Origin of the sequence: Microvirga sp. RSM25, assembly GCF_044784385.1 — a bacterium.
Lineage (GTDB): Bacteria > Pseudomonadota > Alphaproteobacteria > Rhizobiales > Beijerinckiaceae > Microvirga > Microvirga tunisiensis.
Map to the genome: position 1 here is coordinate 5071733 of NZ_CP173039.1, position 112298 is coordinate 5184030.

115 protein-coding genes, 1 tRNA gene and 4 pseudogenes are annotated in these 112298 nt (G+C 61.6%); 84 read left to right on the forward strand and 36 right to left on the reverse strand.

The window, feature by feature from the left end; genetic code table 11:
• Window positions 1–156: 156 nt before the first annotated feature.
• From ACD578_RS24080 to ACD578_RS24110, 7 genes and pseudogenes are all read left to right on the forward strand, one after another.
• On the forward strand, window positions 157–1992 hold the full coding sequence (locus ACD578_RS24080) for an ABC transporter permease (protein WP_404289173.1): 1836 nt from the start codon (window positions 157–159) through the stop codon (window positions 1990–1992).
• Between the two features lie 48 nt (window positions 1993–2040).
• On the forward strand, window positions 2041–3279 hold the full coding sequence (locus tag ACD578_RS24085) for an ABC transporter substrate-binding protein (RefSeq protein ID WP_404289175.1): 1239 nt from the start codon (window positions 2041–2043) through the stop codon (window positions 3277–3279).
• Window positions 3280–3314: 35 nt separating this feature from the next.
• Complete coding sequence (locus tag ACD578_RS24090) at window positions 3315–4442, forward strand: ABC transporter ATP-binding protein (protein ID WP_404289177.1); 1128 nt, start codon at window positions 3315–3317, stop codon at window positions 4440–4442.
• 109 nt (window positions 4443–4551) lie between these two features.
• Window positions 4552–5175 (forward strand): protein phosphatase, encoded by a 624-nt coding sequence (locus ACD578_RS24095; protein ID WP_404289179.1) that lies wholly within the window; start codon window positions 4552–4554, stop codon window positions 5173–5175.
• A 15-nt stretch (window positions 5176–5190) separates the two neighbouring features.
• Window positions 5191–6018, forward strand: coding sequence for an inositol monophosphatase family protein (locus tag ACD578_RS24100; RefSeq protein WP_404289181.1), 828 nt, complete (start codon window positions 5191–5193; stop codon window positions 6016–6018).
• 94 nt (window positions 6019–6112) lie between these two features.
• A pseudogene (locus ACD578_RS24105) lies at window positions 6113–6942 on the forward strand (inositol monophosphatase family protein).
• Between the two features lie 419 nt (window positions 6943–7361).
• Window positions 7362–8741: an alkaline phosphatase gene (locus tag ACD578_RS24110; protein ID WP_404289183.1), complete on the forward strand. Its 1380-nt coding sequence runs from the start codon at window positions 7362–7364 to the stop codon at window positions 8739–8741.
• Between the two features lie 225 nt (window positions 8742–8966).
• Here the strand turns inward: ACD578_RS24110 and ACD578_RS24115 are convergent, their stop codons facing one another.
• Window positions 8967–9923 (reverse strand): transcriptional regulator, encoded by a 957-nt coding sequence (locus ACD578_RS24115; protein ID WP_152710583.1) that lies wholly within the window; start codon window positions 9921–9923, stop codon window positions 8967–8969.
• Between the two features lie 158 nt (window positions 9924–10081).
• Here ACD578_RS24115 and ACD578_RS24120 point away from each other — a divergent pair, with 158 nt between their 5' ends.
• The 7 genes from ACD578_RS24120 (at window position 10082) to ACD578_RS24150 (ending at window position 18421) form a co-directional block, all read left to right on the forward strand.
• On the forward strand, window positions 10082–11971 hold the full coding sequence (locus ACD578_RS24120) for an ABC transporter substrate-binding protein (RefSeq protein ID WP_404289185.1): 1890 nt from the start codon (window positions 10082–10084) through the stop codon (window positions 11969–11971).
• Between the two features lie 42 nt (window positions 11972–12013).
• The gene (locus ACD578_RS24125; RefSeq protein WP_404289187.1) at window positions 12014–13018 is read left to right on the forward strand and encodes an ABC transporter permease; all 1005 of its coding nucleotides are present in this window, start codon (window positions 12014–12016) and stop codon (window positions 13016–13018) included.
• On the forward strand, window positions 13018–13887 hold the full coding sequence (locus ACD578_RS24130) for an ABC transporter permease (RefSeq protein ID WP_404289189.1): 870 nt from the start codon (window positions 13018–13020) through the stop codon (window positions 13885–13887). Before ACD578_RS24125 ends, ACD578_RS24130 begins: the two co-directional genes overlap by 1 nt.
• Complete coding sequence (locus tag ACD578_RS24135) at window positions 13884–14945, forward strand: ABC transporter ATP-binding protein (RefSeq protein ID WP_404289191.1); 1062 nt, start codon at window positions 13884–13886, stop codon at window positions 14943–14945. Before ACD578_RS24130 ends, ACD578_RS24135 begins: the two co-directional genes overlap by 4 nt.
• Before the next feature lie 12 nt (window positions 14946–14957).
• Entirely contained in the window at window positions 14958–15806 is an 849-nt protein-coding gene (locus tag ACD578_RS24140; protein WP_152710594.1) for an ABC transporter ATP-binding protein, read from the forward strand.
• A 65-nt stretch (window positions 15807–15871) separates the two neighbouring features.
• Window positions 15872–17425: an alpha-N-arabinofuranosidase gene (locus tag ACD578_RS24145; RefSeq protein ID WP_404289194.1), complete on the forward strand. Its 1554-nt coding sequence runs from the start codon at window positions 15872–15874 to the stop codon at window positions 17423–17425.
• A 165-nt stretch (window positions 17426–17590) separates the two neighbouring features.
• The gene (locus ACD578_RS24150; protein ID WP_404289196.1) at window positions 17591–18421 is read left to right on the forward strand and encodes an NAD-dependent epimerase/dehydratase family protein; all 831 of its coding nucleotides are present in this window, start codon (window positions 17591–17593) and stop codon (window positions 18419–18421) included.
• A 1167-nt stretch (window positions 18422–19588) separates the two neighbouring features.
• Here the strand turns inward: ACD578_RS24150 and ACD578_RS24155 are convergent.
• From ACD578_RS24155 to ACD578_RS24210, 12 genes and pseudogenes are all read right to left on the reverse strand, one after another.
• Complete coding sequence (locus ACD578_RS24155; RefSeq protein WP_404289198.1) at window positions 19589–21409, reverse strand: SLC13 family permease; 1821 nt, start codon at window positions 21407–21409, stop codon at window positions 19589–19591.
• Window positions 21410–21731: 322 nt separating this feature from the next.
• Entirely contained in the window at window positions 21732–24830 is a 3099-nt protein-coding gene (locus ACD578_RS24160) for a proton-conducting transporter membrane subunit (RefSeq protein ID WP_404289200.1), read from the reverse strand.
• A complete protein-coding gene (locus ACD578_RS24165) occupies window positions 24824–25195 on the reverse strand; it encodes a sodium:proton antiporter (RefSeq protein WP_152710606.1) in 372 nt (123 codons plus the stop codon). The genes ACD578_RS24160 and ACD578_RS24165 overlap by 7 nt, the downstream gene beginning before the upstream one ends.
• A 12-nt stretch (window positions 25196–25207) precedes the next feature.
• Window positions 25208–25672, reverse strand: a complete 465-nt coding sequence (locus ACD578_RS24170) for an MnhB domain-containing protein (RefSeq protein ID WP_404289203.1) — start codon at window positions 25670–25672, stop codon at window positions 25208–25210.
• 1 nt (window position 25673) lies between these two features.
• Window positions 25674–25901: pseudogene (mbhE, locus tag ACD578_RS24175) on the reverse strand (hydrogen gas-evolving membrane-bound hydrogenase subunit E); the annotation flags it as partial.
• Window positions 25898–26242, reverse strand: coding sequence for a monovalent cation/H(+) antiporter subunit G (gene mnhG, locus ACD578_RS24180; RefSeq protein WP_404289205.1), 345 nt, complete (start codon window positions 26240–26242; stop codon window positions 25898–25900). The pseudogene mbhE and the gene mnhG, both read right to left, overlap by 4 nt.
• Complete coding sequence (locus ACD578_RS24185) at window positions 26239–26487, reverse strand: Na(+)/H(+) antiporter subunit B (protein WP_404289208.1); 249 nt, start codon at window positions 26485–26487, stop codon at window positions 26239–26241. Before ACD578_RS24185 ends, mnhG begins: the two co-directional genes overlap by 4 nt.
• A 3-nt stretch (window positions 26488–26490) precedes the next feature.
• On the reverse strand, window positions 26491–26751 hold the full coding sequence (locus tag ACD578_RS24190) for a monovalent cation/H+ antiporter complex subunit F (RefSeq protein ID WP_404289211.1): 261 nt from the start codon (window positions 26749–26751) through the stop codon (window positions 26491–26493).
• On the reverse strand, window positions 26744–27280 hold the full coding sequence (locus ACD578_RS24195) for a Na+/H+ antiporter subunit E (protein WP_404289213.1): 537 nt from the start codon (window positions 27278–27280) through the stop codon (window positions 26744–26746). Before ACD578_RS24195 ends, ACD578_RS24190 begins: the two co-directional genes overlap by 8 nt.
• Before the next feature lie 88 nt (window positions 27281–27368).
• Window positions 27369–29201, reverse strand: coding sequence for an SLC13 family permease (locus ACD578_RS24200; RefSeq protein WP_404289215.1), 1833 nt, complete (start codon window positions 29199–29201; stop codon window positions 27369–27371).
• A 110-nt stretch (window positions 29202–29311) separates the two neighbouring features.
• Entirely contained in the window at window positions 29312–30514 is a 1203-nt protein-coding gene (locus tag ACD578_RS24205; RefSeq protein ID WP_404289218.1) for a M20/M25/M40 family metallo-hydrolase, read from the reverse strand.
• A 64-nt stretch (window positions 30515–30578) separates the two neighbouring features.
• Window positions 30579–32150, reverse strand: a complete 1572-nt coding sequence (locus ACD578_RS24210; RefSeq protein ID WP_404289220.1) for an AbgT family transporter — start codon at window positions 32148–32150, stop codon at window positions 30579–30581.
• Between the two features lie 412 nt (window positions 32151–32562).
• Between ACD578_RS24210 and ACD578_RS24215 the strand changes: the two genes are divergently transcribed.
• The 3 genes and pseudogenes from ACD578_RS24215 (at window position 32563) to ACD578_RS24225 (ending at window position 37899) form a co-directional block, all read left to right on the forward strand.
• Complete coding sequence (locus ACD578_RS24215) at window positions 32563–33660, forward strand: efflux RND transporter periplasmic adaptor subunit (RefSeq protein WP_404289222.1); 1098 nt, start codon at window positions 32563–32565, stop codon at window positions 33658–33660.
• Window positions 33657–36742: pseudogene (locus ACD578_RS24220) on the forward strand (efflux RND transporter permease subunit). Before ACD578_RS24215 ends, ACD578_RS24220 begins: the two are co-directional and overlap by 4 nt.
• 56 nt (window positions 36743–36798) lie before the next feature.
• Window positions 36799–37899: an efflux RND transporter periplasmic adaptor subunit gene (locus ACD578_RS24225; RefSeq protein ID WP_404289224.1), complete on the forward strand. Its 1101-nt coding sequence runs from the start codon at window positions 36799–36801 to the stop codon at window positions 37897–37899.
• A 120-nt stretch (window positions 37900–38019) separates the two neighbouring features.
• On the opposite strand, the gene ACD578_RS24230 is transcribed toward ACD578_RS24225, so the two are convergent.
• On the reverse strand, window positions 38020–39021 hold the full coding sequence (locus ACD578_RS24230) for a helix-turn-helix domain-containing protein (RefSeq protein ID WP_404289226.1): 1002 nt from the start codon (window positions 39019–39021) through the stop codon (window positions 38020–38022).
• Between the two features lie 351 nt (window positions 39022–39372).
• Window positions 39373–39648: a hypothetical protein gene (locus ACD578_RS24235; protein ID WP_404289228.1), complete on the reverse strand. Its 276-nt coding sequence runs from the start codon at window positions 39646–39648 to the stop codon at window positions 39373–39375.
• 340 nt (window positions 39649–39988) lie between these two features.
• Here ACD578_RS24235 and ACD578_RS24240 point away from each other — a divergent pair, with 340 nt between their 5' ends.
• The 8 genes from ACD578_RS24240 to ACD578_RS24275 all read left to right on the forward strand — a co-directional run bounded on the left by ACD578_RS24240 (window position 39989) and on the right by ACD578_RS24275 (window position 45933).
• Window positions 39989–40126: a hypothetical protein gene (locus ACD578_RS24240; RefSeq protein WP_153885292.1), complete on the forward strand. Its 138-nt coding sequence runs from the start codon at window positions 39989–39991 to the stop codon at window positions 40124–40126.
• A gap of 28 nt (window positions 40127–40154) precedes the next feature.
• Window positions 40155–40439, forward strand: coding sequence for a YXWGXW repeat-containing protein (locus ACD578_RS24245; RefSeq protein WP_152710630.1), 285 nt, complete (start codon window positions 40155–40157; stop codon window positions 40437–40439).
• A gap of 48 nt (window positions 40440–40487) precedes the next feature.
• Window positions 40488–41489: a glutaminase A gene (gene glsA, locus ACD578_RS24250; RefSeq protein WP_404289230.1), complete on the forward strand. Its 1002-nt coding sequence runs from the start codon at window positions 40488–40490 to the stop codon at window positions 41487–41489.
• A gap of 115 nt (window positions 41490–41604) precedes the next feature.
• A complete protein-coding gene (locus ACD578_RS24255; protein ID WP_404289232.1) occupies window positions 41605–41856 on the forward strand; it encodes a hypothetical protein in 252 nt (83 codons plus the stop codon).
• Between the two features lie 120 nt (window positions 41857–41976).
• Window positions 41977–43389 carry a hypothetical protein gene (locus ACD578_RS24260; RefSeq protein ID WP_404289234.1) on the forward strand — a complete coding sequence of 471 codons (1413 nt, stop codon included), beginning with the start codon at window positions 41977–41979 and terminating at the stop codon, window positions 43387–43389.
• Window positions 43386–43658, forward strand: a complete 273-nt coding sequence (locus tag ACD578_RS24265) for a hypothetical protein (RefSeq protein ID WP_404289236.1) — start codon at window positions 43386–43388, stop codon at window positions 43656–43658. Before ACD578_RS24260 ends, ACD578_RS24265 begins: the two co-directional genes overlap by 4 nt.
• A 312-nt stretch (window positions 43659–43970) precedes the next feature.
• Window positions 43971–44453: a tyrosine-type recombinase/integrase gene (locus tag ACD578_RS24270; RefSeq protein WP_404294019.1), complete on the forward strand. Its 483-nt coding sequence runs from the start codon at window positions 43971–43973 to the stop codon at window positions 44451–44453.
• A gap of 1213 nt (window positions 44454–45666) precedes the next feature.
• Window positions 45667–45933 carry an HNH endonuclease signature motif containing protein gene (locus tag ACD578_RS24275; protein WP_404294021.1) on the forward strand — a complete coding sequence of 89 codons (267 nt, stop codon included), beginning with the start codon at window positions 45667–45669 and terminating at the stop codon, window positions 45931–45933.
• Window positions 45934–46964: 1031 nt separating this feature from the next.
• On the opposite strand, the gene ACD578_RS24280 is transcribed toward ACD578_RS24275, so the two are convergent.
• The 3 genes from ACD578_RS24280 to ACD578_RS24290 all read right to left on the reverse strand — a co-directional run bounded on the left by ACD578_RS24280 (window position 46965) and on the right by ACD578_RS24290 (window position 48625).
• Window positions 46965–47552 (reverse strand): carbonic anhydrase, encoded by a 588-nt coding sequence (locus ACD578_RS24280; protein WP_404289238.1) that lies wholly within the window; start codon window positions 47550–47552, stop codon window positions 46965–46967.
• Between the two features lie 114 nt (window positions 47553–47666).
• Complete coding sequence (locus tag ACD578_RS24285; RefSeq protein ID WP_404289240.1) at window positions 47667–48140, reverse strand: hypothetical protein; 474 nt, start codon at window positions 48138–48140, stop codon at window positions 47667–47669.
• The gene (locus tag ACD578_RS24290) at window positions 48137–48625 is read right to left on the reverse strand and encodes a sulfatase-like hydrolase/transferase (RefSeq protein ID WP_404289242.1); all 489 of its coding nucleotides are present in this window, start codon (window positions 48623–48625) and stop codon (window positions 48137–48139) included. Before ACD578_RS24290 ends, ACD578_RS24285 begins: the two co-directional genes overlap by 4 nt.
• A gap of 529 nt (window positions 48626–49154) precedes the next feature.
• On the opposite strand from ACD578_RS24290, the gene ACD578_RS24295 reads away from it, so the two are divergent.
• From ACD578_RS24295 to ACD578_RS24305, 3 genes are all read left to right on the forward strand, one after another.
• Entirely contained in the window at window positions 49155–49556 is a 402-nt protein-coding gene (locus ACD578_RS24295) for a helix-turn-helix transcriptional regulator (protein ID WP_404289244.1), read from the forward strand.
• Window positions 49557–49631: 75 nt separating this feature from the next.
• The gene (locus ACD578_RS24300) at window positions 49632–50459 is read left to right on the forward strand and encodes an LssY C-terminal domain-containing protein (RefSeq protein ID WP_404289246.1); all 828 of its coding nucleotides are present in this window, start codon (window positions 49632–49634) and stop codon (window positions 50457–50459) included.
• A 386-nt stretch (window positions 50460–50845) separates the two neighbouring features.
• A complete protein-coding gene (locus ACD578_RS24305; RefSeq protein ID WP_404289247.1) occupies window positions 50846–51205 on the forward strand; it encodes a hypothetical protein in 360 nt (119 codons plus the stop codon).
• 151 nt (window positions 51206–51356) lie between these two features.
• Here the strand turns inward: ACD578_RS24305 and ACD578_RS24310 are convergent, their stop codons facing one another.
• Window positions 51357–51785 (reverse strand): hypothetical protein, encoded by a 429-nt coding sequence (locus ACD578_RS24310; RefSeq protein ID WP_152716878.1) that lies wholly within the window; start codon window positions 51783–51785, stop codon window positions 51357–51359.
• A gap of 472 nt (window positions 51786–52257) precedes the next feature.
• On the opposite strand from ACD578_RS24310, the gene ACD578_RS24315 reads away from it, so the two are divergent.
• Together ACD578_RS24315 and ACD578_RS24320 are read left to right on the forward strand one after the other, a co-directional pair.
• Window positions 52258–53154: a hypothetical protein gene (locus ACD578_RS24315; protein WP_404289249.1), complete on the forward strand. Its 897-nt coding sequence runs from the start codon at window positions 52258–52260 to the stop codon at window positions 53152–53154.
• Window positions 53155–53449: 295 nt separating this feature from the next.
• Window positions 53450–53701, forward strand: coding sequence for a hypothetical protein (locus tag ACD578_RS24320; protein WP_404289251.1), 252 nt, complete (start codon window positions 53450–53452; stop codon window positions 53699–53701).
• A 62-nt stretch (window positions 53702–53763) separates the two neighbouring features.
• Here the strand turns inward: ACD578_RS24320 and ACD578_RS24325 are convergent, their stop codons facing one another.
• Window positions 53764–54837 (reverse strand): AraC family transcriptional regulator, encoded by a 1074-nt coding sequence (locus tag ACD578_RS24325; protein ID WP_404289253.1) that lies wholly within the window; start codon window positions 54835–54837, stop codon window positions 53764–53766.
• A gap of 229 nt (window positions 54838–55066) precedes the next feature.
• Window positions 55067–55699, reverse strand: a complete 633-nt coding sequence (locus ACD578_RS24330) for a response regulator (protein WP_404289255.1) — start codon at window positions 55697–55699, stop codon at window positions 55067–55069.
• A 595-nt stretch (window positions 55700–56294) separates the two neighbouring features.
• On the opposite strand from ACD578_RS24330, the gene ACD578_RS24335 reads away from it, so the two are divergent.
• The 8 genes from ACD578_RS24335 to ACD578_RS24370 all read left to right on the forward strand — a co-directional run bounded on the left by ACD578_RS24335 (window position 56295) and on the right by ACD578_RS24370 (window position 63770).
• On the forward strand, window positions 56295–57218 hold the full coding sequence (locus ACD578_RS24335) for a formylglycine-generating enzyme family protein (protein ID WP_404294024.1): 924 nt from the start codon (window positions 56295–56297) through the stop codon (window positions 57216–57218).
• Window positions 57219–57322: 104 nt separating this feature from the next.
• Window positions 57323–58978: an arylsulfatase gene (locus ACD578_RS24340; protein WP_404294027.1), complete on the forward strand. Its 1656-nt coding sequence runs from the start codon at window positions 57323–57325 to the stop codon at window positions 58976–58978.
• Between the two features lie 124 nt (window positions 58979–59102).
• Window positions 59103–59477, forward strand: coding sequence for an Ig-like domain-containing protein (locus ACD578_RS24345; protein WP_404289257.1), 375 nt, complete (start codon window positions 59103–59105; stop codon window positions 59475–59477).
• Between the two features lie 154 nt (window positions 59478–59631).
• On the forward strand, window positions 59632–60273 hold the full coding sequence (locus tag ACD578_RS24350; RefSeq protein ID WP_404289259.1) for a hypothetical protein: 642 nt from the start codon (window positions 59632–59634) through the stop codon (window positions 60271–60273).
• 158 nt (window positions 60274–60431) lie between these two features.
• Window positions 60432–62027 (forward strand): arylsulfatase, encoded by a 1596-nt coding sequence (locus tag ACD578_RS24355; protein ID WP_404289261.1) that lies wholly within the window; start codon window positions 60432–60434, stop codon window positions 62025–62027.
• Between the two features lie 42 nt (window positions 62028–62069).
• Window positions 62070–62354 carry a hypothetical protein gene (locus ACD578_RS24360; RefSeq protein ID WP_244608801.1) on the forward strand — a complete coding sequence of 95 codons (285 nt, stop codon included), beginning with the start codon at window positions 62070–62072 and terminating at the stop codon, window positions 62352–62354.
• Between the two features lie 77 nt (window positions 62355–62431).
• Complete coding sequence (locus ACD578_RS24365; RefSeq protein WP_404289263.1) at window positions 62432–63490, forward strand: HAD family hydrolase; 1059 nt, start codon at window positions 62432–62434, stop codon at window positions 63488–63490.
• A gap of 10 nt (window positions 63491–63500) precedes the next feature.
• Window positions 63501–63770: a hypothetical protein gene (locus ACD578_RS24370; RefSeq protein ID WP_404289265.1), complete on the forward strand. Its 270-nt coding sequence runs from the start codon at window positions 63501–63503 to the stop codon at window positions 63768–63770.
• Window positions 63771–63918: 148 nt separating this feature from the next.
• On the opposite strand, the gene ACD578_RS24375 is transcribed toward ACD578_RS24370, so the two are convergent.
• Window positions 63919–64776 carry a serine protease gene (locus ACD578_RS24375; RefSeq protein ID WP_404289267.1) on the reverse strand — a complete coding sequence of 286 codons (858 nt, stop codon included), beginning with the start codon at window positions 64774–64776 and terminating at the stop codon, window positions 63919–63921.
• 424 nt (window positions 64777–65200) lie between these two features.
• Here ACD578_RS24375 and ACD578_RS24380 point away from each other — a divergent pair, with 424 nt between their 5' ends.
• Window positions 65201–65953, forward strand: coding sequence for a hypothetical protein (locus ACD578_RS24380; RefSeq protein WP_404289269.1), 753 nt, complete (start codon window positions 65201–65203; stop codon window positions 65951–65953).
• Window positions 65954–66167: 214 nt separating this feature from the next.
• On the opposite strand, the gene ACD578_RS24385 is transcribed toward ACD578_RS24380, so the two are convergent.
• Window positions 66168–66587, reverse strand: a complete 420-nt coding sequence (locus ACD578_RS24385; RefSeq protein WP_404289271.1) for a hypothetical protein — start codon at window positions 66585–66587, stop codon at window positions 66168–66170.
• A 1156-nt stretch (window positions 66588–67743) separates the two neighbouring features.
• A tRNA-Ser gene (locus ACD578_RS24390) sits at window positions 67744–67833 on the reverse strand.
• A 263-nt stretch (window positions 67834–68096) separates the two neighbouring features.
• Between ACD578_RS24390 and rplU the strand changes: the two are divergent.
• From rplU to proB, 5 genes and pseudogenes are all read left to right on the forward strand, one after another.
• A pseudogene (gene rplU / locus ACD578_RS24395) lies at window positions 68097–68398 on the forward strand (50S ribosomal protein L21); the annotation flags it as partial.
• A gap of 125 nt (window positions 68399–68523) precedes the next feature.
• Entirely contained in the window at window positions 68524–68790 is a 267-nt protein-coding gene (gene rpmA / locus ACD578_RS24400; protein ID WP_152710638.1) for a 50S ribosomal protein L27, read from the forward strand.
• 178 nt (window positions 68791–68968) lie between these two features.
• Window positions 68969–69619 (forward strand): GNAT family N-acetyltransferase, encoded by a 651-nt coding sequence (locus ACD578_RS24405; protein ID WP_404289273.1) that lies wholly within the window; start codon window positions 68969–68971, stop codon window positions 69617–69619.
• A 256-nt stretch (window positions 69620–69875) separates the two neighbouring features.
• Complete coding sequence (gene obgE, locus ACD578_RS24410) at window positions 69876–70910, forward strand: GTPase ObgE (protein WP_152710641.1); 1035 nt, start codon at window positions 69876–69878, stop codon at window positions 70908–70910.
• Window positions 70907–72022, forward strand: coding sequence for a glutamate 5-kinase (gene proB, locus ACD578_RS24415; RefSeq protein WP_404289275.1), 1116 nt, complete (start codon window positions 70907–70909; stop codon window positions 72020–72022). Before obgE ends, proB begins: the two co-directional genes overlap by 4 nt.
• On the opposite strand, the gene ACD578_RS24420 is transcribed toward proB, so the two are convergent.
• Window positions 71992–72762: a DUF72 domain-containing protein gene (locus tag ACD578_RS24420; RefSeq protein WP_404289277.1), complete on the reverse strand. Its 771-nt coding sequence runs from the start codon at window positions 72760–72762 to the stop codon at window positions 71992–71994. The two genes, proB and ACD578_RS24420, sit on opposite strands and share 31 nt — an antisense overlap.
• Before the next feature lie 196 nt (window positions 72763–72958).
• Between ACD578_RS24420 and ACD578_RS24425 the strand changes: the two genes are divergently transcribed.
• The 8 genes from ACD578_RS24425 to ACD578_RS24460 all read left to right on the forward strand — a co-directional run bounded on the left by ACD578_RS24425 (window position 72959) and on the right by ACD578_RS24460 (window position 80377).
• On the forward strand, window positions 72959–74200 hold the full coding sequence (locus ACD578_RS24425) for a glutamate-5-semialdehyde dehydrogenase (RefSeq protein ID WP_404294029.1): 1242 nt from the start codon (window positions 72959–72961) through the stop codon (window positions 74198–74200).
• The gene (locus ACD578_RS24430; RefSeq protein WP_404289279.1) at window positions 74197–74853 is read left to right on the forward strand and encodes a nicotinate-nucleotide adenylyltransferase; all 657 of its coding nucleotides are present in this window, start codon (window positions 74197–74199) and stop codon (window positions 74851–74853) included. Before ACD578_RS24425 ends, ACD578_RS24430 begins: the two co-directional genes overlap by 4 nt.
• A 149-nt stretch (window positions 74854–75002) precedes the next feature.
• Complete coding sequence (gene rsfS / locus ACD578_RS24435; protein WP_262271441.1) at window positions 75003–75332, forward strand: ribosome silencing factor; 330 nt, start codon at window positions 75003–75005, stop codon at window positions 75330–75332.
• Window positions 75333–75405: 73 nt separating this feature from the next.
• Window positions 75406–75900 (forward strand): 23S rRNA (pseudouridine(1915)-N(3))-methyltransferase RlmH, encoded by a 495-nt coding sequence (rlmH, locus tag ACD578_RS24440; RefSeq protein ID WP_404289281.1) that lies wholly within the window; start codon window positions 75406–75408, stop codon window positions 75898–75900.
• Window positions 75901–76092: 192 nt separating this feature from the next.
• Window positions 76093–77391: a murein hydrolase activator EnvC family protein gene (locus ACD578_RS24445; protein ID WP_404289283.1), complete on the forward strand. Its 1299-nt coding sequence runs from the start codon at window positions 76093–76095 to the stop codon at window positions 77389–77391.
• Window positions 77391–78707, forward strand: coding sequence for a S41 family peptidase (locus ACD578_RS24450; RefSeq protein ID WP_152710645.1), 1317 nt, complete (start codon window positions 77391–77393; stop codon window positions 78705–78707). Before ACD578_RS24445 ends, ACD578_RS24450 begins: the two co-directional genes overlap by 1 nt.
• A gap of 222 nt (window positions 78708–78929) precedes the next feature.
• Window positions 78930–79478 carry an RNA pyrophosphohydrolase gene (locus tag ACD578_RS24455; RefSeq protein WP_404289286.1) on the forward strand — a complete coding sequence of 183 codons (549 nt, stop codon included), beginning with the start codon at window positions 78930–78932 and terminating at the stop codon, window positions 79476–79478.
• A 224-nt stretch (window positions 79479–79702) separates the two neighbouring features.
• Complete coding sequence (locus ACD578_RS24460) at window positions 79703–80377, forward strand: DUF1236 domain-containing protein (protein ID WP_404289287.1); 675 nt, start codon at window positions 79703–79705, stop codon at window positions 80375–80377.
• Between the two features lie 131 nt (window positions 80378–80508).
• Here ACD578_RS24460 and ACD578_RS24465 read toward each other — a convergent pair whose 3' ends face one another.
• Window positions 80509–80838 (reverse strand): hypothetical protein, encoded by a 330-nt coding sequence (locus ACD578_RS24465; RefSeq protein ID WP_404289289.1) that lies wholly within the window; start codon window positions 80836–80838, stop codon window positions 80509–80511.
• Window positions 80839–81108: 270 nt separating this feature from the next.
• On the opposite strand from ACD578_RS24465, the gene ACD578_RS24470 reads away from it, so the two are divergent.
• The 8 genes from ACD578_RS24470 (at window position 81109) to ACD578_RS24505 (ending at window position 86696) form a co-directional block, all read left to right on the forward strand.
• A complete protein-coding gene (locus ACD578_RS24470; protein ID WP_404289291.1) occupies window positions 81109–81366 on the forward strand; it encodes a hypothetical protein in 258 nt (85 codons plus the stop codon).
• A 322-nt stretch (window positions 81367–81688) separates the two neighbouring features.
• A complete protein-coding gene (locus ACD578_RS24475; RefSeq protein WP_404289293.1) occupies window positions 81689–82912 on the forward strand; it encodes a tyrosine-type recombinase/integrase in 1224 nt (407 codons plus the stop codon).
• Window positions 82913–83006: 94 nt separating this feature from the next.
• Window positions 83007–84026 (forward strand): hypothetical protein, encoded by a 1020-nt coding sequence (locus ACD578_RS24480; RefSeq protein ID WP_404289295.1) that lies wholly within the window; start codon window positions 83007–83009, stop codon window positions 84024–84026.
• Between the two features lie 123 nt (window positions 84027–84149).
• On the forward strand, window positions 84150–84359 hold the full coding sequence (locus tag ACD578_RS24485; protein ID WP_404289297.1) for a helix-turn-helix transcriptional regulator: 210 nt from the start codon (window positions 84150–84152) through the stop codon (window positions 84357–84359).
• A 65-nt stretch (window positions 84360–84424) separates the two neighbouring features.
• On the forward strand, window positions 84425–84793 hold the full coding sequence (locus ACD578_RS24490; protein WP_404289299.1) for a hypothetical protein: 369 nt from the start codon (window positions 84425–84427) through the stop codon (window positions 84791–84793).
• The gene (locus ACD578_RS24495; RefSeq protein ID WP_404289301.1) at window positions 84783–85046 is read left to right on the forward strand and encodes a PC4/YdbC family ssDNA-binding protein; all 264 of its coding nucleotides are present in this window, start codon (window positions 84783–84785) and stop codon (window positions 85044–85046) included. Before ACD578_RS24490 ends, ACD578_RS24495 begins: the two co-directional genes overlap by 11 nt.
• Complete coding sequence (locus ACD578_RS24500; protein WP_404289303.1) at window positions 85043–85285, forward strand: hypothetical protein; 243 nt, start codon at window positions 85043–85045, stop codon at window positions 85283–85285. The genes ACD578_RS24495 and ACD578_RS24500 overlap by 4 nt, the downstream gene beginning before the upstream one ends.
• Window positions 85272–86696 (forward strand): phage/plasmid primase, P4 family, encoded by a 1425-nt coding sequence (locus ACD578_RS24505; protein ID WP_404289305.1) that lies wholly within the window; start codon window positions 85272–85274, stop codon window positions 86694–86696. Before ACD578_RS24500 ends, ACD578_RS24505 begins: the two co-directional genes overlap by 14 nt.
• Window positions 86697–87487: 791 nt before the next feature.
• Here ACD578_RS24505 and ACD578_RS24510 read toward each other — a convergent pair.
• The 4 genes from ACD578_RS24510 to ACD578_RS24525 form a co-directional block, all read right to left on the reverse strand.
• The gene (locus tag ACD578_RS24510; RefSeq protein WP_404289307.1) at window positions 87488–87724 is read right to left on the reverse strand and encodes a hypothetical protein; all 237 of its coding nucleotides are present in this window, start codon (window positions 87722–87724) and stop codon (window positions 87488–87490) included.
• Between the two features lie 724 nt (window positions 87725–88448).
• Window positions 88449–89021: a type II toxin-antitoxin system VapC family toxin gene (locus tag ACD578_RS24515; protein WP_404289309.1), complete on the reverse strand. Its 573-nt coding sequence runs from the start codon at window positions 89019–89021 to the stop codon at window positions 88449–88451.
• Window positions 89018–89827: a hypothetical protein gene (locus ACD578_RS24520; protein ID WP_404289311.1), complete on the reverse strand. Its 810-nt coding sequence runs from the start codon at window positions 89825–89827 to the stop codon at window positions 89018–89020. The genes ACD578_RS24515 and ACD578_RS24520 overlap by 4 nt, the downstream gene beginning before the upstream one ends.
• Window positions 89828–90353: 526 nt before the next feature.
• A complete protein-coding gene (locus ACD578_RS24525) occupies window positions 90354–90965 on the reverse strand; it encodes a LysE family translocator (RefSeq protein ID WP_404289313.1) in 612 nt (203 codons plus the stop codon).
• 256 nt (window positions 90966–91221) lie between these two features.
• Here ACD578_RS24525 and ACD578_RS24530 point away from each other — a divergent pair, with 256 nt between their 5' ends.
• The 13 genes from ACD578_RS24530 to ACD578_RS24590 all read left to right on the forward strand — a co-directional run bounded on the left by ACD578_RS24530 (window position 91222) and on the right by ACD578_RS24590 (window position 101926).
• The gene (locus ACD578_RS24530; RefSeq protein ID WP_404289315.1) at window positions 91222–91506 is read left to right on the forward strand and encodes a hypothetical protein; all 285 of its coding nucleotides are present in this window, start codon (window positions 91222–91224) and stop codon (window positions 91504–91506) included.
• 31 nt (window positions 91507–91537) lie between these two features.
• Complete coding sequence (locus ACD578_RS24535) at window positions 91538–91792, forward strand: hypothetical protein (protein WP_404289317.1); 255 nt, start codon at window positions 91538–91540, stop codon at window positions 91790–91792.
• Window positions 91793–91879: 87 nt separating this feature from the next.
• Window positions 91880–92116 (forward strand): hypothetical protein, encoded by a 237-nt coding sequence (locus ACD578_RS24540; RefSeq protein ID WP_404289319.1) that lies wholly within the window; start codon window positions 91880–91882, stop codon window positions 92114–92116.
• Window positions 92109–92333, forward strand: coding sequence for a WGR domain-containing protein (locus tag ACD578_RS24545; RefSeq protein WP_404289321.1), 225 nt, complete (start codon window positions 92109–92111; stop codon window positions 92331–92333). The genes ACD578_RS24540 and ACD578_RS24545 overlap by 8 nt, the downstream gene beginning before the upstream one ends.
• A gap of 301 nt (window positions 92334–92634) precedes the next feature.
• Window positions 92635–92973, forward strand: coding sequence for a DUF6894 family protein (locus ACD578_RS24550; RefSeq protein WP_404289323.1), 339 nt, complete (start codon window positions 92635–92637; stop codon window positions 92971–92973).
• Window positions 92974–93052: 79 nt separating this feature from the next.
• Window positions 93053–94069 (forward strand): AraC family transcriptional regulator ligand-binding domain-containing protein, encoded by a 1017-nt coding sequence (locus tag ACD578_RS24555; protein WP_404289325.1) that lies wholly within the window; start codon window positions 93053–93055, stop codon window positions 94067–94069.
• 1791 nt (window positions 94070–95860) lie between these two features.
• Window positions 95861–96103: a hypothetical protein gene (locus tag ACD578_RS24560; RefSeq protein ID WP_404289327.1), complete on the forward strand. Its 243-nt coding sequence runs from the start codon at window positions 95861–95863 to the stop codon at window positions 96101–96103.
• A gap of 457 nt (window positions 96104–96560) precedes the next feature.
• A complete protein-coding gene (locus ACD578_RS24565; RefSeq protein WP_404289329.1) occupies window positions 96561–96770 on the forward strand; it encodes a hypothetical protein in 210 nt (69 codons plus the stop codon).
• A gap of 477 nt (window positions 96771–97247) precedes the next feature.
• The gene (locus tag ACD578_RS24570; RefSeq protein ID WP_404289331.1) at window positions 97248–97991 is read left to right on the forward strand and encodes a GNAT family N-acetyltransferase; all 744 of its coding nucleotides are present in this window, start codon (window positions 97248–97250) and stop codon (window positions 97989–97991) included.
• Between the two features lie 127 nt (window positions 97992–98118).
• Window positions 98119–99381, forward strand: a complete 1263-nt coding sequence (gene istA / locus ACD578_RS24575; protein WP_404289333.1) for an IS21 family transposase — start codon at window positions 98119–98121, stop codon at window positions 99379–99381.
• Entirely contained in the window at window positions 99378–100235 is an 858-nt protein-coding gene (istB, locus tag ACD578_RS24580) for an IS21-like element helper ATPase IstB (RefSeq protein ID WP_404289335.1), read from the forward strand. Before istA ends, istB begins: the two co-directional genes overlap by 4 nt.
• 82 nt (window positions 100236–100317) lie before the next feature.
• The gene (locus ACD578_RS24585; protein ID WP_404289337.1) at window positions 100318–100812 is read left to right on the forward strand and encodes a GNAT family N-acetyltransferase; all 495 of its coding nucleotides are present in this window, start codon (window positions 100318–100320) and stop codon (window positions 100810–100812) included.
• Between the two features lie 154 nt (window positions 100813–100966).
• Window positions 100967–101926, forward strand: coding sequence for a hypothetical protein (locus ACD578_RS24590; RefSeq protein ID WP_404289339.1), 960 nt, complete (start codon window positions 100967–100969; stop codon window positions 101924–101926).
• A gap of 124 nt (window positions 101927–102050) precedes the next feature.
• Here the strand turns inward: ACD578_RS24590 and ACD578_RS24595 are convergent, their stop codons facing one another.
• Both ACD578_RS24595 and ACD578_RS24600 read right to left on the reverse strand, forming a co-directional pair.
• Window positions 102051–102290: a hypothetical protein gene (locus ACD578_RS24595; protein WP_404289341.1), complete on the reverse strand. Its 240-nt coding sequence runs from the start codon at window positions 102288–102290 to the stop codon at window positions 102051–102053.
• 123 nt (window positions 102291–102413) lie between these two features.
• Window positions 102414–102590 carry a hypothetical protein gene (locus tag ACD578_RS24600; protein WP_404289343.1) on the reverse strand — a complete coding sequence of 59 codons (177 nt, stop codon included), beginning with the start codon at window positions 102588–102590 and terminating at the stop codon, window positions 102414–102416.
• A 193-nt stretch (window positions 102591–102783) separates the two neighbouring features.
• Here ACD578_RS24600 and ACD578_RS24605 point away from each other — a divergent pair, with 193 nt between their 5' ends.
• The 4 genes from ACD578_RS24605 to ACD578_RS24620 all read left to right on the forward strand — a co-directional run bounded on the left by ACD578_RS24605 (window position 102784) and on the right by ACD578_RS24620 (window position 105005).
• Window positions 102784–103020 (forward strand): helix-turn-helix domain-containing protein, encoded by a 237-nt coding sequence (locus ACD578_RS24605; protein ID WP_404289345.1) that lies wholly within the window; start codon window positions 102784–102786, stop codon window positions 103018–103020.
• A gap of 92 nt (window positions 103021–103112) precedes the next feature.
• Window positions 103113–103430, forward strand: a complete 318-nt coding sequence (locus tag ACD578_RS24610; protein WP_404289347.1) for a hypothetical protein — start codon at window positions 103113–103115, stop codon at window positions 103428–103430.
• Between the two features lie 97 nt (window positions 103431–103527).
• Window positions 103528–103992, forward strand: a complete 465-nt coding sequence (locus ACD578_RS24615; RefSeq protein ID WP_404289349.1) for a helix-turn-helix domain-containing protein — start codon at window positions 103528–103530, stop codon at window positions 103990–103992.
• An 842-nt stretch (window positions 103993–104834) separates the two neighbouring features.
• Window positions 104835–105005 (forward strand): hypothetical protein, encoded by a 171-nt coding sequence (locus tag ACD578_RS24620; RefSeq protein ID WP_404289351.1) that lies wholly within the window; start codon window positions 104835–104837, stop codon window positions 105003–105005.
• A 13-nt stretch (window positions 105006–105018) separates the two neighbouring features.
• Here the strand turns inward: ACD578_RS24620 and ACD578_RS24625 are convergent, their stop codons facing one another.
• Window positions 105019–105258, reverse strand: a complete 240-nt coding sequence (locus tag ACD578_RS24625; protein ID WP_404289353.1) for a hypothetical protein — start codon at window positions 105256–105258, stop codon at window positions 105019–105021.
• Between the two features lie 510 nt (window positions 105259–105768).
• On the opposite strand from ACD578_RS24625, the gene ACD578_RS24630 reads away from it, so the two are divergent.
• From ACD578_RS24630 to ACD578_RS24640, 3 genes are all read left to right on the forward strand, one after another.
• Window positions 105769–106086 carry a hypothetical protein gene (locus ACD578_RS24630; RefSeq protein WP_404289355.1) on the forward strand — a complete coding sequence of 106 codons (318 nt, stop codon included), beginning with the start codon at window positions 105769–105771 and terminating at the stop codon, window positions 106084–106086.
• Window positions 106087–106279: 193 nt separating this feature from the next.
• Entirely contained in the window at window positions 106280–106924 is a 645-nt protein-coding gene (locus ACD578_RS24635; protein ID WP_404289357.1) for a hypothetical protein, read from the forward strand.
• A gap of 171 nt (window positions 106925–107095) precedes the next feature.
• Window positions 107096–107230: a hypothetical protein gene (locus tag ACD578_RS24640; RefSeq protein WP_404289359.1), complete on the forward strand. Its 135-nt coding sequence runs from the start codon at window positions 107096–107098 to the stop codon at window positions 107228–107230.
• Between the two features lie 131 nt (window positions 107231–107361).
• On the opposite strand, the gene ACD578_RS24645 is transcribed toward ACD578_RS24640, so the two are convergent.
• Both ACD578_RS24645 and ACD578_RS24650 read right to left on the reverse strand, forming a co-directional pair.
• On the reverse strand, window positions 107362–107646 hold the full coding sequence (locus ACD578_RS24645; protein WP_404289361.1) for a hypothetical protein: 285 nt from the start codon (window positions 107644–107646) through the stop codon (window positions 107362–107364).
• A gap of 115 nt (window positions 107647–107761) precedes the next feature.
• Entirely contained in the window at window positions 107762–107959 is a 198-nt protein-coding gene (locus ACD578_RS24650; protein WP_404289363.1) for a hypothetical protein, read from the reverse strand.
• A gap of 477 nt (window positions 107960–108436) precedes the next feature.
• Here ACD578_RS24650 and ACD578_RS24655 point away from each other — a divergent pair, with 477 nt between their 5' ends.
• Window positions 108437–108613 (forward strand): hypothetical protein, encoded by a 177-nt coding sequence (locus ACD578_RS24655; protein ID WP_404289365.1) that lies wholly within the window; start codon window positions 108437–108439, stop codon window positions 108611–108613.
• A 45-nt stretch (window positions 108614–108658) separates the two neighbouring features.
• Here ACD578_RS24655 and ACD578_RS24660 read toward each other — a convergent pair whose 3' ends face one another.
• A complete protein-coding gene (locus ACD578_RS24660; protein ID WP_404289367.1) occupies window positions 108659–109396 on the reverse strand; it encodes a LuxR C-terminal-related transcriptional regulator in 738 nt (245 codons plus the stop codon).
• Window positions 109397–110261: 865 nt separating this feature from the next.
• Between ACD578_RS24660 and ACD578_RS24665 the strand changes: the two genes are divergently transcribed.
• From ACD578_RS24665 to ACD578_RS24675, 3 genes are all read left to right on the forward strand, one after another.
• A complete protein-coding gene (locus ACD578_RS24665; RefSeq protein ID WP_404289369.1) occupies window positions 110262–110597 on the forward strand; it encodes a DUF6894 family protein in 336 nt (111 codons plus the stop codon).
• Window positions 110598–110778: 181 nt separating this feature from the next.
• Window positions 110779–110958, forward strand: coding sequence for a hypothetical protein (locus tag ACD578_RS24670; protein WP_404289371.1), 180 nt, complete (start codon window positions 110779–110781; stop codon window positions 110956–110958).
• A gap of 467 nt (window positions 110959–111425) precedes the next feature.
• On the forward strand, window positions 111426–112187 hold the full coding sequence (locus tag ACD578_RS24675) for a lytic transglycosylase domain-containing protein (protein WP_404289373.1): 762 nt from the start codon (window positions 111426–111428) through the stop codon (window positions 112185–112187).
• Window positions 112188–112298 lie beyond the last annotated feature (111 nt).

Consider the following 112298-nt stretch of genomic DNA (forward strand, 5'->3'; position numbering starts at 1 on the left):
TATGATCCTTAAGCGGCCTCGTCGCGCTGCAGCAGGCTCGGGTTGAAGAGCGCGAGCTGACCGCCCTCCGGCAAGGCCGGACGAGAGCACCCAAAAGTCAGCCGCGGATGGGAAACGCTTTTTGCCGGCACCCGGCTCCGAGAAGGACATGATGGAATGACAAGTTCTGCGGCGCCAGCACAAACCCCATCGAATGGATTTTCTGCAAGGGCTGTCCTGGGCCACCTGCGGCACTTCTTCACCCGGCCGGAACGCCTCCTCGGCATCCTGCTCGCCGTTGTGTTGGGGGGGCTGGTTCTCGTTCCACTGTTCGAGCTGATCCGGGAGACCCTCACTGTTCAGCCCTATGATCGGGCTTATTTGCCCAAAGCCCAGCCGGGCGAGTTCACGCTCTTTCACTACGAACGCGTCTTCGCCGGCCGTCTCTCCTGGGCGATTTTCTACAAGCCCTTCTTCAACTCGCTGGTCACGGCCTTTGCCGCCACTGCCATCTGTCTTGTCTACGGCGCGGGCCTCGCCTGGCTGATCGTGCGCACCAACATTCCGTTCCGGAACTTCCTGCACACGCTGGTGATGATCCCGTACATGCTTCCGTCGTGGGTGATGGCGCTGGCCTGGATCACGTTCTTCAAGAACGACCGCATCGGTGGGGCGTCAGGCGCCTTCGCGTACTTCTTCGGCGTGCAGCCGCCGGACTGGATCGCCTATGGCCCTATCCCGATCATCATCTGCATGTCTCTGCACTACTACGTCTACTCCTATCTCTCGGTGTCGAGCTCGATCACGAGCGTCGACAGCCAGCTTGAGGAAGCAGGGGCGATGGCAGGCCTCTCGCGCCTCAAGCAGTTCCTGTGGATCACTGCGCCACTGTTGCTGCCAGCCATCGGCTCCGCGGTTGTGATGACCTTCATCCGCGTGGTCGGATCGTTCGGCACGCCCGCCGTGCTCGGCATGCCGGTGCGCTATTTCGTGCTGCCGACCCAGATCTATGCCGCCATGGGAACGCGCAATGCGGGCGACGGCTTCCTGCTGGCGCTGGTGCTCGTGGTTCTCGCCTGTCTGTTCATATTCATCAACCAGCGCCTCATCGGTGTCCGCAAGAGCTTTGTGACCCTCTCCGGCAAGGGCTTCCGCAGCAAGGAGATTGATCTCGGACGATGGCGCTGGCCACTCTTCATCCTCGTTATGCTGCTTATGACGGCGGCCGTTGCCTTCCCGCTCGTCCTGCTGATCCTGCAATCGCTGATCAAGACGGCCGGCAACTACAGCCTCAGCAACCTGACCCTGCACTATTGGATCGGCGGGGGAGGCGAGGGTGTTGACCAGCTACAGGCGGCGCTCGTGGACAATGGCAACATCATTGATGCCACCTGGAACAGCCTCAAGCTGGCGTTCCTCACGGCCATGACGACCGGCATCTTCGGCTTCCTCATCGGCTATGTCGTCGTCAGGACCCGCGGCTCGCTTACATCACGTGCCTTGGAACTCGTGGCCTTCCTGCCGTACATCTTCCCGGCCCTGGCCTTCGGCGCAATCTATATCGGCATGTTCGCCCGCCCGTTCGGGCCGATCCCGGCGCTATATGGCACCTTCGCGCTTCTCGTTCTGATCTGCTCGGTCAAGACGCTGCCCTTCACCTCCCGCACCGGCATCGCGGCGCTCCTGCAGATCGACAAGTCGCTGGAGGAGGCGGCCCGCGTCCAAGGCATCGGTTGGTTCCGCCGCATGATGCGGATCATCGTGCCCATCGCCGCCGGCGGTCTTCTGTCAGGCATGCTCCTCAGCTTCATCAGCATCATGCGGGAGCTTTCGCTTATTATCCTGCTTGTCACGCCGTCCACCAACGTGCTCGCCGGCGTCATCTACAACTACCAGAACCAGGACATGCCCCAACTCGTCGGCGTCGCGACCGTGCTGCTCGTCGCCATCGTGATTGTGGTCAACCTGGTCGTCCGTGCCTTCTCAACGAAGGCACGGATCGGAGCAGCCTGACCGCCCCATCCGGATCGACAAAATGAGAAACGAAGGAGGAAGCGCATCATGACACCGACGTTCCGCAGTGCCAAAGCTTGGATCGTGGCCGGAGCCCTGACTCTTGTATTGGCGTCGCCAGCCCTGGCGCAGCAGGCTGATCCCAAGTGGGATTCCTGGCTGCAGAAGAGCCAGCTCGGCCCGTACCAGAAGAACGAGAATTGGGACGAGGTTGTCGCCAATGCGAAGAAGGAGGGCGAGGTCGTTGTCTATTCCTCGTCCGGCACGATGCTGAAGGTGGCCGAGGACTTTGCCAAGTTCTATCCCGAGATTAAGGTCAAGGCCTACGACCTCGGTTCCGAGAAGACCATCGAGAAGGTCGTGCGCGAGCACCAGGCCGGCGTCTACGCGGCGGACGTGATCTATTCGGGCGGGACCGAGCAGATGGTGTTCGACCTGCTCCCCAACCACCGCATCGTCAACTACGTGCCGTCCTATCTGACGGACAGGGTCCCCGCCGAGCACCGCGAACCGCTGCTAACCCATGTGATCGAAGCCTACGGTCTCCTCTACAACTCGGAGGCCTATCCGAAGCCGCCAATCAAGAGCATCTGGGAATTGACCGAGCCGCAATGGAAGGGCCGCTTCTCCATGAAGTCGCCAGCCGGCTCGCTCACCACGTTGATGATGCTAGCCGCTATCGTTGAGCATTCCGAGGAGATGCAGAAGGCCTACGAGCAGCATTACGGCAAGAAGCTCGAACTCTCGTCGGGAGTCGAGAGCGCGGGCTACGAGTTCCTGCACCGGTTGATCGGCAACGACATCGTCATCTCCGACAACAGCTCGAAGATCGCGACCGCGGTCGGTCTTCGCGGCCAGACCAAGCCGCCGATGGCGTTCTCGGTCATCCATTATCTGACCAAGAACCAGAGCGACAACTACGCGAATGCGATCCCCTACGACCTGCAGCCCGCGGCGTTGTTCTCCTACCCGACCTACGTGGCTGTGGCTGGACAGGCACCTCATTCGAACGCAGCGAAGGTTTTTGTGGCGTTCCTGATGGGCAGCAAGGACCTGAATGCCACTTCGGAGCTCAAGCCTCCATTCCGGTCCGGGCAGTCGCTGGAACTCCTGCAGGGCATGGCCGCCTTTTACCAGGTCGGCACCTTCTCCCCGCGGACCGACGTTCCGCCGCCGCCCTACAGCGAGATGTGGCCCAAGGCCAATAAGCTCACAGCATCACCTGAATTCGTGAAAGACAACATCGCGAAGATCAGCGACTTCTGGATGGCCGAGACGAGCCGATAACCCGACCTGAATGGCTTCCGCACGAGAGAGTGCCCATGTCTGAAATTACCCTCAGAAACATCACGAAGTCGTACGGAAGCCATCTGGCCCTTCCGAGTCTCGATCTCGATATCCCGAAGGGCAGCTTCGTGACCCTGCTCGGGCCGTCGGGCTGCGGCAAGACCACGACCTTGCGCGTCATCGCCGGCCTTGAGCAGGCCACCACGGGCGAGGTCGTGCTCGGCGGCAAGACAGTCTACTCCAACCGGACCGGCGTCTTCGTCGCGCCTGAGCGGCGCGGCCTCGGCTTCATTTTCCAGAGCTACGCTCTGTGGCCCAACATGAAGGTCGACAGGAACATCACTCTGGCGCTCTCGGAGGCGAAGCAGCCGGCGCAGGTGGTCAAGGAGCGCCTTTCTGAAGCGCTCGCGAAGGTTCAGCTGACTGGGCTTGCGGACCGCTACCCGTCCGAGCTGTCGGGCGGTCAGCAGCAGCGGGTGGCGGTGGCCCGCCTGATCGCGGCACGCAACTCGATCCTGCTGATGGACGAGCCGCTGTCGAACCTCGACGCGAAGCTCAGAACGGAGATGCGCACCGAGCTCAAGCGACTGCATCGCGAACTGCAGGCCACCACGGTCTACGTCACGCACGACCAGGTCGAGGCGTTGACCATGTCGGACATCATTGTGGTGATGAAGGACGGCGTCATCCAGCAGCAGGGCTCGCCCTACGAGATCTATCACAATCCCGCCAATCTCTTCGTCGCCGAATTCATCGGCGATCCCAGGATCAACCTTCTTGACGGAATTCTGAGCACGTCGGGAGGTGAGCGGGTCGCACGCTTCGAGGGCACGGACATTCCCGCCCCTGCAGGCCTGCAGGGCGCAGACGGCCCAGTGACGTTTGCGATCCGCCCGGAGAACATTGTGATTGTCGAGCGGCAGGGTCCGTTCAGCCTGTCGGCCGAGGTTGACATCGTCCAGCCCACCGGATCGCAGACGATCATCTCGCTCTCGGTCAAGGGGCATCGGGTCACGGCGCTTATTCCACGTTTCGAGACCTCTCTGCCGAAGAAGAACCTCTGGATCGAGTTTCCCGCCGACCAACTCACCTTCTTCGACAAAGGTAGCGGGAACCGGCTCCCGTTGGCGCAAGCTGTCATCGGAGCCTCCCACGCAGCCTGAAGGTGGCCCTCGGCCGGAGGCCGACCAAGGCAGAACCTACAACTGTGCGGGCCGCGCCTCCGAGCGGGTGTTCCGCAACAACAACCGTGAAGTTCAGGATACAAGTTTGATGGTGACCCAGTTCAACTACCCACGTCCCCCGATGAGCCTCATCGTCGAGGACCTTCCGCCATTTGAGGTAAAGCTCTTCGTCGGCGATGCCAATGCGGCGTCGGACAAGGCGTTGCTTGAAGGCAACGACATCGCCATTGTGGTGAACTGCGCCGTCAACTTGGACATCGATTACACGGCTGGAGTCGGAGCCTCCGACATCGCTTCGCCGCATGGTCCGGTTCGGAACTATAAGCTCGGCCTCATCGATGATGCCGGCAATCCGGACACGATGCTGCTGGCCGGCTACTATCTGCTCGACGGCGCCCTGCATCAGCAGCTGCCCGACCGCCACACCTATCCCCACCGCCGTAGAGGCAACGTGCTGCTTCATTGTCGGGGCGGACGCAGTCGGTCAGTGATTCTGGCGGCCTTGTACCTCCACATCAAGTTGATCGACCGTTTCCCGACCCTTGAGGCAGCCATCGATCATCTGCGCATCACCCGTGAACTCCACCCTGATGAGTGGGAAGAAACGCCGAAGCCGATGCTGATCAAGGCCGCACGCAATGCCGCCGCGTGGATCCAGCACATCGAGCGCGAGAAGCATCCGGCGCCACAGCTCGTATCCTCCAGCCAGTAAGCAGGACATCCCATCATGCCAGCCTTCAGCACCGTGCGGGTCGCGGGTCCCACCTCATCCCCAGCAGCGAAATCTGACCTGAGACTGTCCGTTGCATGCGCGGTGGCGCGCGAGGCGGGGGCCTTGGCACGCCGCCGATTCAACGGACGCCCCGGCGCGACGGGCATCAACCTCAAGGGACACCAGGACTACCTCTCGGCTGTCGATGCCGAGGTTGAGGGTCTGGTGCGCGGCCGATTGCTGGAGAGCTTTCCGGACGACTCCTTCTTCGGTGAAGAGGGTGGCGGATCGTTCGACAACAATGTCTGGGTGGTGGATCCGATTGATGGCACGGCGAACTTCGTGCGCGGGATCTCACAGTTCTGCATCTCCATCGCCTATGTCCGTGACGGTCAGACCCAGATCGGGATCATTTATGATCCAATGCACGATGAACTGTTCGCGGCGGAGCGCGGAAGGGGCGCGACCCTGAATGGCGAGCCGCTCCGGGTCAGCGGGCTGGGCGACATGCAGTCCGCCACCATCGAGGCCGGCTGGTCGACCCGGCTTCCCCTCAGCCAGTATGTTGATCTCGTCGGCCGGATCCTGGCGGATGGGGCCGGCGTCCGTCGCGGCGGGTCGGGGGCCCTGGCTCTGGCCTATGTGGCGGCAGGCCGGATCGACGGCTATTGCGAGTTGCACATGAACTCGTGGGATGCCTTGGCCGGAATGCTGTTGATCGAGGAGGCGGGCGGCTGGGTGAATGACTTTCTCGCCCATTCCGGACTGCGCGACGGCAACATCGTGCTCGGCTGCACGTCCAGCCTGATGAGTCCTCTCGTGCGATTGATGGAAATAGCCTGACCCTACTCAGGGTTTGATACGGGAATGCGGCAACCTCCACCCCGGTTGTCACGAGAGGACTTGTGCTCCTCGGAATATTTGAAAGCGGTTCCATATGGTGTTCTCAACCCGTGATGCCGGAGCTGTGGATCAGCTTCTCCGCGAAGCCGCGCGGGTTGAGATCATGCCCCGCTTCCGGAATCTGTCGGCCCAGGAGGTTCGGCAAAAGTCGTCGGCCATGGACCTTGTGACGGACGCGGACGAGGCCGCCGAGCAGATGATCGCCAAGGGGCTGAGGCAGGTCTTTCCACATGCTGTCCTGATCGGTGAGGAGGCCACGGAGCATGACCCGTCTTTGCTGGACAGGCTGGAAGACGCGGACCTTGCCTTCCTGATCGACCCGGTGGACGGCACCAAGAATTTCACTTCGGGTCTCCCGTTGTTTGGGGTGATGGTGGCGGCCGTTATACGAGGAGAGATTGTTGCCGGTTGGATCCATGACCCGGTTGGGGACGACACAGCGATAGCCGTCCGCGGGGAGGGGGCCTGGATCGAGCATCCTAATGGCAAACGCATCGATCTCCGGGTTGCGCCTTCGGTTGCCATCCAGGAGATGTCAGGATGCGCGTCCTGGCATCATATGTCGGAGCCAGAGCGATCCGCTATGGCGGCGAACCTGACGGGTTTCGGGGCCGTTGCATGTTATCGCTGCGCGGCGCACGAGTATCGGATGGCAGCCGCCGGGCATTGCCACTTCCTTGTCCACTCGAAGCTGATGCCTTGGGACCATGCGTCAGGCTGGCTGCTCCATCAGGAGGCTGGCGGCTACTCCGCACGGTTTGATGGATCGCCCTATCGACCCACCCTCAACGAGGGGGAATCATTTGCGCTCCCGATGCGGAAAGCTGGCGAACGATTCATGAGAGACTGTTCGACCCTGCCTAGCCGTTTCAACCCTGTTCTTGTTCACCCTGTCGCTTCGAACCCGACATCCTTCCAAAATTGACCTTTATTGGAACGAGGCTGGCCCAATCCGCTTGGATCGTGTCCTGGAGCAAGTCAGCCATGTGTTGCTCTGCTAAGACTTGTCGAATGTCCGTTTGAGGGTTGATTTCAGTCGAGTAATGCTGGTCGTGGTCTCTGTCGAGACTAGGCGGTAGGCGAGTGTGATCTACCTACTTCTGTGCACGCCTGCTCGGATCACCGCGCAGTCGGTAGCACGGGAGGAAATCATGAGACGCCTCGTCACTGTTGCGGCCTTGTTGGCCACTACAAGTAGCATTGCGTACGCGCAAAATACCCTGCCTCAGCTTAACGATTCTTATTTTCGAGCCGCCCAATCGGCCCTACAGGAGCGGTTGCGTGTGACGCTGAACACCAATCGCGCCAAGAACGTGATTCTCTTCGTCGGCGACGGCATGGGCATCTCCACGGTCACAGCCGGCCGCATCTATGAGGGACAGAAGCGCAGCGTGGATGGTGAGTCCAACTCGCTGACCATGGAAAAGCTGCCCTTTGCGGCCCTGTCGAAGACCTACACCCATGACGCTCAGGTTGCCGACTCCGCTCCGACGGCCGTAGCGATGGTGACTGGCGTCAAGACGCGCAATGACGTCATCGGCGTCAACAGCGAGGTCGAGGTTGGCGATTGCGCAGGGTCCAAGGGCAAAGAGGTCTTAAGTCTGGCAGCCATGGCGGAGCGGGCAGGTCAGGCGACCGGCGTCGTTTCCACGGCGCGCATCACTCATGCCACGCCGGCTTCCATGTACGCGCACACACCTCACCGTGATTGGGAGGGCGATGCCAACATGACCTCGGAAGCCATCGCGGCAGGATGCAAGGACATCGCCCAGCAGCTTGCCTCTTGGTCATATGGAGACGGCTTCGACGTCATCTTCGGGGGTGGACGTGACCGGTTCCTGCCAGAAACGATGAACGATCCTGAGGACACAGATAAGAAGGGTTCGCGCAAGGACGGCCGCAATCTTGTTCAGGAGTGGCAGAACCGCTATTCCAACAGCGGCGTGTTCCTCTGGAACAAGGATCAGTTCGATAAGCTCGACACTAAAACCCCGCATGTGATGGGCCTGTTCGAGCGCTCGCACATGCGCTACGAAGCAGACCGCCTGAAGGACAATGGCGGCGAGCCATCCCTGGCCGAGATGACGGTGAAGAGCATCGACATCCTGAGCCAGAACCCGACCGGCTTCTTCCTCATGGTGGAGGGTGGGCGCATCGATCACGCGCACCATGACGGCAATGCATATCGCTCGCTTGAAGACATGGTGGCCTTCGACAACGCCATCAAGGCAGCTTTGGACAAGGTGAACCTCGCTGAGACTCTGGTGATCGTGACAGCAGATCACAGCCATACGCTCACCATCAGCGGCTATCCGAAACGCGGCAACCCCATCTTGGAAACCATCGTCGAGCCGGACGGAAAGCCAAAGCTCGGCAAGGACGGCAAACCGTTTACCACGCTTGGCTATGCCAACGGGCCCGGTGCCGTCAAAGAGAATGAATCGCGTCCGACACCAGCGAACACCACGGCGCCGGACTACAAGCAGCAGTCCCTTGTTCCGCTCGACAGCGAAACCCATGGCGGTGAAGATGTGGCAATCTTCGCCGGCGGCCCTTGGGCCCACCTCTTCGCGGGCGTGGTGGAACAGAACTACATCTACCATGTGATCGATCACGCAACGAAGTTGGGTGAACGATCAGGCTTGCGTGCAGCCGCTCAGTAAGAGTTCTCGGGGGTGGGCCCAAACCGGACCCACCTGCCTCGCGCATTGGTACGTCCTTGGGCGGACAGACAGGTCTCTGCGCAAGTGCAGGAATAGCCGTTCATGACACAGAGCGGACCTTGCAATCGTACTCGAAACCTATCGTTTTTGATCCGCCGCTCGGGGAATGGATATATGTCCGCTTGTGACCCAATTCGGACCTTACGGCCCTTTGGAGTTTGCCATTTACACCAAGGCGCCCGGTTGCTCCTTCAGATGGATCCGCATAACGATATCCTGATCATAATTTCCGAAACCGCGACCAAAGATATTAATTCCACCAGGGTGTCGGGCCGTCTCGTCGATCCCGATCCTCAAACGAATTCCGTGATGCTTATCGAGATCAAGTTTATCGAGTGTTACATCCGATATCTGGACGTCGTTCACCGATGTTCCACTCCGGGAGATCCGCCAAGTAACGAGCTTGCCGTATTGTGACCCCTCCAGCTTCCACCATTGTGGAGTGTAAACACCGCGCTTGTCGCCGAAGTCACTCGGGGAGATCCAAGTCCCGATTTTCACATTGTTGACCCAGAGGCTGATCTCGGATGGCCAGTCAAGGCTCGTGCCCGGAACCTCCGACGAAAGCTCCATAACGAATTCGAGCCTATCAATCTTAGCGCCTAGAACCTTGCCGTTGTTAGGGAATTTGTATTCGACGAACCCCCGCCTGAACCAGATCAACGATGCATTCATGCGGTGGGGATCGAGAAAGAAATCCGGCACGTCGAGAACGCCCAGGACATTCTCTGTCGAGCAGAGCCCGCAGGGGGCGCTCACATCGCAGCTCGTATAGAGACCGATAGGCATGGACACTTCGACATGGTCCCTGCTCTTGAGTGCATCCTGATCGTCGAATCGAATGATGATTTCATCGTAGCGAATTGAGCAGACCTTCTGCTGGCCCTTTGAGGCTTTGAGCGTCTCGGTCTCAATTAGTCCCGAGCGTTCTAATACCTGGATATGGGTTGCGATCGTGGACTGCGGCAAGTCCAGTGCATCGCTGATCTCATTCACGTTCAGCGGACCTCGCGCCCGCAGAAGCTTGAGGATCCGAATCCGCCCGGGGGAAGCGATTCCTCGGATTGCTTCAGAGCTTTCCTCTGCGACAAGCGTCAGAAATTTTCTTTTGAATGTCGACATGCAACCGCTCGACCAAGATCTCGGGCCACCTGGAGCCCGTTCAGCTGAAAAGGATATGTATCGGGAGTTTCGATATATATCAATGATCCCGTTGACCAATCCCGAAAACTAAGGGCTAACTAAGAAAAAACATAAAGTTGAACCCTGGAGGAGCGCCAATGCGAATTCTACGCTTGCTTACCGTTGCGACAGGCCTGGCTTTGGCCGCGACCACCGCGCTGGCCCAAACGACCGTCCCGGGAGTACCCCGGAACGAGACGCTCATTCTCGAAAACCCGGAAGGCACGATCAAGAACCCTGGATGGTTCAACATCTGGACCATCAATGCTGGCGGCCAGTACACCGGTCTGCATCAGCTTGCGCTTGATACGCTCTGGTACATTGATCCCGAGCGCGGCCTCGATGGGGTCTGGGAAAACTCGCTTGCGGCGGAAAAGCCGATTTACAACGCGGACTTCACCGAGATGACGGTAAAGCTGCGTCCTGGGATCTACTGGAGCGATGGCGTCGAGTTTACTGCCGATGATCTCATCTACACGGTCGAGACCCAGATCAAGAATCCGGGCATGCGCTGGAGCGCCTTGCTGGCGCTGAACGTCGAGAGCGTGTCATCGCCAGAGCCATGGACAGTTCGGTTCAAGCTCAAAAAGCCGAACTCACGTTTCCACTCGCTCTTTACGGTGCGGTTCAACGCTATCTGGATGATGCCGAAGCATGTCTTCGAGAAAGCTGCCGATCCACAGAAATTCGACTTCAACCCTCCAGTGTCTCTTGGCGCCTACAAAATCCACAGCTTCGACCCTGACGGGAAGTGGTACATCTGGCAGAAGCGCGACGACTGGCAACGCACCACACTTGGGCGGTACGGTGAGCCGGGTCCGAAATTTGCGGCCTATATTGACCCAGGCCCGCCGGATAAGCGCGTGATCGCGCAGCTCAACCACAACTTAGATGTGGTGCATGACATTGCCCCTGAAGGCATGTTCACCCTGTCCAAGCAGTCGCCGAGTCTTAAAACTTGGTTCAAGAACTTCCCATTCGCGCACCCCGATCCGACCTTGCCGTCAGTGATTTTCAACATGCAGAACCCAGCCTTCCAGAACCGCGATGTGCGGTGGGCGCTGGCTTTGCTGATCGATGTCAAGGCCGTTTCGATGGCGTCCTATCGCGGTGCTGCCACGCTTTCGCCGATCGGTATCCCACCGACCGGGACTCATCCCGACGACTACCACATCCCGCTCCAGGAGTGGCTGGCGTCCTATGAGATCGACACCGGCAAAAGCAAGGTAAAGCCTTACGATCCGAACATCGGAAGCCAGATTGCCGAAATGCTGCGTCCCACCATGAAGGAGCAGATTCCGACCGATCCGAAGGAGATCGGGAAGGCGTTCGGTTACGGCTGGTGGAAGCCAAGCCCGCAGGCTGCCGCGGAGCTGCTCGAGAAAGCTGGTTACACGAAACGCGGCAATGCCTGGTACACGCCGGACGGCAAGCCTTTCTCGATCAAGCTGATGGTCGAGGGTGACACCCGTCCGATCCTGACCCGAGCCGGTACCATGATCGTCCAGCAATGGCGCCAGTTCGGCATCGATGCCAAGACGGAAGTCGCCCAAGGCACGATGCTCGACCGTCGGAATGCCGGCGACTTCGAGACGCTCATTTCCTGGAGCGTTGAGACCTATGGCGGCCATCCGGACCTGTCCTACTTCCTCGACAGCTGGCACTCCCAGTTCGTCGCAGCCCCAGGCAAAACCCAATCGCCCCGCAACTGGCAGCGTTGGAGCCATCCGGAGCTGGACAAGATCATCGAGGAGGTGCGCCGGATTTCCTTCGACGATAAGCGAACTGTCGAACTTGGTCGTGAGTACGCCAAGCTCATTGTTCGCGAAATGCCGATCATCCCGCTGATGGCATACAATGTCTTCACGGCCATGGATGAGACATATTGGACAGGATACCCGACTGCCGACAATCCCTATGCCAATCCCGTCCCGAACTGGGGTAATTCCCGCTCAATGATGGTGAAACTGAAGCCCAAGCAGCAGTAGCGCGCAGACGTCTCCTTATTTTTCTCAGACAAGGAGCGGTCCATGAGGGCTTACCTGACCTACCTGTCCAAGCGGCTGGTGCAGTTCGCTGTCGTCGTCTTCGTCGGGATCAACATCACCTATCTGGTGACACATATGACCCCGATCAACCCGGTCGAACAGTCGATCTCAGCAGCGACAGCGTACGGGGCTACCAGTCCGGAAGCCATCGAGATGATGCGGCAGTCGCTGCGCCAGCTCTATGGTCTCGAGGGGTCGCCGTGGGAACAGTACGTCTCGTTCTGGAAACGGGTTCTGGTCGGTGACTTCGGACCCTCCTTGTCAGCCTTTCCAACACCGGTCTCGCAGCTCATCCTGCGGGCCCTTCCCTGGACCGTCGGCCTTCTGCTGGTTTCGACGCTCCTGACCTGGATTCTGGGCAATTTGCTTGGCGGTCTCGCGGGCTACTATCGTAACAGCCGCATCCTCAAAGCGTTCGGCGTTCTCAGCATGGGGCTTCACCCCATCCCGTACTACGTCGTCGCCTTCGTCCTCCTCATTGTCTTCGGTTTCCTCTGGCCGGTGTTGCCGATCAGCGGCGGCGCTACAATGGCGTCGGATCGCTCCAACACGCCTGCCTTTGCCCTCGATGTCGCTATCCACTCGATCCTGCCCGTGCTTTCGTTGATGGCAGTTGGCATCGGCGGGTGGTTCATGGGGATGCGCTCGCTTGTGTCCAACATCGTAACCGAAGACTATGTCGTCTACGCGGAGCTCGCGGGCGTCAAACGCAGCAAGATCCTGCAATCCTACGTGATGCGGAATGCCCTCGGCCCCCAGGTGACAGGCCTCGCCTTGCAGTTGGGGGCCATCTTCAACGGTGCAATCATCACCGAGCAGGTCTTCGGTTACCCAGGCGTTGGATCGCTCCTGATCAGCGCAGTCCATGCTGGCGACTACAGCCTAGTTCTTGGTATCACGACAGTCTCGATCGTGGCCGTCTCCGCCACTGTCCTGCTGATCGATCTTCTCTATCCGCTGATCGATCCGCGCGTGGAGGCACGCTGATGAGCACTCTCAAGATTTTTCGTGACCTCTTCCGCTACAATGGTGAGTTCGCCATAGGCCTTGTGCTGGTGCTTGTCGTGCTGGCGGTTGCCGTCTGCTCCTTCTTTTCACCGTATCCGCCGATGGACGTCTACGTCGTACCGCCCGATGTGCCACCCTCTTGGGAGTATCCGCTGGGCACCACGTCGCGCGGGCAGGACGTATTCTGGCAGCTCACCTTTGCGATCCGAAATACCCTCCTGTTCGGCATTGTGGTGGCGGTTCTCAGCCGTATCATATCGCTCGGGGTCGGACTGATCTCAGGCTACAAGGGCGGCTGGGTGGACCGTGTCCTGATGTCGATCAACGATACTTTCGTCGTTATCCCGCTCTTTCCCATCCTGGTGCTGTTCTACTTCATCATGCGGGACCAGATGTCCTGGGCGATGCTCGCGGTTATCACCGCGCTTCTGGGATGGGCCTATGATGCGCGGCTGATCCGGTCCATCGCCATGAGCCTGAGGACCCGCGAATTCACCCGCCAAGCCGTGTTCTCAGGTATGGGTACCGGCAAGATCGTTCTCCAGGAACACTTGCCGTTCGTTCTGCCGATCGTGTTCTCGACGACCATGAACAACATCAATTGGTCGATCGGCATTGAGGTAACGCTATCGGTCTTGGGTTTCACCGACATCAACACTCCCACCGTCGGCGGCATGATCTACTGGGCAAACCAGCACACTGCACTGGTTTCAGGCGTCTGGTGGTGGATCACGTTCCCGGTCGTGCTCGTCATCATGCTGTTTATCGGGCTGTTCCTGCTCGCCATTTCGATGAACGAATACATCGACCCGCGTAGCCGTCTCAGCCGTCTTGGAGGGCAGGCATGATCACCGAGCTCCGATCCATTCCTCCATCCGTCGAACTAAAGGCGCCGCAGACCGCGCCGCTGCTCGCAGTGGATCGGTTGAAGGCTTACTATAAGACGCAGCTCTTCGGTGTTGACCGCGAGGTGAGGGCAGTTGACGACGTAAGCCTCAAGATCAACCGCAACGAGATCTATGGGCTCGCCGGCGAGTCGAGCTCCGGAAAGAGCTCCCTCATCAAGACCATTGCGGGCGCCATCCGTCCTCCGTTCCGGGTTGTTGAAGGTTCCGTACGGTTCAATTTCAAGGATGGAGAGCGGGATATCTACAAGCTTTCGCCGCAGGAGCTGTCGGCGATCCGCTGGAGCCATCTGTCCTATATCATGCAGGGCTCCATGAGCGTGCTGAACCCGGTTCGGCGGATCAAGCACGCCTTCGCGGACTTTGCGTTGCCGCACGTGAGCGTGAAGGGGGGCGACTTTACCCGCCTCGTGGAGCGCCACCTGAAACGGGTTCATCTCGATCCTGCAGTCCTCCAGGCCTACCCGCACGAGCTGTCCGGTGGGATGCGGCAGAGGGTGACCATCGCTCTGGCAACCGTCTGCAGCCCGGAATTCATTATCGCCGACGAGCCGACGACGGCGCTGGATGTGATCGTCCAGAAGGGCGTGCTCTCCATGGTGCGAGAGATCCAGCAGGAGCTCGGGTCCTCGGTCTTGTTCGTGACCCACGATATGGCGGTTCACGCTAACCTCACCGACCGTCTCGGCATCATGTATGCCGGCCGGCTGGTGGAGGAGGGCAGGACAAGGGACGTGTTCAGGAAGCCGCTCCATCCTTACACCGCGCATCTGATTTCCAGCCTGCCGCGCATTGGGGACGAGGCGCCGAAGAAGGGCCTTGAAGGCTCACCGCCGAGTCTCGCTGATCCTCCGTCAGGGTGCCGGTTCCACCCCCGCTGCCCTCTCGCCATCGACATCTGTCACCGCGAGGCTCCGCAAATGGTGGAAATCCTGCCCGGGCACCGGGCAGCCTGCCACGTTGCTCAGGCCGATCCCACTCGGGTCGAGGCGGTCGCATAAGGAGGCAAGCGCATGAGTCCGAACCTTCTTGACGTGGAAAACGTCAACAAGATCTTTACGAGGGGCGGTCTTGTTTCGCGGAGGGTCAACCATGCCGTGAATGATGTCAGCTTTTCTCTCGCGGCGGATAAGCCTGAGGTGTTTACCATCATCGGTGAGTCCGGCAGTGGAAAAACCACTCTGGCGGGCATGATCTTGAACAGCGTCGCTCCGACAAGCGGGCGAATCATGTTTCGGGGAAGAGACCTGCGCGACGTCCGCAGCCGCCGTGACAGGCTCGCGTTCATGAGCCACGTGCAGGCGATCTTCCAGAATCCTTTCGATGCATTCAATCCCCTGAAGCGCGTCGATCGCTACCTTTTCAGTGCGGCTCGGCGCTTTACGGAATGCCGCACAACGGAGGCGGCGGCAGAGCGGGCTGACGAGTCCCTGCGCAAAGTCGGCCTGTCACTTGCCGAAATCCGAGGGCGCTATCCGCACGAAATGTCGGGAGGGCAGCTCCAGCGCGTGGCGATTGCGCGCGCGCTCGTGTCCAATCCGTCCCTGATCGTCGCCGACGAGCCAGTCTCGATGATCGACGCATCGTTGCGTATGACCGTGATCAACCTGTTCAAAAAGCTGCGGGACGAAATCGGAGTCTCGATCATCTACATCACGCACGATCTCGCGACCGCCTACTATATCAGCGACCGTCTGATCATCATGCAGAAGGGCAAGGTAGTTGAAGGTGGCGACGCCCGGACGGTGCTGGCGGCCCCGCAACATCCGTATTCCATCAAGCTCCGCCAGGCGGTGCTGTCCGTCGACAACGCTTGGCGCGACGACCCTTTCACGGACATCATCCCGGCAGTAGCGACCTGATCCACCCCTCATTCCCATCACCAGCTCAAAAAGAGTTTGCCTGCTTAATTGATCGGAGCCTTCCCATGAAAGAAGCCAAAGTCACCATTGACCGCGATTTCTCAATCGCGGAAACGGATCCTCGTCTGTTCGGCGCCTTCGTCGAGCACCTGGGACGCTGCGTTTACGGCGGCATCTACGAGCCGGGCCATTCAACGGCTGACGAGCGGGGATTCCGACGTGACGTACTTGAGCTCGTCCGGGAGCTGGCTCCCACCATTATCCGCTATCCAGGTGGAAACTTCGTCTCCGGATACAATTGGGAGGATGGCGTCGGCCCTGTGGAGAACCGCCCGCGGCGGCTTGATCTCGCTTGGATGTCGACCGAGCCGAACACATTTGGCACCAACGAGTTCATGGACTGGTGCCGAGTGGCCGGCGTAGAGCCCATGATGGCTGTCAATCTCGGCACACGGGGCCCCGATGATGCTCGCCGTCTCCTGGAGTACTGCAATTTTCCAAGTGGTACTGAACTGTCCGATCTGCGCCGATCTCATGGATGGGAAAAGCCGCACAACGTGCGGTTCTGGTGCCTGGGCAACGAGATGGACGGCCCATGGCAAATGGAGACCAAGACTGCGTGGGAATATGGACGGATAGCGGCCGAGGCCGCCAAGCTTATGAAATGGATCGATCCAACCATTGAACTCGCCGCCTGCGGCTCGTCCTCGCGCAACATGCCGACCTTCGGCAGCTGGGAGGACACTGTGCTTGATCACTCATTTGATCATGTCGAATACATCTCATTGCATACCTATCTGAATAACTATGCGGATGACACCCCGGCATTCCTCGCAAGTCCGGACCTGATGGACAGCTTCATCGAGGAGGTTGTCGCTATTGCGGACGCGGTCGCTGCGCGCAAGCGCTCGCCCAAGCGCATCATGCTGAGTTTCGACGAGTGGAACGTCTGGTATCGGACCCGCCGCAAGAACGAGGGTCGCGTCAAGCTCGGTTGGCCTGTCGCGCCAACGATCCTCGAGGAGATCTACAACATGCAGGACGCGCTTGCTTTTGGAGGCGCCTGCATCTCCCTGCTCAATCACGCCGATCGGATCAAGTCGGCCTGCCTTGCACAGCTGGTGAACGCGATTGCTCCGATTATGACCGAGACTGGCGGGCCTGCCTGGCGTCAGTCGATTTTCTATCCCTTCAAAGATATGAGCAATCTCGGCCGGGGCACGGTGCTGCAAACGAAGGTGAATTCGCCCACCTACGAGACGACGTACTACGATCCACGTGGTACATCGGAGCTACGGTTCCCGCTTCCGGCCGTGCCCTACCTCAAGCTCTCCGTGGTTCACAACCATGACGAGGATTGCGTCACCATCTTTGCGCTCAACCGCAGCCTCGATGAGAGCCTGTCGATCGAAGCGCTCGTGCGCGGCTTCGAGGGTCTGGCAGTGAAGGAGGCGCACCAACTGCGCAACGACGATCTCATGGCCATCAACACGAAGGATGCACCAGATACGATCAAGCCCTCGTCGCTGGAGGGTGTTGAGATTTGGGGCGAACAGGTACGGGCCAAGCTCGCTCCGGCCTCGTGGAACGTAATACGACTCGAAGTTCAGAAGCAGTAAGCGCCTGAACGAGGCTGTCGAAGAAAGGCCGCTTGAATGATCTGCCAGGGCGGTCGCCGCCCCTGGCGCTTTTCCGACTTTACACGCGTTATTCGCGCGAAGGGTGAGGCTTGTTGCTGACGCAGAACAGTCAAAACTCAGCAAAGGGTGTGAAGGAGATTGGCCATGGCAAAGCAACGGGTGCTGCTGACAGGTGCAACCGGTTACATCGCGGGCCAGTTGCTCCCGGCCTTTCGCGAACGGTATGACTTGCGGCTCATCGACACTCGGCGGGAGAATGGAACAGGTCAGCCGATTGATGGTGTCGAGGTGCTCGATCTGCTCACGGCGAGTTCTGCGGATCTGAGCGCTATCTTCACCGGAATGGATGTGGTGGTCCACTCGGCCTACCAGCCACCGGTCGGTTCCGATCCGCAAAGCCAGTACGACGGCGAACGCCGTAACATCGATATGATGCAGCGGGTCTACCAGATGGCTCTGGACCACGGTGTACGACGAGTGGTGGCGGCCAGCACCAATCAGGCAGCGAAGTGGTACGAGCAACCCTACTTTGCTGGCCTGCGTGATCGCGTCGGTCCGGAGGATTACCCGCGACCGGACAATTTCTATGGTTGGGCCAAGGCGGCTTACGAGTCGCTCGGGTTTTTGTATGCGTGTGGCAGCCTTGGACGGAAGCTGGAGGTAATTCAACTTCGGGTTGTCGTTCCTCGGGAGATCGACGCCAGCCAGTTTGCCGATCTGCCCCGTTATCGTTACGTGCGCGAACTCGCAGGCTACATCAGCGAGCGCGATTTGCAGCAGCTATTCTGCAAATCCATTGAGACATCTCAGATCGACGACGAGTACGGTGTGCCGTTTCATATCTTCTACGGGGTTTCCAACAACGCCCGCACTTTCTGGAGCATCGCCAATGCGCGTCGGGTGATCGACTATCAGCCGCAGGACGACTCTGAGATGCGTTTCGCTGCCGATATCGCTCGGTTGATGAGCCATTGAAACCGAGAGGACGGATTGCTTCGGTAGGTAATACCTCCCAGATATTGCCGGCCAGCAAGGGAAAGCGGAGCGACCATCACAGGACAGAGTCAGATCATCGCCTGGGCACACAGCCTAGTGCAGGGCTCAAGCAGAGATTTCTTGTAAAATTCCGTCTCCGGAACTCCCTTTGTGTGTCCGGAAGGTCTCCTTTCGGCACGAGGCTGAAGTAGATCGAATGTCCGCAGTCGCGCGGTGAGCGGACCTCTCCACCGCCGCGCCAAGGACCGTCCTTGACCCCAACCGGACCTTCGACGATCCCTAACCCATGCAGTATCCCATGATTAAAGAATCCTATTCCCCTGTTGGCTCCCTTTAGTAGACGCGATCCTAAAGAGGGGGCCATTCGGGCCATCAATGCGAGATAAGGGGCGCCTTTGGAGCAGTTGCCGCCCGGTGCCATGAGGATTGAGGGCGCCTGGGATCCCTCCGGAAGCATTCCTATTACGAGTCAAGTGGCGATGGAAGCATGCCGGAAACAGCCCTCTAAATACATTTGCTGCTTTTGGTGCGGCACCTACCTGGACACATCGATCCCTGTTCCTGCGGCTGGACAAAGTCCCGGCCAAGTCTCTAGCCTCGCCCGAAGCCGGCACCCTCAACGGCCTCCTGGAGCCATCCCGATTGACAAACAACAGACGTCCTGGCTGAGCGAGGCATCTCATTCGGAGATGGCCGTCGTTTCGAGATTGATGCATCCAGCTCTAGCGACATGCGCAATACTCCCATCCCTAGCCAAAAGCACCAGATCGGGATGGAACATGAAGCGATTTCTTTCGGGATCACTAGCCTTGGCGTCACTTGCCGTACCCCACGGCGCACTCGGGCAGACCCCTCAGAAGGCCGTCAACGCGAACACATCGCCACCTGATTGCACGCGGCACATGAACTACGATCGCAATGAGGAATTGCCGGGTTACCTGGCTAAACGCGGTGGAGCAAAGGTCTGCATCTCCTTCCTCGCAACGGATCAACTCATCAATAGCAGTGCCGAAGACAAGCCGTCCACGTCTGGGGTTCCTGCATCCCAGCCTGCGAATGAGGCTGGTTCCGCGCGCCCCCGGCACGAATCCACCGCCCGCTCGGTTTGTCACGAACCATCCGTTGACCGATCGCCTCCAACGTCTGCTACATCGGCAGGATCCAAGGTACCACGATCACGCAAACGATAAGGACGAGGATGGAGAAAGGCACGCCAAGCCTTATGAAGTCTCCGAACGAATAGTTCCCCGGACCAACCACCAGGGTGTTCACCGGCGACGAGACAGGCGTCATGAAAGCGGTTGAGGCAGCCAAGGCCACGATCATGGCAAAAGGATACGGCGAAGCGTTCAGATCCTTGGCCACAGCAAGGGCGACCGGCGCCATCAGGACCGCTGTCGCGGTGTTGGAGATGAACATGCCGAGCAGCGCGGTTATGAGGAAGAGGGCTCCGAGGATCACACGGGGCCCGGATTCGCTGATGAGCGTCATGAGGGCATCAGCGGCCAAGTCCACTCCCCCGGTCCTCTGCAACGCGATCGAGAACGGCAGCATGCCGACGATGAGCACAATGGTCTTCCAGTCGATCGAGCGATAGGCGCTGGGAAGATCGATGCACCCCAATAGCCCCATCAGCAGGCACCCGATCAACGCGGCATGTACGTTCGGAATGACCCCGCTGATCATCAGCCCGACGACGAGCGCCAAGCAAGCAACGGCTTGAAGGGCCTTTCCGGGGACTGGGAGAACCTCGTCGAGTTCCGCGGGGAGCCGTATAATTGCCAGGTCTTCATCGTCCGACCGAAGTTGCTCGATATCGCTCCAGGTCCCGACGAGCAGGAGCATGTCGCCAACCTCGAGCCTTTCGTTGACGAGACTTCGGTCGTGCACGATACGGCCTCGCCTGAGGCCGATTGCCGAAAGTCCGAAGCGACTCCGGAAATGCGCTTCGATCACCGAGCGTCCAACCAGATCCGACGATGGTGGCACGATGACTTCCGCCAATCCGATTTCCTGCGAACGATCGCTGAAATAGGTCCCCTCCAGCGGCAACTCCTCAAGGAGGAAGTCGTCCCGAATGGACTGGATGTCCCTGGTGTTCGGGAGCAAGTCGATCAGCAAGACATCGCCGATCTTGATTTCCATTTTTGCTGTCGGCCGGAGCAGTTCCTTCGAGAAGTTGCGGCTTCTCTCTATGGCGATAATGTTTGCCCCGGATGAGCCACGGAGGTTGAGTTCCTCCAAGGTCTTGCCGGAAAGCGGCGAGTGGTCGGTCACGAGAAGACGATATTCGCGGTTCGCGAGGCCATACTCGTCGACCCACGTTGCGAATGTCGGCCGGTTGGCGGTCTTCGCCCGATGTTTAGCCGGCAACCAGCGTCGCGCGAATGCCATGTAGATGATGCCGAGCACCAGGATGGGAATGCCGAAAGGCGTGAAGCTGAAGAACGAGAAGCCTGCGATGCCGTGACGCTCGAGTTCGCTGTTGACCACGAGGTTCGGTGCCGTTGCGACCAGTGTCGTCATCCCGCTGATCAGGGCCGCGAAGCTGATCGGCATCATCAATCGGCTGGGCGGGATACCAGTGCCTTGGGCGATCCGCAGCGCCACGGGGATGAAGATTGCAGTCACGGCAGTCGAACTCATGGTCGCTCCGAGTGCGCAGACGACCGTCATCAGAAGAGTTGTCAAGCGCAGTTCGTTAGCCCCGGCCTTCGTGGTCAGCCAGTCGCCGAGCCCCTGAGCCACGCCTGTTCGCACCAGTCCCTCTCCGATCACGAACAGGGCGGCAATCAGGACGATGTTGGGATCGCTGAAGCCTACGAGCGCTTCCTGCATCGTGAGTACGCCTGTCAAGGGCAGCGCCGTGAGCATGATCAGCGCCACGGCGTCCAGGCGAGGCTTGTTGATGGCGAACATCACGATCGCGGCGGCAAGCAGGCTAAGGATGACAGCAAGTTCGGACATTCCGGGATTTCTTCGCACGGCCGATCGTTACGCTGCGGAGCGCCAGATTGGGTCGTCTCAGGGCTGACGGCAACCAAATTCTGGCGGCGTATGCCTCAACGGGACGCTCGGCACGCTAATGGGACGCGAGGCTAAGCAACCCGCCCTCGTGGTCATTCTGGAACAGGCAATCCACTCCTGATTGCACAATCCTCTTCCCGACGAGGGATCGGAACATCACCATGAGGAGTGTTGTAACCCTTCCCGCCCTCCGTTCACGTACCCTTCCGATGGACGCTCTCCCAGAGCGACCCTCGTCCCGAGACTGTGTCGGCGCTCACGGTCAACGTCCGGCCCATAGCCCCGCGAATCCGGTGCTCGTGACATAGATGACCAGGAAATAGAACAGCACATACAGGGCATAGGTCTGACCGTTGCCGGAATAGACTCCTCGGGCCAAATCCGCGGCGGCAAGCGTGCTGTCCGCGATGCTCCGCCAGAAGACGATAGCGATAGGGGGCGATGCGAAGCCGATGATGGGACGATAGAAGGCGAAGAACCGACGAAGATCGACGACATCCCGCTGGCCGCCGGAATAGGCGAGCCAGGCGATCAGTCCGAGGACCGCCGCGACGGTGACGGCGCCAATCATGATCGGCATCGGATTCCAGTAGCCATAGATCGTCTCCAGCGACATCCCCTCCCAGACCAGCGTCGAGGCGAATTGCGGGTCGATTGCAGCGGAAACGGGATCCATCAGCAATTTCGGGTAGAGTGAAAGAACGAGGATACCCGCGATCAGCACGAGTTGCGGAACGAGGAGAGCCGTTGGCGCCTCCCTTACTTTCACCTGCTCACCCCTATACGGCCCAAGGAAGAGGCTGCCGACGAGACGGATCATGTAGAGGAAGCCAAGGAAGGTCGCCACGAGCCCGGCGACGGCGAGAAAGTGCCAGCCTTTCTCCGTCATGGCGCTCAACAGCAACCACTTGCCACCAAAACCCATCAGTGGCGGCAGACCCGACATCGAAATGACGGCGACGAGCACGATGGCGAATGTCATCGGCATGGTGCGGGCAAGCCCACCTGTTTCCGCGAAGCTGCGCGTACCCGTGCGCAAGGTGATTCCGGCGACCGCGAGGAAGAGAATTCCCTTCACCATCATGTGGTTCGCGACGAGATAGAGCGCGGTCACCCAACCGAGATGGCTCATCAGGGCTGTAGCGGTGATGATGTAGCCGAGCTGGCTCATGCTGGAGAACGCGAGGAGGCATTTGAAATCGGTCTGCTGGAGCGCCACCAACGCACCGGCAATAGTCGTCAGCATGCCGAGCCAGGCCATCGCATGCGCGAGCTCCAGTCCGACCTCGGACCGGATCGCGAGGTAGGTTCCCATGAGCAGGCCGAAGACCGCAACCTTGCTGACCACGCTGGAAAGCATTGCGGTGAAATCGTCGTCTGCCTCGGAATAGGCTCCCGGCAGCCAGACATGCACGCCGATCGCACCCGCCTTGACCAGGAAGCCGGCCGCGAGGAATGCGAAGGCTGCGCTGGCGTCCGGGCCGCTCGTCATCAGCGCATCCAGGCTGGTCGAGCCGCTGACCGCGGCGACACCGGCGAAACCCGCCAACACAAGGAAGGCAGACAGCAAAGAGAACAGCAGGAAGCCCAGAACATGCGGCCCCGCACCCCGGCCCTTCGCGATCAGGAAGCAGGTCGATAGAGTTATGATCTCCCAAGTGAAGAAGAACTCCAGGCTCGTCGACGATCGAAGCAGCGCCTGGATCGAAAGCAATAGGATCGCCAGCATCGGATAGTAGCCAGGACGTTCATCAACCCTGTAGAGGCCCGCCGCGGCAATGACGAGGCTGCCGGCGAGGAGCAGGATCGCGAAAAGCCAGGCAAGGCCCTGGGCGGCTTGCGCCAGGAGACTGCCGGCGACAAGGACGACAGCAAGCATCAGCAAGCCCTTTGCCCGGCCTGGCATGCGGTCGAGCGCATGGAGAACGAGGCCGGCAAGGAGCGGGACGAACATCCAGGGTGCGCCTGCTCCCGAGCCGCGCGCCGCGACATAGCCGGAGATGCACAGAAGGAGCGCGACGGCCACGATGGGAAACAACGCGGCGGCCGACGGCATCTCTGTCGGGCCGTTATCCTGCGTGCAGAGGGCGCGGGTAAACCAGCGGAACATATACGCTGCTTCCAGCAGCGAGCCGCATAGGATCAACGCGACCCAAGGCAGCTTGGCAGCGCTGGTCAGTTGCATGACAAGTGCCCATTTGGCCCAGAACCCGGGGAATGGTGGCAGTCCGGCGATGGCCACGAGGAAGAGGGTCAGCAGCCCCGCAAGGAGCGGGCGGCCGGCGAGGCCGACAGCTTGGTCGAGATCGCGCTGCCGGATCACGGCGGCTATCCAGAAGAGTCCGGCCTTGGCGAGAAGATGATTCAGGAACAGGCCACCAACCACCAGCGGAATCGATGCCACTGCGCCAACCTGATGCAGAAGCGCCAGTCCGAGGAGCAGCAGGCCCATTTGACCGATCGACGAATAGCCGAGAAGCCGCTGGATATTGGACTGCTTCAGACCGATCAGGTTGGAGAAAAGGAACGTGGCTCCGCCCGAGACGGCGAGGATGGGGAGCTGGTCCTCAAAGAGGGGGAGCAGTTTCACGAGCGAGAAGAATACGCCAGCGGAGACACCGACGGAGATCATCGCGGCGATGCCGCTCGGGGCGGTTTCATAGACGTCGAGTCCCCAGCCATTGGCGGGGAAAGGCTTCAGTTCGATGACCAGGCAGGACAGGACGAGAAGGAGCGCCGCCTCGCCGATGGGCCCCGTGACGTCGGACCGGGCGGCAACGAGCGCATCGATGCTGAGATTGCCGACGGCCAGGTAAAGCAAGCCGGTGCCGAGCAGGAAGAACGACGACGCGATGACCGTCGCCATGATGAACTTGAACGTCGCCCCCAACGAGGCCGATGTGCGCTCGAGCCCGAGAAGTCCATAGGTCGCGATGGAGACAATCTCCAGGAAGACGAAGAGATTGAAGAGGTCCCGGGTCATCACCATGCCGTTGATGCCCATGGTGAGGCCCAGGTAGAGCAGCAGCGCCGCGTAGTTGCCGCGCAGCCGATCCCAAAGATGCAGCGCTCCAAGGATGGCCACGACATTGACGCTTGCGGCGACAAATCCCTCGGCCAAGCCAAAGCGCAGACTGATCGAGACGGGCGGCAACGATCCTGCCGTGAGGACATCGATGGGCGGCTCGCCAGCGAGAATGCGCAGCAGCGAAACGCCGCTGATGACCCCGATTCCGACGAGTGCGACGAAAAAGCCGGCAGACAGCCAAGTGTTGCCAATCCGGACGAGCAGCGGAATGACGAATCCACCACCCAGACCAAGAAGGAAGATGTTGAGCGGATGGAACAGGCTCGCTACCATTTCGACTCCGTGAACGCACCGATGTCGAAGGTCTTCCTGGCCGAATGGAGACGGACCGCATAAGCGAGCATGATGGCCGTCACCGCGAAGCCGATGACGATGGCCGTCACCACCAACGCGGAAGGGATAGGGTCGATCGCACGTCCTGCCTCGGCCGGGCCGAGCGCACGGTCGATGATCGGTGCCGTGCCGCCGGTCACATAGCCGGTTGCAACGATGACGATATGGAGTCCGGTGCCGAACAGAGTGAACCCGATGATGATGCGAAGCAGATGGCGATGGATCAGGATGCCGCAGAGGCCGATCAGGACGAGCCCGAAGCCCGTGATCAGCAGGATGGAGGACACCGGTAGGATCGTTGCCATGGGCTGGATCGCTCAACTTCGGAAGCGGTTGATGATGACACTGAGCTCTGCCCCGACCTTGATGCCGAGCAGCGCCGAGACCAACGGAATGGCGCCGGCGCTGAGGAAGGCACCGGCTTCGCCGAGTGGCAGGAACCGCGGGTCGAGGAAGCCACCCGCCAGGATCAGTCCGAGAATGCCAATCCCAACATAAAACATGCCGGCAAGGGACTCGATCATGCTGAGCGCCGCGGCGTTGAGCCGTGCGGCCGGGTCAGCCAGAAGCAACAGCATGACCCCGGAGGCGACGATGGCGCCGCCTTGAAACCCGCCGCCGGCGGACAGGTGACCGTTGACGATGACGTAAGCGCCGAACGTGAGGATCACGGGCAGCAACACCCGGGAGCCGGTCATCACGATCTCGCTGGCGGGCCTGCGCTGGGGTGCCTTTGCTTCCCCGAGGTCGGCTTCGTCCTTCCTGGAGAAGCAGGCCGACACCGGCCGCCACCATGAAAAGCACGGCAACCTCGCCGAGCGTATCGAAGCCGCGATAGGCGATGAGGATTCCGGTGACGATATTCGAGACCCCGAGTTCGAGCGGGGCCTGCGACACGTAGTGCTCCGCAAGCGGGCGAAGGGCCGACCGTTCCGTATAGCCTCCGGCCAATCGGATGAAGATCAGCGCGAACAGGGTGACGGCGAAGAGGGTGCCGACGCGATGGATCATGGTGCTCCCTCCGCATCGCCGGTCTTCCCGTCGTCCGCAAGCGCGTCCGTCACGGTTGCCGGCGTCATCGGCGTGCGGATCCGATGCGCGGCGCGCGACAGTGCGTGGGAGGAAACGGGATTCGTCATCAGGACGAAAAAGATGACAAGGACCAGTTTGGGGGACCATCCCGGATGGTAGAAGGCAAGGCCGACCACGATCAGTATGTTGCCCAGGGTTGTCGCCTTGGTGCCGGCCTGGATGCGGGTGAAGGAGTCCGGCATGCGCAGGAGGCCGAGGCCGGCCGAGAACAGGAACACGGCGCCAGACAGGATCAACAGGCTTCCGATCAGCTCGATCATGGTTCATGTTCCCCGTGGCCTGCATGGCGGAGGGTATAGATGAAGATGAAGGTCGTAAGGCCCGATCCGATCGCTGCCTCCGCCATCGCCACGTCCGGAGCTGCGAGCAGCAGGAACGACACGGACGCGAACAGGCCGGCCAAGCCCGAGCTCACCATCGCGGCGATGAGGTTGTTCAGGCACACCGCGAGAAGCCCGCTGACGAGAATGCCGGCACAGACCACCAGGATGAGAAGCTGGAGCATGCGCTAGAGTCCCTTTTCCAGAAAGCGTGCGATCGCCAGCACCGCCAGGAAGCTCAGCAATCCATAGACGAGGGCGACATCGATATAGAGGAAGCGTCCCGAAACATGGGCATAGAGAACGATGAGCGAGATCGAGATGATCGTCAGCATGTCGATCGCGACGATCCGGTCGATCGTTGTCGGCCCGAGTACCAGCCGGATGACGCCAAGTGATATGGCGCCGAAGATGAGAGCAGCCGCGACCTGGACGATGGATTCAGCCAAAGACGTGCTCCAAATGCCTTTCGAACGGTCTGACGATCGCGTTGGTCGTCGCGTCGGCGTCGATGCCGTCGATATCGAGCAGGTGGATGAAGAGCATGTCGCCCCTCAATTCCATCACGAGCGAGCCCGGCGTCAGCGCGATCGTATTGGCAAGGGCCAGTCGGCCGATCGGCGATTTGAGGCGGGTGCGGACCTTGAGGATGCCCGGCTTGATATCGATCCGCGGCGCATAGACGTAGCGCATCATGGTGATGTTGGCCTTGACGAGCTCGACGAGGAACGTCGCGCCGTAGAGTGAGAAGTGGAGAAGCCCGTCGGGAGTCCAGCGAATCCGGTTCCAGGTGCCGCCGGAGGCCGCAAGAATCCAGGCGATGGGCAGCGTGATCGCCGCGCCGAGGAGCACGACGACGGTCGCCACCGTGGAATTGGCAACCATCCAGACGACAAAAAGCACGGCCCAGAGGCTGATCAGTCCATGTGACCAAGAAGGTATCCTGGCGGCATTGTCGTCCAAATCTGCGTGACTCATTTGCGACCGTGCCTCTCATGGTATCCAATTTGCAGTCAGATCGAGCTCGTCCGTTCGAATTGGGTGTGGCGGCTTTATGCGCCACCGATCAGAACCGCCAGATCAGCGGCACCAGGAAGACCGATACGACGAAGAACCAGATCAGCAGCGGCAATCCCAGTTTCCAGTAATCGCCAAACGCGTACCCTCCCGGTCCCATGACCATCAGGTTCGTCGGCGTTGCAATGGGGGTCAGGAAGGCCCCGGCCGCGGCCACTGCGATGCTCATGAGCACGGGGCGGGGCGAGATCCCCATGCTGGTCGCGGCCGCCATGCCGATGGGAATGACGATCAGTGCAGTCGCGGTGTTGCTGATCAACTGGCCCATGACGGCGGTGAGCACGAAAAGGCCGGCAAGCAGGGCAACGGGCCCGGCGTCGCCGACGAGCCCGACCAGGCCTTCGGCCATGAGTTCGGCGGCTCCGGTTTCCACCATCGCCGTCGACAGCGGCATCAGAGCACCGACGAGGATCACCGTCGTCCAGTCGATGGCGCGGTAGGATTGCTCGACGGTCAGGATCCGCGAAAGGATGATGGCCCCGGCGGCGAGCAGGCCGGCGACGGCAGGCGGCACGAAGCCGGTCGCGAGCAGGATGACCATGCCGGCCAGGACGGCAATCGTCTGGTAGGCTCCCGGCCCCAGGGGCACGGCTTGGCGCCGTACCAGTTCGGGCGAGTTGACCACCAGGACATCGGGATCGCTGAGATGAAGATCGAGAGCCTTCCAGGTCCCCTGAAGCAGCATGGTATCGCCAGGTCGCAACGCGACGCCGCCACTGCCGGCCTTCGAGTTGACGGCGTCGGTCGGAGACCCGGCCCGCTGCACCGCGAGAACGATGAGGTCCCCGCTGTCGGTGACCATGCCCGGGAACATGGTCTGGCCGATCAGGCCCGAGCGTGGCGGGATCACCACCTCGGCCAGACCGGATCGGCGGTTGAACAGGGTCTCCTCGCCCTGGTCCGACGCCGTGTCCTCACGAAACGAGAGATGCATCCGCTTGGCGAGTGCGGCGGCGGCTTCCGCCGTCCCCCGCACGAGCATGTGATCGCCGTCTCCCACGGGCCGGCGCAGCGGGGCGGCACTGTCGCCGTCCTGGACGGCCACGAGCTGCATGCCGGGAAAGGCCGAGAGATCGACCTGCGCCGGGGAGAGACCGACATAGGGAGAGGTGGCGCGCACGCGCAGTTGGAAGACGCCGTCGGCCAGCCCGTATTGCTCCACCAGCGTCTTGGCATGACGACTGAGATCGGCGGGCATCTTGGCGCCGTTGCGCTGTGGCAGGAGGCGCTCGCCGAACAGAACGATGATGGCCATCGTGCCGGCAAGCAAGGGAATGCCGACGAGAGCGAACTCGAAGAAGCCGAACCCGCCGACTCCAGCCTCAAACCCTGCCTCGGAGACGAGGACGTTCACGGGCGTGCCGGTGAGGGCGAGCATCGATCCCGCATGGGCGGAGAAGACGAGCGGCATCAAGAGCTGCGAGGACTTGCGCTTGAGACGGACCGCCATGACGACCACGACCGGCAGGAGAGCGGCGACCGCGCCGTTGACGCTGATCAGGGCGGTCAGCACGGCCACGAGGCTCATGGTGAGAAAGAGGAGGCGCGTCCGGCTCTCCTGTCCGGCTCCCCGGATCAGCAGTTGACCGGCCCAGGCCGTGACTCCCGTCGTCTCAAGCCCCGCGCTCACGACGAAGAGGCAGGCGATGAAGATGACGGCAGGATCGCCGAACCCGCCCAGCGCCTGCCCCAGAGTGAGAACCTGCGTCGCCCACAAAGCCAGCGCGGTGCCCATCGCGACGACGACGACCGGCAGCTTGTTCCAAATGAACAGGACGACAGTGACTGCGATGATGGCGGCGATATAAGTGATCGGGCTCAATCGCTCGTCTCCTCGTCAACCCGACATTTGCGGAGTGCGCGATGGGTTAGGGTGCCAGGCATGTGGCGCCCTTGTGCTCCCGAATCGACGATGTCGCCCCCTCCGCCCACCTAGTCCTCGATCGTGGCCAACAGCAGCGCGAGGCGGCACCCCGTCGCGAATTCCGGCAGGTTCACGTATTCCTTGATGGTGTGAATCTCCGCCTGGCCGGCGCCGATGGTGACGGTGGGGACGCCATGCTTGTCGAGCCAATTGGCATCGAGGCCGCCATTCGAGAACAGGTAATTGGGCTTGAGACCGAGCATGGTCATGGCCCTGGTCGCGCGCTGCACCACGGGCGAGCCCTCATCCAGATTGAATGGCGGGTAGGAAGGAGTGTGCGTGAAGGACATCACGGCCATCTCGCCCTCATGATCCTTCACCTCGTTGCGTGCCTTCTGAAACGCGTTTTCGAATCCCTTCGCGATCGCCGTGGCGAAGGCCGATGTCGGACTTCTTGCCTCTCCCTTGATGGAAACGTAGTCGGTCACGACGTTCGTTGCGTCTCCCGCGGCCTTGCCATCCTTGCCGCCGAAGATCCCGACATTGCTCGTGCCCCGGCCGTCGGGCTTCACGACCTTGCCGAACCACCCTTCGCGCTTCGCCTCGGCGAGGGCGACCGCGCCGACGAGCGTCGCCGAGATGCCCCTCTCGGGCGCCACACCCGCATGCGAGGCCTTGCCCCTGATCTCGACGTCCCAGTTCTCCTGGCCGACCGCACCGACGATCAAGTCATTCGGGTCCTGGCCATCGACGTTGATGCACATCACCGCGCCGCCGAGATCGGCCGGATCGAGTTCGCGCGCGCCGTGCAGGCCGCTTTCCTCGCGAACGGTGAAGAGCAGCGTGATCGGAGGATGCGGAAGGTTGTGCTTCAGGAGCGTCTCCGCAAGGACGACGAGAATGGCGCATCCGGTGCGGTTATCCCCGCCGAGAGCCGTCGTGCCGTCCGAGACGATGCGGTCGCCCTCGCGCCGTGGCTTGGCGCCGGCACAGAGCGGCACCGTGTCGAGATGGGTGGAGAACAGCAGCCGCGGCCCGGGTCGCGTTCCGGGCAGATCGACGATGAGGTTGCCGGTTTCCGTCGGGACGGGGATGCGCTTGTTCACTTCGTCGAAGCGGATCGCGGAGGCCGGTACGCCCGCCTTCTGGAGCGCGTCCGAGACGGCGGCCGCGATTGCCGCCTCCTGTCCGGTGACGCCCTCGACCGACAGGAACCGCATCAGGTGATCTTCCGCGGCGGCGACATCGATGGAAGTTGCAGAACTGTTCATCGTCTCATTCCGTTGCTTGAGGTTGCCTCACGACGGCGTCGGTCAGACGGACATCGGCGTCGGCTCAAATTCCCCAGGGAAGTCCGAGCATCTGCCAGATGGCGAAGAGAGCGGTCCAGAGAATGAACATCCACACGACATAGGGAAGCATCAGCGACACGATGGTGCCGACGCCCGCCGACCGATCGTATCTCTGCGCGAACCCGACAACGAGGGCGAAATAGGCGTTCAGGGGCGTGATCGCATTCATCGGCGAGTCGCCGACGCGATAGGCGGCCAACACCGCCTCCGGCTCGACCCCGAGTTTCATGAGCAACGGCACGAAGACGGGCGCGAAGATCGCCCATTTGGCGATGGCGCCGGTCAGCAGCAGGTCGATGATGGCGACAACGACGATGAAGCCAAGCAGCAGCGGCAGCGCTCCGATATTGGCTGCCTGGAGAGCACCCGACAGGCTGAGCGCCATCACCGTGCCCATGTTGGTGTAGGTGAAATAGGCGACGAACTGGCTCAGAACGAAGAACAAAAAGATCGTGCCGCCGAGACTTTTGATCGATTTCTCGATCGCCGCGATCACCTCGGGCAGCGTCCTGAGAGTGCTGGCACCGATGCCGTAGGCCCATCCCGTGACGAGGAACATCAGCATGATCAGCGCGATCAGCCCGTTCATGAAGGGCGAGTTGCCGATGAGCTCTCCGGTCTCGGGATTGCGCAACGGTGCAAACGAGGGAAGGGTCAGGAGGCAGAAGATTGCAAGCAGCCCGAGGAGTCCAAAGCCGGCGAACCGCAGGCCGCGGGACTCCTGCTCCGAGAGTTCGGCGCCCTGCTCCGTCGTGGTTCCTTCCGCCGCCAGACTCGGATCGTATGTTCCCAGGCGGGGCGCGATCATGCGGTCGGTGATGAAGGCGACGACGACGGTGAGGAACAGCACCGAGGCGAACGAGAACCAGACATTCGAGGCGAGGCCGATGGACCGGTTGGGATCGACGAGATGAGCCGCGTCATTGGTGAATTCGACGAGCACGGCGTCGAGTGGCTTGATCAGCATGTTGACGGTAAAGGCCCCGGCAACGGCAGCGAAACCAAGCGCGAGGCCGGCCAGTGGATGCCGTCCAACAGCCAGATAGGCGATGCCCGCAAGCGGGATCAGGACCAGGTAGCCGGCATCGGCCGCGATGCTGGCGAGGATGCCGACGAAGGACAGGATATAAGTCAGCGCCCAATTCGGCGACACGATGACGAGCTTCCGGATCAGTGCGGTGACCAGGCCGGACTCCTCCGCCACTCCGGCGCCGATCATCGCCGCAATCATGAGCCCGACCGCAGTGAAGCCCATGAAGTTCGGGATTAGCGACGCGTACAGGAAGCGGATGCCGTCCGTGTTCAGCAGACTGCGGATCTCTGTGGTGGCGGTCTCGACCTGGTGCGTGTCCGGGTTGATGCGTTCGAAGGAGACGGCGGCTCCGAACAGGCTGAGCACGGCCGAGAGCACGATGACGATGGCGATGAGGATCAGGAAGATGACCACGGGATGGGGAACCATGTTCCCCACCCGTTCGACGCCGTCGAGAAACCGCTGCATGACGGTCTTGGGCTGGGTGTCCAGGGACTTGGGCGCAGTTTGAATGATTGCCATCGCTCTAGCCTCAAGCGACATGACCGTCGCGTCGGGGACAGGCTTGCCACAGCCGCATCGACGCAACGGTGCCCAGCGGTGACCCAAGTGAGCTTAGCGCGCCCGCTCCGTAATGCATCGGCGCAGCGTCCCAGGCTTAGACGGGCCGTCCCAATTTGTGGGATGAACCTCACAACGCGAGGACTGTGATCCAAAAATGGGATGCATCGCGCAGCGTTGGGATGATGAGCTAATCTGCGCAATCGGGACTTTCTGATACCCTATACCCGGGGAGCAAGCGGCACCGGTCCTGGAGGTGCATTGCGGCCATCGGCTGGGGGTCCCCGCCGATTGCTGCCTCGGCGCCGGAGGAGTCGGGCGAGGCCCGCCGATGACTTGCGGAAGGCAGCTTGCGGAAGGCAGGATGTGGGAAATGTCTCGAGATTTCGGCGCTCGTCCTCCCTTGCAAGTCGCCGTTCCGGTCGCCTTCGTGCTCTGGTGCGCCGCATGCCAGGCCGAGGTCGAGGCGCCGGCACCGGTTCGACCCGCCCGTGTCATCGTGGTCGAGCCTGCCGCCAAGTCAGCGGATGTCGGTTTCGCGGGCCATATCGAGGCTCAGGACCAGGCATCTCTGTCGTTCCGATTGGGCGGCCGTTTGGTCGAAAGGCCTGCCCGCGTCGGAGTGTCGGTGGGCGATGGAGAGGTGGTCGCACGTCTCGACCCGGAGAACGAGCTCAACGAGCTCCGCTCCGCGCGGGCGGCGCTGGCGGCGGCCCAGGGCGTCCTGGCACAGGCGGACAACCAGTACCAAAGGCAGCGTCAACTCGTCGAACGCGGCATTACCACGCGAGCCGATTTCGAGGCCGCCGAGCAGGCGCGCACGGCGGCGCAGGCACAGGTGGACGGGGCCGGGGCCCGCGTCCGAACCGCCGAGGATATCGTCGGGTTCACCACCCTGAAGGCGGATGCGCCGGGCGTGGTGACGGCAATCGGCGCGGAGCCCGGTGAGGTGGTCGCAGCCGGTCGGATGATCGTGCAGCTCGCTCGGCGGGATGGTCGCGATGCCGTCTTCGAGATCCCGGCCGACCTGGCTCGGGCGGCAACGCCGGATGTCGAGGTCGTCGTCGGTTTGGCCAGCGATCCGAATGTCAAGGCTCACGGCCGGGTCCGGGAGATCGCTCCGCAGGCAGACCCCGTCACCCGAACGTTTGCCATCCGTGTCGGCCTCACCAATCCGCCGCAATCGTTCAGGCTCGGCACGGCCGTCTCGGGCACCCTCCGGGGGAGCGCGCAGACGGCGCTGGCGATCCCCTCCACGGCACTGGTGCGGCGGGGGCAGGACACCGGCGTATGGGCGGTCGATCCAGGGACGACCAAGGTCATCTGGCGCACCCTCGACGTGATCAGCGCCGGTCCCGCAACCGCCCTCGTCGCGAAGGGGATCGCCGTGGGCGACATCGTCGTGACCGCCGGCGCCAATCTCCTGCACGAGGGCCAATCCGTAATGCTCCCCGGAATGGAACCGCAATGACCTTCAATCTGTCGGGACTGGCCCTGAGGAACCGCTCCGTCGTGATCTATCTCATGATCGTGGCCGTGGCCGCTGGCCTCCTGGCATTCTTTCGCCTCGGCCGGAATGAGGATCCCTCCTTCGTCATCAAGACGATGGTCGTCTCCGCGGCCTGGCCCGGTGCGACCATGGAAGATACCCTGACGCAGGTCACGGAACGGCTCGAGCGTCAGCTCGAGGAAACACCCGGCCTCGACTTCCTGCGAAGCTCGACCACGCCGGGACTGACGACGATCTTCGTCAACCTGAAGCAGTCGATCCCGGGATCGGACGTGCAGGACACCTGGTATCAGGTCCGCAACCTGGTGACGGACATCCGCCACACGTTGCCGACCGGCACGCTCGGGCCGTTCTTCAACGACCGGTTCGGCGACACGTTCGGCATCATCTATGGCTTCACCTCCGATGGATTCACCCGTCGGGAGCTACGGGACTACGTCGAGGACATCCGCTCCAGGCTCCTGCTTGTTCCCGACGTATCCAAGATCGAGATCATCGGCGCCCAGGACGAGCGGATCTTCGTCGAGTTCTCGGTGAGGGAACTGGCCAACTTGGGCATCGACCGGACGGTCCTCCTGGCGGCCTTGCAGAGCCAGAACCTCGTGCGGCCGGCGGGTGTGCTCCAGACCCGGGGCGAGACCATGGCCCTGCGCGTATCCGGGGCTTTCGAGACGGAAGCCGATCTTCTCGACGTGAACTTTCCGGTGGGTGACCGCATGGTCCGGCTGGCCGATATCGCAACGGTACAGCGCGGTCCGGCCGACCCGCCGCAGCCGATGTTCCGTGTCGACGGGCGGGAGGCGATCGGCCTCGGCATCGCCATGCGGGACGGCGGTGACATCCTGGCGCTCGGCGACAATGTCAGGAAGGCGATGGCGGGGATCACCGCCAACCTGCCGCTCGGCATCGAACCGCATCTGGTGGCCGACCAAGCCGTGACCGTCGATCACGCGATCGCCGACTTCATGACGTCGCTTTGGCAATCGGTTGCCATCATCCTCGTCGCAAGCTTCATCAGCCTCGGGATCCGCCCCGGCCTGGTCGTCGCCCTGTCCATTCCGCTGACACTCGCGGCCGTGCTCGCGATCATGGATGTCGTCGACATCGACATGCAGCGCATCTCGCTGGGGGCGCTGATCATCGCGCTGGCCCTGCTCGTCGACGATGCCATGACGACCACCGACGCCATGGTGACCCGCCTCGCCGCGGGCGACGAAAAGGTGAAGGCCGCGACCTATGCCTTCGAGCGGTATGCCATGGCCATGCTGGCCGGCACGCTGGTGACGATCGCCGGATTCGTCCCGATCGGCTTCGCGGCAAGCTCGGCGGGCGAGTATACGTTCTCGCTCTTTGCCGTCGTCAGCATCGCGCTGGTCATCTCCTGGCTCGTGGCGGTGGTGTTCGCGCCGGTGCTCGGCGTCGCGATGTTGTCAAAGCCGAAGACCTCTTCAGCCGACGCACCACCGGGCCGCGCGGTCGTGCTTTTCCGGCGGCTCCTCTCCGGCGCCATCAGGGCCCGGTGGCTCACGATTGCCGTCAGCATCGGCCTGTTCGGCGCCTCGCTGTTGGCTCTTCCGCTGGTGCCGCGTCAGTTCTTCCCGGCGTCCGACCGCCCGGAGCTTCTGGTCGACCTGACGTTGCCCCAGAACGCTTCGATCTTCGCGAGCGAGGAACTCGTCGGTCGGTTCGACGCAGCCTTGAAGGACGATCCCGACGTCGTGCGGTGGAGCACCTACGTCGGACGCGGCGCGATCCGCTTCTATCTTCCGCTGAATGTCCAGCTCCCGAACGATTTCTTCAGCCAGGCCGTGATCGTCGCAAGGGATGTGCCCGCCCGGGAAAGGCTTCAGGTGAAGCTGGAAGCGATGTTGGCCAACGAGTTCCCGAATCTGGTCGGGCGGGTCTACCCGCTGGAGCTCGGACCGCCCGTGGGCTGGCCCTTGCAATACCGCGTGAGCGGACCGGATACCGGCGAGGTCCGCACCATTGCCATGAAGCTGGCCCAGGTCGTTGCCTCGAACCCGCAGGCCAAGCAGGTCAATTTCGATTGGATCGAGCCATCGCGCAAGCTTCAGTTGCGGGTGGACCAGGATGAGGCGAGGCGCCTTGGCCTCAGCTCGGCGGCGCTCGCGTCCATTCTCAACACGGTCGTGTCCGGAACGGTCGTCACCCAGGTGCGTGACAGCATCTATCTCGTCAATGTCGTCGCTCGCGCAAGGGACGACGAGCGGGCCTCGATCGAGACGTTGAGGACCATGCAGGTCGCCTTGCCGGGGGCCAATCCGTGCCGCTGTCGCAGTTCGTCACGTTCGACTACGGGCTCGATACACCCTTGGTCTGGCGCCGGGACCGGGTGCCGACGCTGACCGTCGCCGCCGATGTCGCGCCGGGAATCCTTCCCGAAACGGCCGTCTCCGCCCTGACCCCGAAGATCGATGAACTGCGGCGGACCCTGCCGCCCTCATACCGGATCGATGTCGGCGGAACCGTCGAGGAGAGCGCGAAGTCGCAGGCGTCGGTGATTGCGGTGGTTCCGCTGATGCTCCTGATCATGTTGACGGTCCTCATGGCGCAGTTGCGCAGCTTCAAGCTGCTTGGCCTGGTCCTCTGCATCGCCCCCCTGGGCCTCATCGGCGTCGTCGGGGCCCTCCTGATGTCGGGCAAGCCCCTTGGCTTCGTGGCGCTGCTCGGCGTTCTCGCCCTGATCGGCATCATCACGAAGAATGCCGTGATCCTGATCGGGCAGATCGAGGCGGAGAGATCCGGCGGCAAGGGCGTCGTGGAGGCCGCGCTCGACGCAAGCACGACGCGGTTCCGTCCGATCATGCTGACGGCGATCTCTACCGTTCTCGGCATGATCCCGATCGCACCGACGGTCTTCTGGGGCCCGATGGCCTATGCGATCATGGGCGGGCTCCTGGTCGCCACGGTCCTCACCCTGATCCTGCTGCCCACGCTCTATGTCACCGTGTTTGACAGGCGTTCGTCCGCCGCTGGCACCGTGGACGCCGCTCCGACGGTTGCGGGAGCGTCCCGATCATGACCGATATGACCGCCCTGACGTCACGATTGACTGCATGGGTCCGACCGAGGCCGGCGATGACCGCTGTCATCCTTTCCGGACTGGCTGCATGCGGCCAAAGCGAACCATCTCCGCCGGATATGGGGCGCCCGGTCGATGTCGTCTCGGTGGAGGCGAGCAAGCTGGCAAACGATATCCAACTGTCGGGCGAGATCCAGGCAGAAAACAACGTCGCGCTTGCGTTCCGCATCGGTGGCCGCGTCGTGGAGCGACCCGTGAACGTCGGCGACCGGATTTCGACCGGGCAACTCGTTGCCCGGCTCGACCCGCAAACCGAACAGAATGCCCTCACGGCCGCGAAGGCAACCTTATCGGCCGCGCGAGGCGAGGTGAGCACGACCCGCAGTGCCTTTGACCGTCAGGAACAGCTCATGGCGCAGGGTTTCACGACCCGGCCGCGCTTCGACCAGGCCTTGCAGGCGAGGAACACCGCCGAATCCAGCCTCGAGGACGCCGAGGCGCAAGTCGAACTGGCGCGTGATCGCCTCGGCTTCACAGAGCTTCGATCCAGCACCGCCGGCGTCGTGACGGCTCGAAGCGCCGAGCCCGGTGAAGTCGTGCAGCCGGGCCAAGCCATCGTGCGACTGGCCCGCGACGATGGACGCGATGCCGTATTCAACGTGCCCGCGCGTTTCCTCGAGCGGCAGGACGAGGATCCGGTCATCCGCGTCGCCCTCGCCGATGACCGCTCCGTCGTCGCCGTCGGGCGCGTACGCGAGATCGCGGCGCAGGCGGACCCCGTGACCCGCACGTTCCAGGTCCGGGTCAGCCTGCAAAATCCTCCGGAAACCATGCGGCTGGGATCGACCGTCATCGGGACGATCGAACTGCTCTCTCCGGCGGTCATCGCGGTTCCGGCGAGCGCTCTCACCAGGGCCGGGCAATCGCCGGCACTCTGGATCGTCGATCCCGCGACGTCCACCGTTTCGCTGCGAACCGTCGACATCCTGCGCTTTGATTCCGACAGGGCCATCATCTCGCACGGGCTCGACCCGGACGATGTCGTCGTCACCGGCGGTGTCCAGGCCCTTCACCCGGGCCAGCGAGTGGCTCCCGTCAGGGCGCGGCCGACGACTGCCCGTGAACAGAGGGCTGGCGCAATGTCCCGCTTCAATTGAGGCGGCAGCGTGGTCCACCCTGAAGACAGGGGCAGCGCCCGACCTTGCTCCGGACCGATGGTGTGGATGTGATGATGACGATCGTTAAGCCTGCACATGTCACCCGGACCCGTCGCATGCTCAAGGCATGCTCTCGACATCATGTCGATGGTCACGTGTCTCGAGAGGATGATGGGCGGAAACCATCTCCCTGAATTCCGAGGGACTGCTGCCGTATCTCAGCTTGAACGCCCTGCTGAAGGTCGAGTGTTCGAGGAACCCGACCTCACCGGCCAGCGCCCTGATCGAGGTCCTGTCTCCGATGTCGGCGAGGCGTTGCCTAGCCGCATCGAGGCGCTCGTCCTGGATAAACCGCGCGACGCCGCCAACCCCCTCGAAAATACGGTAAAGCTTGGATCGTGACATCGCGACAAGCCGCCTGAGCGCCTCCGGATCGAAATCCGGCGAGTTCATGTTCCGTCTGACGACGCAGCGGAGACGCTCGCGAAGTGCCGAGGCTCTCGACGTGTCGGTCCGTGCGGGATTGCCCGGCGCGGGAACGAGGCAGCTCTGAACCAGGGTGCAGGTCACCGCCCCCAGCATCGGCCAGTGCGCCTTCGGGATCGAGGGCAGCACCCGGGCCAACGAGAGGAGATGGTCCGCAAGAAAGGCACCTTGCCACGAATTCAGGGCCACCATGTGTTCCCTGCCTGGCGACAGCACCGGTTTCCCCAGCACGGTACGCGGAAGGAATGCGGTCAAGATCTGCTCGGAGGCCTCCTTGTCGAGTGAGGCGATCAGGATCCGGCAATTCATGTCAGGTGGCGATCCCTGCTGCAAGTACGCGGACGGGCCGGACCGAATATGGCCTCCGCGGGACCCGCCATCAGCCCGGATAGTGCCGTGGCGGTGGATCCTTCCCGATCTCCGGACCAGTGAAATCCGTTCCAGCCGGATGACGCCCAGGTCCCAGGATCGATAATCGAGTTTCTTCGAATGCGCCTCGCGGTCGAGGGAGGCAATGGCCTCATCGAAGAACGCTGATGCCTGTCGAACCTTGATCTCTCGGACAGTTCCGGGCGGGGTCGGCATGGATCGGGCCATTGCGGAAACGGGATTGCTCCTTGACGGCACTTCAGCCATGGAACGTGCTCCTCGAGGGGAAGATGGGCGGCCTTGGTGACCCCTCAGGTTATCCCTCGCAAGCAACGGGTCTATCGGGGTTAACCCTGGGGCGGACTGGGAATTGGCCTGAAGCCGCGCCAAAAGATCCTTCCCGGTGCGGGGAATGGCGGGCTCCAACGGTTATGCGGTAACGTGCTCAATCCTGTCTCGGGACATCGCGTCCGTCGCTGTCGGGGACGCGGGCCCCGCGGAAACTCACGCCGCCAAGTCCATTCCACCCGCGTACCCGATGTCGGCTCCCGCTCCGTCCCGGCGGGTTCCGCAAAGCCCGCCAGGTACCGCTCCCAGGCGATCGACCTCACCGTGCGATCAGCGGCAGCGGAGATTGCCCCATCGGTCGCGGAAGGTCCCATAGGGGCAGCGGCTCCGCGGGGCTGTCGCGCTGCCGACGATGGCCCCGCCGGCCGCACCGATAGCCCCTCCGGCCAGGGCCCCTCCGGCCCGGCCCGTCGCCGCTCCACCGATCGCGGCCCCCGCGAGGCCGCCAATGGCGGCGCCGCCCACCGCCCGCTCGCCGGGAGTTTCGCAAGCTGCGATGGAGAGCGTGAGCGCCGCGGCGGCGATGGCTGTCATGATCTTCCTCATCGGACCTTCCCTTCCGGGCTGTTGATCGCGGACCCGCCGTGGGCCGCGGACGACGACAGGTTCCGCCATCGCCTCGTGTTCGGATATTGGGGGAAACCCTGAAATCCTCGGGAGAGAGGCCCTAATCGGGTCGGGCGCAACCATCCCCTGGCGGTCCGGTCGCAGGTCCTTGGGGCGGACCTGCGACCGTGGTGAAAGCGGCGGTTCGGCGAAGGCGGTTTTTGCACACGTTCTCGGGACAATTCCGGTCCCGGTTCGGGGTTTTGCCCGATGGACGTGCCTCCAGCAGGCGATACTCTCACCGTTCGCAACGGCCTCTCGCTGCGCTTGGGAGGACATCATGGCTGAACTGGTGATCGTCGGGTTCGATAACCCGACCCAGGAAGCCAAGCTCCAGGCCGCCCTGTCGCGGGCGCACCCGCCGAGCCCGAGCGAGGGTGTGGAAGCTGCGGGCACGATGGCCGCTCATCCGGCCTGACGCATTGAAGACAGCGGGAGAGATTGAGATGCTGTCACGACGCTCCCTTCTGGCCGGATTGCTCGGTGCGGTGCTAGCCATCCCGCTCGGCACGGTCGCATCGACGGACGCCGAAGCCCAGCCGCGGCCCGAACGTCGTCCTCAGAGGCCACGGCCCGGCCGACGTCCGCCCGCGCCACGCCGGCGGGTCGAGCGCCGTCCGCGGCCACGGCCTGGGTTCATCTGGGTGCCGGGCCGTTGGGTCTGGAATGCCCGCCGCGGACGCTGGGTCTGGGTGTCGGGCCACTGGGTCCGTCGCAGGGGCCGCTGGTAGGCGGCAGCGGCAGCACACCGTCGCGGGAGACGCGAGAGGAGGCTGATCATGGAACTGCTAAACCCGTTCGTGAACCCCGGAACCTCCTACATCTCCACCGGGCGGCTGCCGTCCGGGGAGGCCGTCAAACGGCTCGTGATGGAAGCCCATGAACGGTTCCGGTCCGTCGACCAAGGACAGGTCTCGCAGGTCTACCCGGCGCTCGCCCGCGTGCCGGGCGACCTGTTCGGCATCTGCGTCGTGGGAACCGATGGCAGCGTCTTCCAGGTCGGGGACGCCGAACATGCGTTCACCGTCATGAGCGTCTCCAAGCCATTCGTGTTCGCGCTGGTCTGTAACCTGATCGGCGCGACGGGAGCGCGCGAGCGGCTCGGCGTGAACGCCACGGGCCATGCCTTCAATTCGCTTGCCGGCATCGAGCGCAATGCCGACGGGCGGACCAACCCGATGGTGAATGCGGGCGCCATCGCAACCACGAGCCTGGCGCCCGGCGGGAACACGGACGCCAAGTGGCGCTTCATCCACGAGGGGCTTTCGCGGTTTGCCGGACGCGAGCTGGCGCTGAACGAGGAGGTCTATGCCTCGGCATCGGAGACGAACTTCCGCAACCGCAGCATCGCCTGGATGCTCGAGAGCGTCGGCCGAATCTACTGCGATCCCGCCGAGGCGGTCGATCTCTACACAAGGCAATGCTCGCTGAACGTCAGCGCGAAGGATCTTGCGGTCATGGGTGCGACGCTCGCTGATGGCGGCTTCAATCCGGTCACCCGGGAGCAGGTCGTTCATCCGGACGTCTGCCACTACGCGCTCGCCGTCATGCTGACCGCTGGGCTGTACGAGACCTCGGGTGACTGGCTCTACGAGATCGGCCTGCCGGGCAAGAGCGGCATCGGCGGCGGCATCGTCACGGTGTCGCCGGGCAAGGGCGGCCTGGGCACCTTCGCGCCACCGCTCGATGAGGCCGGCAACAGCGTCAGGGGGCAACTGGCGGCGCAGTTCCTGTCGCAGTGCCTCGGTCTCGACCTGCTCGTCTCGACGCCGGAGACATAACGAGGTGCTGCCATTTCGCCGAACACCATCGGGCCGCTCGCCCAGGGCGACACCCATGACAGGTGCGACGACCCTCAATCACGTCCAGGCGGAGGAAAAGGCGTAGTGGATCCTCATGATAGCCATCGCGTTTGGCCAGGCGATCGGCGTCGCGGTTCTGGGCGGCTGCCTCTTCGTTCCCTGGAGGCTGTCCGAGAGCGCCGGAGGACCGTTCGGCCGCGTGCTCCAGGAGCGCTTCGTCATCGTCGGCTGGGTCGTGATCTGGCGGCCCGCCGAGATGGTCCTCTACGACTGGCTGCCCATGCTCCGTCGCCGGACCCTCTACCGGCGCCTGGCGGCAGCAAAGGTTGTGGTGAACCGATCGTGAGAATGAGCGTCAGCCGACTGTCCCGGCTGGGGCGGATCGGGTTAGGTCTGATTGTGACGGGCCTGCCGATATTTGAACACGGCAGAGGCCAAACATCAGGGCGAACAGAAAGGTCGGCCCGTGCAGAGCGACAGATTTCGGCCCTTCCTGCCGGCCGAGGAGGAGATCGTTTCCCGTCTCCTCAGCGGCGATCTCGATCGTCTGGGCGACGGCTCGCGTCCGGAAGCGGATGATCCGTCACGGGCCGTCCGCGCAGCGTTCCTGCGCTTCCTCCTCCTGGGCGGGGAGGAAGGCTATCGGCCCCATGAGAAAGGGGTTCGGCTGAGCGGGGCCTACATCAGGGGTGTCCTCGACCTCGAGGCATGCCGTGTGTTCCGCGACATCGGGTTGAAGGACTGCCGCTTCGACGCCGCTCCCGTTCTGAGGTCGGCCGTTATCGATCGCCTGTTCCTGGATGGATCCTTCCTCCCCGGAATCGATGCAGAGCGGCTCGAGGCCCGGGGCGGGCTTTACCTGCGCGGGGCCCACGTCAGCGGGGAGATCCGCCTCGCCGACGCGCGCCTGGGCGGCAACCTCGCGTGCGATGGGGCTACCATTCACGCTATCGGAGGCATCGCGCTCAATGCCAGAAGCCTCGAGGTGCGCAACATCTACCTGCGGGGCGCCGATATCAGGGGCGGCATCAACGTGTCGGGCGCGCAACTCGCAGCCGACTTCGATTGCGCCGGGCTCGTCGTCTACCGTCCGGACAAGGTCGCGATCGGTGCCGACGCCATCAAGGCGGGTGGCAGCGTCATCCTGCGCGCCGCCGTCGTCGAGGGCGAGGTGCGGCTGCTGGGATCCCACATCGGAGGAGACCTGGACTGCACCGGCGCGGCCTTCGTCAATCCCGGTCACAATGCGCTCCAGTTGAGCCGCACCTTGATCGAAGGCGCCTTCTTCCTGCGCAACGGTGCCGAGGTCAAGGGTCTCCTGGACATGCAGGGAGCCTCGATCGACACGGTCCATGATGAATTCGCGTGTTGGCCCGGCAAGGGCGATGTCCGGTTGAACCGCTGCCGCTACGGGGCCTTCATCGACGGGCCGGTCGATGCAACGGGCCGCCTCGCCTGGCTCTCGTTGCAGACACCGGAGCGCTGGGGCGAGGACTTCTGGCCGCAGCCCTTCGAGCAGCTCGCGACGGTCTTTCGCGAGATGGGACACGATGAGGATGCGCGCGCCGTGCTCATTGCGAAGGAGCGCCTGCAAAGGCGGGCACGTCGGAAGCGGGCGCGGTCCCGCCTGTGGCGGGGGATGATCGCCATCAAGGACGGCGTTCTGGAGGTCACCGTCGCCTACGGGCGCCAGCCGCTTTTGGCCTTCGTGTGGCTCACGCTCTCTTCTGGCTTTTCGGCGTCATCATCTTCGGATACGCGGAGCTACAGGACGCCTTCAAGCCGAACAGCCCCGTGGTCCTGCGCTCGCCCGAGTGGACGCTGTGCGGGGTCGGCAAGTCCGAGCAGCGATTTCTCGCATCGACGCAACAGTCCGTGAGCGGTCGTGCCGAGGCGGGCCAAACGCAGCTTGCGTGTTTCCGCGAGCAGTGGGAGGCGTCGAGCTACCCCCGCTTCAATGCCTGGATGTATTCCCTGGACACGCTGCTGCCGGTGCTCGAGATGGATCAGAAGGCGTATTGGCGGCCGGATCCATCGAAGCGTTGGGGCACGTCCGCCCTGACCTACTTCTATTTCCAGTCCGTCGTGGGATGGGCGCTGAGCCTGCTGGCCGTTGCCGGGTTTTCCGGCCTCGTGAAGTCGCAATGATGGGAGCCAGCGTCTTGGCGACGAGGTCCATCGTCCCCCGGCTGTCGGGACCATGGTCGACGATGTCGCCGAGGAAGATGACGCGAGGCTCGCGCCCGCGCGGCGCTCGCCGACCTTCCACCGCGGACGGGGCTGCCGGCCTGGGGAAACATCCCGGGTCGCGCCCATTGATACCACTTCTGGATTCCCCTTCCGGCCAACGATCCGACGGATCTATGGATTCGTGGAAACGCAGCCGACCAGATCATCAGGGGCGAGTTCATCCCGCCGGCGGGGAGGGAGTTCTCGAACCCCGATGCCTACGATTTCACCATCCTCACGGCTGCTCGCAGCGGCGAGGGGATTGGAGCCCAATGGGACGAGTTTGATCTTGAACGGGGTTCATGGGTGGTCCCTGGCAAACGGATGAAGGCGGGCAAAGAGCACCGAGTGCCGCTCTCAGCAAGGGCCCAGGAGATTGTTGCAACCATGGCGGCGCTTCGTACCGGAGACTTTGTCTTCCCTGGACAAAAACATAATCGGCCTCTGTCCAATATGGCGCTCGAAATGCTTCTGCGACGGCTGAAGGTCGATGCGACGGTGCATGGGTTCCGCAGCTCCTTTCGGGACTGGGTAGCAGAGCAAACAGATGTGCCGCGTGAGGTAGCCGAGGCCGCTTTGGCGCACGTGCTCGAAAATAAAGTCGAGGCGGCTTACCGGCGGAGCGATTTCTTCGAAAAGCGGCGTCAACTCATGAATGCCTGGTGCGAATTTGTTCTGCAGTCTGGCGCCGTAGTGCAAGTGCAAGTTCAATAGCGAAACGAGCGGCACGAAATCTGGCTTGTCTCATGCCGTATGTCGTTGTCGCGTCTTGCGTTTTAGAGCAGTTGCTAAAGTGAAAGATGATTTCTGTCGTGGCAATTCGCCACAAAAGTAGAGATAAAATGTAGGCTGATAATTTACTTATTATGGCGAATTGCCACAAACCGAATTGCTTAATTGTTCGCATATAAACGAGTTTTCCGCATTCTCGATAGCTGGCGCGTGCAAACCTATTCTTGCAACAATGGTTGAGTGGCTGAAACCAACATGATCCCAACCGGTCAAGCGGGGGATCCTAATGGAGGCCATGATGGATTCTTCGGGTAAATGGATGCCACTCCCTCAAGAGGGCTTTGTTCGGCTTAACCATTTTCTTGGGCCAGGGCGCGCCATCCCGATCGGGGGATCTACCTGGTGGCCGGGGGTAAAATCGGGGTGCTTTCCGCAGTCGGTGCGCCTCGGTCGGAGGATCACCGTGTGGCGGGTAATGGACATCCGCGATTTGATCGAGCGGGGGTGGAAATGACGATGCCTGCATCGCCCTTCCGAGTGCCCCAACGTAGCGCTCACAATACGATGGGTACAAGTGAAACCATCCTTACTAGGTTAGGCCTGCAACACCCACCGCAAGCCATTGCGAAGCAAGAGGTTATCGCCCAGCGTACGCCTACCGACTTTCGCCGCTACTTCGAGCGCAAGGTGATCAAGTGGTTGGGGGAGTGGTTTCGGCGCCAGGGCTATCAATGGTCTGCCGCGTGGGTGCGCGAGAACTATGTTGGAGCCAACCGGGAGCATCTGTATATGCTCCTCCATGTGCCTCGACGTCTGCAAGGAAAACTGACGCGAGCACTCGCTCGGGGCTGGGCCGAGCCTGAGGTTGCCCATCTCAGGGTGGCTGGCGATGAGGAAGATGCGATTTTCTACATCATCAAACAACACACGTCGCAAGCACATTACGCCCTTCGCTTCCGTGTGCGGCGGGAGCGGCATTGTCGCCACAATTATGCGCCGGTGGCGTCGGTTCTCGGCCAACGCGTGAGCATGACTCGGAATTTGGAACGACTAGTCCGACGGGCGCATCTCGAGTCAACGCTAGGTCCCGCAGGCAATACTACGGCATTCCTCGCAAACGATCACGATGCCGGAGGCCGCCATGCACGGTAGTTCGCATCCTCGGCGTATCATCTACGGCGGCGAAGTCTGGTAGCTGTGCAAGAGCGGCTACTACTGCAACACGCATGGCAATAAACTCCACCGTCGGGTTTATGAGGACCACTTCGGCCCGATCTCGCCGGACTATGTCGTGCATCATCGGGATCATGATCGCTGCAACAACAGCCCTGACAATCTCGAAGCCATGCCGCGTAGCGAGCACACGCGGTACCATCAAATTGGCCGTACTATCCACCCAAATCAGCTTGCAGCAAGTAGCGCCGAGATGCACAAGCGTTGGTCCATCGGGTTATCTGCATAGTCTGCAATGATCCGTTCGAGACGCGAAGCCTTCAGGCCCCTCAGCAGTTCTTTTCTGATAGATGCCAGGACCGTTGGCGCGCCAACAGGTTTGCAGGCGAGGCGCGAACTTGCGAACATTGTGGCCAAGGCTACTTTGCAGTCCGGCGGGTACAGCGCTACTGCAATAAGAGTTGCAACTTCCGGGCCACAGCCGCTCGCCACATCAACCACCGTCAAGAGAATAGGACGCTTAAATGCTCGTGCTGCGGGCAAGAGTTTGTGAGTAAGCGCTTGAACGCGAAGTTCTGTGGACGCTCTTGTGCCGTCCGTTATCATGGACGGAGACAGCATCGTCGAAGGGTTACTTCAGCGCGCTTCGGCACGTGACGCAATGGTCATGGCAAACGTCATGATGAGAAAGCAACATGGCGAAAAGAAAGAGCATGGTGCGTGAGATAGGTTACAAGAGTAGCAGGGTGCAACCATTCGAGATTTGGCGTCTGCGACAGGAGTCAACGTATTGATTGGAACTTGCTTCTTCAGGTTGCAGGGGGTGCGACCTGCAACTTAGGACTTTCAATCGGCTGACGGAGAGGACTGGCCGGCTACAGCGCAAACAGTACGCGAACTCAATATCGATGACACCACGGTTATGCCTCCAACCACTCTGCTGAACCCTGGTGTAATATGCCTCCACCGTTATGACCGCAGATGCAGCGCGACGAAGCTGCTGACGTCTCCTAACATAGACATTGCATATCGCGATTTGTCTCTGTGAGCCTTACCAAGTAGGTTCGCCCGATGGGTCCGCCTAGGGTCATGCACTGACGATCCCCTTCCCACTTGGAACGTCCGCTGTTCCTTGCTAGAGCAGACACTTGGACTACTTCCGAAATGTGCCAGAACCCGACCTTCGATCCGCAGCCGGTCCTTACTCCATGAACGTGATGCGCCCGCTGGCGACATCGTGCATCGCCGCGACGATCCTGAGATCCTTCCGAGCAACCAGATCCCGAAGGACCTCGCTGTCCCGTTGTAGGCCTTCGGCAGCTAACCTGGCATTCGTCGTCGCCACCTGCTGCACGAAGTTCTTGTTCTTCGACGTGTGCTCCCCGGGAGCATCCCTGTTAGCTTCATCGCCGGCTTGATGCGGTTCAACAGGTCGGTGAGCCTTCCAAGCACGACACCATCAATGGCGCCCTTGACCGCTCCGCAGTCGCTGTGGCCCAGCACGACGATCAGCTTCGCCCCGGCCAGCTTAGTCGCGAACTCAGCACTGCCGACGACGTCATCGTCGGCGACGTTGCCGGCGATGCGGGCGCTGAAGATATCGCCGATGCGCTGGTCGAACACCAGCTCCGGGGGCACCCGGGAATCGATGCAGCCGATGACCGCCGCGAACGGGAACTGCCCGACTGCGGTCGCCCTGACCTGAGCGAGCAGGTCGCAGTTGCGCATGTTCTGCGACAGGAAGCGCTCATTGCCGGCCTTGAGCTCCGCCAAGGCATCGTCGGGGCTCAGCGCCGCCTGCCGTTGCTGAGTCGTCGCCGCGCATTGATCGGCGGCAAACGCGGTCCCGAAGCTTGCCGCGGTGCCGGCCAGGGCTCCCGAGCAGCAGAAGTGCCGTCGTGACAACATCTCACCCTCCTATGACCTGTCTGTCGGCAATGAGCCGATCTCCGCCCTCATTCGGCTGCCGCAGCCATCGGGCCATCCATCCCTATGGGGAGGAACGACCACAAACCCCGTCCATCAGCGCTCGTTGAAGCGCGTGATGTTCGGCGCGGGCGGATTGGGATATTTCCTGACCGGGGCCAGATACTCCTCGACGACCTTCAGGGGAGGTCCTGATATCCAACTGAACACCCCCGCAACCACCAGATCCTCGTGCGGATCCACCTCGATGTTGTAGGCCTTGGGGTAGCCCGCCATGGGGGCGCTCGCCGAGAACAGGCCGGGCTCGCGCTGGGGTCCGCCCCCCGTCGGATGGACGTCGGTGAAATACATCCGCCACTGCTTCCAGCGCGCGGCCACCAGATCGCCGCCGATGAAGCTCAACAGGCTCTCGCGATGGCCGGTCTCGCTGTTGCCGACCAGGACATCGGTCTGGTCGACGCCATCAATCGGCCGATCGGTCGGGAGGGAGCCGCCGATGATGCGGGCGAAGGTCGGCAGGAGATCCATGATCGAGAACATCGCATAGGATGTCGCGTTCGGCGTAGTCATCCCGGACCAGCGCAGGATCGCCGCCGTGCGGATCGCGCCTTCCGTGACTTCGCCGAGCTCCCCCGGAACGGGCCGGAATTGCCCATATCGGGCGTTCCCTGGTTGCCGAACTCGCGGACGGCCTCGCCATAGGGCCCGTTGTCCGAGGCGAACAACACGATCGTGTTGTCCTCGATGCCGAGCTCCTTGAGTGTGTCGAGGATCCGGCCGACATGGAAGTCGCCCTCCATCAGCTTGTCACCATAGTTGCCGATCCGGGACTTGCCCTTGAACGGCTCCGCCGGCAGGTTCGGCACATGCCCCATCGAGAATGGCAGGTAGAGGTAGAAGGGCTGCCCGGCTGTCCTCTGTCGCCGCATGAAGTCGATCGACTTGTCGGTCAGCTCGTAGTCGATGTTGGCTCGGACAGCGGGGGTAAAGGGCTTCACCGTCCGAAGCGCTCCGCCCGCGCAGTTGCCCACCGCCGTAGCAGCCCACGTCGCCATATCCGACGTTGTCGCCGAGAATGAAAACAACGTTCGGATTCGATTGATGTGCCTGCGCCGTGTCGACGATCAGCCGCTGAGCCATGAGCGACATGCCGATTGCCAACGCGCCCATGACCCGGGGCGCTGATTGGGATACCTGTTGCATGACCACGCCTCCGATCAGGCTCAGCCGTGCGGCAGGCACGACCGTCATCCTAACCGGGCAGGGGAAGGCCTGCTTGACTGGGCAGGACACCGACTTGGCAATCCAGGACATCCCGTCCGGATGCCATTCCGCCGAATGGAGCCATCTCTCGAGCCGGCTGTCGCATACGATCCTGACCCCATCAGGTCCCTGCTCGCGGGGGGCAGGCGGAGTAGGTCGTCCTGATCGGTCAACGGAAAGTCCTCATTGATCAAGCAGACGGGCATGGCGCGGCTAGGATGGACAATCCCATGCCGGTGCAAGCCAAGTTGGCCCGCATGGAAACCGGACGGGGCTCATGATGAGGGACACTTTGGCTATCGTCAGCCTCGGCCGACGGCGATGACCTCAAGACGCGATGGGAACGACCGGCCGCGGACGGGCAACCCTTCGAGCGGCTTCGGCGAGGACCTGCGCCGGGTGCTCCGGACCGAGCTGCTGAAGGGGCCCTGCACCTCAAAGGAGATCGCTCGCCTGTTCTCGATGCACCACCGCACCTTGAGCCGGCATTTGGCGCACGAGGGCGTCTCATTTCAGCAGATTGCTGACGAGATCCGGTTTGCGATCGCCTGTGACCTGCTAGCCAACACCGAGCTTGCCCTGAACCAGATCTCGGTTGTGTTGCAGTTCTCGGAACCGAGCGCCTTCACGCGGGCCTTTCGGCATTGGTCTGGGCAGGCTCCCTCGGCATGGCGTGAGAGGCATCGACTGAACCGGCGGCTCCCGAAAGGAAAGCCTGAATGAGCATGAGGTTGTCATGGACTATCAAGCTCCGTTCGTGATCCAGGTCAGAACAGTGCCCGTCCTGGAGGATCTGGGATGACCCAGCCCCATCATGCAACAACCCGGGCTGCCTCCCGCATTCGCGAGGGCTTGATTATCGGGGCCATCGTACTCGGCGGCTATGCTCTGCTGGCCTATGTGGTGCTGCCATCGGCATGGACCCACTACGAACACCAGCGCGGGCTCGCAGGCCGCCCCATGGTGACGCACACGAAGCAGGGCATCCCTGGTGGTCCGCTCAATGTCGGCCTTGTCGGATCGCAGGAGGATGTCGTCCGCGCCATGCATGCGGCCGGTTGGTTCCCGGCCGATCCGATCACGCTGCGAAGCAGTATCGGGATCATCGGCAGCGTGCTTCTCCACCGGCCCGACCACGATGCGCCGGTGAGCCCCCTCTTCTATCAGGGGCGGCGGGAGGATCTCGCCTTCGAGAAACCCGTTGGATCGAGTGCCGACCAGCGCCATCACGTTCGCTTCTGGAAGGTGCTGGAGAATGGCCAGGAAGATCGACCCGTCTGGCTCGGATCAGTGACGTTCGACCGCGGCGTTGGCGTCAGCCGCTACACAGGTCAGGTCACCCATCACATCGCACCGGACATCGACGCCGAGCGCGATGGCCTGATTGATGATCTCGTCCGAGCCGGAATGGTTACGACACGCTACCAGGTATCCGGGATCGGCCCAACGCTGAACGGCCGAAACGGGGAAGGAGACCCCTACTATACCGACGGCGAGATTTGGATGGCCGTCCTCGTGACGGATGGAGAAAAACGGACGCAGCCTCCGACGGAACTGACCAGTCCGGCGCTCGTCACCGCGAAGGATGGGATCTGGAATGCGGTTGCCGGCAAGCTAGGCGACTGATTGAAATCAGCGTCGGGGAGTCTGGGTGTCTCAGAACGTGCAGAGATTGTCTGCATCGGTCAAGCAATCGTCCGCCAATCAGGCATGATCCACTTCGGGAGGCCCTTCCCGCTCTATCCCCTTATCCCTTGTCAAGGCCTCCCGTTAAACTCAGCCCCGTTCGGAGGAAACCGGACGGGGCCCTTTCTGCAACTGATCGCACCAATGGTGTTCTCGCAGGCGCGCCGAAAGACAGGCGTTGAAATGCCGTACGACGGCTTCGCGCAAGATGTCCTTCCAACCACAGTGATCGCCCGCCGAAGGTGACGAGCCGAGCACCGACTATCACGAAGAAGCCTGCAACGGGGGCTCTCGAGCGAGCGCGCTCCGATAGAGGAGAACTATCGATGCACTGTACATCTGTCATAGTCCTGATTGCTGCCTTTACACTTCTGATCATTCCCGAGGACGCTCAGTCTCAGAGCCGCCGGCGCCAGACCATTGAACAAGGAGGCCCCCTCGTCCTGCGGGTGACGCCCCGCAGTTTCCTGGACCCCGGTCCAGTGGTTCCTGTTGGATCAATCAATCCCGGCTATACCGGCTACGGGCAGGCACAGTCCTATCTGCTGAGCCCACCCTATGCCCCCAACGGCGCGGGCTTCGGCGTCGCTACCCTGCCTGATCCGATCACCAATGGACCTTTTGTTGGATCACGCAATCCCTTCGGTCCGGTTGACTTCGTCGCTCCACGCGGCTTGGCGCGTTGAGCCCGGTTGAATACATCGCTGAGGACGCTGTGGTTGTTTAACCCAGCGTCCTCCAAAACACATGGCATATGCAGCCGAACACGATTTCAGCCATCATCGCCAACGATGGATCGCAACACGGCGCGTCCGATGTCAGGTCCGTGATGGCCGATTATCGGGCACACTCCACAGGAACCCGGACGTTGCTGCCCTCGACAAGAAGGGTCCGGCAGGGCACGCCATTGATGATTTGGATTTCATGCTGAGCGGCGTAAGGGAAAAGCGAGTCCGGCGTGCCGGAAATGGGCCGGCCCGACATCACACGGCCGCCTCCTTCCTCGACGCGGATGCTCCCCGTAGAGCTTGGCTCAAAGGTGCCCGACGCGACACGACCAGCACACTCCACGGGAACCCTGATGTTGCTGCCCCCGACGAGGACGGTCCGGCAAGGCACACCGTTGATGATCTGGACTTCGTTCGGAGCGGCATAGGGGAAGAGCGAGTTGGGAGTGCCCTGAATGGGATTAGGCTGCGCCTGCACGGTTGCAAGTCCTGCGAACGTCAAGAAACCGAGCCCGGAGATAATCGCAACTGTCCTCATGGAAGCCTCCTCTCCGCAAAGTGCGATGGGTGCGACGTGCATGAGGCGCTGCGGATCCACCCATGCTACCTGACGTCGATGAACGCAGCTTCCACGACCGAAATGCGGTGCCGAAGGCAGTCCACGGATGGGGTCCTGCTTACCGAAGGCATCACAGATCCCAGCAGCGTGCGCAGAAGACATCGTAGTCCGATCTGGCTGCCCCGCTTGACCAAGTGGGCCATTCGCTTACCAAATATGGACATCGGCGCTGCCCATGGATTTCGGCGAACCGGAACAGCACCCGCATTTTCGCTCAAGTTGCCGCGATGGATGGTATGGCGCATTCCGATCGCCAGACCCCGACGCAGCATTCAAGGACAAACATCCTAGGGATCCTCACGGTCATCGATTGATGTCTTGACCTGGACCGAAACCTCGGCTGCTATGACATGGCTGGGGGGCCTTGGATCAGCAATTCAAAGGGGGAGCGATGCGTTACCTTTCGCACTGGCTGTCGTGTGGCGTCCTGGCTTCGCTCGGCCTCCTCGGCGGAGGTACGAACGGTGCGCTCGCCGCGGATCTTGGGCCTCCGCCGGCTCCTGTGATCGAGGCGCCCGCCATGCCCGGGTGGACCTTCCGTTTCACGCCCTACGGTTGGCTCACCGCGTTGGACGGCACCCAGACCGTGCGCGGACGCTCCGTCAAGGTCGATGCCAGCTTCATCGACATCGTCGAGGAGAGCGACACGCTTGTGGCCCTGATGGGAGACTTCGAGGCCCGCTATGGCCGTTTCGCCCTCTTGGCCGACGTCGTCTGGAGCAAGATCGGAGTCGAGAGCGGCAATATCCGCAGCCGCACGCTGGCACCCGGCGTGACGGGGACGCTCACCACATCCCTCGGTCTCGATATCGAAATGGCCATCGCCGAAGTCGGCGCTGCCTACGAGGTCGCCCGCTCGGGCGCACTCGCATTCGATATCCTCGCCGGAGCGCGCTACTGGTACCAGGAGGCCGACCTGTCGTTCGACGTCGCAGCCGCAGTCGACATCGGCGATCTCGAGGTGGCCGGCGCTCGGGCTTTCGCCCGCTCTGGGTCCGTAGACTGGCTCGATCCCATGATCGGTGCACGGGTGCGCTACACCGTGGCGCCGGGACACGAACTTCTCCTGCGCGGCGACATCGGCGGGTTCGGCGTCGGGAGCGACTTTTCCTGGCAGGCCATCGGCGCCTACGGCTTCGAGTTCGGCACCTACCAGGGCATCACGTTCTCGGGCGTGATCGGCTACCGGGCGCTGTATGTCGACTATGTCCAGGGCGAGGGCCGAAGCCGCTACGAGTTCGACATGCTCCAGCATGGGCCGATTCTCGGTATCAGCGCGCGATTCTGACCGTCGATGAGCCGGAGGGCGATCGGAACCTGACATGCGCAGCGGCACGGTCGGGCCGGTTGAGGGTGGCTGGTTGCGGTTACGGAACTCACAGCGTCCGGGTCCGGTACTCGGACGAAGGGAGGCATCAGCTCTCTTGGGAGCCCCTATTTAACGGTTCGATCGAAAGACGATGCCCGTCGGCAAAAAATCGATATGTCCATATGGGTCAGATCGTTGTCCTCTTCTGTCAGGCCGCCCCATGCTGCGGGTGGTAATCTGGCCGCACAATGACTCCCAGGCAGGAGAGACGACCATGCAGCGCCTTATTTGGATTGCCGCACTCAGCATCCTGGCGACCGCCACGCCGAGCAGAGCTCAGGATCCCGGGCCTCCAGTCCGCGACGGTGAAATCGTGATCCCGTCGGAACGAACCCTTGAGCGGGACGCCGTGACGCAACAGCAGAACGACTTTTCGACGAATGATGCGACCGCTACCCAGGAGATGAATCGGCAAAATCGGCGGATCGACCGGGAAGTCGAAAAGGGAATCTGTACGGACTGCTGAGGGAGGGTCTTCGGGACAGCGACAGGAGATGCCGTTCCCTGCCTCAACCATCCGCCCCTCGATCAAGGCGATCCCCGGGCTTGTGCCGTGGTGATCTGCCGCCCATCGCGGTCCTGCGATTCGGGAACCGGGCGTCTGGTTTGAGCCGGACCGTGTTCCAAGCGCCAGGCGGCCGGCGCCTGTCCCGACCAGCGCCGGAAAGCCCGCGTGAAGGCGCTTGCCTCGGAGTAGCCGAGCGCCACGGCAACCTCACTGAGGGGGATGCGCGTCTGACTCAACAACTGGCGCGCGATCTCGAAACGCGTCTCGTCGACAAGGCTCTGGAAGCCCGCCCCCTCAGCCCTCAGATGCCGGCTCAAGGTGCGGCGATGGATGGCAAAGCGATCCGCAACCGTGGCGGCCGAGCACTGGTTCGTCAGGAGCTCAGTTCGCAGCATGCGGCGCAGGTTCTCCTTCCAGTCGCCCGCTCCGGCAGCCTCGAGTTCCCGGATGTGAGCCTCGAACACCTGGCGGAAGATTGGGTTCGCGCCGGCGATGCGGTGGTCAAGCCAATGTGCTGGAAAAACCAAGGCGGCGGTTTCCTGATTGAACCGCACGGGCGCCCGGAGGAAGCGTCGGTACGGTCCCGAATCGGCCAGGGGCTGTCGGGGCAGCAATACTTCGTCCGGCAACCAATCGGGGCCACACAGCAACCGCATGATATTGGTTGCCATCGCCATGGCGCAGTCCGAGATCTGCTCGGGGCTCTCCACGCCCGGCTCGTAGATCGCGTAGCCAAGGACCACCACATCCCCGTCCATCGACAGCGTGGGAGCAGCGCCACGGTCGTGCAGATGCAGGTGTCGGACAAGAGCCGACAGGGCCTCGCCGACGGTCGGCGAGTGTTGCAGGAGGCCTCCGATCGGGCCGAGAGACGAGAGTGTTCCCCTTTGCCCGAGGAGAAGGCCGAAGTGCGGACAGCGCGTGTGTGCGACACAGGCCGTGAGCACCCGGTCCAGCGCCGCATAGGGAATGATGTTGTTCTCGTCCTCGAAGAGGTCCGGATCGAGGCCGGCCTGACGGATCACCTCGCGAGGATCCGCCCCGAACTCGCGCAGGAGGGGGCCGACCTCCTTGGCGACACCAACGCGGATCACACCTTTCGCCACAGTCTGCCGGGAGGCTCCATGCGCGGGCCGATCCGTGGCTAGGCAGTGCAAATCTGCCTGATCCGGTGGTCGTATCAAGGCAAGTTTAGTCGGCAGTCTCATACCAGCCTCCCGCCGACGAGGGCCATTTCTGCCCTCCCCTCGATCAGGGACCGACTGGGTCCGCCGCAGGCTCGGAACCGCGCGATGCTGAGGGCGTCACGATCGAGGGTCATGATCAGGCCTCCACGAGCCCGTTGCGGACGGCGTAGCGGATCAGCGCGGCAGTCGTGTCGAGGTTGAGCTTGCGCAGGGCAAGGGCGCGATGCGTCTCGACCGTCTTGGTGCTGATGCTGAGGATGTCGGCGATCTGCTTGTTAGTCCGGCCTTCGGCGATCAGCTGCACGACGGCCTTCTCACGGGCCGTCAGCGCCGCCTCGTGTGCGCATCCCTTCGCCAGATAGGTCTCAAGCAGGGTTTGGGAAACCTTGCCGGTGAAGAACGGCTTGTGGGCCGCCAGACTCTCCACCGCCGAGACCAGGAACTGCCGGGCGTCGGATTTGAGCAGGAAGCCGCGGGCGCCCGCTTCGAGCACGTCCCGGACCAGGCTATCCGTGTCGTGCATGGTGAAGATCAGCACCTCGACGCCGGGAAGGCGGGTCCTGATCTGCCGGGTCACCTCGACGCCGTTCATCAGCGGCAGACCGTAATCGAGGATGACGATGTCGGGCCGGATCGCCAGGGCCTGATCGACGGCCTGCTTGCCGTCTGTCGCCTCGCCGACGACTTCCCAGCCTTCATGCGCCTCCAGGATGGTCCGGACGCCGGAGCGGACCACGTCATGATCGTCGGCGATCAGGATGCGCGTCATCGCGTGCCTTCCTTCCGCGACCCAGGCCTGCGGCCGTTCCGGTGAGCCCGAGTCCCACCGCAGGATACACTGCCAAGCCGTCTTCCTCACTGGTGCAAAACCCTGAAACTGCCGGAGGCAGGCCCTGAATCTTCAGGAAAGGGCCGTCTGCGCCCCGCGCCGGAATTCCCGCCGGATCTCCCGCGTCAGGTCATCGCCGTCCTCCGGAATCCGGATCCGGGTGACGAGCTCCGTCCATTCGGACCCGACTGGGCCTGGGGCATCGGCCCACGATGGGGTCGTGGCACAAACTAGGGTCTGCCTCCATCGATTTCAGGATTAACCCCAATAGCGCCTCGGCCACGAGCGGGACGATACTGCCGATGTGCCAGGACGGGAGCAACGGCTCTCGCGGCTGTCCTCATCGGTCAAGTGGATGGCTCACCTGGTCAAGCAAGCGCCGACACCCCGTCTACGATGAACCCGACAAGAAGGTGTTGTCCGCCGGTACGTCACACCGACAGCGCACACCCTTTCCAGGAAAGATGCCATGACTGACGCGGACTTGGTCGGCTCGTCAGACGTTACCGTTCACTGGCAGCCGGAAGACAGCAGCATGATCCGGATTCCCGGCGGCACGTTCCGCATGGGCTCGGATCAACACTACCCCGAGGAAGCGCCGGTTCATCGCGTCACCGTCGACGGGTTCTGGCTCGACCGAACACCAGTCACCAACCGGCAGTTTCGCGAGTTCGTCCACGCCACCGGGCACGTCACCATCGCGGAAATCGCGCCCGACCCGAAGGACTACCCCGGCGCGCTGCCCCACCTTCTCCATGCCGGCTCGCTCGTGTTCAGCCCGCCGGATTATCCGGTCGATCTCCGTCACTTCAGCCAATGGTGGGCATTCAAGCCCAGGGTGAACTGGCGCCGTCCCTACGGCCCGGGATCGTCAATCAAGGGGCTCGACGACCATCCGGTGGTGCATGTCGCGTACGAGGATGCCAAGGCCTACGCCGCCTGGGCCGGCAAGAGCCTGCCGACCGAGGCCGAATGGGAGTTCGCCGCCCGTGGCGGACTCGATGGCGCCGAGTTTGCCTGGGGCGACGAGTTCACGCCGGACGGGCGCCAGATGGCCAACACCTGGCAGGGGGCGTTCCCGTTCCAGAACAAGCGCGAGGACGGATACGAGCGCACCTCGCCGGTCACTGCCTTTCCGCCGAACGGCTACGGCCTCTACGACATGATCGGCAACGTCTGGGAGTGGACCAGCGACTTCTATGCGCCGAAGCATCCCGCCGACGCTCCCAAGGCCTGCTGCATTCCCGAGAACCCGCGCGGCGGCCGCGAAGACCAGAGCTACGCGCCCTGCGAGCCAGGGATCAGGATTCCGCGCCGGGTGCTCAAGGGCGGCTCGCATCTGTGCGCGCCCAATTACTGCCGCCGCTACCGTCCGGCAGCGCGTCACCCGCAGCCGGTCGACACCTCGACGAGCCATGTCGGCTTCCGCTGCATCATCAGAGAGAGGAAGATCCCATGACCAGTGATCGTGCGTCCTCACAAGCACCCGGCGGACGATTCCGCGTCCGGCACATGCGGGCCAAGGCTGCCCTGATCGGGGCCACGGCCCTGATGTCCGCCGCGATGGCGGCTCCGGCCGTCGCGCAGGCGCCGCAGCGGAAGCCCAACATCCTGTTCATCATGGGCGACGACATCGGCTGGATGCAGCCGAGCATCTATCATCAGGGCTTGGCGGTCGGCGAAACGCCGAACATCGACCGCATTGGCCGGGAGGGTGCGAAGTTCATGACCTATTACGCCGAGCAGAGCTGCACGGCGGGTCGCAACGCCTTCTTCACTGGCATGCATCCGCTCAGGACCGGCATGATCCCGCCACAACTGCCCGGCAGTCCGTCCTATCTGCGGCCCGGCACGCCGGCGATCGCCAAGTTCCTGCACGACCTCGGCTACAACACCGGCGAGTTCGGCAAGAATCACCTGGGCGACCACACCGATGCGCTGCCGACCGCGCATGGGTTCCAGGAATTCTGGGGCTACCTGTATCACCTCGATGCCATGCAGGGCGTGAGCTTCCCCGACATCAACAGGACGCCGACCGAGCAGACGGTCGCGCCACCCTGCCGGAACACGCCGATTCCCGGGCTGGCCCAGGATCCCGCGGCGGTCGATCCCGCGACCACCGTGTGCCTGACGCCACCGCGTCCGGTGCTCTCGTGCAGGTCGTCCGACGGCACTGCGGCGAACCAGACCTGCAAGGATGAAGGGCCGCTGACGCTCGAGCGCTCGAAGAGTGTGGACGAGGAGATCTCGGCCAAGGTCATCGATTTCCTCGACCGCAACGATCCGGAGAAGACCCAGAAGCCGTTCTTCGCCTGGTACAATCCCGCGCGCATGCACGTCACGACCGTGCTGAACGACAAGTACATGGGGATGGTGGGCGAGCCCGGCGGCAAGGACTGGGGCGTCAACGAAGCCGGCATGAAGCAGATGGACGACAACATCGGCTACGTGCTGAAGAAGCTCGAGGAGATGGGTGAACTCGACAACACGATCATTGCGTTCACCACCGACAACGGCGCCGAGACGATTTCCTACCCCGACGGCGGCACCACCCCCTTCAAGGGCGGCAAGCTGTCGACCTGGGAGGGCGGCATGCGGGCCCCGCTGGTCGTGCGCTGGCCGGGCCACATCGAGCCGGGAACGATCAAGAACGACATCTTCGCGTCCCTCGACTGGCTGCCGACGCTCGTCGACATCGCCGGCGGCCCCAAGGGCAACGAATTGAAGGCGCAGATCGAGGCCGGCACGTATCCGGGGATCGTCAGGACGACGCTCGATGGTGTCAATCAGCGCGACTACCTGGAAGGCAAGTCGGCAAAGTCGGCGCGCGACACCTTCTTCTATTACTCGGGCAAGGATCCGTCCGCGGTGCGCTACAAGAACTGGAAGATCTACTTCGCGATGGTGTCCGACGCGCCGGCCGGGTTCCTCACCGGCGTCGTCCCCTACCACTGGAGCCAGGTCGTCAACATCAAGCGCGATCCATTCGAGACGTCGATCGGGGAGCAGTATAAGACGCTCCTGGGCATGGGCGGCGCACTCGCGGGACCGGTCACAGCCTACCTCTATGACTGGAACATGCTGCCGATCGGCCAGGCGCTCTGGCTGAGGGAACTCGAAACCTACCGGAAGTTCCCGCCGATGCAGGATCCGGCGAGCTACAACCTCGAGCAGGTGATGGAGCAGCTCAAGAAGCCGCAGGCGACCCCAGGTCAGTGACCTGAGCGGAAGCAAGAATCGGCGGACGCCGCTCAGACAGGTGCCCGCCGATTTCAAGCCAACAAGAAAACCCTGTGCAGGGGCGGACCTCGATCGCTGTCAGAGGAATAGAGAGGAGACCGTCATGAAGAAGTCATTGTCATTCGCAGCACTCCCGTTGGCGTTTCTGTTCGTTGGCCCGGCTTTTGCCCAGGCTCCGCAGAGCATGTGCAACATCGCCGGCAATCGGGCCATTATGGGAGCTAACATGGAGGGCGCCTTCGAAGTCCAGGCCCGGGGCTGCATGTCCGACATCAGCCCTCAAGGCACGCTCGCCAGTTCGGAGGTCAGCCAGCGGCCCCAGCACGGGACCGTGACGATGGTCGACAAGGATACTTGGACCTATGTGCCCACTTCCGGATACGTCGGGTCCGACAGCTTCGCGATCACCGCGAAGGGGCAGAGCATCGACCAGAAGCCCGGCACGTCCGTGCTCAGCTACAAAGTGACCGTGAAGTAGCAGCGAATGCCGCGTGAGCCACTCACGCGGATCCGATGGGAGGCGCCGGGATCGCTGGGTCTCGGCGTCCACCGTCCTCACGCGCTCGCATCGATGACGACGGTCTGGTGCAGGGCTGCCGAAGAAAGCCGACTGGACGAGAGGAGTGTCCGCCATGCTCAGCAAGTCATTCGCATGCTTTATCCTGATAACCAGTGGCCTCTGCGCGACAGGAGGTGCGGTGCTCGCGCAGGACGCAGGCGCCAGGCCGCCAATGCTCCCGACGAAAGCCATCGGCCAGACCACGCCCACGGGGCCGGTCCCGTCGCTTGCCGTGCTCAACGCGGCCGGCGCGAAGCTGGAGGGGAACAAGCTGACCTTGACCGGCGTGTCACCGAATTCGATCGTGTTCGCCGATCGGCCCGCGCGGGCGGCCGGTCATGTGGCCACGCAGCAGTTCATCATGCAGTGGGACGAGGGCAACGACAACTTCGCCAAGGATCCGCCCAACGCCACCGTGTCCGTCCTGGGCGGCGATGGCTCGAAGGTCAGCGACGCCGTCGTGACGCTGAAATCGCCGAAGCTCGAAGGCGGCAACCTGACCTTCGACGTCGCGGTGCTGGAAGGCAATCTGACTGGGGCGAGTGGACCTGCGGCGCTGTTCATCGATGACTTTGGCCGCTACTGGCACGCTCCCGCCTATCATGGCGCCTGGTACGCGGGAGGAAGAGTCTCCAATGCAAGTGCCGCCTATAACTCGTACGTCATACCAAATCAGTGCGGCTATTACCCGTATGAGCCCTGCGGCAACGAATGAGGGTCTTTGCGCTGACGCGGGATCCGGCAGGCCACACGCCCAGCCGGGTTCTCGATCAGATCGATAAAGCGCGACCGGCCAAGCGCGCGGAGTGAACTGCCACAAGCATGCGGAACCCGTTTGCCCACCTGAACCCTTGAGATGCGAGGCCTGAAAACATGAAAGCCAGTGGAAAGATCCGGGTCGGCCTGGTCACCATGTTCGCCTCCGTAATGGCGCTCAGCACGCCGGCTGCCGCGCAGCCGCAAAGGCCCAACATTGTCATGATCATGGCCGACGACATCGGCTTCTGGAACATCAGCGCCTACAATCGCGGCATGATGGGCTATCGGACGCCCAACATCGATCGCATCGCCAACGAAGGCGCCGTCTTCACCGATTACTACGGCCAGCAATCCTGCACCGCCGGCCGTGCCGCGTTCATCACCGGGCAGAGCCCGTTGCGCACCGGGCTCCTGAAAGTGGGCTTGCCCGGGGCGAAGGAAGGTTTGTCGGAGAAGGATCCGACGATTGCCGACCTGCTCAAGCCGCAGGGCTACGCGACTGGGCAGTTCGGAAAGAACCATCTTGGCGATCGCAACGAATTCCTGCCGACGGTGCACGGCTTCGACGAGTTCTTCGGCAATCTCTATCACCTGAACGCCGAGGACGAGCCCGAGCATCCGGACTATCCGAAGAACCCTGCCTTCCGGGCGCAGTTCGGCCCGCGCGGCGTCCTGAAATGCACGGCTACGGCCACCGACACGCCGGGAGACGATCCGCGGTTCGGCCCGTGGGGCAAGCAGAAATGCGACGACACCGGCCCGCTCACCAAGAAGCGCATGGAAACCATCGACGAGGAGTTCCTCGGGGCTTCGCTCGACTTCATCGATCGCGCCAATCGGGATCAGAAGCCGTTCTTCCTGTGGTTCAATCCAAGCCGCATGCACATCTGGACGCGTCTCAAGCCCGAGTCGCAGGGAAAGACCGGGCTCGGAATCTATCCGGACGGCATGGTGGAACACGACGGCCAGGTTGGCCAACTCCTGAAAAAGCTCGACGATCTCGGCATCGCCAACAACACGATCGTGATCTATACCACCGACAACGGCGCCGAGACGTTCTCGTGGCCCGACGGCGGCACGACACCGTTCCGCGGCGAGAAGAACACCAATTGGGAAGGCGGCTACCGCGTTCCGGCAATGATCCGGTGGCCGGGCCAGGTGCCGGCGCGGACCGAGATCAATGACATCGTCTCCGCCGAGGACTGGGCGACAACGCTGGTGTCTGCGGCCGGTGAGCCGGACATCAACGCCAAGCTCCTGCAAGGCTACGAGACCGCGGGCAAGACCTTCAAGGTTCATTTGGACGGCTATGACCAGCGGGATCTGCTGAGCCGCAAGGGTCCCGACAAGCGCCGTGAATTCTTCTACTGGACCGACGACGGCAACCTCGCGGGCCTGCGCTACGACCAGTGGAAGGCGGCCTTCCTGGAACAGAAGGCGGAGGGGTTCGACGTGTGGGCACAGCCGATGGTGGAGCTGCGCCTGCCGATGCTATTCAACCTGCGCTCCGATCCGTTCGAGCGGGCGCAGCATGAGGCCGGCGACTACGTGAGGTGGTTCATCGAGCACGCCTTCGTGCTCGTGCCGGCCCAGGCACTCGTTGCGCAACATCTGATGAGCTTCCAGCAGTTCCCGCCGCGCCAGCGACCCGGCTCCTTCTCCGTCGAACAGGCAATGGAGAAGCTCAGGAGCCCGCCGTCGAGCAACTAGCTCCGATGAACAGCCCTTTCCGGCCTAGAGGAGGAAACTGTGATGAGAAGAGTACTGGCATTCCTTGCTCTCGCCCTGACTGCAACAGCAGCAACGGCACAGGTCGGGCCGCCGACATCCCAGCGGACATGCGGCGCCAACCGCCAGCTCGTCATGAGGGACGGCGCCGTCGTCCTCGACACCGGCCCGCAGACCTATGCCCGCTTCGTCAGGAGCGGCGCGGAATGCCTGGTCGACCAGTTCCCCGAGCCGGCATGGGTGCCGAGTTCGAACAATCCGCAATGCTTCATCGGCTATCGATGCAAGGACGGGTCCGACGATTTCTGACGCCGGGGTCGCGGGGGCTGACAATCTCCCTGCGGACGCCTCGACCAGGTCATGCGTGCAACTGAAAGGGACTGCAAATGGATCCGATCGCTCCGTCCGGCATCAACCGTCGTGTCCTGCTCTCGACATTGGCGATGCTCCCGGCCCTGTCCGGGCTGCTCCGACCTGTCCCTGCAGCGGCGCAGGCACCGGCCACAGACAGCCCGTTGCCGTCATGGAACGATGGGGCAGCGAAGCAGGCCATCCTCGATTTCGTGCGTGCCACCACCGATCAATCCAGCCAGAGCTACGTCCGTCCGGAAGAGCGCATCGCAACCTTCGATCAGGACGGAACGCTGTGGGTCGAGCACCCGATGTACTCGCAGGTTGTCTACTGCCTGGAGCGCGTTCCGGCGGTGGTGGCGAAGCGGCCGGAACTCAAAAATGTCGAGCCCTTCAAGACAGTCCTCTCGGGCAACCGCGAGGCGATGGCGAAACTCTCGAAGAAAGACCTCGAAAAGATTCTAGCCGCGACATTGACCGGCATGTCGGTAGAGGAGTTCAACGCCGAGGCCGTGAAGTGGCTTGAAACGGCTCGGCATCCGCGCTGGCAGCGTCCCTATACCGACTTGGTTTATCAGCCGATGCTCGAAGTTCTGCGCCACCTGCGCGACAACGGCTACAAGACCTACATCGTGACCGGCGGTGGCCAGGACTTCGTGCGCATCTATTCCGAGCGCGTCTATGGCATCCCGCCCGAGCAGGTGGTCGGCACCGCAGGCGCAACGAAGTACGGCTATGCCAAGGACGGCAAGCCGTTCCTGACCAAGGAGCCGAAGCTGTTGCTCAACGACAACGATGCCGGCAAGCCTGAAGGGATCCATCTGATGATCGGCCGCCGTCCCCTTGCGGCCTTCGGCAACTCGAATGGCGACCGCGAGATGCTGGAATGGACTGATGCGGGCGCTGGCGCTCGGCTCAAGATGCTCGTCATGCACGATGACGCCACCCGCGAGTATGCCTACGGTCCGGCTGCGGGCCTGCCCGACACCAAGGTCGGCGCCCTCACGGCCGCACTCTATGGCGAGGCCAAGAAGGATGGATGGCCGGTGATCAGCATGAAGAACGACTGGAAACGCATCTTCGCGTTCGAATAGGGTTCCGCTCATGGCGTGGCATAGACTTCTCGTTGGGACATTCGCCGTTGCATTCGTCGCATCCGGCGGTCGTTTGGCTTGGGCACAGGAGACGCCGCCTGAAGACCTTGCGTCACAACTGCGGTTGCAGGGTCATCGCTGCGATGAGCCTGTGACGGCGCAACGGGACGCCCAACTCTCGAAGCCGGACGAGGTGGTGTGGAACCTGAGGTGCGGCAACGCCTCCTACCGCATGCGCCTCACACCCGATATGGCGGCTCGGATAGAGCAGCTCAATTGATGCAGGATCGACGGCCCCGCCACTCGACAGTACGGCACGCTGTGGATTGAACAGCCGGTCTACGTCCATTTCGTCTTCGCGCTGGATCGGATCCTATGCTGGAGGTCCTGGCCTTTCTGCGTGCCAATGGCTTGAGAACCTCCCCGGCTCACGGAAGGCGGCTCGTGATGGCGGCCAATGTCGCGGCTGGCACGGCCGTGTTGGTGGGGCTGCCCCAGGGAGTCGGGACCACCGATCGCTCCGATGGCAGGAACGGCAGGGACGGTCCCGTCAGCAGGCCGTTGAGCACCGCGATGACGTGCCCGTGCCGGCAGTCGAGCACCGGCGCCCCGGAGGTGCCGCCGTCGAGCAGCAGACGGTTGTCCCCTTCCACCTCAAGAAGGGTGAGGCCGGCAAACTTGCCTGGGCGGTCGCGGGCCTCCCGTACGGTCCCGTGCGCCGCCTGCATCCGCCCGCGCGGGTAGCCCAGGACCAGCACGGTCGCATCGGCCGTCGGCGGTTCCAGTCGGACGTCAAGGACTTGCGCGTTCGGGAAGGGCTCCTGCAGTTCCAGGATCGCGACGTCCTCCTTCGGGGCGGGTTTCCGATCAGCACCTGTCACGGGGCCTTCGGCAGGCTGCCCCTGAGCCACGACGCGGAGCTGGACGCGGACCGTCGTGCCGGGTTCCCCATCCTGGGATGCCTGGCGCAGCTCCGCCTCCTGCCAGTCCCGAGGGGACAGTTCCCGCACGAAATGCGCTGCGGTGACCAGGAACCGGGGCGAGGTGTAGAACCACGCCGTAGCCCGCTCGCCGAAGATTTCCTCTCCAGCTGCATTGCGTCGGGGCGCGTTGAAGTACCGGACGATGCTGACGACGGAGCGGGCCAGCTCGGAGGGGTCGACGCAGGATGCAACCTTCTCCTGCGCCCAGGACCGCGCGGCGGTTGCGTCAAGCCCGACAAGAACCGGAAGCAGCGCCAGGCTGATGGCGCAAAGCTTCGCCCGGACGTGCGATGGAGTGCCCATGCATTTCCCCGTTTTCCGCGTCTGGAACTGCGGAACATCGGGGCGACGCTGACACAACAGATCCAGAACGCCCTCTCAACCATTGGCCATCGGACGTGTTCCCCGACTGCGACGTTCGGTGCGGTTTCGGACACGTCCCGACAGCGAAAGATCTCCAGGAAGATCGGGCAGCGCGACAGCAACGAAATCAGTGCCGATGTCCGGACATGTCAAGCGGATGGCCCACCCTGTCAAGCACACTCTGCCCGTTCGGGTAATCTCTCCGGATCGTCCTTGCCTGAAGCTGGATCGCCGTGGAAGCCACGTGTGGATGCACCGCATTCGACGGGACAGGCAAGCAGATCGCACGGATGACGTCTTGCCGACGGCAGGTTCCGTCCGCCGCCTTTGCGTTCGACTTCGGTCCCAATCAAGGAGATGAACCATGCCTGTGAAATGCCGCGCGTCCAACCTTATCCTCGTCAGCGGTCTGTTGCTCGCGCCAGGCATCGCGCTGTCCCAGGACGCGACGACCAAACCCCATGTGCCGCTCTCGAAAACCATTGGCCAGACCACACCCACGGGGCCGGTTCCGTCGCTCGCCGTGCTCAACGCGGCGGGCGCGAAGCTGGAAGGCGGCAAGCTGACCTTGACCGGCGTGGCGCCGAATTCGATCGTGTTCGCCGATCGGCCAGTGCGGGCGGCGGGTCACGTGGCCACCGAGCAGTTCATCATGCAATGGGACGAAGGCAAGGACAGCTTCGCCAAGGATCCGCCCAACGCTACCGTGTCCGTTCTGGGCGGTGACGGCTCGAAGGTCAGCGATGCCGTGGTGACCTTGAAAGCGCCGAAGCTTGAAGGCGGGAACCTGACCTTCGACGTCGTGGTGCTGGAAGGAAGCCTGGCCGGATCGAGCGGACCGGCTGCGCTGTTCATCGACCATTTTGCAGCCTTCGGCGGTGGTGGCTTCCACGCCGGTGGATTCGATGCCGCGCGCTTTGGCGGCTACCGTGGCGGAGCTTGGGATGCTGGCCGCTATTGGCATGCCCCTGTCTATCATGGCGCCTGGTATGGGGCGGGTGCCACGGCGGCTGGCATTGCCGCGGGTACCGCCATGGGAGCGGCCGAGGCGGCGAACCCTGACCTTGGATACGGCGGCGGCCTGTGCGGCTATTATCCCTATGGGCCGTGCTACTAGGCTGGCAATGGCGTGGTCGCTTTTGAGCCGCTCCATTGCCGCGACATCCCTGCCGATCAGGGATGATCCGTTCCGGAAGGCCTCATCCTCCCGCAACCCTGACCGAGGCTTTCGTAACTTGCTCCGTTGGAAAATTCCGGCGGAGCATTTTTGCAGTTCGCGCTGTCGCGCGAAGCCATTGTAGGCCCTCGGAAACCTTCCCGTGTCGACGTCCTCAATCCGGTAGAGATGCCCTTGAGCGCAGGTCACGACCTACCAGAAGGGGGGGCCACGGCCCGAAATCGAAAGCGTCCTGGTTCATCGTCGCGATCATCTGTTGCTCATTGGCCAGTTGATTGGCAAAGACGGCGGCCCGATAATTCGACCACGCCGTCTGGTTGCCGAAATAGGCGCACTGGCACCCGGCAGGATCGGCGTAGACGTAGACTACAGTCCCGCCTGAGGTCACGCGAACGAACTTGTTCTGCGGGAACTCGTTCATGGCAGCAATCCGCTTGGGCGAGTTCGCCGGCTGAAGCGTGAATCCCGCTGCCGCAAGCTGGTTCTCCTTGCTCTGGACCGCCTGTTGCGGGGTTCGGCACGCGGCCAGGACGAGGCTGATCGCGCCAAGCGCCGGTATCGATTGGGATTGCATTGCTTCTCTCCAGGTGACCGGGGATCGCGACAGGAATGGCTCCGCCGACGGCAACAGCCTCGCACGAAGGCAAGCGCTCAGCTTGAAAGAACGAGACACCGCCTTGACCCGCCGGGACAGGGAGGCCGGCAAGATCCAGGTTCCGGAGGGTTCAAGACCCCATATCCGCCTGAAGCGCGACCAGGAAGGTCGGGGGGCGCGGTGAAGATGCCCGAGCGGATATCCGGGTTCCGGTGGCCTGCATTCAGGAAAGCTGAGGCGGCAAGCCGGCCGGCATGGTACGACGGGTCGGCATCGTCAGGAGGCCCTCCCGGGTTCCCTACGCCCTGGTTCGGAACCTTGCATTCTCCCGGGCAACGCCGCGAGATGGAGCGGGAAAGGACCGGATTGGCGGCGGCCAGGACGCGATTTCTTCCGACTAGACCGCTGGCAGTCGCACGCATTGCCGATATCGGACTGTGCCTTCCGTGCACCGTCGCCACGCACCTCAAGACGAACGTACTCATGTCCATCATCTCACTTTCCGCCGTGGTTGCGGACGACGAACTCGACCTATTGACCGCTCCTCTCGAAACCATCGCAGTGTCATTTCCCACGAGGAACCGTTCGTTGCGAAGATCGGCCACAGTTCATGAACGTCCGAAACGGGTCAAACTCTGCCTTCAAGCGCGACTGAGTGAACGTCTGTTGTCGACCCTTTCGCGGACGTTTCCATCGGTGAGGTTGATAGGGTTTAAGCTGACCGATCTCAGATCATGCCCATCAGGTGTGTCATGACGCCAACAGCGAGGACAGCAAGGAGCGCTGCCGACGACCTCAACCGAATCGACGCCACTCGCGATGAGGAGGGGGATTCGATGCTGGTCCCAGGCATCCTCACATTGCCCCTAAGCGACCGTGGCCGGGCGTGACCACTTCAGCCGAAACGGACACGATCTAGCAGCCGATCGGCGACGTCATGTTTCGATGGAAGTTACGTCGCTGCCATGGCTCATTGGAGCTTATGGTATGTAAGAGGAGCAGCCGGCTTATGGCCTAGGTAATCTTAGGCTTAGCCAGGTGTCTGGATCTGGGCATTGATGTTGGGGCCATTGTTAGAGCCGGATAGATCCAGCCAACAATTCTAGCTTTGATTCCATACGCTTCGATCAAAAAATGGCGGAGAGGGGGAGATTCGAACTCCCGATACGGTTGCCCGTATGCCGCATTTCGAGTGCGGTGCATTCAACCACTCTGCCACCTCTCCGGGGTGCGAAAGACCTTGGTCACGCTGGTTGAGGCGGGGTGGATATCATGGGCTTGGCGGGTCTTCAAGCACCAAAAATCAGGTTTTTGATTGACAAAGGCGAGGGCAGTCCGTAGGTAGGCCTCCTCTATGAGCGGGTACGAGTGCCTGCCCATATCCATGCGGCAGCTCAGTCTGCCGTGAACCGAAGCCGGAAACTGCCAAAAAGCCAATCCGGTGGGGACTTTCCCCGCTGAGAATTGGGTTTGAACACGAGGATCAAGATGTTCGCAGTGATCAAGACCGGCGGCAAGCAATATCGCGTTGCCGCCAACGACGTCATCACCGTCGCCACGCTCGCAGGTGAGCCAGGCGCTGCCGTTACATTCGACCAGGTTCTCATGGTCACGAACGACGGCTCGACCCAGGTGGGCGCCCCCTCGTGGAGGGCGTGACTGTGGCAGGCGAGGTGGTGGAACATACCCGCGGCGAGAAGGTCATCTCCTTCAAGAAGCGCCGTCGCCAGAATTCGCGCCGCAAGCGCGGGCATCGCCAGGACTATACCGTGGTGCGGATCACCGAGATCCTCTCCGCGGGCGCGAAGCCCAAGAAGGCTGCGGCTAAGAAGACCACCAAGGCTGCGGCTGACGAAGCTGCGCCGGCCACCGCTGAATAAGCGTTCGGCAACTGACAGGAACACGGGAGTAACCCATGGCTCACAAAAAAGCAGGCGGTTCGTCTCGCAACGGCCGTGACTCGGCAGGCCGTCGTCTGGGCGTCAAGAGATTCGGCGATCAGCAGGTTGTCGCCGGCAACATCATTATTCGTCAGCGCGGCACGAAATGGCATGCCGGCGCCAATGTCGGCATGGGCAAAGACCACACCCTCTTTGCCACGGCCGATGGCCGAGTCCGATTCCTGACGCGTCAAGGCCGAGCTTTTGTATCGGTCGTACCGGCCCAAGAGGCCGCAGAGTAAACGGCGAGAGCGAAACGAAGGAGCTCCCGCCGGCATCACACCGACCCGGCGGATCTAAAGCTCCAATCAGGCCCAAAAGGCCAAGCTCAGATCCGAAATCGACAGGGGAGGTGGGATGTCCACCTCCCCTTCGTCATTTCTCGGGCCCAAGGGGGGCCCAATGGATCGGAGCAAGACGATGTTTCCCGACCTCACCCGTGACGATGTTTTCCGCCTCGAGACCCGCGGCCTGTGGCTGCGCTGGGCCCGTCTCGCGGATGCTCAAGCCATCGTACGCCTTGCCGGTGAGAAATCGGTCGCGGAGATGACGGCTCGAATTTCGCATCCGTATCACCCGGACGATGCCGAGCGATTTATCTTCCAGTCCCGGCGGTCCAATGCGGACGGCCATGGGCTGCAGCTCGCCATCACGCCGAAGGGGCGGCCGAACAGCCTCATCGGCATGGTGGGTATCGGCCCCGATCCGGAGATGGGCAAGCCCAGCCTCGGCTACTGGCTCGGTACTCCCTACTGGGGCAAGGGCTATGCTACCGAGGCGGCCCGAGCGCTGATCGATGCCTTCTTTGCTTATGGCGAGATGGACGAGCTCACCGCGTCGGCCCGGGTCATCAACCCGGCTTCCCGGCGGGTGCTGGAGAAGTGCGGCTTCGCCTATCAGGGCGCCGGCCTCGTCGAGCTGCCGGCCCGGGGAGGGCTCTATCCGGCCGACCATTTCCGCCTCGACCGGCGGGCATGGGAGAGCCTGAAGAGCTGGGGCCATACCGGCCTCGTGCGCGAGCCTCTCTCCGTCGAGGTCGAGGTGGACCGGGATATGTCCCTCGCGAGCTGAAAAACAGGAGGCGCTGCCGAGATTTCGGGGGCGCTTCTTCCAGCACGCGGATTCCAAAAGTGGTTCCGGTTTTCCGCACGATGCGCTCATCAAGGAATGGGCATCGGATGGATTCCAAATGTGGATTCCACTTTTGGGCCCGATGCTCTAGATCCGCGTTGCCCCCGCACGGTCATCGTGGATGGGCGCGTTTTTTCACCGCAAAACCGGATCCGGTTTTGCGAAAAATGCTCCAGTCCCGTAAAGGATGCGGGTTATGAAATTTCTCGACCAAGCCAAGATCTATATCCGCTCCGGCAACGGCGGCGGCGGTGCCATCTCGTTCCGCCGCGAAAAGTTCATCGAGTTCGGCGGGCCGGACGGCGGCGATGGCGGCCGTGGCGGCGATGTGTGGGCGGAATGCGTCGAGGGGCTGAACACCCTCATCGATTATCGTTACCAGCAGCATTTCAAGGCCAAGACCGGCGGCCACGGCATGGGCAAGAACCGGCATGGCGCCAAAGGGGCCGACGCGGTTCTCAAAGTGCCGGCCGGCACCGAGATCCTCGAGGAGGATGGCGAGACCGTCATCGCCGATATGACTCATGTGGGCCAGAAGGTGCTGCTGGCAAAGGGCGGCAACGGCGGCTTCGGCAACGCCTACTTCACCACTTCCACCAACCGTGCTCCGCGCCGGGCCAATCCTGGCCAGGAAGGGCAGGAGCGCACGCTGATCCTGCGTCTCAAGCTCATTGCGGACGCCGGCCTCGTCGGGCTTCCCAATGCGGGCAAGTCCACGTTTCTCGCCACCGTCACGGCAGCGAAGCCGAAGATTGCCGATTATCCCTTCACCACGCTGCATCCCGGTCTTGGCGTCGTGCGGGCCTATTCCCGGGAATTCGTGCTGGCCGACATCCCGGGCCTGATCGAGGGCGCCTCGGAGGGCGTGGGCCTCGGCGATCGGTTCTTGAGCCATGTGGAACGCTGCCGGGTGCTGCTGCACTTGGTCGAGGGCACGAGCGAGGATGCAGGCGAGGCCTACAAGACCGTTCGTCACGAGATCGAGACCTATGGCCATGGGCTCGCCGACAAGCCTGAGATCGTCGCACTGTCAAAGGCAGATGCCTTGGATGAGGATACGCTCAAGGATCAGCTGAAAAAGCTCAAGAAAGCCTCCAAGCGGACGCCTTATGTGATCTCCTCCGCCTCCGGTCAGGGCGTGCAGGAGGTGCTGCAGGCGCTCCTCACGGTGATCGATCAGGAGAAGGCCGAGGAAGTGCCTGCCCAGTCCCAGGAAGAGTGGCGTCCGTGAGCCATGAACTGAGTCAATTCCGCCGTGTGGTTCTGAAAGTCGGCTCCGCGCTGCTGGTCGATCGGGTCCGCGGCCGGCTGAATCATGCCTGGCTCGCGGCGCTCGCCGAGGATATCGCGGATCTTCATGCGAAAGGCGCGGACGTTCTCGTGGTTTCCTCCGGTGCCATTGCCATGGGGCGAACGGTTCTGGGGCTCCCCTCTGGTCCCTTGCGGCTCGAGGAAAGCCAGGCGGCTGCAGCCGTGGGCCAGATCGCACTGGCCCGCACTTGGTCGGAGGTGCTGGCCCATCATGGCATCACGGCGGGGCAGATCCTGGTGACGCTCTCCGACACGGAGCAGCGGCGGCGTTATCTCAATGCCAGGGCGACGACCCTGAAGCTCCTCGAGATGCGGGCCGTGCCAGTGATCAACGAGAACGACACGGTCGCGACCTCGGAGATCCGCTACGGCGACAACGACCGCTTGGCCGCCCGCGTGGCCACCATGATCGGAGCCGATCTTCTGGTTCTTTTCTCCGATATCGACGGTCTGTATACGGCGCCACCCGCGTCCGATCCGAATGCTGAGCACATCCCGATGGTCGAACGCATCACGCCTGCCATCGAGGCCATGGCCGGCGGGGCCGCCTCCGAGCTGTCGCGGGGCGGCATGCGCACCAAGGTCGAGGCGGGCAAGATCGCCACCTCCGGCGGTACGCATATGATCATCGCCGATGGCCGCACGAAGAATCCCCTGAAACGCATTGCCGAAGGTGGGCGCTGCACCTGGTTCATCACGCCCTCCAACCCGGCCACCGCGCGCAAGACCTGGATCGCAGGTGCGCTCGAGCCTCGCGGCACGCTTTATGTGGACGAGGGCGCCGCGCGCGCGCTCCAGGGCGGCGCGAGCCTGCTGCCGGTGGGCGTGCGCCGGATCGAGGGAGCCTTCCATCGCGGCGATGCGGTGACGATCCGAAGCGAGAGCCGTGTGCTCGGTCGGGGCCTCGTGGCCTATGACGCGGAGGATGCCGCGCGCATCATCGGTCGGCCGAGCCGCGAGATCGAAGGGATCCTCGGCTATCCTGGCAGGACCGAGATGGTTCACCGGGACGACATGGCTTTGAGCGACTGATCGTCCTTCATGAGTTGCAGCAGCGCTCGGGCGTCGCCGGGGGCCGCGCTTTTGATGTCATTGTCGAAATAGACGTAAACGCTGCGCCCGCTCTTCCGCCAATCGGCGATGCGGCGCTCCCAATTCTGCAGCGTCTCGGCAGAGTAGCTGCCCGCATAGCGCCCATTGGTGCCATGGGCACGCACATAGACGAAATCCGCCGTGGCCTGCCAGGGCGCAGGTGCGTCCGCGTGATCGGAAATGCAGAGCGCCGCATTGTGGTCCCGCAGAATGCGGAAGGTCGATTCCTCATACCAGCTCGTGTGACGGAACTCGAAGGCACAGCGCCGGCCCTCGGGGATCAGCGACAAGCAGTGCGCCACCCGCTCCCGCGTCTCGTCATCGGCCTTGAAGGTGGGCGGCAGCTGGAACAAGACCGGGCCGAATTTCTCGCCGAGGGCGTTCATCCGGCCGAAGACGAGGTCGATGCTCTCCTCGATCCCTTTCAGCCGCTTCATGTGGGTGATGAAGCGCGAAGCCTTCCAGGCGAACAGAAAGCCTTTCGGCGTGGAATCGTGCCAAGCCCTCACGGCCTGCTCGGTCGGGAGCCTGTAGAAGGAATTGTTGATCTCCGCCGTGTCGAAGCGCTGGATGTAATAGGACAGGAAGTCCTTGATCTTTAAGCGCGGCGGGTAGAAAGGTCCGTGCCAGGACCTGTAGTGCCATCCCGAGGTTCCGATCCTGATCTCCGTCTTCATCATGGCAGACGGGATCGGGCGGCTTGGCTCGTGAGCCGCCGGACGTGCTATGGGTTCTGAACGATGTATTTCCCCTGAAGCAATCAGGGGCTGGGACTTGGACATGGACGATACTCGAGCCCTGGGCGCACAATCGCTCACTCAACACCTCAACGCGTCAGGTGCGGCTTCGGTTGGGAATCCAGGCGTTCCGGCTCTGATGGCCGATCTCGGTCGCCGCGCGCGGGCCGCAGCCCGGCAGGTGGCGCTGGCGAGTGCCGAGGGCAAGAATGCGGCGCTGCATGCCATGGCTGCCTGCATCCGGACCCGTGCTGATGCGATCCTTGCCGCTAATGCCGAGGATCTGGCCGATGCGAGGGCCAAAGGGCAGAGCGGTGCCTTCATCGACCGCCTCATCCTCAACCCTGAGCGCCTCGACGCTATTGCCGATGCGGTCGAGAGCATTGCAGCGCTGCCTGATCCGGTCGGACGTGTGCTCGCCCGGTTCGAGCGTCCCAATGGCCTGCAGATCGAGCGTGTGGCAACGCCGCTCGGCGTGATCGGCGTCATCTTCGAGAGTCGTCCCAACGTGACGGCCGATGCGGGGGCGCTCTGCCTCAAGGCAGGCAATGCCGCGATCCTGCGGGCCGGTTCGGAGAGCTTCCGCTCCTCGCTTGCCATTGCGGAGGCGATGGGGGAGGGGCTGGAGCGGGCCGGCCTGCCTGCCGATGCGATCCGCCTCGTGCCGACTCGTGACCGCGCGGCGGTGGGGGCCATGCTCTCAGGCCTCGACGGCAATCTCGACGTGATCGTGCCGCGTGGCGGCAAGAGCCTTGTCGCACGGGTCCAGGAGGAGGCGAGGGTGCCGGTCTTCGCGCATCTGGAGGGGCTCAACCATGTCTACGTGCATGGCGGGGCTGACCTGGCGATGGCAAAGGAAATCGTGCTGAACGCCAAAATGCGCCGCACCGGCGTCTGCGGTTCGGCCGAGACGTTGCTGGTGGACTGGGCTTGCGCCGAGACGCATCTCAAGCCCCTGATCTCCATGCTGCTCGACGCGGGCTGCGCCGTGCGCGGCGACGAGGCCGTGCAGACGGCCGATTCCCGCGTTGCGCCGGCTACGGAAGAGGATTGGCGCACCGAATATCTCGACGCCATCATCTCGGCCCGGGTCGTCGACGGCCTTGATGCTGCCCTGGCGCATATCGAGACCTACGGCTCGCATCACACCGATTCCATCGTCACGAATGATGCCGCGGCCGCCGAGCGCTTCCTGGCCGAGGTCGACTCCGCCATCGTCCTCCACAACGCCTCGACCCAGTTTGCCGATGGTGGCGAGTTCGGGTTCGGCGCCGAGATCGGCATCGCCACGGGACGCATGCATGCCCGCGGACCGGTTGGGGTGGAGCAGCTGACGTCGTTCAAATACCGCATCCGCGGCTCGGGCCAGACGCGCCCGTGAAGTCATCGTCTTCCCGCTTCCGCATCAGGCCCTCGGGCCTGACCCGTCTGCCGCGGGCGGCTGCCGGTATGCGGATCGGACTTTATGGCGGGTCATTCAATCCGGCCCATGCCGGGCACCGCCATGTGAGCCTCATGGCCCTGAAGCGGCTCGGGCTCGACCGGGTCTGGTGGATCGTCACGCCAGGAAACCCCCTGAAGGACACCGGCGAACTGGCAACGACCGCGATGCGTGTGGAAGAGGCCAAGCAGGTTTCAGACGATCCACGCATCGATGTGACCGCCTTTGAGGAGGAGATCGGGGCCCGCTACACGGTGGACACCCTGGCCTACCTCAAGCGGCGCTATCCCAGGGTTCATTTCGTCTGGATCATGGGCGCGGACAATCTGGCAAGCTTCCACCGCTGGCGCGGCTGGTGGCGCATTGCCCGCATGATGCCGATGGCCGTGATCGACCGGCCCGGCTGGACCCTGAAGGCCGTCCGGTCCAAAACCGCCGCGGCTCTGTCCGCCAGCCGCATCGGCGAGAACGAGGCTCTTGCCCTGCCGGGACGTGAACCGCCGGCCTGGGTCTTCCTGCACGGGCCTCGATCCCACTTATCGTCCACCAAGCTGCGCCAAATGAGACGAACTTCTCCCTCCAGAGGACGTTGAAAAATGGGGGTCTCCTACATTATCTTAAGGATCGGCACCATCGAGTGCTGCTGAGAAAGGGTCTGAACCTGAACCGACTATCTTCCGTCGAAGCGGACAAGAATCCGCTTCCTCCTCTCCCCGGAGCGGACGCTCCGCTAGGTGAGGACATCCGGGCCGTTGCCCTGGCTTCCCTCGAGGATATGAAGGCCGAAAACACGGTCGAGATCGACTTGGCCGGAAAAACCTCGCTTGCTGATACCATGATCGTGACATCGGGCCGCTCCGACCGCCATGTCGGCGCGATCGCCGACCGTGTGATCAAGGACCTCAAGGACAAGGGGTTCGGAAACGCGCGCGTCGAAGGCCTGCCTGCCTGCGATTGGGTGCTGATCGATGCCGGCGACGTCCTGATCCACGTTTTCCGTCCCGAGGTCCGTGGCTTTTACAACCTTGAGAAGATGTGGGGCGCCGACCGCCCGCAGGACCGCGTCAGCTGACGCATGATTCGGGCAAGTGGAAACTGGTTGCCCGAACAAGATCATGCGGCACTGAAATGATAAGGCGAGATACGTGCGACTGAGCTTGCTGGCTGTGGGCCGTCTCAAGAACGGCCCCGAGCGGGAGCTTGTCGAGCGCTATAAGCAGCGGGTCGAAGGCATGGGCCGTGCCTTGGGCTTGGCGGGGTTCGACATCGTCGAATTGCCCGAGAGCCGGGCACGCCGAGACGACGACCGGCGCACGGAAGAAGCTGCGGCCCTTCTCGAAAAGGCCGGCTCGTCCGTGCTGATCGTCTTCGACGAGCGTGGCAAGAGCCCGTCCAGCGAGGCTTTCGCCGAGCGAATCAGGCAGTGGCGAGATGAAGGCCGCTCCGGCGTGGCCTGTGTGATCGGCGGTCCCGACGGTCTCGAACCCAAGCTGAGAGGGCGCGCCGACCTCGTCGTCTCCTTCGGATCGCTCACTATGCCGCACCAGATCGTACGGGCGCTCGTGGCCGAGCAGCTCTATAGAGCCCTGACAATCATAGCCGGACACCCTTATCATCGCGCCGGCCACCATGATTCCTGACGGATGATCCGCTTCAAGTTCTATTTCCTTCGCAAGGCTACCGAGCACCGGACCCAAAAGTGGCTTCCACTCTTGGGATCGATCCGATGCACTCTTTCGTCACAAGCGCCTCGTTCGGAACAAACCGAAGGTCCGCGTCGGCGGAAAACCGGGTTCACTTTTCCGCACGATGCGCTCGGCCTTGCCATCTGGATGATTCTTACCGGCTTGGGCCCCGTCGGGGCCCAGCAGCGACCTGCTGCGCCCGCAGCGCAACCAGTGCCAGACCAAACGGCCGAGGAAAAGGCGAGACGGCAGCAGAACCTGAAGGTTTTGGAAGAGGCCATCGCGGCCAATGCCGATGCACGCAAGCGCCTTGAGGCCGAAATCGAGGACGTCAAGGCCGACCGGGCCAAGCTCAATACCGCCCTGATCGACACCGCCGGCCGGATGCGCGGCACCGAAGACCGGATCCGGGGGCTGGAACAGAGGCTGCAGACCCTCAGCTCCAGCGAAGCGGCCATTCGCCGCTCCCTGCAGAGCCGCCGCGGCGTCATCATCGAGGTGTTCGCTGCCCTGCAGCGCATGGGCCGCCGTCCGCCCCCAGCCGTTCTGGTGAGGCCTGAGGATATGCTTGAGGCGGTCCGCGCTTCGATCATGCTGGGTGCCGTTCTGCCAGAACTGCGGGGCGAGGCCGAGGTTTTGGCAACAGACCTTGCCGAGCTCGTGCGCCTCAAGGAGGCCATCACCACCGACCGCACGACCCTGAATGGGGAGCTGACGGCCCTCAACCGGGAGCAGGAGCGCCTGGCGGCCCTCATGGAGGCTCGGCAGAGCCGCATCGCCGAGGTTGAGCGCAATGCCGGCGCCGAGCGGCAGAAGGCCGAGGAACTCTCTCGTCAGGCCGGCACGCTGAAAGAGCTGGTCGATCGCATGGAAGCGGAAGTCGCCGGGGCCCAGCGTGCTGCCGAGGACGCCCGTAAGGCTGCCGAGGCGCAGGAGCGCGAAACCCGGGAGAAATTTGCCCAGCTCGCCTTCCGGGATCCGGCTCGATTGGCCCCGAAGATCCCGTTTTCCGAGGCCCGGGGCCTCTTGCCGCGGCCGGTCAGCGGTGACACGACCTTGGACTTCGGGGCTCCGGACGGCTATGGCGGAACGACGCGTGGCATTTCGATCACGACACGGCCCAAGGCGAGTGTGGTATCACCCACCGACGGATGGGTGTCCTTTGCCGGACCCTTCCGATCTTACGGTCGACTCTTGATCATCAATGCCGGTGGGGGATACTATATTCTTCTGGCCGGTATGGACCACATCAACGTCGATGTCGGGCAGTTCGTGCTCGCAGGCGAACCCGTTGCGACCATGGGAGAAGCTCCTCTCATGAGTTTGATCGGCGCCGCCATAGAAAAGAACAATCCCGTCCTCTATGTTGAGTTCAGGAAAGACGGCGGTTCAATTGACCCAGGTCCCTGGTGGGCAAAATCGCTAAGCGAAAAGGTTCGCGGATAATGCGCAAACTATCCCTTTTGATTCTCGGTGCGGCCATTGGCGCGGGCACCGCGACCATGGTGTCTCAGACCAGCCTTCTGTCGGGCATGAGCGCGGTCGCCGCCTCGGCTGACACGTACCGCCAGCTGAGCCTTTTCGGAGACGTCTTCGAGAAGGTCCGGACGGATTACGTTGAGAAGCCCGAAGAGTCGAAGCTCGTCGAATCGGCTATCAACGGCATGCTGACCTCGCTCGATCCCCATTCGAGCTACATGGACGCCAAGAGCTTCCGCGACATGCAGGTGCAGACCCGCGGCGAGTTCGGTGGCCTCGGCATCGAGGTCACCATGGAGGACGGTCTCGTCAAGGTCGTGACGCCGATCGACGAGACGCCTGCCTCCAGAGCCGGCGTCCTGGCCAACGACGTCATCACCCACATCAACGACGAACCCGTTCAGGGCCTCAACCTGAACCAGGCCGTCGACAAGATGCGCGGTCCGGTCAATTCCTCGGTCACCCTCAAGATCCAGCGCAAGGAAGCCAAGGATCCGGTGGTGGTGAAGCTGACCCGTGAGACCATCAAGGTCCGTCCGGTGCGCGCCCGCATGGAAGGTGACATCGGCGTTCTGCGCGTGACCCAGTTCAACGAGCAGACTTTCGAGGGCCTGCGTGCAGGCATCGAGAAGCTCACGACCGATATCGGCGCCGACAAGGTGGCGGGCTTCGTCATCGACCTGCGCAACAACCCGGGTGGTCTGCTCGACCAGGCGATCATGGTCTCCGATGCCTTCCTCGACCGGGGCGAGATCGTCTCGACCCGCAGCCGGAATGCCGAGGATACGCAGCGCTTCAGCGCCAAGGTCGGCGATCTGGCCAAGGGCAAGCCACTGGTGGTGCTCGTCAACGGCGGCTCGGCCTCGGCTTCCGAGATCGTGGCCGGCGCTCTGCAGGACCACAAACGTGCGACGGTTCTCGGAACCCGCTCTTTTGGCAAGGGCTCCGTGCAGACCATCATCCCGCTCGGCGGCAATGGCGCCGTGCGCCTGACGACGGCGCGCTACTACACCCCGGCCGGCCGGTCGATCCAGGCCAAGGGCATCGATCCCGACATCGAGGTGCTGCAGGAAGTGCCTGACGAGCTGAAGGGCAAGGATGAGACCAAGGGCGAGGCCGGTCTGCGTGGCCACCTGCAGAATGGCGGCGAGAAGGAAGAGCGCGGCGGTTCCTCCGCTTACGTTCCGCCGGATCCGGCCAAGGACAAGCAGCTTCTTGCCGCTTACGACCTGCTGCATGGCGTTCGCAAGGGTGCTGCCAACACGACCACAACGCCCAACTGATCGTGGTTCGCCCTTTCGGTTGAGAAACAATGCTGCAAATGGGCCTGACGGGATACACCGTCAGGCCCATTTTTCATTCGGCTTCTCACAACCACGCGGAAAGGCTTGTGCAAGGAGCGGTGAACCGGCACTCTCTTTTCCTGCTTTGGAACCATGCGTCAGCGTCGGCAATCATCAAGAACCGGTTGCACCATGGGGCCGCATCGAGGGAGTGAAAGTCGAATGAGGAGCGCAAGAGGATCACAGGCCAGAAAAGATCTGCCCTATCGCTCCTGTGTCGGTGTCATGCTGATCAACAAAGACGGTTTGGTCTTCATCGGCCGGCGTCGTTCCGAGGCCGATACCGCCACCGACGGATATTCCTGGCAGATGCCGCAGGGCGGTATCGATCCCGGCGAAGAGCCTTACCAGGCTGCCCTGCGCGAACTCCATGAAGAGACGAGCGTCCGTTCGGTGAGCCTCCTGGCCGAAGCTCCGGAATGGTATGCCTATGACCTCCCGTCCATGGTTGCAGGGCGTGCTTGGCGTGGGCGCTATCGCGGCCAGAACCAGAAATGGTTTGCCTTTCGCTTCGAAGGGAACGAGAGCGAGATCAACATTCAGCAACCCGGCGGTGGCGGCCATAGGCCTGAATTTGACGAATGGCGCTGGGAGGAGATGCATAAGCTTCCCGAACTGATCATCCCATTCAAGCGACCGGTTTACGAGAAGGTCGTTGCGGCTTTCGCACCGCTCTCGTTGCAGCACCTACAGGCCTCAGATCGCCCCTGATCAAGCAGAGGTTATTTCATCGGCATCGTAGCTTAAGCTCTGGCAGGTGATGTCTGTCCAGGTTACGAAGCAAGTCGGCATTGCGGTGCAAAACGTTCATGAAGATGAACGGGAGATGTACGCTACATAACTCCAAAGAGAGGGGCGGAACCCTGCCGAAAACATCTCGTTGATACGCATTGCAGAGAGCTCTTGCGAGCACTCTATTCATGGGAGATCTTTCGATGCGCACAACTTTGATGGCAACCGTTGCGGCAGCGGCTCTTTCCTTGAGCGTCGCGGCCATGGCCCAGACGAGTGGCGGTTCAAGCGGCAGCAGCTCCGGCGGTGCTTCGGGCGGCTCGACGATCACGACTCCCGGCAGCTCCTCCGGCTCCGGTGGTGCCGCAGGTGGCGCTGCATCCGGGACGTCGAGCGGAACGACGTCGGGCTCCGCCTCCAGCGGTGGGAGCGCTCCTTCGGGCAGCGCCGGCAGCTCGACGGATAGCGCCTCATCCGGCACGTCCAGCGGGACACGCGGCAACGCATCCGGTACGGCTTCTGGCGGGACGAGCGGTACGACGGGCAACACGGCCAGCCAGTCAGGCGGAGCCGCCAACACGACCGGCAGCACCACCTCGTCCAACTCTACGAGCGTCAATGTGACGTCGGAGCAGCGGACCCAGATCACCGAGTCGTTCCGCAGCGTGAATGTTCAGCCGATCTCGAATGTGACCTTCAGCGTCAGCGTCGGCTCGACCATTCCGACATCCGTGACGACCTTGTACGACTGCCCGGACAACGTGGAGCGCATCCTGTCCGGCCTGCCGGAATGTAAATACGTGGTCGTCCGCGATCAGATCGTGATCGTTGAGCCGAGCTCCCGCCGGATCGTCACGGTGATCGAGCGTCGAGGCTGATCGAGTTCATTCTTCGCGTTGAAGAAACGAGGCCCGCGGCCGATCGGCCGCGGGCCTTCGCCTTTCAATAGTTGTCGAATAACGTCCTGACTGTGCTGCACAGAGGGTTCATGCAACGTGCGGGATGCACCTCAGGCAGCATAGGGAAATATACAGATCTTTGCGTCGAACGTCTTTGGCTTGCGCTTCTCCGCAAGCAGTTCCAGGGCTGCGCGGGCATAAAGGCGAAACTCGTCCTTGATGATGTTGGATTCACGGTCCCAATCTTGCGCATCATCCTCGGCAGTATAGAGAGCGCGGGCAACGAATTCGATTTCGGCTTCCATCACAAGCCCCTCCTCGCGGCTTTGAATGCAATCAATGATGTGTGCCGAAATCCCCCTGGCGCAGGTTTGCGCCGCCCCGATCATAAATCCGCATCTTCCTTCGGCCGCGGCCATTTGTTCGAAAGAGAATGTCATTCGCAAGTTTGAAGATGGGGTAGCCCTAAAGCGTTACGGCATCGGATCCAGAAGCAGCGTCCGCACTTGAGATCCATCCGGTTCTCCTGCCGTTGGCGGGTGCACCGCCAGGGGCGGGCAAACGGAGCATTCGGAACGCATGCCATTTCTGCATGTTGGATTGAGGAGACCCTCGAAAAGAGAGTCGGGTTCGCAGCGAACCTTGAGGGACGACGTAAATGGCCGGGCGAGAGACGTTCGTGACCTCCCGCCCTGCTCGGAGGTTCTCCCATGGCGAAAAAGCCGGACGATACAAAACCGCAAAAGGGAGCAGCATCAGAAAATGCTGCCGTTGATTATGTGCGGACGAAACAGGAGCTAGACGCCGCTGAGGCAAAGCGACAGGCGGATGGTGAGTTCAATGCTGCGCGCCAAGCGCGAACGGATGCCTCAGCGCCCGCGAAGAGCCATCCAAAACTGCACAAGAGCGAGGAGGAGGGACCGATACAGGATACGCCCGGTGAGCCTATCGTCGAGGATGAGCCGTAGTTCTTGTGGTTCGGCAGGCAATTTTGCCGAGGAGCCTTCACGGTCTCCGAGTGAACTGCGCCCCGAGAGGCTGGGTTCAAGGCGTCTGAAAGCCGGAATGGTGCCCCTGGCCGGGATCGAACCAGCACTCCTTGCGGAACTCGATTTTGAGTTCTGTGCGTCTTGTTGTCTCACGTTTCCCGACGTTTCCTGTGATGACACTAAGCCATTGATGGGCTTTACTCTTTCTTAGCACGACGTTTCCTCATGTTGTCCTTCGTTTGCCTTTCGGTGCCGACATGGTGCCGACACGGAGGCGGGAAACGGCCCCCTGGAGGGTGGCATGCCGAGGATTACGAAGCGCCTTGTCGATGGGCTCAAGCCGGAGGATGCCGGACGGGTCGTCCGCGACGACGAGCTGACCGGCTTCGCTGTCCGGCTGAATGCGGACGGCTCGAAAACCTACCTCGTGGAATACCGGGCCGGGCGGGGGAGGGGCTTTCCGACCCGCCGGATCTCGATAGGCCGCCATGGCTCCCTGACCCCCGATCAGGCCCGAGGAGAGGCGAAGAAAATCCTGGCCCGTGTCGCCCATGGTGAAGATCCAGCGGCTGCCCGGACGGCTCGCAAGAAGGAGCCCACGGTCAAAGACATTCTGCTCACGGCGCTGGAGCAGCATTGGAAGCCCAAGCGCAGGGCCAGCACGGCCAAGGCATTCGAGGAGATGATCAATCGGACGCTCATCCCCGCGTTCGGAGCAACGCGCCTGTCCGACCTCACGAGGGCGCAGATCCGGGGCTGGCATTCCAAGCAGACGCATCGGCCACGGCAGGCCAATCTCGACCTCGCCATCCTGCGCAAGGCGCTTCAGCTCGCGGTCGCGGACGAGCTGATTGCCGACAATCCGGCGCGGGGGATTACGCCGCATCCCGAGAAGTCCCGTGACCGGGTTCCCACTGACGACGAGCTGAGAGCCGTGTGGAGAGCCATCGACGAAGCGCCGATCCGGCCCCATGCCCGCCTCCTGTTCAAGCTCCTTCCGCTGACCGGGTGTCGGCGGGGCGAGTGGCTGACGGCCAAATGGTCCGATATCGATCTGGACGCCGCCGTGCTCCGCCTGCGCGCCGAGAATGCCAAGGCGGGTGCTCGCACGGTGCCGCTGCCGGGGCCAGTCGTGGCGCTTCTGCGCTCAGCCTCCAGGCCGGGCGGGTGGGTCGTCGCCAACGACGAGGGCACCGGCCCGCTGACTGCGTCCAACATCCGCGACGCCTGGGCCGCCGTGTGCAGGGCCGCGAAGGTCGGGGATCTACATCTTCATGATCTGCGTCACGCCTTTGCGACGCGAGGAGCGTCACTCGGGGCGAACGCGCTCGTCCTGCGCGATGCGCTCGGGCACAAGACGCTCGCCATGACCGGACGCTACGTGTCGCGGCAAACCGATCCCGTGCGTGAGCTGGCGGAGCGCATCGCAGGTTCAATTCTCTTCTCCGCCGGGGCCCAGGCTTCGCCTTCCGAGGCGGGAGAACAACAGGTTGTTCCTCTTCGGAAAGGTGCCGGAGGGGATTAGCGAAGGCGCGGGGACAGGTGGCCACCTGTTGCGTCCCATCACCGTCGGGATGCTTGCCCCGCGCCGCCCTTGAGGCGGTGTGGCGGTGATGGTGATGAGTTACAAAGCGACCCTGGACGATTTCGAGCGCAGGCTTGCCAAGTTACGCGAGAGTTGCGCGCCGAACCCATTTATCCCCGAAGGATACTGCCCGCTGGCGACGGCGGTTGATCGAGCGGCGGCGGCATACTTCCCCGACGAGTACGCAAGAACGAATGTCACCTCCGTTGAGCAGGAGCGGCTCGCACACCACGGCCGGTCTGTCGCGGACCTGAAGCGCCTGGACACGTGGGAGCGCGACCTTGAGGCAAAGCGTCGAAAAGCCGACAAAGCGCGCGCTGCATCTGCGGGCAACGTCAATTCTGCCACCCGGAGGGCATCAGTCCACTGGGCTGAAACTTCGCTTCCGGCACGTCCGCTAAGCGAGGACCAGGAGAGGGCTGCGCGCCGGGATATCGTCCCGGATGATGAGGTCATTTCGATCCGGCAGCGCATGGAGAGACGCGCGTCGCTGATCGACGCTGCATGGAAGCGGCTTCGGCTGGACCTGCACGATGGGAAACTTGCAGGCTACGTCCTCGGCAACCATGGCGGACATCCCAGGGAGATGGAGGCTGCCGGGTGGAGTGCGCGCCGGGTGGAGAATGCGCACAAGCAGGACGCGCTCATGAACGTTCTTGTCAAAGATGAGGAGCTTGCGGCACTTCTAAGCGGGGATCAGTCGCTGTCGCGCACGGACGCCGGGTCAGTCGCGGAAGCGCCGCCTGTGGCTGATCCCATGATGACAACTTCGACGGCTATACCAGCTGTATCGAAATCTCGGAGGAGTGACCAAGGACCCTATGCCAACAGCTCCGAGGAGACCGGTGATGGTGCGCGACCACGGCGGAACCGCGTCAAAAGCGACAATGTGATTAGAGCAGTCAAGAATATGTGGGGCGAAGACGGACCTCCCGCATCTTTGCTGGTTGGGCAGCGCAATAAAGAAATTAACGGCTGGTTGAAGGCCAACAAGTGCGCGGCAGTAAGCGACAAGCAGATAACCCGCGTCCTCAAGAGCCTTCCGCAGACCTGACATCGGACATTACAGGACATTACGGACATGTCCCGTGTTGTCTGTATCAGCTGACCGAAGCTTGGTTCATTTGCATAACCGTCCCCGGAGTTTCCGGGCATTTCCTCACCAAGGAAGACGGCTATGGACCATCACGAATACGTCGATACGCGCAAGCTGGCCGAGATTACCGGCATCAGCGCCAGCACCTGGAATAAGCGCCGCCTGACCGGCGATACGCCTCCCTTCACCAAGATTGGCAAATCGGTCCGCTACCACATCCCGACTGTAAGGGCGTGGATGAACGAGCGCGTGCGCCGCTCGACCTCCGAAAGCACCGCGACCGCCGCCTGATCCCCGTCAACAGAAAGCCCCGCCAGAGGCGTGAACTCGGGCAGGGCCATGAAGAGATGCTTGCAATGTCAATTCTTATCACGACTACCGCGCAGCGCAATGCCGCGCATAACGGCAAATCCCATTCCGCCAACCCGCCCGTCATCGCAATGACGTTCCTCTTCGAGGGACAGCAACTCCAGGTTATCGGGCGTGAAGCCTGGATGCTCCACCTTCTCATGACGCGCGGCGACAAAGGCGTCACGACGCTCGAAGTGCCCGGTGCGAGGCTGTCGCATTACGTGATGAAGCTGCGGCGCAAGAGCCTCGACATTGAGACGGCAGACGAGCGTCACTCAGGCCCGTTTGCTGGCAGTCACGGGCGATACGTCTTGCGCTCGTCCATCACGGTCCTGAAGCTGCTTCGGGCCGGGGAGGTGTGCGATGCCGCATGAGCTTCCCGTCACCCTGGCCGAGTGGCAGCGCAACTCTCGCGAGACGCTGCGCGTGCGGCTCGACCGCTTCAACGGCCAGACCATCATCGACTGCCGCTCGTGGTGGTCTGACGCGGCTGGCGAACTGCGGCCCGGCAAGAGTGGCCTGACGCTTGCGGTGCGGCATCTGCCTGACCTCGCCGATGCGCTCGCCAAGGCACTGGCCCACGCCCGCAGCACGGGTCTCCTGGTGGACCGGGAGGGAACCTCATGAACTCGGACCAGATATCGCACGGCACGCCCGATGTCTTCCGCGAGGCCATTCACGAGATGGCCGGGATGGTCTCCCTCCAGGTCAAGCTGGCGATGACCTATGCCGAACTCGGCGACGACACCGGCCTCGAATACGCGATCCGCCATTGGGTGGCGTATACGCGCAGTGCCCTCGCCACGATGGCTGACCTCAAGGCCATGAAAGCGCACAAGGGAGGCCACGAACATGGCCCTCGATAACGATCCCTTCGCGGTGGAAATGGCCGCTCTTGGCCCGGTGGCAGACGAACCTGCCCAGTCCCGCCAACGTCGCAAGACTCCAAAGCCCCGAACCGACATCATCACGGAGGACTCGGCGGCTTGCGCGTTCGCGGACATCTACCGCGACCGGCTGCGCTACTGCCACGATACCGGCGCGTGGTACGAATGGACCGGCTCGGTCTGGCGTCTGAACCGCACCGACTTGGCGTTCCAATGGGCGCGAGAACTGGCCCGTCGGCTGAGCTTGAGCGAGCCCGACAGGGTTCGCTACGTCACCAGCAAGACGAGCTTCGCGAGCGGCGTAGAGAAGTTCGCTCGATCCGATCCCACCTTCGCCGTCACCATGGAAGCGTGGGATGGAGACCCCTACCTGCTTGGCAGCCCTGGCGGAACGGTGGACCTGCGCACCGGCAGAATCAGGCCAAGCGAAGCCAGAGAGGGCCTCACGCGCTCGACGGCCGTTACTCCGGCAGAGCGTGCCGATTGCCCTCTGTGGCTTCGGTTCCTTGATGAAGCCACAGGCGGAGACGCTGACCTGATCTGGTTTCTCCAGCAATGGAGCGGCTATGCCCTGACGGGCGCAACACGAGCACAGGCTCTCGTGTTCATCTATGGCCCTGGCGGGAACGGCAAGTCCGTCTTTCTCAATGTCCTGACCGAAATCCTGGACGCCTATGCGGCGACTGCCGCCATGGACACCTTCACAACGTCGAAGAGCGACAAACACCCGACAGACCTTGCAATGCTTCGTGGAGCGCGGCTCGTGACCGCCTCCGAGACTGAAGAAGGCCGGGCTTGGGCGGAGGCCAGGATCAAACAGATGACGGGCGGAGACAGGATCACGGCTCGCTTCATGCGGCAGGATTTTTTCACCTTCACCCCGCAGTTCAAGCTGACCATCGTGGGCAACCACAGGCCGGTCCTCCAAAACGTCGACGATGCAGCGCGCCGACGCTTCAACATCGTACCATTCACCCGTAAGCCCGAGCAGCCCGATCTTCAGCTGGAGGAGAAGCTGAGAGCCGAATACCCGGCCATCCTGCGTTGGATGATTGAGGGCTGCCTAGACTGGCAGAGGGAGGGACTGACGCGCCCGGCGAGCGTGGTTGCGGCGACCGATGACTATTTCGGCGAGCAGGACCTCTTCGGGCAATGGCTGCAAGACGCATGCGAGGTCGAGCCCGACAACCCTTACAAGTCCGAGAGCAGCACCATCCTGTTCCAGTCCTGGCGAGGCTATGCCGCGCGGGCAGGCGAAGAGGCGGGCAGCCAGAGGGCGTTCGCCGACAACCTGAAGCGCCGAGGGTTTGAGCATTACAGATCCTACGCCGGACGAGGTTTCAAAGGCATTCGGCTGAAGCCTGTCCAGGGGACCGACCATGACGCATGACGCTTGATGCAGCATTTTTCCGTTAATCGCCCTACGGGCGCACACACGTATAGGCGCTATGCCGAAACAAGCGTCATAAAGCGTCATGCGTCATGGTTTGTATTCCTTTGCCAAGATCCGTCTACGCTGCTGAGCATGCGCCATGAGGGTTCGGCCATCGTCGTGATGCGAGCCACCATCGGCAGCTTGGCAGGACTCACTCCGGGAGGACGGCGGACATTGTGCCCGGCTCGCGGCCAATCGACCACACTCCCGCAGCCGAAGACTCAGGAAATGGCCGGGATCGTGCCCAGGACGGCCAAAGTGCCCTCCGCCGCTACATGGGTAGCCAGAAGCTTGGAAATCGCGCCTGGAGGGCTTCCTGCGGCTTGCGTTTAAACGCTAACATGAGCAGTCCGGCTGGCGCACCTTGGCCGACGGTCAGGATATCGGACTCCTAGCCGACCGGCACGCTGTGATCTGGCGGTTGAGGGTGGCAAGGGCCGTGCGGGCACGGTGTCTGAAGTGCTCCCGGAGCCTTCCAGGAGCGTTGTGCCAATCGGCACGGTACTCTGCCTCGTAAAAGGTTTGCGCTACATGTTCGACTTGCTCTTGGGTCATGCAAGTCTCCCTAATTTCGCAACCAAAAATATCTAAACTAGGAGTTTTTGCTACGATCTCGGACGGGGTAGTCCTTTGGAGAGCGAGTGCAGGCGCTGCTGAGGGTATGGCATGAGGGGATGAAGAGAGGGTTGAGCGTGGTATCTGCCCCGCTGGCCTTCGGACTGGCGGGGCTTTCTGTTCAGCTTGGCCTATTGGCGGCTTTCGGTGGTCTGCAACCTCTGAGGCTGATTGGTATGGTCTGCGTGCTCATCGCTCAACTCAGTCTCATCTGAGGCTCGCATGTAAACTAAGACCGCAGCGATAACTGCAAGCAGGCTGCCACCGAACGGCATGCTGAGAAACGCGATGGCCGCTCCATAGGGCCAGAGCAGAACACAGCTGAAACCAGCCCCGATCAAGGCCGCCGCCAAATAGGTGATCACCATGCCGCACCCCTTTTGGGTTAACTCCGCAGGAGTATAACCACACTCGAGCCAATAGGATCGGTGCAACGCTCAATTTTGCGGAATAATTTCATGCCAAGGGTATGGCGTGAAGGGGTGAGGAGAGGGATGGTCTCACTTCTCAGCTGTCAGATGAACCGTGCCCCGTAGTGGTTTCCCCTATTCCAGATGAGACGGACCCAGGCAGCCGCACCCTCGCTTGGGATTTTAAGTTCAAACTCAAGAGGCACATCGGCCGGAGGGGGGATCACGAGACGTACTTCGGCATCAGACAGATCCCAGACAATACACCTCGTCGGTTCACCAGTCGTCTCGCTTGCAAACCATCCTTCGAGGCTCATGGGGAGCCCCTCACTTGATCGACGCTCTAGCGGTCCAAGGTTCATGCACAGGCACCTCCTGAGGGGAGCCGTTTGTAAGGAGACAATCTGGCGCGAGAATGTCTTCGATTCCTGATGGGGCTCGCCGAGGGTAGGGCATGAAGGGGTGAAGAGGGGGTTCTCAGTCCACGCGCCTCATTGATAGGATCGAGACAAGAAAGGCCTCCTCACCCGCCGTTGCCAGTTAGTTGAGGAGGCCCTGCGTGGACGGAAGCCAAGGGATTGGAGCTAAGCTTCCACAGGGACAATGGCCATGCGGGGGAGCAGTTTCAGCCTGGCCAAAAAGAACCTAGCTACGGATGTTCGTGACACCTACGGACTGAAGGCTAAAGCGACATCCTTGGGAAGGGATGCAATGGGTGATCTCGGCGGAGCGTTATCACCTTCTGCGCTACCGGGTCTTCTTCGATGCCTTCACACCATGTCTCAATGCTGAGCATTGGCACGCCCTTACCATCTGGGCCCTTACTTTTTCCATCATCGAAAGTGTGGAGCGCCGTAATTGGAACTTTATAGTTGTCCCGGAGTGTGATGGCAGAAGCGAGGTGAATGGCATCGGGGGTCAAGAGTTTCCGCTTGCCGTTCCCCTTCGTGTATCGAAGATCTCGCAGTTGGCTTGCCAGCCCCATAACAACTGGATCGGGCGTAATCTGGATTACCGCAGACGAATAATCTCGCAAAAATTCGGTGAATGTTCCGTAAGTTGAATTTTTCAGATTTCCGGCAGTAATCTCAGCGATGGAGATCGTTGAGCAGTAAATCTTGCATTCGCCTTGCTTTGCTTCCTCAAGGTGTTGAGTGATGTGGTCTATGGTCGATCCATACGCCGCTCGCTCATCGTTCAAGAATGCGATAAAGACACACGTGTCCCAGTAGTAGTGCGGAAAATTGGCGCTCAATTGGTGCCCCAGTCTTCATCTTCGTCTTTGGTTGGGACAGCAAACGCGCCGCGCCACCGACCTAGATCAGGTTGATCTTTTAGCAACTGGATGTCGCGGACTTCGATCTTGGCAGGCAACCCGCTCTCGCCATCATAGAAGGCAAGACCGTAAACCATTGCTCGCTGGTCCAGAGCACTTCGAAGTCTTTCAACTTCGATGTGGTCGACACTGCAGTCAATCTGCAAATTCCCTGCGCTTAGGATCAGGAACGCTCGCTTCGCATCACCCCTAAGATCGACCGTCTTAAGAAAGCCGTCAAAGGCGCCATATGCCTGACCTTTGAAGAACGTCTCTTGGCTCTTCTCGAGGCGCTCGACCTCGGCAAGAATTTTCTCCGCCCGCTTCTGTAGGAACGCATCAATACGAATTACTTCACCGCCGGAGAACTTGACTTCACCAAACTCGAAGCGGTCGCCTACCCCTCGGTTTAGTTTGGCAATCGGGCGTATAAAATCAGCCGGGAGGCGGCGCGCAGCTGGACTGTCCTCGTGAATCGCCCTTAGACCCTTCTTGTAATAAAAAAGGCTAGAGTCTGGGACTTCACCGGCGGAGGCGACCTGCTCTCGAACGCTTGCCGTCGCAGTGTTCTTGACAAGGCCGCTGATCAGAAATTTGTGCCGCCGTTTGCCATTCGCTGCCGTATCGGCGGCAGCCAAAGCTTTCATGAAAGCGGTGAATTTTTCGGCAAAAACCTCCCCGTCCACGTCTCGATTGAATGCATCGAGTCCATGGATAGTCAGAGTTATTTCGCCATCCTGGGGCATAGTGGCTCTTCCCCCTCGGCCGCGCCAGCTTAGGAGCGGTGTTTATATTCCATATACCAGAAGCAGCCGGTCGCAAGATAGTTGCCTGCCTCATTTCGTCTAAATTGGTAAACTTCAACGTTTGCTTTGGGCTAGATAGATTGCAGGCTGACGCCTGCACGCACGTGAGGACTAGATCGGTAGAGCCTGGGTATCAGAGCTTCAGTTTGCCGAAGTCCCTCTACTCCCCTCCCTGCCCGTGAGAGCGGAGGGCGGGTCTTATTGATCCGGCTTGAGTGCAGTTGAAACACCAGCGATCATGGATAGGACCGAATAGCCCAGCCAGGCTCCGGCACGGTTCAAGATCACCCAAGCCGTCTCTATAAATCTGCCGCGGTGCACCAGAGCGTAGGTCAAGCGCCTAGGCCGACTCTCTACGAATAGCCGTGATCCTTGCCAGCCAGCGGGAACCCGCGCCTGGGAGGCTCCCTACGAGTTGCGTTTGCCCGGAACCCAGCAGGTCGGATTGGACGGGGTGAAAGACTAATCAACGGTCCGCAACTGCAAGCTTTGCGCCGAGCGCGACGAAAGCGGCCGCGAATGTCCTGCGCATCCAGGCAAGGATACGCGGACGGAAGATGACGTGGTCCCGGACGGATGCGGCGAAGACGCCATAGATGACAAAGACCGCAAAGGTCATGGCCATGAAGACGAGAGATAGTTCGAGCATCTGTGAGAGTGGGTTCGCCTCGCCGACTGGGATGAACTGCGGCAGAAAGGCGAAAAAGAAGATCGAGAGCTTCGGGTTTAAAACGTTGACAAGGATGGCGGAGACAATGACCTGACCATCCGAACGCGGATTATGGTCGGCTTCGATTTTCAAAGCGCCATGCTCTTTCAACGTCATCCAGGCCATGTAGAGAAGGTAAGCGACGCCCAGGTACTTGATCACCTGGAAGGCGACTGCGCTCGTGTGCAGAAGTGCCGCGAGACCAGTGATGGCGGCAAGCATGTGCGGGACGATGCCAAGCGTAGAGCCGAAGGCTGCCACAACAGCAGCACGCGCGCCCCGCGATAGACCAGCGGCCAGGGTCACGAGGACGCCAGTACCGGGCGATGCGACCACGATCAGTGAGGTGATCAGGAACTCAAGGCTCATGTGCGGCACCTCGCCTGGCGTCGATGTTCAAGCCGGTAGCTTGCCAGAGGCGAACGCCCTAAGGAAGGGCTGCTGTTTGAGCGCCTGAAGGTCCGATAACCGTATATGGAAGTGCCTTGGATCGGCTGTTACAGGGCATTCGGCAGAGCCGAGGCGGTTGAGGGTAGGGCAGAGCGAAACGAGAACCGGTAAAATGATCTACTGGATGAGAACCGCCGAAGTATATCCGGCCAGCGGATGGCACAGGAAAGCCTTCATGGGCTTCGACCCGGAGGTTCGTTTCCCGCGCTTCCACATGGTCGAGGGCGACGAGACTATCGGCAACGTCCATCTGATCGAGGGCGGACCGCAGTCCGGACAGTGGCAATGGTCGATGACCGTGGCGCTCCCCGGTCCGCGCTATGGCCGCCCCACCAATGGGGTCGAGGAGAGCCGGGGCGCAGCAGGTCGGCGCGTCGTCGGGGTCTATCGGCACTACCTGTCGACCCGGCCGGAGCAGTATCCCCGCTCTCGGGCAAGTCGGAAAAGCCGAGGCGGATGAGGGAAGGGCAGAGTTAGATTGGAGTTAGAGTTTGAACCGCGAAAGAGCCATCATGGAAGACTGGTATCCGGTCAGGTTGGCACCACGCGACGGAACCCCTGTGATCCTCTGGATGGAGGATGTAGAGGCACCGCCCGCTTATCCGGTGACGGTCGGAGTATGGGAAACCGACGACATCACCAAGAGGAGTCATTGGCGCGTCTTCGGCGCTCGATACGGTACCCACACCTACTTCGACCAACACATCGTCGGCTGGCGGCCGCTGCCTCGCGTCTATCGTGCCTGACGCATCATTCTGAACGATACATTTGGCACAGCCAAGGCGGGTGAGGCAAGGGTAGAGCCAGAGTCTGAATGTATTGGAGGCGAATGAATGACAACAGGCCGATGGCTCGACGTGAGCGCCGCACCACGCGATGGATCTCCCATCCTCCTTTGGATCCAGGACGATGAGGCTCCGCCAGATTTCCCGGTGACGGTCGGCGTCTGGGAAACGGATACCATCTTCGAAGTAGGCTTCTGGCGCGTCTTCTCGGCCCGTGCCCCATCGACCTACTTCGATCAGCATGTTCGTGGCTGGATGCCGCTTCCTCGGGTTCCTAATGCCTGACGAGCTGCGCTCCCCGATCAAGTACCACCTCGTGCTGCACAAGCGTGATCCTGAGCGGCGCGTGGCGCGCTTTTACAGCCTCATGATGGAGCGGGACCTGTTCGGCACCAATGGGCAGGAGAAGGTCGAGGAGTTCGCCAGCAAGATCGAGGCTGGAAAGGCGCTTAGGGCCTTTGCGCGGGCAAAGCGGAAGAGGGGTATCGAGACCTGTGAGTAGCGGCTGTCGCAGGGCATTTGGCGGAGTCGAGGCGGGTGCGGGAAGGGCAGAGCCAGATTCGTGAGGGGTGGCAATTCGGGAAAACCCGGAAAATCTTTCTTACAAACCCTCAGATCTGCATCGGCGAATACCGCGTTTTAGAATAAGGACAGGTAAAAATAGAGTGGGCTTAGCATTATTCCTAATCAATCAACGAAGATGGGTAATCCATTTTAGGAAGATATGTTTTTCAACTTGCCACAATCTCATCTCTATTGAGTCTAACTACTTGATGATCTGCATATTCTAGGGGAGGATTGTCATGATTGTGCTGGAAAGGCCCGCCACGAGCCGGTTCTTTTTCAACTTCGTCTCAGACACAGAGGTGATCCGTGATGAGACAGGAGTTATTCTGTCGATTGAGGGAGACGTGGTTGGCCATATCGCTCGCGCACTTGAGGACCTCTACCGGGATGGTTCCTTGGCCCCGGCCGAGTGGGACGGCTGGCGGATAGAGGTCGCCGATTGCACAGGACAATATGTCCTGAGCATCAGCCTTGGCAGTTCCAGCCAGGAGAGCGACAACCGCTGCCCTGTTCCAAGGGATTTTAAGTCCCTTATGTCTACCGGAATGGCCACGTCCGCCCAGTCAGGATACTGAGCCTCACCGCAGCAGGGGGCGTTCCAATGCAACGATTGCCCACGACCGTCTTGGCGATGCCCCCGGTGCGGCGGGCCTTGTGGCCCGCTTGGCCATGGCCAGGGTCAGGGCAGCGGATCTCGACCCCGGCCCGCTCCTGTGCAAGGCCGGCCTGTCGTTGTCCCAGCTCCAGGACCGGGATGCCCGCATGGATGCGGCGAGCCAGATCGCTTTCCTGAACCTGGTGGCGGACGCACTTCCCGAGGAGTTACTGGGATTCCATCTCGCCGAGGCGTTCGATCTGCGGGAGGCTGGCCTGCTCTACTTCGTACTCGCCTCGTCGGCGACGCTCGGCGAGGCGCTGGCCCGCGCCGAACGGTACAGCACCATCACCAACGAGGGGGTCCGGCTGCAATGCCGAGAAGACAGTGACTTGCGCCTCGGCTACAGCAATGTCGGCGTAGCCCGGCACACCGATCGCCATCAGGTCGAGTTCTGGGCCAGGACGCTCGTCCGAATCTGTCAAACCCTGACCGACACGAACATCAAGCCTATCCAGGTCACCTTCGCTCATCCCCGCTGTGGCGCCTCCGACCAGCTGGATGCATTTTTCGGGTGCGAGGTTGCCTTTGCGTCCGAGCATGATGACGTTGCCTTTGCCCGCGGCGCATCGCAGCTTCCGCTCGTCAATGCCGATCCGTACCTGAATGAGCTTCTGGTCCGCTCCTGCGAAGAGGTCCTGTCCCGTCAGGCCCGCTCAGCCAGTTCGATCCGCGTCAGTGTGGAGAACGCCCTCGCTCCGCTCCTGCCTCACGGCAGGATCCATGTGGGCGAAGTGGCACGGGCGCTCGGCATGAGCAAGCGTACGCTGGCGCGGCGGCTGGCAGCGGAGGACCTGACCTTCCTGGCGGTCCTTGAGGACATGCGCAAGGAGTTGGCGCGCCATTATCTGGCCGACGCTAGCCTTTCGATATCGCGCATTGCTTGGCTGCTCGGCTATCAGGAGGTCAGCGGCTTCACCCATGCCTTCCGGCGCTGGACAGGACAGGCGCCCACGCAAAGACGGGCCGAAATCCTAAGTCGCAGAGACAAGGACTCATATGCCTCGATGTCGTAATGGGGCTGCCGCTCGCGAGGGAGCGAGGCGGCTGTAACCCAGATAAGATGGCCATGGGTGCCGAAAATGAGGCGAGATCCTACGCTACGCCGAGGATGCGCTTGCCGTAATCCGTGAGTTCGTCCCTCGGGCCGACATCGCAATAAGGGTGACGCGCTCGATCCCAAGTTGCTGGCAGAGATCAGCAGCTTGGGCGAGACGAATGGCGCAGTCGGTCTGGCTCAACCAAACAAGTCATTGGCTCAGAACAGCGAGGTGGGTGGATGCTTTTCCGCTAATACCCATCGTTGGCGCGTAGGGGCAATGCGGGCTGAGGGTCGCGAACATGGTCATAAGATCGGGCGCGGCCCTTTTTATTGCCTCGCGCGTGAAAACCGGCCGCGCGATTTCGCATAACCGTCAGTATGTAACTGGCTTCCGGGTCACGCGAGTGCCAAGTTGGCTTGGCCGAATGAGACGCAAAACCCTCTCATCGAGAAGATGTGATAGAGCAGCTTATTGCCCGGCTTATTCCGTGGGGCAGGTTGACCTCTTGGGACAGCAACCCTGAGGGTCCGATGCCTAAACAGAATGGCCAAAGATCCAGATGGGTGGAAACAGAGGCGGCCAAGCACACCACTCCCGAAAGCATTCGGCGACGCATTGCTCTTGAGGAAAAGCAGATCAATGCCTTAGGGAACGTCGGTTCCGGTCGACACGTGGAGGAGGCTCGGAAAAACCATTTCGAGTTGATCCAGGTTCTGACGGAACGCCTCGCGCGTGCAGGAAACCAGTCTTCGTAATTCGCTTAACGCGCAGTATGGAATGTTGAGCTTTGATTAGGACGGGAGGTTGTTGTCGTTCCGCCATCGTCCCATAACTCCGGGCCACGATCTGGATGCGAACTCCCCGAACTCTGCCCGCGGACAAAGAAAAAGCGCCCCCTAAGGGGGCGCTTCCAAGGTCCCGACCCGTAGGGGCAAAAATTGGGTCGGTGAAATGCATCAACCCGCTCATGTCACTTTGGTTCCGACGAAAGCAAACTTTCTTACGGCGTGGGAACTGTGCTTGGACGCATTACAATGCGCAGCGGCGGCCCGTGATTTCGCATAACCCCCAGTATGGAACAGCCCGGTCTGCGAGGCTACTTTTGCTGAAAAGCTAAGTCGGCAAAAAGAAAGCGCCCGCTTATCAGGGGCGCTCTGAGGTCCGACCCGTAGGGGCAAAATAACAAGTCGGTATCGACATGTATTTTCCAAATATGTGTCTTCAATAAGACCTATCTAGGGGTTAGGTTTGTTATCGTTCCACGCGCGATCATTGTCTTAAACCACATGGTTATTAAGAATATTTAGGTATCACTTAGGGCTTGCTTACCCCTCGGGCAAAGTCGAGCCAGTGGGTCGCGCACATGGCCAGAAGCCTTAGCGCGCAAAGCACAGACGTGATTCACAGATGTGCCGTTAGGGAACGTAAGTAGAAGAACATGGTAGGTAAGTAGACAATCGCGTATTCGCAGGAATGGCGGCAAATTGAGGCTTACCGGAGGCAAAAATAGGCCAACTGAACATCATCTATGAAGATGAACGTCATGTTTTATTGATACATGTTAATCCAGGGAACAGTATTGTGCCTTATTTACTCTGGATATAGGCATACGTACTTATTGTAGCGATTAGAAAAGGTGCCTATACAGAAGTATCCGTAGGGGCAATACGGACCGAAGGGCCGCGACCACAGTCAAAGGCTGGGCGTGGCCCTTTTCTCATCGACGCTATGACGACGAACATGACCTGATCAGGGATCGCATCCATGACCATCAGTCAGGCGCAACTGCGCACACTCGGTCTTCTGGACACAAAGCCCGCCTGCCGCGTCTACCGATCTGACAGAGCTGGTGATTATACGTGGGTGCATGACGATGCCGAGGTCCGGCTCACGGCCACACTGCACAAGCTGTTCAGCGGCGGATATGCCATGCTCAGCCCTGAGAACCGGAATGTGGCGGTCCTGACCGCGAAGGGCCGTGCGACGCTCATTGCGCGGTGCGGCTAGCCCCCTTTCGCATAACAGCCAGTATGGAATGCATTGGTGTGTGCGCGAAAAACCTACATACGGGCGTGGAAAACCGACCGCGCTATTTCGCATAATTGTCAGTATTGAACGCGATTTGAAGTGTTCGGAAAGCCTTCGCGGCAGCTTATGGAACGCCGCGCCAATTATTCAGTAAAAACGGCTCCGCAGCAGGCCTCAGCCGGTGCCCGAATACTCGCGAATGCTTGGCGTAGGAGAGACCGAGACGAGCACGTTGTCTCGGTCTCTCCCCGCATGGAAGAGGAGCAGGTGGGGGCGATGCTCCAGATCCAAGCCAAGAGATCATAGCCGCCTCGGTGCCGTCCTACCGCAGGAACATCGCCCTATGCAGTCGAGCGTCGGTGCAGAGCGGTTACGCAGAGGACTGCAAATCCTTGCACCTCCACCGACAAGGGAGCGGTGTCGCGGAAGGGACCTTATGGGCCGCGTGAAGGTCGAAGGCCGGAAGAACTACGCCGAAATCAACCCGGCGATGGTGGCGATGGCCAAGAAGCTGCGGCGGTACAAGGTCCAAGGTCGCAAGCGCATCTTACGAGAGATCGCGGACGAGATGGCCGTGGCTGGTTTAGTGACGGGCACCGGAAAGCCCTATGCAGCGGCAGCTGTCGCCAAGATGATCGAGGCGTGAGGCTCAGAGATCAGGATTACCCGTAGCGGTGCGTGGAGCGCCATCCAGATGAGGTGGTGATGGAGCCTTGATGGCTCACTCAATTGGCGTGGGCGTATCCAATTTCGGCCTTAGATCCGCGTCAGGTGGTTTCGGAAATGTGGGCGAGTTCTTAGGCAGAGGATTAGATTTCAAATCCCTTTGAGGTAAAGACGAATAGAATTGGTGCATTTCAATAGAGTCCATCGAGTCCCAGTCTTTAGTTATGTGGTTGGGATTAATCTAAAGCGGCGGATACGAATATATGGGCATCTGTTCCTCATGTATCTTTGATCGCAATGATTTAGGAAAGACTACCGATCAAAGTCTTGTAATGATCATATAATCAGAAAATACGTCTATGCTCTAAAAGAGATTAGTAGAGTGGAGAAGTGCTGGCTTCTGCTGTAGGTAAGGATGACGTTCAGGCCTTCAGGAAGACCCGCTGGGGAGACTGCTTTGCGCACGGTTACGGTTCGCGATATCGAGGCTATGGCTCCGCACCTCGATGCTTGGGATCATCTTGCCTGGGAGGCCCCTCAGGGGCTCCCAACTTTACTGCCGGATTGGGTCGATGCCTTCCTGCAGCACAAACTAAGTCCTGGCGAGCATTGGCTATGTTGCTTCTCCTACATCGGGGACAGACTTGTAGGCGTACTCCCTGTCATTATCACACCGCATCGGATCCTTGGCTCATCTTGGCCTACCCTGCGCACACCGTCCGACGCGCATACTCCCTCCGGTGACGTGCTGCTCGCAGGTGATCAGGCAGAACCTGCCTTCAAGGCTCTGCTGGCGGAGTTGCGTCGCCAAGTGCCGCACCATCTAAGTCTTGAGATGAAAGCGGTGAGGCAGAACTCCCCTGTTTGGGAGAGTATCAAAGAGGGGGGCAGTGGCTATACGATCCGCCTCGGTTTACGCTCCCAATATTCGTTTCTCAACGTGAAGGAGGACGCCGATACCTACTGGTCCAGCCTAGGCAATATACGCCGGAATGTCAGGCGATACCGGAAGAAGCTTGATAGTCGCGGACAGGTTACGGTCGAGATGCGAAAGGGATCAACTGGCGCTGAAGACTTCCTTCCCGAGTATCTGGCTCTCGAGGCCTCCGGCTGGAAGGGGCGCCGTGGGACCGCCATGATTGGCGAGGCCAAGGTCATTGCCTTCTACACCACCTGTCATAGGGCGGTGAATATTGCCTGATTGTGGGCTTCGAAAATTCCCTAGCTGATGCCCCTGCCTTCACGTCCTGAGGCATGCTCCGGCCGTGCAGGTGCTCCCGCCGTCGTCGATGATCCCCTCCGAGACAATTCGGACGGGAGTGGCGCCGGTGATCCAGCTTGGAGAATTGCCTATGATCCTCGACCTCCATCGTCAGGGATTATCCATCTCAGCCATCGCTCGCCGCACCGGCCGCGATCCCAAGACCATCCGCAAGTACATCGCCCGCGGCCTCGAACCGCCTGTCTATGGCCCACGGCGGGGCAGTCGCTCCGGCAAGCTGGCGCCGTACCGCGACTACCTGCGCGAGCGCGTCACCGCCTTTCCCGACCTGAGCGCGGTGCGGCTCACCCGTGAGATCCGAGAGCGCGGGTATGAGGGTGCCTACACGGCCGTGAAGCGCTTCCTCTGCGCCATCCGCCCGGCCGATCGGCCCAAGCCCTTCGAGATCCGCTTCGAGACGCCTGCCGGCCAGCAGGCCCAGGTCGACTTCGCTCGCTTCGTCACGGTCTTCACTGACCAGCCGGAGATCACCCGCATCGTCTGGCTGTTCTCCCTCGTGCTCGGTCACTCGCGCTACATCTTCGCCCGCTTCGTCCTGCACCAGGATCTGCAGACCCTGCTGCGCTGTCACATGCTGGCGTTCGAGAGCATCGGCGGCGTGCCGCTCGAGATCCTCTATGACCGCATGAAGACCGCGGTGACCGGTGAGGATGGCGAGGGCCAGATCATCTACAACCGGGCGCTGCTCACCATGGCGCAGCACTACGGCTTCCTGCCCAAAGCTTGTCGGCCGTACCGGGCCAAGACGAAGGGAAAGGTCGAGCGGCCCTTCAGCTACATCCGGCAGGACTTCTTCCTGGCCCGTTCCTTCCGTAATCTCGACGACCTTAACGCCCAACTATGCGACTGGCTCGCCACAGTGGCCAATGCCCGCCTACACGGCACGACCCAGCGCATCGTCGCGGAGGCCTTTGCCGCCGAGCAGCCGGAGTTGCAGTCCCTGCCGGCCTTCCCCTTCGATGCCCTGCTCAAGCTCGAGCGCCGGGTCAGTCATGATGGGCTCGTGTCGATCGGCGGCAACTACTACAGCGTTCCGGATCGCACCCGACGCATCGTCGAGGTACATCAGCTTCCCGACCGGATCCGCATTCTCGATGCGGGCCGAGTGGTGGCCGAGCATCCGGTGCTCGAAGGGCGGCGCCAATCGCGGGTCGATCCAGTCCATCGCCAGGGGTTCATCGCAAACGCATCGCGCAGCGCGTCCGAGGCGATTATGGTCGGACGCCCAGGCGACCGGGTCGCGCGTCGCTCGCTGGCCTTCTATCAGGCGGTCGCGGATCGCCTGGCCGCCACGGGAGGCCGGGCATGACAGGCCATGGACACCCTACGATTGAGAGTATCCGGAGAAGTCTGGTTGGCTTGCGGATGCCCCGCGCCCTGGAGATGCTCGACGCAACGCTGCGGCGCATCGAGCAGGGCGAGATCGACGGGATCGCAGCGCTCGATCACTTGCTTTTGGAAGAGCTCACGGTGCGCGAGAGCCGACGCATCAAGGCGGCCCTGATGATGGCGCGGCTGACCACGGTCAAGACCCTGGCGAGCTTTGACTTTGCCTTCCAGCCCTCGCTCGACCGCAACCGCATTCTGGCCTTGGCCGAGCTGAAGTTCATCGACCGGGCCGAGGCGGTGCATCTGCTCGGCCCGCCTGGCACGGGCAAGAGCCATCTGGCGACAGCCCTGGCAGTGGAGGCGGTGAAAGCCGGCAAGAGCGTCTACTTTGCGACCCTGGCCGAGATCATTGCCTCTTTGGCAAAGGCGGATCGGGAGGGGCAACTGCGCGAGCGCATCCGCTTTCTGTCGCGGGCTTCCCTGCTGGTGGTGGATGAGATCGGCTATCTGCCGGTCACGTCCGGCGGCGGCAATCTGTTCTTCCAGCTCGTCAATGCCCGCTATGAGAAAGGCGCCATGATCCTGACCTCCAATCGCGGTTTTGCCGAATGGGGCGAGGTTTTTGGCGATCCTGTTGTGGCCACGGCGCTTTTGGATCGCCTGCTCCACCATGCGGTTGTGATCCAGATCGAGGGCTCAAGCTACCGCTTGCGTCAGCATGCCGAGCTGGTTCCCGAGCACGTGCGATCGAAAGCCCTAATTACGCCACCGCCGGCACCAAAGCGCCGCGGCCGACCACCCGGAGGGACATCGATGGATCATTCAACCGGCTGATCACCGGAAACAGCCCCACCCATCAGGTAGGGAAAATTGAAGGCCCACAAATGCGGAAGCTTCAACGCCCGTTGACACCACCTTGATCCGGAACTTCGCTGCGCGCGGCCGGTGGGAATGGCACGTCATCCGGGTTGGAGAGCGCGTTGTTGCTCTGGGAATGGGAGTTCTGTGCGGCCGGACGTTGATGCTGCCAAAAATTACTTTCGATGAGGCTTTTGCTGATTGCATGCCTGGCAGCCTTCTGACGGCAGAGGTAATCAAACATGCGTTCTCCAGCCCAGAGCTCGATGAGATAAACCACCTGAGCGAGGCAGGCTGGCATGGCTTGTGGCGGATGTCTCAGGACAAGTACGTTGATGTCTATCTCATCCGCCGCTCTATCGTCTCGTTGCTGTTCCAGCTTCCACGGATCGCAATGCGGTCTGCGTACCAGGACTTTGTGCGACCTCGCATTCCTGCCGTCGTGAGGGAGGCTTATCGCAAGTTCAAGCGCAGGGGGGGGCGCAAACCTCGAAGAGCCGCAGACAGTCGATCTGCTCATTCTGACTCAGCACTGACCGATGCGGATCAGTAGCCTATAGCGCCGAGAGGATTGTGTAATGTGCACCTCACAGTTTCTACAAAGGCTAGCCTGAATGCCGCTGACCAGCCAAACCGCGCCCACGGATTGCTGAGGAATGCCAGATTAAAGAAGCAAGTATCAGCCAGCCAGACGGCGCCGACCGGACATGGACTACGACGAGGCGCTCCGGCTGCACCGTCAGGCAACCGGGGATGCCAGGGCACGCGCCGGTCACGCCGGGACCGTAGCTGAAATCGGTGCTGGCGTTCTGCCGATGAGCGCGGCTGCCAATGCTGGTCTGAGCGCAGCCCGGTTGGTTCCAGGGGGCCTGTCCAGGGGAAAGGCGCTCGGGGCGAAACTGATGGCGGGCGGTGTCGAAGGCGCGGGCTATGGAGCCCTGCACGGAGCCGGTCACGACGAGGATGTGGGCGATGCGGCCTCGCTCGGGGCGCTCGGCGGCATTAGCGGCACGGCGGCGGCGCAGGCGGTTGGTGGCGTCACCCAGCATCTCGCGCAGCTCCTCAAGCGCGGCAAGCCGAAGGTGCCCTCGGCGGACGACCTGCGCGCCCAGGCACAGGCAGCCGACGCGTCGTCCCCGATGGAGGCCGAGGCCCTGCGGAGCCGGGTGGCGAAGTCTGATGCGGTTGAGAGCCTGCTCCGCGAGGCCGAAGACGCCGCGAACCCGGAGCGCGCCATCCGCGCCCGCATTGGCCGCTTGCCGCAGGCGATGAAGAACCTCACGCCCGACGAACTGGCAGCGGTCAGGGACGTGGCCAAGGGTTCTCTCTCGCGCAAGGCGACACGGCTCACCGGCGACCTGCTCGCCCCGCAGGGGTCACTCGGCGGAGCCTCGGTCGCCGGGGCCTTGAGCGGACTGTTCAACGGCTATCCGTCAGCCATCGCGGCTCCACTTGTCGGTGCGGGCGCGAAGATGCTCTCCGACCGACTCACGAAGAGGAAGGCCAACAGGCTGGCCGAATTGATGCGGGCCGGTGGCACGAAGGAGGCGTTAGCGGGACCGGACAATGCGGCGCAACGCTTGGCCAAGACGCAACGCGAGGCGCTCGCCCGGATTCTCCTGTCCGGTGAACTGTCGCTTGCCCCTTACGCAGTAGGCCAGGATTAGGCCGACCACGGCCAGGGCAACCACATCGGCCGGATAGATCGTCGGGAAGCCTTTGTGATAGCCATGCAGCGCGATGGCCATGGCCAGCAGGCTGATCCAGTGAAACAGATCGGGCTTCGAATGCTCATGCCTCATGGCAAGTACCTTCCGCGAGGCGGGCCACTTCGAGCAGCGCGTCCGACAGCAGCCGCGCCTGAAACGGCGTCAGATCCGTATCCATGAGGGTGACGCCGAGCCCTGCGCCGAGATCAATGTTGATGATGCCATCGCAGGCCGTCACTTCGATGCCGGTCTCCACCAGGCAGAGCGCGGCGCACTTGGTCAGGTGGTCGTCCTTGCGGTTGAGGTCTTCGTCTCCGGTCATGTGGCACTCCTGGGGCGGCTCGGCATTGCTGCTGTCCTCCAGATCCGGGATGGCGATGGCGGCCCTGGATATCCATGCCGCCATGCTTGGCATAAGCGAGCCACGCGGCGCGCTCCCGTGGGCTCAGGCCCGGTCGGAAGCGCCGTCCCCTTCCGGCCTGATCTCTGCCCGCAACCGCTCCTGGGCGGCATCGAGCCTGCCCGCGCGCAGAAGGTCCAGGATGTCGTCAGCGAGGTCGCGCCGTCCCTTGCGGTAGGCGGCATCACGACGGCGTTTCATGTCTCCGGATTTATGCTTCATCACTTCCTCCTCTTTCCTCATGAGCGGCCGGGAGCCGCAGGTCACGCGTGGCAGCAGTCCAGTTGATCCTGCGCTAAGAGGCATGTTCTTTCCTTTATGGCAGGAAACTTCCTAAAAAGGAAAGTATCACTGTGGGGTTGCTGTTTCAAGTCATAACTTGCGAAAAAGGTAAGTTCGCCCTAAGTTGCTATTGATGATCAGTGCTTCTCAATGCCGGGCTGCAAGGGGCCTTCTCGACTGGACGCAGGCCAAACTGTCCGAGGAGACAGGGCTGAGTGTCGTGACTTTGCGAGCCTTCGAGAAGGGAGGCGAGATGCGCGGCAGCAACCGAAATCTGCTGCGGCTCACCTTTGAGCGCGCGGGGGTCCACTTCATTCCCGAAAATGGAGGCGGAGCGGGCGTTCGCTTGCGGGACCGCGATGCGGACTAAGCGACAGGGCCTTGCGGCCGCTTAGCCCAGTAGACGAGAGCGACGAATTCTATGATATTCAGAACAGATAGCGAACGAAAGCGGCGTCAGCCATGACGGAGCAGCCAGTACCGACAATCCAGTACCGCGACGACTACGCCGATCAGGCGCAGCGCCTGGCCCGCGTCGGCCTGAGCGAAGAAGGTCTTGCCCGTGTGCTCGGCGTACCGGTGTACGCGATCTATGAGTGGATCGAGACGAAGCCGGAGTTCGCCGCCGCAATCGAGCAGGGATGGGTCGAGTTCAGGCTCCGCCCCCGCGCCCGCCAAGCCGCTACAAGTACCCCGCGTATACTTGGGCACTCCAGTTCGCTGCGAGAAGGAAGCACCCGCAACTGGCGACAGCCCTCAGGGCGAAGATGGCCGAGATGAAGGCCATCGGCCCGGAGGCCATGGCAGGGTTCAACGATGCGCTCTGGGAAGGTGCCATGTCGATCCAGCCCCTGCGCTACATCCCGGAGAGAGTGTGATGCCCGCCGGACGGCCGACCAAGTACGATCCCGACTATCATCCCGAACACGCCTACAAGCTCGGCCTGCTCTCGCACACGGACGAGGAGATAGCCGCCTTCTTCGAGATCAGCACCGATACGTACTACGAGTGGAAGAGGCGTCATCCGGAATTTTCCGAGGCAGTCTCGCGCGCGAAGATACCGGCTGATGCCGATGTCGCGGTCTCCTTCCACAAGCGCGCCACCGGCTACGACATCAAGACCGAGAAGATTTTCTGCTTTCAGGGCGAGGTCATCCGGGCCGAGACCACCACGCACATCCCGCCCGATCCGGGTGCGGCGCTGAACTGGCTCAAGAACCGCCAGCCCGACAAGTGGCGCGACAAGAAGCAGCTGGAGGTGGAGGATGGCGACGGACAGGCCGTGACCTTCCCCGTGGTGCGCGTCTACAGCCCGAAGCCGGAGGAACCTGATGCTGCATGACGCCTGCGACGGGCTCGGCTTGCTGGCCGTCGCCCTATCGCCAAGCGACCCATCGAAGAGAAGCCCAAGCCGCGCGAGCGGACCTACACGGCGGTCCCGCAGCCGGACGGCACGGTGCGCGTCCGGTCCAACATGAGCTTCATGGAATGAGCCGACCACAGGGCACGGCAGATGAAGAGACGTAGCCGCTGAGCATTGTGTGCGCCGCAACTGCCAGGAGCAGCCTGTTCCAAAAAACAGAAAGGCCTCCTCACCCGCCATTGCCTGAAGATGAGGAAGCCTTCTTCTTCCGAAGACCCTATTGCGGAAGCAGTCTTCGACGAGGCAACAATCAGCCAAAGAGACGGTTTCAGCTTGGCTCAACAAAAACCCTTCGCGCCTGTTCCCGACGCGATGCGCTACGCAACCAGGGCAGCGCCCCTCGACTGACCTGCAGACTCACAATCCTGGGCTGATGATCGGATTCCTGCTGAAAAGACAAACGCAGAACCCCAGCTTGTGGCTTGGCCGCAAAACAATGAGTGTTCGACTTAGCTGTGGCTATGGGTGCGTGCCAATCCCAGTCGTCCTCATCCAAACGTCCGGCGATGAAACAAACGGCGGCGTCGGTGATGAGCGGTATTGCTGGCATGCCGAAGAAAGCCGAGAGCTAATGGCGCAATTGGCACAGCGTTCGTGAATTGAGTGAATAGCTGAAACAACCCCCCGGCAGATTCAGGTGTTTATAGTTAATAGGCCGCTCGGAACGACTTCATCTTCCAATCGGCATGCTTGGGTTCGCAGAAGCCTATGCCTCGCAGTTCCTCGACCCAGTTGGGCAGGCTTGACGCGTGAAAGCACGGATGAAGGCGGATCTTCTCGGGGAGGATCTGGATGAGTGGAATCTGCCGCTCCTGCATTCGGGCATGGGTTGGGCGACGAACGAACGGTGGGTCGCCCGCTATGACGCTGCTGAGGAGAAGCTCGATGCGCAGCTCGTCATGGCAGAGGCGAGGCTGATGAGGCGGCTTTGAGGTTTGGTCAGAGTCAGTCCAACCAAGGCTGAAGCAGCGGTTTGGCGAGCTGCAGCTGCCGCACAATGCCCTGATGGGGAACGCCTCTTTGCTGCAGAAGCGCCTGGATCTGCTGCTTGGCATCCTCCCACGACAACCCCTGCTGATAGCAGCACTCCAGATACTTAAGGGTCCGCTCACGGTTCAGCTCAGGAACCGCGAGCGGCGCCCGCTCGTCCATAAAGCACTGTGCGACCAAATCCTCGCATGCCATCGGGAGCCTCGCAGGTTGGGGCTGTCGACCCCACGTTTAGTTTTTGCTTAGGCCAGCCAAAAAGTACACCTATGGCGGTTCTCTCGACGGGCTCCTGCCGTGGTATTCTCTGTCTGCGGCGGGACAACTGCAAGTGTGATCCTGAAGCTAGGAGGGCTATCCCATGGCACATCGCGAACAGCACGGGAACCGAGAGGCGAAGAAGCCCAGAAAGGACCAGGGGAGCCGAAGCGCCGAACCCAAGAAGTGGGACGTCACGGAAATTGTGGAGGCGAAATCTACGGCGAAACACTAGACGGTTTCGCCTCGTAAGAGAGTTCCACAAGATACGATTCGAGCAGGAAAGCCACCTGTCAGGGTCTTCGGCTGCGGCGCACCCTTTCGTGCTTCGTCCGGAGCCGAAGATGTCCTTGTAGGACAGAGCAGATTGTGACTGTGGCCGCCTGCAGATGTCGCATGAACGTTGCGAAGGCATAGGCGCGGAGACAGAAATTCTTGGGAGTTCGGACGATGGCATTCATGAAGCCGCAAGAGCGCGCTGAGAGCCTGCGTGAGGTGATCCATATGTATATTGACTTGGTTGAGGGCGATGGGGCTGGGCCTTCCTGGCAGCTGACAGACAAGGGCTTTGCCAGGATTGCCGCTGTCATTCGTGAAGCTGAAAACGATGCGTTGGAGAGAGCTGCGGAGCTATGCGAGGCGGTGCACCTAGGGAGCCGGACGCGCTATAGCATCCTTCTTGGCCCAGATTATCTGGTGACGCGAAGTCTCTTATCGCGGGAGCTTGCTGCTGCAATCCGAGCACTGAAGCACAAGAGCGAAAGTTGATCCCGTCTGGCAGGTTGAAGGATATCCAGAACGGCAAGGCTAAGAGACCTTTTCGACCACCCAGCAACTAAGAACCAGTCAAAGCGTTGTTTTCTTGAGTGTAGCCATCTCGGCTGGGGACTCGTTACTAACCAAGCAGCTTGGCCGTTGGCTGAGTTGGCGACGTTCTTCCTGATTTCAGGAGGAAGGAGCCATGGTGCGAGTTTTCTCGTTAGCTCTCGTTTGTGTTCTTGCTCTCTCTGCTGGAGCAGAGGGCGCGACATCCCGAAAACGTAACACTCCTGCTCAGGCTAAGCCGGCACCTCAGCAAGCGGTGCAGGAACCGGATGAGTTCCGGTCGTGCGATGTGGCCGTGCGGGAGTTCGTTCAAGGGCGAAAAGAAGCGGCTGCGCTTCCTGTCACTGAGGTTAAGGCTGACAGCTTGCGGATGACATTGAACTTCGTCCATCCCTACGGCGAAAGCGGAGATACGCCGCCCAATCTCGCCTTCACACGGGGTGAGTCAATTGAAGAGCGCCGCAAGGCCTTAAACGAGGCAAAGCAACGAGCACGGCTACTGGCCGAAGCGGCTAAAACAGGAAACGTCTGGTACGTCATCGCCGTGAGCAAGGAGAGTGACACAGGTGAGGAACGTCACGGCTCGACGAGCGGTCAGGCGAGGGAAGGTCAGCAGCCTTCTGCCAATGCCGTTGTGATGGCGAGCATTGAGGGGCGTTGCATAACAGTTTCGCAATATGAGGCCGTTCCCCTCAGCAGCCTGAGTTCAGATTTGTATCAGGCTCTTGGCCAGCGGGACCGGGAGGCATCGCCCACTGTGAATCCCCCGCCACCATCATGAGCGATACGGCGATTGCGTGAGCGAGCCGTAAGAGCCAACGTAGAGAATGCGTTAGGTATGCTTCCTGTCAGTTGTTGCAGCGCCTTTGGTCAGAAATTTCGGTTCCGGATCCAGGGAGGCGCATCCAAGCAAAGAACAAGGCGGGGCTCTCCGAGCCCAAGACACGGGCGAATGGAACTTGCCTCCCATCCCAAAGGCATGTGTTGGGCGATTGATGAGCAGTGCGTGGCTCCGTATGATGCCGCTGCGGAGATGCTCGATACGCGGCTCGCCATGGCAGCGGCGCGGCTGATGAAGCGCCTGTAGCGGGAAGCACGTGCGGCCGACCTTAGCAAGAGAGACCAGCCTGCAATCTTTGGGCCGAACAGGAGTAGACCAGGCTCTGACGGTCACGCGACGATGGCCTCCGGAGTGGCGCCTCGCGGAAAAGGCAACCTCTATGAAAACGTCCTTTGGATCTGCCTCTCCAGCTTATCAAGCTCTCGCAGGTAAGGATTACGCCGCTCGTGATGGCGCTTCGCGAGTGTGGCAACAGCTCTCTGTTTGAGAGGCTCGTCGATTGGGCTCTTCAGGATTGTCTCCCGGTCCTTCTGGTACTCAAAATCGATATCGGCCAGGGCTGCTAGCAACGACTGCAGCAAAGGCAGAATGTGTGGCGAGTAGGTGCTTGGAGGCTGTTGCGACGATCCTGAGGTCAGGCGTTTGAGCATGGCAAAGGACATTGTGTTCCTCCGAGTTCTTGTTGTTCTTCCGTAACATCGCTGACTCGCGACGGTATTCTGCGAGGCGCTGGTGAGGATCTGCGCCAGAGCAGGCTTGCTCCTGAGAGGTTGGAGCCTAATGCAGCACCGCTGGGCGCTCGGTCATAAAGAGGGATGGCCGCTTCCAGAGGAGAAAGTGGTCGCGCTCCGCAAGACCCAACTGCGGTTCTTGTTCGAGGCGAGCGATTTGCGCCTCGACAGCGGCGAGCTGACGCTCAAGTCGCGTAACGTCCCGCCGCGTCCTCGGCGGCAGTTTTGGTTTCTTGCCCTTCATAACGCCCCTCACGTGCTCAGCCCTGCCATCGCCTTTCCTAGTGGAAATGCTTGCAATTGGCTGGCGATGACGTAGCGCCCCCGAGACTTTTTGTTAGTTGGACGAGACTATGCTGATTCGGGGGTAATCCGTCTGTCGGGAAGTCAACAGAGCGGCAGGTTTTTGTTAACCTAAGCTAACTCGTTACAGCGGGTGGCATGGATGAAAAGCGAAGGCGCGCTCCAATAGAGGCTCGTCCAGCTCTATTCTTGATTGCCCGCTGCTCTAGCCCGAGTGGAGGTTTCTTACTGAAGAAGAATGGGCCGGTAGATTTTACCACCTTTGAGGTACTCCATTAGCTGAATTGCGGATCACGAAAGCGTGAATGTAAGCCTACGTCCGGCACTCTTCCTCATCGGGATTAGCAACAACAATCCGCACCCGAACGCCTGTGAGGAAAGGCTTCAAGAGCACAATTCAGGTTAAGTAGGGGCATTAATGGACAATCTTCGACAGCAGGTCGAGCATATCGCTCGTACGTTCTATGACGCGCAGGAAGAAGCGCCAGATTGGAATAGCGAGCCCGAATTCCTCAAAGAGGAGTTCCGTCAGTATGCTCGCGATGCAATAGCCCTTCTTGAGCAGCGCAGAGAGCAAATGCTCGACGCGGCATAGGACTGATCCCAGAGTAAAGGGCTCATCTAGTCCCCACACGCTACATTAATCAGCCACGGCAATGACGCCGTCGTTTGCCGCAGGGTTCATGTGCTGTTGCGCCCACATGGCCGCTTGGGTGCGATTGGCGGCCTTCACCTTTCGCAGGATGGCCTTGACGTGAACTTTCACGGTTGCCTCTGCGACCCCAAGTTCCCGCGCGATGTGCTTGTTTGAGGCGCCTTGGGTCAGGTGGTTCAGGATCTGGGCCTCCCGTCCCGATAGCTTGCCGGCAATCGCCGCAGCCGCAGGACCAATCACGACAGTTCCATCAGGACGAGCCCGCTGCTGGCGAGTGGCTTCATCCAACAGGCTGAGGGCCAGAGCTGGCGTGATGAAGGTTTCACCCAGCATAACGAGCTCAAGGGCTTTGGTCAGGGCCTCGCGGACCATTGCTGTCGAGCAGAGGCCGTCCAAGCCCGCCTGAAGGGCCTGCACCATAGCTGCGGGCTCCATGTGCTCGGTCAGGAGAACCACCCGGGCTGAAGGCCATTGTGCTTTCAGCCTTGTCACTGTCTCGGACAGTCCATCAGCCGCTTGGTCGGCGTGGATGAGACACAGGATGGGCCGTTCCGATGCCTGTTCGAGGGGTTCGTCTGAGATGACGAAGTGCGTTCCTGACAGAATATGGCTGATGCCGCTGCGGATGAGAGTATTCTGACAGACCAGAACGGTCGTCACATACGACGAAGCATTCTGAGCAATCGAGAGGATTTGCTCATTGTAGATGACGTCCTGGTTCATGATTGTCTGTCCCCATAATGATGTGCAGCAATGTGCAACCGAGATGATCCGCACCAGCTGCCAAGCCTTTCAGACGAGAAGCCTTGGCGTGAGGACGCTGTATCCCGAACCAGTCCATGTGCTCTGGACTTTGCCCAGCTTTAACAAGTGGTCGGATTGTTTGTTCCTCCGCCGAGGTTAACCCTTGAGAGGTAATCCTTGGCCTAGATGAGGTGAGGCTTTGGACGGAACTGGATTGGTCCAGGGGCACTGCCCAATCAATGGCAGGCTTGCCAACCGTGGGGAGGCATTTCTCTGCGCTAGCAAGCGGGAAGGTGTGGTGACGTGTGAAGGATTAAGGAGGGGATTTACCCTCGGTGACGTCACTGTGACGGCCGGCGCACGTCTCCTGCATTGCAGTACAGGAATCGAACCCTACCTCTTGATGAGGAGGGCTGATGATGACTGATGAGGAAGTTGAGGCTGTGGCGGCGGAGCTCGCCAAAGCCGGGGGGTCTCCTGGCATTCGGGGCAGGAGCGCGGCCCTCTGAAACTGGTCATGGATCGTTACCGGGACCGAGGCCGCCTTGCTATTGCGACCCTCGACCGCCTCCGGGCCGCCAAGGACGGCATTTCTCCCGATCCAAGCCGAGTCGAGCAGCTCGCGGCAAGCGCACAAGCCGCCCTTGAGCCTGTCTCCAGCGATGTTGTCTCTGAGGGGTGCTTGGTCTTGTACCGCCCTCCAGGCGACAAGAGAACTTACCCATGTCGGGTTGAGAAGCTCTATGGAAGCCGCGCGTATCTTGTCCCCGAGATCCCGACCTGCACCGGCTGGGTGGATCTTGAAAATCTCTCCTCTCCGGCAATCCAGTAAAGTATCTCAGCCATGGCAACGTTCACTAACGGCAAGCAGGCGCCGACTGAAAGCCTCATTGCAATCGACCTGTCGGTCAGTCCCTTGAATGGATCCGCGTCCGGCCTCTCGGTGTCGGCGCGCTACTACTTCAATCTCACCAATGGTGACAGCATGATCCGCGACGAGGAGGGGATCGTGGCGTCCAGCCTCCAGGCGGCTGCAGTCTCCGCCATGGAAGCCGTCGAAGAGCTTCGGGCCCAAGATCCCTTGAACTCGGATGAGTGGCAGGGCTGGCGGCTGGAGATTGTCGATGCCTCAGGTCAGGCGGTGCAGACCATCCCGCTTGATGCTCTCTCGGCTCATTAGTCAGGCTCGGAGCGGCAGCGGCGCGGCTGATGAAGCGGCTGTAGCGCGTCGGATTTTGGTCCGTAAAGCGTAGCCGGTGCCGCATGGGCCAACTACGAGTGTGATCTCGGCTACAGAAAGCCGTGAGATCCCAGGATAGAATAGGAGCAGTCATTCGGATTTGTTCATGGAAGCCTGTGCGATGAATAGCTGCACTTACTGCTGGTCCCGCTACACGAGAGCCATGATGCTCGCGGGGCGACATCCAGACCCGTCGGTGCGCAGAGCCCTGATCCAGGACGCCTTTGAATGGCTGGACCGCTACTTCGATGCTGAGGAGATTGAACTCGCCCGGCGCGAAAACGTGCCGGTACGGCGATGAAACGGAGCATCTTCCAGGAGCGATAGGGCTAGGTACTTCGTACGCCTGGCCCTACACGCAGACTGCACTCAATTGACTGCATGCGTCAGCGCAGGACAAACCATCGGATGGCTATGCCGCAGGTCCACCCCGGCACGGTGGCAGGCGTTGCAGAGGCCGTTGAGGTCGAAACTGTAGCGGCGCGGCTATAGCTAGAGAATTGCCTGACCAGACATTCGTTGCGGCGGAGATTACTGGCAGTTCTGAGTACCTATGTTGCTCCATTCTGCCGTTGAGCCTCGCGGGTTACTCTCCTAGACTCGGTTCCAATTAATCTTGAATGACAGCGGGGGCTCTCATTGTGCAATCCACACCACGTCAGTGTCTGCCTAGTGTTTGGACTTCTGTTCCTTCCTGCTTTAGCACAGGCGCCTTCAGCCGATTTCCCGGATATCCCACTGCCTCCCGTCATTGAGGGCCTCATCGGGATGCCTCAAGCCTATACACCGGGACGTAAGGCTCATCTTGAGACAATCAGGCGTGAGGCCGAGCAGGTGGGACTTCCTCCTGATATTGCGGATGCGGTAGTGCAGGTCGAGAGTGCTTATGTACCTGATGCTGTTGGAGGAGTTGGTGAGGTCGGCCTCATGCAGATCCGTCCGACAACGGCGGCCATGCTGGGCTACAGAGGCACGTTGGCCGGATTATTCGAGCCCGAGACGAACATTCGCTATGGCGTCGCCTATCTTGGTCGCGCGTGGCAGCTTGCTGACGGTGACCTGTGCCGCACGCTCATGAAGTATCGGGCAGGACACGGTGAGGAGCGCATGACACCACTCTCGGTGGAGTACTGCCGACGCGTTCGGACCCACTTGGCAGCTATCGGATCCCCTATTCCTGCAGGCGGTAACGCACTCAGCGTTTCAACTTTGGGCTCATTATATGCATCGAAGCCCGCCCCCAGGGCCACTGCCGATACAACGGCCAATCTCTCCCCATCTAGATCATCTCACCGGATGAAAAGCGCGGCGGCCGGTATCAAGGTTCTGCCCCCGCAGCGACCAATGAGAGGGTTAAAGGTCGCTGCCGCAGTGCCTTCTGCCGAAATGCGTTCACTTGCTCTTGCGCAGGAGAAGGAGAAGAGGCGGAAGACGAAAATTCGGCAGATGTGGGCTGCCCATGACGCCCGCATGCAATCCATTTCCGCGAAGTTGAGGCCGGAGAGCCTCCGGATTGCCGCCGGAATATGAGCAATACTCGTGTCAGCAATGGCACTGCTGATTAGCGGCTTTAGCCAAGAGATTTCGACTCAGAGATTGAACGCGCCCGCACAAAGGGGTTCATCAGAGAACCACAAGTGC

Coding starts and splice junctions, on each gene's coding strand:
- ACD578_RS24525 (WP_404289313.1), bottom strand. CDS start 90,965: ATGAGCCTTGAGTTCCTGATCACCTCACTGATCGTGGTCGCATCGCCC.
- ACD578_RS24370 (WP_404289265.1), top strand. CDS start 63,501: ATGGCGTGGCATAGACTTCTCGTTGGGACATTCGCCGTTGCATTCGTC.
- ACD578_RS24205 (WP_404289218.1), bottom strand. CDS start 30,514: ATGAACAGTTCTGCAACTTCCATCGATGTCGCCGCCGCGGAAGATCAC.
- ACD578_RS24345 (WP_404289257.1), top strand. CDS start 59,103: ATGAAGAAGTCATTGTCATTCGCAGCACTCCCGTTGGCGTTTCTGTTC.
- ACD578_RS24310 (WP_152716878.1), bottom strand. CDS start 51,785: ATGAGGACAGTTGCGATTATCTCCGGGCTCGGTTTCTTGACGTTCGCA.
- ACD578_RS24550 (WP_404289323.1), top strand. CDS start 92,635: ATGATTGTGCTGGAAAGGCCCGCCACGAGCCGGTTCTTTTTCAACTTC.
- ACD578_RS24520 (WP_404289311.1), bottom strand. CDS start 89,827: ATGCCCCAGGATGGCGAAATAACTCTGACTATCCATGGACTCGATGCA.
- ACD578_RS24655 (WP_404289365.1), top strand. CDS start 108,437: ATGGACAATCTTCGACAGCAGGTCGAGCATATCGCTCGTACGTTCTAT.
- ACD578_RS24115 (WP_152710583.1), bottom strand. CDS start 9,923: ATGTCGACATTCAAAAGAAAATTTCTGACGCTTGTCGCAGAGGAAAGC.
- ACD578_RS24510 (WP_404289307.1), bottom strand. CDS start 87,724: ATGGTGATCACCTATTTGGCGGCGGCCTTGATCGGGGCTGGTTTCAGC.
- ACD578_RS24160 (WP_404289200.1), bottom strand. CDS start 24,830: ATGGTAGCGAGCCTGTTCCATCCGCTCAACATCTTCCTTCTTGGTCTG.
- ACD578_RS24080 (WP_404289173.1), top strand. CDS start 157: ATGACAAGTTCTGCGGCGCCAGCACAAACCCCATCGAATGGATTTTCT.
- ACD578_RS24245 (WP_152710630.1), top strand. CDS start 40,155: ATGCTGTCACGACGCTCCCTTCTGGCCGGATTGCTCGGTGCGGTGCTA.
- ACD578_RS24545 (WP_404289321.1), top strand. CDS start 92,109: ATGCCTGACGAGCTGCGCTCCCCGATCAAGTACCACCTCGTGCTGCAC.
- ACD578_RS24335 (WP_404294024.1), top strand. CDS start 56,295: ATGATCCGGATTCCCGGCGGCACGTTCCGCATGGGCTCGGATCAACAC.
- ACD578_RS24365 (WP_404289263.1), top strand. CDS start 62,432: ATGGATCCGATCGCTCCGTCCGGCATCAACCGTCGTGTCCTGCTCTCG.
- ACD578_RS24405 (WP_404289273.1), top strand. CDS start 68,969: ATGTTTCCCGACCTCACCCGTGACGATGTTTTCCGCCTCGAGACCCGC.
- ACD578_RS24615 (WP_404289349.1), top strand. CDS start 103,528: ATGCCCGCCGGACGGCCGACCAAGTACGATCCCGACTATCATCCCGAA.
- ACD578_RS24145 (WP_404289194.1), top strand. CDS start 15,872: ATGAAAGAAGCCAAAGTCACCATTGACCGCGATTTCTCAATCGCGGAA.
- ACD578_RS24565 (WP_404289329.1), top strand. CDS start 96,561: ATGGGCCGCGTGAAGGTCGAAGGCCGGAAGAACTACGCCGAAATCAAC.
- ACD578_RS24460 (WP_404289287.1), top strand. CDS start 79,703: ATGCGCACAACTTTGATGGCAACCGTTGCGGCAGCGGCTCTTTCCTTG.
- ACD578_RS24455 (WP_404289286.1), top strand. CDS start 78,930: ATGAGGAGCGCAAGAGGATCACAGGCCAGAAAAGATCTGCCCTATCGC.
- ACD578_RS24465 (WP_404289289.1), bottom strand. CDS start 80,838: ATGACATTCTCTTTCGAACAAATGGCCGCGGCCGAAGGAAGATGCGGA.
- ACD578_RS24630 (WP_404289355.1), top strand. CDS start 105,769: ATGGCATTCATGAAGCCGCAAGAGCGCGCTGAGAGCCTGCGTGAGGTG.
- ACD578_RS24590 (WP_404289339.1), top strand. CDS start 100,967: ATGGACTACGACGAGGCGCTCCGGCTGCACCGTCAGGCAACCGGGGAT.
- ACD578_RS24095 (WP_404289179.1), top strand. CDS start 4,552: ATGGTGACCCAGTTCAACTACCCACGTCCCCCGATGAGCCTCATCGTC.
- ACD578_RS24530 (WP_404289315.1), top strand. CDS start 91,222: ATGGGCTTCGACCCGGAGGTTCGTTTCCCGCGCTTCCACATGGTCGAG.
- ACD578_RS24230 (WP_404289226.1), bottom strand. CDS start 39,021: ATGGCTGAAGTGCCGTCAAGGAGCAATCCCGTTTCCGCAATGGCCCGA.
- ACD578_RS24330 (WP_404289255.1), bottom strand. CDS start 55,699: ATGACGCGCATCCTGATCGCCGACGATCATGACGTGGTCCGCTCCGGC.
- ACD578_RS24450 (WP_152710645.1), top strand. CDS start 77,391: ATGCGCAAACTATCCCTTTTGATTCTCGGTGCGGCCATTGGCGCGGGC.
- ACD578_RS24645 (WP_404289361.1), bottom strand. CDS start 107,646: ATGTCCTTTGCCATGCTCAAACGCCTGACCTCAGGATCGTCGCAACAG.
- ACD578_RS24140 (WP_152710594.1), top strand. CDS start 14,958: ATGAGTCCGAACCTTCTTGACGTGGAAAACGTCAACAAGATCTTTACG.
- ACD578_RS24425 (WP_404294029.1), top strand. CDS start 72,959: ATGGCCGATCTCGGTCGCCGCGCGCGGGCCGCAGCCCGGCAGGTGGCG.
- ACD578_RS24215 (WP_404289222.1), top strand. CDS start 32,563: ATGTCTCGAGATTTCGGCGCTCGTCCTCCCTTGCAAGTCGCCGTTCCG.
- ACD578_RS24600 (WP_404289343.1), bottom strand. CDS start 102,590: ATGAAGCATAAATCCGGAGACATGAAACGCCGTCGTGATGCCGCCTAC.
- ACD578_RS24195 (WP_404289213.1), bottom strand. CDS start 27,280: ATGAGTCACGCAGATTTGGACGACAATGCCGCCAGGATACCTTCTTGG.
- ACD578_RS24660 (WP_404289367.1), bottom strand. CDS start 109,396: ATGAACCAGGACGTCATCTACAATGAGCAAATCCTCTCGATTGCTCAG.
- ACD578_RS24495 (WP_404289301.1), top strand. CDS start 84,783: ATGCCGCATGAGCTTCCCGTCACCCTGGCCGAGTGGCAGCGCAACTCT.
- ACD578_RS24255 (WP_404289232.1), top strand. CDS start 41,605: ATGATAGCCATCGCGTTTGGCCAGGCGATCGGCGTCGCGGTTCTGGGC.
- ACD578_RS24640 (WP_404289359.1), top strand. CDS start 107,096: ATGGAACTTGCCTCCCATCCCAAAGGCATGTGTTGGGCGATTGATGAG.
- ACD578_RS24150 (WP_404289196.1), top strand. CDS start 17,591: ATGGCAAAGCAACGGGTGCTGCTGACAGGTGCAACCGGTTACATCGCG.
- ACD578_RS24445 (WP_404289283.1), top strand. CDS start 76,093: ATGATTCTTACCGGCTTGGGCCCCGTCGGGGCCCAGCAGCGACCTGCT.
- ACD578_RS24350 (WP_404289259.1), top strand. CDS start 59,632: ATGCTCAGCAAGTCATTCGCATGCTTTATCCTGATAACCAGTGGCCTC.
- ACD578_RS24470 (WP_404289291.1), top strand. CDS start 81,109: ATGGCGAAAAAGCCGGACGATACAAAACCGCAAAAGGGAGCAGCATCA.
- ACD578_RS24235 (WP_404289228.1), bottom strand. CDS start 39,648: ATGAGGAAGATCATGACAGCCATCGCCGCCGCGGCGCTCACGCTCTCC.
- ACD578_RS24375 (WP_404289267.1), bottom strand. CDS start 64,776: ATGGGCACTCCATCGCACGTCCGGGCGAAGCTTTGCGCCATCAGCCTG.
- ACD578_RS24625 (WP_404289353.1), bottom strand. CDS start 105,258: ATGGCATGCGAGGATTTGGTCGCACAGTGCTTTATGGACGAGCGGGCG.
- ACD578_RS24500 (WP_404289303.1), top strand. CDS start 85,043: ATGAACTCGGACCAGATATCGCACGGCACGCCCGATGTCTTCCGCGAG.
- ACD578_RS24295 (WP_404289244.1), top strand. CDS start 49,155: ATGACCTCAAGACGCGATGGGAACGACCGGCCGCGGACGGGCAACCCT.
- ACD578_RS24385 (WP_404289271.1), bottom strand. CDS start 66,587: ATGCAATCCCAATCGATACCGGCGCTTGGCGCGATCAGCCTCGTCCTG.
- glsA (WP_404289230.1), top strand. CDS start 40,488: ATGGAACTGCTAAACCCGTTCGTGAACCCCGGAACCTCCTACATCTCC.
- ACD578_RS24135 (WP_404289191.1), top strand. CDS start 13,884: ATGATCACCGAGCTCCGATCCATTCCTCCATCCGTCGAACTAAAGGCG.
- ACD578_RS24185 (WP_404289208.1), bottom strand. CDS start 26,487: ATGCTCCAGCTTCTCATCCTGGTGGTCTGTGCCGGCATTCTCGTCAGC.
- ACD578_RS24670 (WP_404289371.1), top strand. CDS start 110,779: ATGAATAGCTGCACTTACTGCTGGTCCCGCTACACGAGAGCCATGATG.
- ACD578_RS24560 (WP_404289327.1), top strand. CDS start 95,861: ATGACCATCAGTCAGGCGCAACTGCGCACACTCGGTCTTCTGGACACA.
- ACD578_RS24340 (WP_404294027.1), top strand. CDS start 57,323: ATGGCGGCTCCGGCCGTCGCGCAGGCGCCGCAGCGGAAGCCCAACATC.
- istB (WP_404289335.1), top strand. CDS start 99,378: ATGACAGGCCATGGACACCCTACGATTGAGAGTATCCGGAGAAGTCTG.
- ACD578_RS24285 (WP_404289240.1), bottom strand. CDS start 48,140: ATGACTACGCCGAACGCGACATCCTATGCGATGTTCTCGATCATGGAT.
- ACD578_RS24090 (WP_404289177.1), top strand. CDS start 3,315: ATGTCTGAAATTACCCTCAGAAACATCACGAAGTCGTACGGAAGCCAT.
- ACD578_RS24610 (WP_404289347.1), top strand. CDS start 103,113: ATGACGGAGCAGCCAGTACCGACAATCCAGTACCGCGACGACTACGCC.
- ACD578_RS24085 (WP_404289175.1), top strand. CDS start 2,041: ATGACACCGACGTTCCGCAGTGCCAAAGCTTGGATCGTGGCCGGAGCC.
- ACD578_RS24675 (WP_404289373.1), top strand. CDS start 111,426: ATGCCTCAAGCCTATACACCGGGACGTAAGGCTCATCTTGAGACAATC.
- ACD578_RS24320 (WP_404289251.1), top strand. CDS start 53,450: ATGCAGCGCCTTATTTGGATTGCCGCACTCAGCATCCTGGCGACCGCC.
- ACD578_RS24540 (WP_404289319.1), top strand. CDS start 91,880: ATGACAACAGGCCGATGGCTCGACGTGAGCGCCGCACCACGCGATGGA.
- ACD578_RS24305 (WP_404289247.1), top strand. CDS start 50,846: ATGCACTGTACATCTGTCATAGTCCTGATTGCTGCCTTTACACTTCTG.
- ACD578_RS24240 (WP_153885292.1), top strand. CDS start 39,989: ATGGCTGAACTGGTGATCGTCGGGTTCGATAACCCGACCCAGGAAGCC.
- ACD578_RS24280 (WP_404289238.1), bottom strand. CDS start 47,552: ATGTTGTCACGACGGCACTTCTGCTGCTCGGGAGCCCTGGCCGGCACC.
- ACD578_RS24665 (WP_404289369.1), top strand. CDS start 110,262: ATGGCAACGTTCACTAACGGCAAGCAGGCGCCGACTGAAAGCCTCATT.
- ACD578_RS24635 (WP_404289357.1), top strand. CDS start 106,280: ATGGTGCGAGTTTTCTCGTTAGCTCTCGTTTGTGTTCTTGCTCTCTCT.
- ACD578_RS24420 (WP_404289277.1), bottom strand. CDS start 72,762: ATGATGAAGACGGAGATCAGGATCGGAACCTCGGGATGGCACTACAGG.
- ACD578_RS24290 (WP_404289242.1), bottom strand. CDS start 48,625: ATGGCGACGTGGGCTGCTACGGCGGTGGGCAACTGCGCGGGCGGAGCG.
- ACD578_RS24380 (WP_404289269.1), top strand. CDS start 65,201: ATGCCTGTGAAATGCCGCGCGTCCAACCTTATCCTCGTCAGCGGTCTG.
- ACD578_RS24225 (WP_404289224.1), top strand. CDS start 36,799: ATGACCGCTGTCATCCTTTCCGGACTGGCTGCATGCGGCCAAAGCGAA.
- ACD578_RS24480 (WP_404289295.1), top strand. CDS start 83,007: ATGAGTTACAAAGCGACCCTGGACGATTTCGAGCGCAGGCTTGCCAAG.
- ACD578_RS24100 (WP_404289181.1), top strand. CDS start 5,191: ATGCCAGCCTTCAGCACCGTGCGGGTCGCGGGTCCCACCTCATCCCCA.
- ACD578_RS24605 (WP_404289345.1), top strand. CDS start 102,784: ATGATCAGTGCTTCTCAATGCCGGGCTGCAAGGGGCCTTCTCGACTGG.
- ACD578_RS24490 (WP_404289299.1), top strand. CDS start 84,425: ATGTCAATTCTTATCACGACTACCGCGCAGCGCAATGCCGCGCATAAC.
- ACD578_RS24165 (WP_152710606.1), bottom strand. CDS start 25,195: ATGGCAACGATCCTACCGGTGTCCTCCATCCTGCTGATCACGGGCTTC.
- ACD578_RS24620 (WP_404289351.1), top strand. CDS start 104,835: ATGAAGGCGGATCTTCTCGGGGAGGATCTGGATGAGTGGAATCTGCCG.
- ACD578_RS24210 (WP_404289220.1), bottom strand. CDS start 32,150: ATGGCAATCATTCAAACTGCGCCCAAGTCCCTGGACACCCAGCCCAAG.
- ACD578_RS24130 (WP_404289189.1), top strand. CDS start 13,018: ATGAGCACTCTCAAGATTTTTCGTGACCTCTTCCGCTACAATGGTGAG.
- ACD578_RS24485 (WP_404289297.1), top strand. CDS start 84,150: ATGGACCATCACGAATACGTCGATACGCGCAAGCTGGCCGAGATTACC.
- ACD578_RS24595 (WP_404289341.1), bottom strand. CDS start 102,290: ATGACCGGAGACGAAGACCTCAACCGCAAGGACGACCACCTGACCAAG.
- rpmA (WP_152710638.1), top strand. CDS start 68,524: ATGGCTCACAAAAAAGCAGGCGGTTCGTCTCGCAACGGCCGTGACTCG.
- ACD578_RS24475 (WP_404289293.1), top strand. CDS start 81,689: ATGCCGAGGATTACGAAGCGCCTTGTCGATGGGCTCAAGCCGGAGGAT.
- ACD578_RS24505 (WP_404289305.1), top strand. CDS start 85,272: ATGGCCCTCGATAACGATCCCTTCGCGGTGGAAATGGCCGCTCTTGGC.
- ACD578_RS24650 (WP_404289363.1), bottom strand. CDS start 107,959: ATGAAGGGCAAGAAACCAAAACTGCCGCCGAGGACGCGGCGGGACGTT.
- ACD578_RS24355 (WP_404289261.1), top strand. CDS start 60,432: ATGAAAGCCAGTGGAAAGATCCGGGTCGGCCTGGTCACCATGTTCGCC.
- ACD578_RS24120 (WP_404289185.1), top strand. CDS start 10,082: ATGCGAATTCTACGCTTGCTTACCGTTGCGACAGGCCTGGCTTTGGCC.
- obgE (WP_152710641.1), top strand. CDS start 69,876: ATGAAATTTCTCGACCAAGCCAAGATCTATATCCGCTCCGGCAACGGC.
- mnhG (WP_404289205.1), bottom strand. CDS start 26,242: ATGATCGAGCTGATCGGAAGCCTGTTGATCCTGTCTGGCGCCGTGTTC.
- ACD578_RS24125 (WP_404289187.1), top strand. CDS start 12,014: ATGAGGGCTTACCTGACCTACCTGTCCAAGCGGCTGGTGCAGTTCGCT.
- ACD578_RS24360 (WP_244608801.1), top strand. CDS start 62,070: ATGAGAAGAGTACTGGCATTCCTTGCTCTCGCCCTGACTGCAACAGCA.
- ACD578_RS24315 (WP_404289249.1), top strand. CDS start 52,258: ATGCGTTACCTTTCGCACTGGCTGTCGTGTGGCGTCCTGGCTTCGCTC.
- ACD578_RS24155 (WP_404289198.1), bottom strand. CDS start 21,409: ATGTCCGAACTTGCTGTCATCCTTAGCCTGCTTGCCGCCGCGATCGTG.
- ACD578_RS24300 (WP_404289246.1), top strand. CDS start 49,632: ATGACCCAGCCCCATCATGCAACAACCCGGGCTGCCTCCCGCATTCGC.